The sequence below is a fragment of the Pseudomonas floridensis genome (genome assembly GCF_002087235.1).
Classification (GTDB): domain Bacteria; phylum Pseudomonadota; class Gammaproteobacteria; order Pseudomonadales; family Pseudomonadaceae; genus Aquipseudomonas; species Aquipseudomonas floridensis.
On record NZ_MUIO01000019.1, the window covers coordinates 57,672 to 152,984 of the forward strand.

Sequence of the window (95,313 nt, forward strand, 5' to 3'; positions counted from 1 at the left end):
ACCTGGCTCTGCTGCTGGGCGGCCACGGCGATCTGCGTATTGCTTTCGCGCATCTGGCCCACGGCTGCGGCGATGGCCTCCAGGGCCTCACCGGCTTCCCGGGCTTGCTTCACGCACTCATCGGCCTTGAACGAGCTGTCCTGCATGAAGTCCACGGCATCGCGGGTGCCGCTTTGCAGGGTGGACACCATGGTGGTGATTTCGTCGGTGGAGGACTGCACCCGTTTGGCGAGGTTACGCACCTCATCGGCGACCACCGCGAAGCCACGTCCCATTTCACCGGCGCGTGCGGCCTCGATGGCGGCGTTGAGTGCCAGCAGGTTGGTCTGTTCGGCGATGCTGTGGATCACGCTGACCACGCCATTGATTTTCTGGCTGTCCGCAGCCATGCGCTGGATCATCCCCGCCGTCTGCTGCACGCCACTGGACAGGCTGGCAATCGACAGCTGAACACGCTCGACCACCGCCTTGCCGCTGCCTGCCAACGCATCGGCGGTCTGCGACTGGTCGCGGGTGGTAGTCGCATGCTGCGCGATGTGGTGGACGGTGGCCGTCATCTCGTTGATCGCCGTGGCGACCTGATCGGTTTCGCTCTGCTGGCCGAGCATGCCGTGACGAACGTCGGTCATGCCCGCTGCCAGGTGGGCGGCACCCTGATCCAGTCTGACAGCGGTCTGCGCAACGGTGGCGACCACGCGCTGATACCCGGCCTGCAAGGCATTGAATGCCTTGGCCATCTGCCCGACTTCGTCATCACTGCCATTGGGGACGCGGGCCGACAGGTCACCGGTCTTTTCCACATGCAGCATCACATCCTTGAGTGTATTGAGCTGGCTGAGCAGAAAGCGGATCAGCAGCTGCGACGCGCCGAGCATCACGATCATCAAGACGAAGACGGCGATCGCGTAATGAGCAAAATGCCGTTCAAGCACCTCGGTGAAGGTAGGTGCATTCGTCAGCGCGGCGTTATCGGCGGGCAGTGGCTGACCGACCGGCCAGTGCGTGATCAGTTGCTCGACGTCATGGGCCGCGTTCTGCAGTGACTGCTGCTCCAGTTGCACGGCGTACAGCACCAGCAGCAAGGTGGTGACGAAGGCAACCGCATTGACGGCCCAGAATTTGTACTTGAGTGACAGGTTGCCAAGCCATGAGCCCATGAGCGGTCTTCTTTGATGGTAGGTAGTGATAGCAGCAAGATGCCATTACCCTAATCCAGCCTTCAGTGCCGCCGTTGACGCGGATCAAGAAAAGCGCGGATTTTCGTCGGTTGCTTTCGCAAGCACCGGCAGACCAAAGAAATCCCGGGCACATGCCGTGCTGTGGCGGGCCAGATCGTCCTCGGTCTCACCCCGGTGCAGCGCGACCTCGCGCAGCACTTCGGGCAAGTAGGCGGGCTCGTTGCGGCCGTTTTTCGGTTTGGGGCGCAGGCTGCGCGGCAATAGATAAGGCGCGTCGCTTTCCAGCATCAGACGACCGCGAGGGATATTGCCTACCAGCGGATGCAGGTGAGTGCCGCGACGTTCATCGCAGATCCAGCCGGTGATGCCGATGTGCAGGTCCAGATCCAGATAACTGAACAGCGCGGCCCGCTCGCCGGTAAAGCAGTGTACGACGGCTGCAGGCAGGCGGTCGCGGTAGTCGCGCAGGATGTCCAGCAGGCGCTGGTTGGCGTCGCGCTCGTGCAGAAACACCGGCAATTGCAGTTCCACGGCCATCGCCAGGTGTGCTTCCAGAACCTTTTCCTGTTGCGGGCGAGGGGAGAAGTCGCGGTTGAAATCCAGCCCGCATTCGCCGACGGCACGCACGCGATTTTCCTTGAGCAGCGCATGCAACTGTTTCTCGGTGTCGCCGGTCCAATCGCTCGCCGAGTGGGGGTGAATGCCGGCCGTGCAGAACAGTCTTAGAGCGCTGTCATCCAGCTCCTGACACAGTTGCAGGGCCTGTTCGCTGCCTTCGACGCTGGTGCCCGTGACCACGAGTTGGTCGACGCCTGCGGCATAGGCACGGTCGAGTACCGCCTGTCGCTGTGAAGCGAAGCTGGCGTTAGTCAGATTGACGCCAATGTCGATGAGTTGCATGGTGCTACCTCCAGCGCAAGGCTGCCGAGCATATCAGAGCTTCGGCAAAAACAAGAAAACGCTGCCTATTCAATTGGTTGAGCTCAAGGACTCGATGCTTTTCTGCAATGTTGATGCTGCTGCGTGACTTCCAGAGTTTCTTTTTCCTGTTACGGCGATGCCACTGGGGAATGAATGATCCGATCCGCGCTTGTGTCCATTGTCTGTCTGTTACCACTGTTATCGACTGAAGTGTTGGCCCGTCCGCCAGCGTCTGCCGGCCCGGTTGCCGCGCAGCATGATGCGCCGGTACGCGATCTGGCCGCCATTCGCAGCAGCAAGGTGCTGCGTGTGCTGGTCAATCAGAGTCGCAACAGCTCCGGCGACGTAAAGGGCCAGGAGATCGGCATCGAGTACCACCGTTTGCAGGCTTTCGAGCGTTACCTCAACAACCACGCGCGCGATGGCCAGAAGGTCACTTTCAAAATCATTCCCAAGGCGAAAAACCAATTGCTTACTGCGCTGCAGCGTGGCGACGGTGACCTGATCGCGCCGGGTGAGCTGCTGGATGTCAGCGAGGCCAAGGGCGTTCAGGCGAGTACCCCGATCATCCACGACGTGCCGCTGGTGCTGGTCGGGTTACGCGGTGACCGAAGCTTCAGGCGTGTCGAGCAGTTGTCCGGTCGAACCCTGAGCCTGCCGACCGGCAGCGCCGCCGATGAGGCATTGCACCAGGTCAACCGGCAATTGGAGTTGCGCAAGCTGCCGCCGGTGAAGATCGAGTGGGTGGATCCGAGCCTGGCGGTCGAAGACGTGCTGGAAATGGTCCAGGCCGGAATCTACCCAATGACCCTGGTCGAGCAGCCGATTGCCGAACGCTGGGCCGGTGTGATGCCCAGGCTGCGTCTGGATCGCGGACTGTCGTTGAAAACCCACGGCGATGTCAGTTGGTTCGTGCGTGACAACGCGACGGTGCTGCGCGCCAGCATCGACGACTTCCTGAAGGGCTACAAGCCGTCCACGAACCAGGATGTGGCGTTCGAAAAGGCCTACAAGAACATGTATCGGGTCAACAATCCGCTGGTGCGCGGCAACATTCAGCGGCTGGAACAGTTACGCCCGTTGCTGCAGCGTCATGCCGATGCGCAGGGCATGGACTGGCTGGATCTGGCGGCCCTGGCGTTCAAGGAGTCCAGACTTGACCCGGCGGCCAAGGGCAGTGGCGGAGCAACCGGCTTGCTGCAGATCACGCCCTCGGCGGCGAAGAGCGTTGGTGTCTCGAACATTCAGAATGCCGATGACAACGTTCGTGCGGCTTCGCGTTACATGGCCGCTATCAAGCGCAAGTATTTTTCCAGTCCCCGGGTCAACGAACGTGAGCGCATGGCGTTCACGATGGCCGCGTACAACATGGGACCGGAGCGCGTACAGGGCATGCGTGATGAGGCACGCAAACGCGGTCTCAACCCCAATCAGTGGTTCTTTCAGACCGAACGTATTGCGATGGAGCAGGGCGGCGCGAATGTCGTGACGTTCGTCAATAGCGTGAACAAGTACTATCTGGCGTTCGACCGTCAGCGCGATTCGCTGGAAAAAGAGGGTGCCGGAAAATCAACGGTCAAACGATGATCTAAAAATTCGATAGGTATGACGAATATATTGGGGTACTCATATGAATCAGCTTGATTATGATGGCGTCAATCCTACTTAATCAGTTACGGAACACCCCTATGAACGCCATGATCAAATCGGTTCTCACCAGCCGCGCCGGCTACGGCCTGACCATTCTGCGAGTCATTGTCGGCATCGCATTCATCGCCCACGGCAGCCAGAAACTGTTTGGCGCCTTTGGCGGCTATGGTCTGGAAGGCACTGCGCAGTACATGGAAAGCCTCGGTCTGACGCCGGGTTATCTGATGGCGCTGCTTTCCGGTGGGGCCGAGTTCTTCGGCGGTCTGGGCTTGCTGTTAGGGCTGTTGGCCCGTCCGGCTGCGGCACTGGTGACCGTTTTGCTGCTGGTGGCGATCTTCACCGTGCACATCGGTAACGGCTTCTTCATGGCCAACAACGGTTATGAATATGCCCTGGCATTGCTGGGCGGTGCGCTGGCGGTATTGATCGAAGGCGCAGGCAGGCTGTCACTGGATCGGGTGATCGCTCGATAATCGCGGCGCATTCATGCCAAGGCCCACTCGACAGTGGGCCTTTCGCATTTCAACGGGATTGCAGGGCAAGGTAATTGACAACAAATGGCGCGTTTCTCTAGGATGCGTGCTCAAGCGCCGATTTAACAACTACTTGCGGGGCGCCTGACAAGGCTCAAGTCTTGTCGAAATACCGCTAAAACGTTGGTTCGGTGTTGCCTCTCACCGCTGCCCAGCGGAGCTTCTGAGGCAGAGAAAAAACATGAACAACCTGCGCCCCCTTCTTCGTCTGTCGCCGATCAGCACTGTGCTGACGCGCAAAAATCCCAAAATTCTCCTCGCCGGTTCCCACCAGCCCACGCTGCTGCGGTATCTGGATGGCTGGCCACGTCGTCGTGGTGGTTCCTGTGCCTTCCTGATCCAGTTCGTCGACGCTCGCCAGTCGCTCGGCCATTTTGCCAACGATCAGTTCGATCTGGCCGTCATTCAGTCGCCAAACGCCGACGCTGTCGAGCAGATGATTGGTGACCTCACGCGTATCGCTCGTCAGGGACTGATCAACTTCGGTTGATCCGCGCCCGTGCTGTTTCGCTTATAAGGCATTATGCTGGCCCCCACCGTTTCGCTTGATAGGCAAAATCGCCGCCTTATCAAAGGATTAGGTGGTGTCTGCATGCGATTGGTTTATTGTGCTCTGGCGTGCCTGACGCTGTCGGGCATTGCGGTGTATGCCCAGGCTCGAAACGCGACGGAAAGTGAACGCTATCTGTGCCGTTGGGGCTCAACCATCGCGGGCGGCGCGCAGGCGTCCAAGCTGTCGGGCGTTACCCGCTACGGGGCGCGGCAGAAACTTCAGGCGCGTAAATTCGCCAAACAGTGGATGCGCCCGATGGCGCTGGGCATTACCGAACAGACCTACGACAGCGATTCGCGTCTCAAGCCTGACAGCGTGAAGCAGATCTACTACGACGGCTGCATTCGCCACGAGGTGGCGCGCCGCTAAGCGTTCAGCGAGCGTCTGTCGAGCTGATTTTTGTGTGTCCGGAGGACCGCCTTGAGTACAAAGATCATCACCAGACAGGGGCACGATGCCCTGAAGAAAGAGCTCGACTATCTGTGGCGCGAACACCGCCCCGACATCACGCAGAAGGTCGCCTGGGCAGCCTCGCTGGGCGACCGCAGTGAAAACGCGGACTATCAGTACAACAAAAAGCTGTTGCGCGAGATCGACCGTCGCGTGCGTTACCTGCGCAAACGACTGGAAGACATGCGCGTGGTGCAATACTCGCCCGAGCAGGAAGGCCGCGTGTTCTTCGGTGCCTGGGTGGAGATCGAAAATGAAGACGGCGCTCTGAAAAAATTCCGCATCGTGGGCTATGACGAGATCTACGGCCGCAACGACTACATTTCCATCGACTCGCCGATGGCCCGAGCGCTGTTGAAGAAAGAAGAGGGTGACGAAGTCATCGTCAATACGCCCGAGGGCGAGAAGCTGTGGTTCGTGAACAGCATCGTTTACGAAAAGTGAGCAAGACACAGAGCGCTCAGGCACTCTGCGTCTGTTAACGACTCAGCTTTCGCGCAGCACAGTCAACGGGCTGGCGTTCAGGGCGCGTCGGGTGCCAAACACACCGGCGCCGCCTACCAGCAATGCGCCGATCAGGGGCAGCAGCAACAGCCACGGGTGCGGGCTCCATTCCAGCGAAAACGCGTAGCGGTACAGCACGAAGCTCACCAGTTCACAGCCCAGTGCCGCCAATAGCCCACTCGCCGCACCCAGCAGTCCGAACTCGATCCTGCGTGACTGGATCAGCAGCGCGCGCTCCGCACCCAAGGCACGTAGCAGTGCGCCCTGACGGATGCGTTCATCCAGCGTCGCCTGCAATCCTGAAAACAGCACGGCGACACCCGCGGCCAGCACGAACAGCAAGACGAACTGCACGGCCAGTGTCACCTGGTCCAGAATACTGCGCACCTGCGCAAGCAAGGCTTCCACGCCCAGAATGCTGATGGACGGAAACGCTCGCGACAGTTCGACGATCTGCCTGTCCTGTCCGGCTGGCAGATAGAAGCTGGTCAGGTAGGTGGTTGGCAGGTCGGCAAGCGTGCCCGGCTGGAAGATCATGAAGAAGTTGGGCTGGAAGGTATCCCAGTTCACGTCCCGCAGGCTGGTAACGATTGCATCGCGGTTCAGACCGCCGACGATGAAGCTCAGGCGATCCCCCAGCTTGATCTGCAGACTGTCAGCCAGTTTGCTTTCGATCGAAACGCCCGGCGCGGCATCGGTCTGGCCGCTTGCGGGCAAGTCCTTCCACCAGTGCCCGGCAGTCAGTGTGTTGCCTTCGGGCAGATTGGCCGCCCAGGTCAGGCTCAGGTCACGTCGTGTGGCGTTTTCGCCGCGTGAGTCCTTGGTGACGAAGTTGCCGACCGGTTCGCCATTGATGCTGGTCAGGCGTCCCGGCACCACCGGATACAGCGGTGCTGCGTGGGTGGACAGCTTGCTCAGGGTCTGGGCGAAATTTTCCTTCTCCGAGGGCAGTACGTTGAGCACGAAATAGTTGGGCGCGTCCTTGGGTAGCTGATTTTGCCAGGTGTCGAGCAACTCGCCGCGCAGCAGCGCGATCAGGCCCATCGACAGCAGGATCAGGCCGAATGCCAGCGATTGACCGGCTGCGGCCAGCGGATAACGCAACAACTGACCCAGGCCCAGCCGCCAGGTCAGCGAAGCGCCCGACAGCAGGCGACGCAGGCTATTGAGCCCCAGCAGCAACAGGCTGCCCAGTACCAGCGCAGCAACGATGCCGCCGCCAAGCAGGGCAAAGGTCAGCACCAGATCCAGACTCAAGCGCCACATGATCAGACCCAGCGCGAGTAAGGCCGCGCCATACACCAGCCATGAACTGGCGGGGATCGGCAGCATGTCGCGACGCAGGACACGTAGCGGTGGGACGCGGCCCAGTGCCGCCAGCGGTGGCAGGGCGAAACCGGCCAGTGCGACCAGCCCCGTGCCCATGCCCGCAAGGGCGGGCAGCAAACCGCCCGCTGGAACCGTAGTTGGTAGCAGGTTCTGCAGCAGGGCGAACAGGCCCAGTTGCGCCAGCCAGCCCAGCACGGCACCGCTCAGGCTTGCCAGCAGGCCGATGATCGCCAGTTGCAGGCTGAACAGCGCCATCGTCTCGCCTCGCGACAGGCCCAGACAGCGCAGCAGGGCGCTGGCGTCGAAGCGCCGTGCAGCAAAACGCGACGCTGATAATGCAACTGCAACGCCAGCCAGCAGCACCGCGACCAGACTGGCCATGTTCAGATAACGCTCGGCCTTGCCCAGTGCGCCGCCGATTTGCTGACTGCCGTCGCGCGCGTCCTTGATTTCCTGATGCGGTTCGAGGCCCGGTTCGATGGCCTTGCGATAGTTGGCCAGCGCCTGCGGCGGGCCGCTCCACATTTCGCGATAGGTGACCCGGCTGCCGGGCTGCACCACACCGGTGGCGGCCAGATCCTGCAGGTTGATCATTACGCGCGGGGTGAGGCTGTAGAAGTTTCCGGCGCGGTCTGGCTCGTAGGTGAGTACCCGGGTCAGCTTCAAGGTCTTGGAGCCGACGTCGATGTCATCGCCGACCTTGAGGTTCACCGCAGGAAACAGCCGAGCCTCGGCCCAGGCTTCGCCGGGTTTTGGCCCGCGACTGGTCTCTTCGGTCTGATAGAGATCCGCCGCGCTTTTCAGCTCGCCCCGCAGCGGGTAGACGTCGTCGACAGCCTTGATGCTCGACAGCTGAATACCGGCGTCCGTGGCGATCACACTGGAGAACACCACGATCTGCGCGTGTTTGAGCTGCAGCCTTTCGCCTTCCTGAACCTGCTCCGGGCGGGCAGGGCTGGAGCCTTCCAGAATCAGGTCGGCACCCAGAAACTCGGTGGCACGCAGCGTCATCGCGCCATTGAGGCGGGCCCCGAAATATCCGATGGCGGTGCTGGCGGCGACGGCGACCAGCAGGGCAAAGAACAGTACCCGCAACTCACCGGCGCGGGCATCGCGCAACAGTTGGCGGGCGGCAAGGCTGAGCAGGCGAATAAAAGGCAGGCGTGCCATCAAGGCTCCAGCGGGGCGACCAGGCGGCCCCCTTCAAGACGGATCAAGCGCCGGCAACGATGGGCCAGGCGCTCGTCGTGAGTGACCAGCACCAGCGTCGTATTGCGCTCCTTGTTCAGTTCGAACAGCAGGTCGCTGATCCGCTCGCCGGTATGGCTGTCGAGATTGCCGGTGGGTTCGTCGGCAAACAGCACGTCCGGGTGCGCGGCGAAGGCGCGGGCGATGGCGACACGCTGCTGCTCGCCGCCGGACAACTGACGCGGGGTGTGAGTCAGGCGCTGCCCGAGGCCGACACGCTGCAGCAGGTCGCGGGCCTGCTCGCGTGCGTCGCGACGGCCCTCCAGCTCCATCGGCAGCATGACGTTTTCCAGTGCATTGAGGCTGTCGAGCAACTGGAACGACTGAAAAACGAATCCGACGTGCTCGGCACGCACCCGGGCGCGCTGGTCTTCGTCCAGTTCGCTCAGGTTGCGACCGGCGAGGATGACGGAGCCTGCGCTGGGCAGGTCCAGTCCGGCGAGCAGACCCAGCAGAGTGGATTTGCCCGAACCCGACGCGCCGACGATGGCCAGCGTGTCACCCTTGTTTAGTTCCAGGGAGAGTTCGTGCAGGATAGTCAGGTCACCTTCGGTGCTGGGGACCACTTTACTGAGGCTTTGGGCACTGAGAATACTTTCACTCATGGAGAATCCGATGCGTGCGTGGTTTTTAAGTGCTGGCCTGGGGTTGCTGCTGCTGTCACAGGGCGCAGTGGCGGGCACGGGGTTGATCGTTGGGGGTAGTATCAGCGCGGCTTTCGGACTGGATACCCGCGTCGGTTGGGTCAGCCTGCTTGAACAGCGGCTCAAGGAGCAGGGTTTCGACGACAAGGTGGTCAATGCATCGATCAGTGGCGACACCAGTGCCGGAGGCCGCGCGCGGCTGCCTGCGCTGCTTGCAGAGCATAAGCCTGAGCTGGTCATTCTCGAACTGGGTGGCAATGATGGCCTTCGTGGCCAGTTGCCTGCGCAATTGCAACAAAACCTTTCGTCGATGATCGACAGCGCCCGCGACGCCGGTGCGAAGGTCCTGTTGCTGGGGATGCGCATTCCGCCCAACTACGGCGCGCGATACACCAAGGCCTTCGAGGAGGTCTACAGCACGCTGGCCGAAGAGAAAAAGATCCCGCTGGTGCCGTTCTTTCTCGAGGGGGTCGGTGGGGTACCCCGGTTGATGCAGGCCGATGGACTGCATCCTGCCGCGGATGCTCAGGGAAAACTGCTGGAAAATGTCTGGCCGACCCTGAAACCGCTGCTTTGAGGCTTTTCCAGGCGAGAGCTTTCGGCTAATGTGGCGCCCCCGATCTGGAGCCCCCCATGCCGCGTCCCGCCTGGTCCCTTTATGCCTACCAAATGCTCGAGCCCGATGAGCAACTGGATCTGTTCGCGTGCCAGGAAGTACGGGTGCATCTGATCGCTCGTCAACTGGAACTGGGCGGCTCCATCGACCGTACCTTGTGCGGCACCTTGTTGCCGGCTCAGCCGCATCTGGCGGCGGTCGAGCTCGATGCGCTGCGCGATGAGCGCCTCTGTCCGCTGTGCAAGGCGATTCTCGATGCCCAGCGGCGCGGGATGAACCCCATCTGGCCCGAGTTGTAATCATTGCCGGCACGGTGGAGCAGATCTCCCCGCTTCGCCGGACGCAGGTGTACACTTCAGTTCTTTCCCATATCCCCGTTACCCGAAGGATCTTCCCGGATGTTGTCGCGCATTCCAGCCGTTACCCGCTGTCTGTCACTTGCTGCTCTCTGCGCGGCGAGCTCTGTCCATGCCCTGGAGTTTCCTTTGCCGCCGCCCGGCGAAGACATCGTCGGTCAGGTGCAGGTCATCAAGGCGAAGTACGAAGACACGTTCGCTGACATTGGCACGCAATACGATCTGGGCTATCTGGAAATGATCGCGGCCAACCCTGGTGTCGATCCGTGGCTGCCGGGGGCGGGCAAGGATATCGTGTTGCCGACCCGTTTCATCCTGCCGCCGGGTCCGCGTGAAGGGATCGTGATCAATCTGGCCGAGTACCGCATGTATTACTACCCGAAAGGCCAGAACGTGGTGCACACCTACCCGTTGGGCGTAGGCCGTGAAGGCTGGGGGTCGCCGATCGGCGTGACCAAGGTGACGGCCAAGACGCCGAACCCGACCTGGACGCCGCCTGCCTCGATCAAGGCCGAACACGCCGCCGACGGTGACCCGTTGCCTAACGTCGTACCGGCCGGTCCGGACAATCCGCTGGGGCCGTTCAAGTTCGGTCTGGGTATGTCCGGCTACCTCATTCATGGTTCGAACAAGAAGTTCGGCATCGGCATGCGCACCAGTCACGGTTGCTTCCGTATGTACAACGACAACGTGCTTGAGTTGGCTGAGATGGCTCCGGTCGGGACTACGGTGCGGATCATCAGTGAGCCTTACAAGTTTGGTCTGAGCGGTGGCAAGGTGTATCTGGAGGCGCATACACCTGTGGATGATCTGGGCAATCCGTCGGTGGTGGACAAGCACACGGCGGTCATCAATGCGTTGCTCAAGCGTGATGATCTGGCCAATAACCTGCGGATGAACTGGGATCTGGTGCGTGATGTGGTTGCGGCTGAGGATGGTATGCCGGTTGAGATCGCTGTACCGGGTGCTGCGTCGGCTGCGGCTGAAGCGCCGGTGATCTTTCAGTAATTGGCGAGGGGTTGGTTTTTTTGATCGTGCCCGTCGCTTCACATGGGTATGTCGCCCGTGACGCTCTGCGTCACCGTTGGGTATGGAGCTGCGGGATGTCAGTATTTTGCTTCGGCGTCTGTGGCCAGTCTTCGTGTCATGGCGGGCTCTGAATATCCAGGAGCGCGCCCAATAAAAAAGCCGACCCGTTGTCGGGTCGGCTTTTCAACAATCCCGAGGGGATTATTACTTGCGGCTAGCCTTGTCCAACATGCGCAGGGCGCGCTCGTTGGCTTCGTCAGCAGTTTGCTGTGCTTTTTGAGCAGCAGCCAGAGCTTCGTCAGCCTTGCGGTAGGCTTCGTCGGCACGTGCTTGCGAACGGGCTGCTGCGTCTTCGGTAGCTGTCAGACGAGCTTCGGTTTCTTTGGATACGCTGCTGCAACCGGTGGCCAGAACTGCTGCCAGAGCCAGAGCAGAGAATTTCAGAACGTTGTTCATCGTGTTCCCCTTCAAGGACTTTTTTCAAATTAGTCATCTCTCGAAAGTGAGAAAATGACCGGCGTACATAGTACCCATTGTTTGTAGTAAGTAAACGCACGAAGCGCAAGAAGGGCATAAATTTCTTGGCTTTGAAAGTGTTCCGCGTTACTTCTCATGCAAACTGTCTAAAAACTATCCATCTTGCTGCGGCTTGATATCGGCCATCGTTTGCCCGGTATTGCGCTTTCAGACCGTGATGGACTAAGCGGGTCTGAACCGTCGCACGTCAATCGGATTGCCGGTCGCCGGGAGTTGTGGCGTTGTCCGCGCTTGTTTTTATGCTTTTTTATATGCACCACACTTGAGCATCTGCGCCAATGACGCCTACTATTTACAGGTGCTCTTTGCAGAGATCAGCCAGGCTCTTCTCGGTGTCAAAAACAGGCACAGGGTGGCGTAGATGTTCCTTCGCCGGAAAAAGATCGGTAAGGTAGGGGTCAAATTCCAAGACCCGCGAGGAGTAGCGATGAGCGAGGCGTTGTCCATCCACCATGATCAGACCGGCCACCAGTTCGAAATTAATATCGACGGTCATCGTGCCTACCTGACCTATATGGATCTGGGGAAACAGACCCTGGATTTCTACCGGACTTTCGTCCCTGATGCTTTGCGCGGCAGAGGTATTGCGGCGGCCCTGACTGAAAAGGCCCTCGATTACGCCGACAGCATGGGCTACACCGTGATTCCGTCCTGCTCCTATGTCGAGCGTTACATGGAGCGTCATCAACGGCAGGCTGCCAAGATCTGATTCGCGTCAGGTCATAATGCCTGTAACAGAAAAACGCCGAGCATGTGCTCGGCGTTTTCGTGAGTGCAGGACAGTTACTTGCGTGTGCGGGCAGGCAGAATGTCCTTGAGCTTGGCGTGCATGCCGCGCAAGGTCTTCTCGGTGCTTTCCCAGTCGATGCAGGCGTCGGTGATGGATACGCCGTACTGCAATTCCGACAGGTCCTTCGGAATCGCCTGACAACCCCAGTTCAGGTGGCTTTCGACCATCAGACCAATGATCGACTCGTTGCCTTCCAGAATCTGGTTGGCGACGTTTTCCATGACCAGCGGTTGCAGGGCAGGGTCCTTGTTGGAGTTGGCGTGGCTGCAATCGACCATGATATTGGGACGAATGCCGGCCTTGTTAAGCGCCTGTTCACAGAGCGCGACGCTCACCGAGTCATAGTTGGGCTTGCCGTTGCCGCCACGCAGCACGACGTGACCATAGGCATTGCCTTTGGTGGTGACGATGGACACGCCGCCTTCCTGGTTGATACCCAGAAAACGATGCGGGCTGGAAACTGACTGCAAGGCATTGATGGCCACGGTCAGGCCGCCATCGGTGCCGTTCTTGAAGCCAACGGCCGAGGACAGGCCGGATGCCATTTCGCGGTGCGTCTGGGATTCGGTGGTCCGGGCGCCGATGGCCGACCAACTGATCAGGTCCTGCAGGTATTGCGGGGAGATCGGGTCCAGCGCTTCGGTCGCGGTCGGCAGGCCCATTTCGGCCAGGTCCAGCAGCAACTGACGACCGATGTGCAGGCCGTCCTGAATCTTGAACGAGTCGTCCAGATACGGATCGTTGATCAGGCCTTTCCAGCCGACGGTCGTGCGAGGCTTCTCGAAATAGACGCGCATCACCAGATACAGCGTGTCCGAAACCTCGGCCGCCAGTGCCTTGAGGCGTTCGGCGTATTCCTTCGCCGCTTTCAGGTCGTGGATCGAGCACGGGCCGATCACGATGAACAGGCGGTGATCATTGCCGTCGAGAATGTTGCGGATCACTTCGCGGCCCTGGCTGACGGTGTGCAAGGCAGCGTCGGTCAGAGGGATGTCGCGCTTGAGCTGATCCGGCGTGATCAAAGTCTCGTTGGATGCAACGTTGAGGTCGTCAATCGGTAAATCAGCCATCGTGTTACTCATCAGGTCGCGGGTACTGGCCGCCTGCGATCCCCTGTGCGGCGGTGCCCAGCAGGTTTGAGCGCAGTGGGGAGCGGAACCTTAGCGCGTTAACCCGCTGTTCGACAATGGGCAAAGCAGGGCATCGGGCCGGTTTACCGTCCGCCAGTCCGGGCGTCTTCGCCCGTTTTGGCCTTGGCTCACCGTGTGTCCTGCCGGGGCTGACGCATCTGTCATTTGCAACCGCGGGCCTCGCGACGGATAGTGTGCGTCCAGAGGTGAGGGTATTTTGTTGAGAGAACTGCAACTGAGCGACTTCGACATTGATCATCAATTGCTCGGGCTGGGCGGCACTTCACTGCTGATTTTCACCAGCGTCGGCTGCTCCGCCTGTCGCTGGGCCCGGCAGCAATTGCCCGGCATGGAGCTGCCCGTCGATCGGTTGTGCTGGATCGACGCTCAGGACAATGGCGGCGCGGTGCAGCGTTATGAGGTATTTCATCTGCCCGCGCTGTTCGTGGTCCGGGACGGCGTGTTCTACGGTGGGCTTCGAGCGCCCCTGACCTTCGAAGGGCTGGCGTCGGCGCTGGACCGTGCGCTGTGCGGGACACCTGACGAATTGCCCTGAAACAGACAGTCAGCAAGAGAGACGTTATGAGCAGTGAAACGAAGCGGCCGCGAATCGGCATCGTGGGCACCGGTGCCATTGGCGGCTTTTATGGCCTCATGCTGGCGCGGGCCGGATTCGATGTGCATTTCCTGCTGCGCAGTGAGTTCGACGCCGTGGTCAGCAACGGCCTGCAGGTCCACAGCGCCGTTCATGGCGATCTGCATCTTGATCCGGTGCAGGCGTACTCTTCAGCCGCTGATGTACCGCCTTGTGACTGGTTGCTGGTCGGCACCAAAAGCACCGGCAACGCCGCGCTGGGGCCGATCATCACTCGGATGGCGGCTGAGGGCGCGAAAGTCCTGTTGCTGCAGAACGGGTTGGCGGTTGAAGAGCAGCTGCGAGCCGTATTGCCGGAAAATCTGCACCTGCTGGGCGGGTTGTGTTTCGTCTGTGTGCACCGCACTGCTCCGGGCATGGTCACGCATCAAGCGTTCGGAGCTGTTAGCGTGGGCTATCACAGTGGTCCGGCAGCGGATCAGGCTGAACGTCTGTCAATTGTCGAGGCTGGCGCGCAGATGTTCAGGCAGGCCGGGGTCGAGGCGCATGTGATGGCCGATCTGCAGCAGGCGCGCTGGCAGAAGCTGGTGTGGAACGTGCCGTACAACGGGCTCTCGGCATTGCTGCGTACCAGCACCTCGCAACTCATGAGTGACCCCGCCAGCCGCGAACTGGTGATGGCATTGATGGATGAGGTCGTGCAGGGCGCTCGGGCCTGCGGTCATGTCCTGCCTGACGGGTTCGCACAGCACTTGTTTGCCGTCACTGAAAGCATGCCGGACTACAAACCCAGCATGCATCACGATCTGGTTGAAAAACGTCCGCTAGAGCTGGACGCCATTTATGCTCGTCCACTGGCCGCTGCGCTCGAGGCGGGCTGCGACATGCCGCGAATGCGCACGCTGTATCAGGCGCTGGCCTTTGTCGATCGGAACCCTTGATGAGTACAAACCCTGAAGGTGAGCGTCCCTATGGCCGATGCTGAAGACCACAAGCTGGTGCTGGCGATTTCTTCGCGAGCGCTGTTCGATCTGAGCGACAGCCATGCGGTGTACATGGCTGAGGGGGTCGAGGCCTACCGCCAGTATCAGATCGAGCACGAAGACGAAATTCTCGAGCCGGGCGATGCCTATCTGTTGGTGGAGAAGCTGCTCAGCCTCAACGCCAGCCTGAGCAAGGCGCGGGTCGAAGTGGTGCTGGTGTCGCGCAACAGTGCCGACACCGGACTGCGGGTGTTCAATTCGATTCAGCACTACGGGCTGGACATCAGCCGCGCCGCTTTCGTTGGCGGCCGCAGTCCTTATCCTTATCTGGCGGCGTTTGGCTGCCATCTGTTTCTGTCGACCCATGCTGAGGACGTGCGCAGTGCGCTGGACGCCGGATTTGCTGCAGCGACCATCCTGTCCGGAGGGGCGCGACGGGCGGCCAGCGCGGAGTTGCGCATCGCGTTCGATGGCGATGCGGTGCTGTTTTCCGATGAGTCGGAGCGCGTCTATCAGTCAGGTGGCCTGGCCGCGTTTCAGGCCAGCGAGCGCGAGTCGGCCCGTGAGCCTTTGCGGGGCGGGCCGTTCAAGCCGTTTCTCGCGGCGCTCAACCTGTTGCAGCGTGAGTTTCCCGAGGCCAGTTGTCCGATCCGCACCGCGCTGGTGACCGCCCGTTCGGCGCCTGCCCATGAACGCGTGATCCGTACCCTGCGTGAATGGGATATCCGGCTGGATGAGTCACTGTTTCTCGGCGGGCTGCAGAAGGCGGCATTTCTTGAAGCGTTCGCCGCCGATGTGTTCTTCGACGATCAACCGGGACACTGCGAAAGGGCCCGCGAGGTAGTGGCGACCGGCCACGTGCCCCACGGAATCACCAATGAGATCAAGCTTTGAGCGGACCGACCGTCAATTGTCCGCCGTCGCAGCCTTTGGCGCGCTGCTAAGCTGAATCAATCTCCGCCATTGTGGCTGTTAGGGAGGTTGTATGGTTCGTTCGATGCTGTATGCCACAGACCTCGGTCTGTACGCGCCCTATGTGACACAGCATGCGCTGGCATTGGCCCGGACGTTCGATGCCGAACTTTACGTTATCCATGTCGTAGAGCCCATGGGGCTGTTCGCCGAGTCGGTGTTGCAGAGTTATCTGGGTGAGGATGCGTTGAAGGAACTTCACAACAGGGGTGTGAGTGCGTTCATGGATGGAATAGAGCAACGGATGCTCGACGGGTTTCGTGAAGAACTGGGTGAAGGTCATAAAGACCTGTCTTTCATCCGCACAGTGCGGGTCGTTCAGGGAGAACCCTCCAGCGTTATTCTTGAGCAGGCGCGAAAACTGGATGTGGATTTGCTTGTGGTGGGCAGTCACAGCCACAGGGCGAAAGAGGGCGCGTCGATCGGTCGTACGGCCGCCAGGGTTCTACAGCTTTCCGAAGTACCGGTTTACATGGTGCCCATGATGCAGAACAGAGGGCGAGGGTAGAGCGAAGGTTCAGAGGTTTAATTGGCGGTTTAAGTGAAATCGAGCGTGCCATCGCCTTACAAAGGTGATAAAAAGTTCTAGAATTATTCGCCTGACCATTAATCCAGTTATATACCGTCGCTGATGCCCCTAGGGTTTATCTGCTTTGAGGGATACATATGAAGCTCCAACAACTGCGCTACATTTGGGAAGTGGCGCACCACGACCTCAACGTTTCCGCGACGGCACAGAGCCTTTACACGTCACAGCCCGGTATCAGCAAGCAGATCCGTCTGCTTGAAGACGAACTGGGGGTCGAGGTGTTTGCGCGCAGCGGCAAGCACTTGACGCGTGTCACACCGGCAGGCGAGCGCATCATCACCACGGCGGGTGAGATTTTGCGCAAGGTCGAAAGCATCAAACAGATCGCCCAGGAATTCTCCAACGAGAAAAAGGGTACGCTGTCGATTGCAACGACGCACACTCAGGCGCGCTATGCCTTACCGCCTGTCATCAGCAATTTCATCAGGCAATACCCGGATGTGGCGTTGCACATGCATCAGGGATCGCCCACGCAGATCGCCGAAATGGCGGCTGACGGTACCGTTGATTTCGCCATCGCCACTGAAGCGCTCGAACAGTTCAGTGATCTGGTGATGATGCCGTGCTATCGCTGGAACCGATGCGTCGTGGTGCCTCAGGGTCATCCCCTGACCAAGGCGCCGAAACTGACGCTGGAGCTGCTCGCCGAATACCCGATCGTGACGTACGTCTTCGGTTTTACCGGGCGCTCCAAGCTGGACGAAGCCTTCAGTCATCGTGGCCTGGTGCCCAAGGTGGTGTTCACAGCGGCGGACGCCGACGTGATCAAGACTTACGTGCGGCTCAATCTGGGTGTGGGGATCGTCGCCAGGATGGCAGTGGACGAGGAGCTGGACAGCGATCTGGTGATTCTGGATGCCAGCGACCTGTTCGAGTCCAGTGTGACCAAAATCGCCTTCCGTCGCGGCACGTTCCTGCGCGGCTTCATGTGCGACTTCATCGAAAAATTCGCCCCGCACCTGACCCGCGAAGTCATGGCCAAGGCGATTACTTGCCACAACAAGCAGGACATGGAAGAGTTGTTCGCCAACGTCGAGCTTCCGGTTCACTGACCGGCCCTGCACCAGACAGCGTTCATTGCGGGCCTGATTCGCCGCCCGCAATGACGCCGCAAAACGTCAATCCCCGATCGGTCAGACCTTGGCGATCAGATTGCCTGCATGCAGGCCGCACTCTTTCTGAGTGGCCTCTTCCCACCACCAACGACCTTCGCGCTCGTGCTGGTTGGGCAGTACAGGACGTGTGCAGGGTTCGCAGCCGATACTGATGAAACCGCGCTCGTGCAGGCTGTTGTAAGGCAGTTCCAGCATCCGGATATAACCCCAGATTTCTTCACTGCTCATCTGCGCCAGCGGGTTGAACTTGTACAGCGTGCGCTCGGGTGTCGAAAACGCCGTATCGATCTCCAGCGCTGCCACCGTGCTGCGCGTGCCCGGGCTCTGGTCGCGGCGCTGGCCAGTGGCCCAGGCCTTGACGCCCGACAGCTTGCGTCGCAGCGGTTCGATCTTGCGCACCCCACAGCATTCGCCGTGACCGTCGCGATAGAAGCTGAACAGTCCTTTTTCCTTGACGAAGGGTTCGAGCTTGCTCTGGTCTGGCGACATGATCTCAATGTCGATCTTGTAGTGCTCGCGCACTTGTTCGATGAAACGGTAGGTCTCCGGGTGCAGACGCCCGGTGTCGAGGCTGAACACCTTGACGTTTTTGTTCAGCTTCCAGGCCATGTCCACCAGCACCACGTCTTCGGCGCCGCTGAAGGAAATCCACAGCTCGTCACCGAAATGTTCGAAGGCCAGTTTCAGAATGTCCTGCGCAGACTTGTTCGCATAAGTCGTCGCCAGCTCGGCGACGTCGAAGGGTTGGCTCATCAGGCGGCTTCCTGGGTAAAGGGTGGCGCTTAAGCGCTCGTGATGGCGGCAATGGTAACAAAATCCATCGTGCCGTGGCCGCTGCGCACCAACCCGTGGTGCGTTGCGCGGGGTAGGTCGAGCGGCTAGAGTGCGGCTTCCCTTTGTCGTGAAGTGCCCTTTGAGGAGTGTTTTGTGGAAATTGCCTGTCTCGATCTGGAAGGTGTGCTGGTACCGGAAATCTGGATTACCTTTGCCGAGAAAACCGGTATCCAGTCCTTGCGCGCCACGACACGGGACATTCCCGACTACGACGTGCTGATGAAGCAGCGTCTGCGCATTCTCGACGAACATGGCCTGAAGCTGTCAGACATTCAGGAAGTGATCGGCACCCTCAAACCGCTGGACGGCGCGGTAGAGTTCGTCGACTGGCTGCGCGAGCGCTTTCAGGTGGTGATTCTGTCGGACACCTTTTATGAGTTCTCCCAGCCGCTGATGCGTCAGTTGGGCTTTCCGACCTTGCTGTGTCATCGTTTGATCACCGATGAGACCGATCGGGTCATCGGCTATCAGTTACGTCAGAAAGACCCCAAACGCCAGTCGGTATTGGCCTTCAAGAGTCTGTATTACCGCATCATCGCGGCGGGCGATTCCTACAACGACACGACCATGCTGGGCGAGGCCGATGTCGGCATTCTGTTCCACGCCCCTGAAAATGTGATCCGCGAGTTTCCGCAGTTCCCGGCGGTGCATACCTTCGAGGACTTGAAGACGGCGTTCATCAATGCTTCGAACAGGGACCTGACGCTTTAGAAACGCTTCGCGCATGGCTGGCGGAAGTTGCCGTTTGCTGAACGTGCCCACTGCATGTGGGCGTGCACATTCAGTGCTTCAGAGCGCGTTCAGGGTGTCGAGCAGTACGCGGACTTTGGTAAACGTTTCCTGGTATTCCGCCTCGCACTCCGAGTCTGCGACTATCCCGCCGCCGCCCCAGCATGAAATCACGCCGTTCTTGATCAGCAAGCTGCGGATGGCGATGGAGCTGTCCATTTCTCCGCGTACGTCCAGGTAGATCAGCGAGCCGCAATACAGGCTGCGTCGGGTCGGCTCCAGTTCGTCGATGATCTGCATGGCCCGAATCTTCGGCGCGCCGGTGATCGAACCACCGGGGAAGCTGCCGGCGATCAGGTCCAGAGCGTCATGGTCCGCCGCCAGCTCACCGGTCACGCTGCTGACCAGATGGTGCACGTTGGGGTAACTCTCCAGGCTGAACAGCTCAGGCACTCTCACCGATCCCGTTCGGCAGCTGCGGCCCAGGTCGTTGCGCAGCAAGTCGACGATCATCAGATTTTCCGCACGGTCCTTTTCACTGGCCAGCAACTGCTCGGCAAAGGCAGCGTCTTGCGCCGGGTCGGCGCCACGCGGGCGGGTGCCTTTGATCGGGCGGGTTTCGACCTGCCGATCACTGACTTTGACGAAGCGCTCAGGGGACAGACTCAGAATCGCATCGTCGCCCGGCAGGGTCAGATAACCTGCAAAGGGTGTCGGACAGGCTGCGCGCAAGGCGCGATAGGCTTGCCAGGCGTCTCCCGAGCAGGGGGCCTGGAAGCGCTGCGTGAGATTGACCTGATAACAGTCGCCCGCCTGAATGTATGCCTGAATGCGCTCGAAGGCCGTTCGATAATCGGCGGCGTCAATGCCCGGCTGGAACGGCCGCTGCAGGGCGAACGGAGCAGAAGTCGGGCTGGCGACGCCGGTATCACTGAACACCTCGATCAGCCGGTGCCGCTCGGTATCGGTCATGACCGGATGAAACATCAACTGGCTGGTCTGCGCCTGATGGTCGCTGATCAGTGCCCAGCCATACAGGCCCAGCCGGGCGTCGGGCAGGTGCAGGTCATCGCGGGAGTGGCTCGGCAATGGCTCCAGACGACGGCCGAAGTCGTAGCTCAGGTAGCCGATCAGTCCTCCGGCGAACGGCAGCAGGCAGCCGGGTGGCAGGTCGGCGCGACCCATCGACGCCAGCCCTTCGCGCAGTCGGCCCAGGTAGGCGCTGGCGCTTTCTCTATCCTCTGCCGCCAGGGTCTGCTGCGGCCAGGCGCTCAGCAGGTCGAAGCGACCACGTTGCGCCGTGGGTCTGCCGCTGTCGAGCAGGACTGCGCCCGGTGCCTGGCGAATCCGTGAAAAATACACGGCCGGGTCGGCGCTGTACGGCAGGGAGTGTAATGAGCAGATGGGCATGTCGTAACGTCAGTGGGGAGGCGCGGCCGGGGATTGTAATCCGCCGGCCGGATGCCTCCTAGGGGTATGTCGGGATTGGGCAGCCGATCAGCGCAATCAGGCGCTGGGTACGTGGCCGAACAGCGCCTGCACGAAGTCGACCCGTTCCTGAGGCGTTTCCTGCCGACCCTCCAGAGCCAGTTGCTCAATGCGCGCTTCCACCGCCTGGGTGCGGTGAGTCAGGCCGCTGTCGTTGGCAATCTGGATATTCAGGCCGGGACGGGCGTTGAGCTCAAGGATAAGGGGGCCTTTGTCCTGATCGAGCACCATGTCGACGCCGATGTAGCCCAGCCCGCACAACTCGTAACATTCAGCTGACAGCTTCATGAAACCGTCCCAGTTAGGCAGTTGCACGCCATCGACCGAGTTGGTGGTGTCCGGGTGTTTGCTGATGATGCTGTTCAGCCAGGTGCCCTGCAAAGTAATACCCGTGGCCAGATCGACACCGACGCCAATGGCGCCCTGGTGCAGATTGGCCTTGCCGCCCGATTGACGTGTGGGCAGACGCAACATGGCCATCACCGGGTAGCCCATCAGCACGATAATGCGGATGTCCGGCACGCCTTCGTAACTGATGCTCTTGAATATCGGGTCCGGCGTGACCCGATATTCGATCAGCGCCCGATCGCGGTGCCCGCCCAGCGAATACAGCCCGGTCAGGATGCTGGACACCTGGTGCTCGATTTCCGACTTGCTGATGATGCGTCCCGACACCGTGCGATAGCGGTCTTCGAAGCGGTCGGCGATTACCAGAATGCCGTCGCCGCCCGCACCCTGAGCCGGTTTGATCACGAAGTCGTTGCGTCCGCCGATGATCTCGTCGAGCTGATCGATTTCCTTTTCTGTGGAAATCACGCCATACATCTCGGGCACATGAATACCCGCCTGGATGGCGCGTTCCTTGGTGATGATCTTGTCATCGACGATCGGGTACAGGCTGCGCTTGTTGTACTTGAGCACGTAATCAGCGTTACGCCGGTTGATGCCCATGATGCCGCGCGCTTCCAGCGCCTTCCAGGTTTTCCACCAGCCGATCACTTGGCCTGTTCCTCTTTGAGGAATGCCTTGAAGCGCATCAGCTCGGTCAGGCGATAGCCACGGTACCTGCCCATCGCCAGCATGAAGCCGACCAGCACCAGCAGCACGGCCGGGAAGGTGAACACGAAGTAGGTCAGCTCCGGCACGCTCATAATCAGATGCGCCAGCGAAGCCGCGAACAGTGTACCGATGGCGACTTTCATTGCATGGCTGGCCCCGCGTTCTTCCCAGGTGATGGACAGGCGTTCGATGGTCATGGTCAGAATCACCATGGGGAACAGGGCGACCGACAATCCGCGCTCCAGCCCCAGTTTGTGGCTGAACAGGCTGATGGCGGCGATCAGAACCACCACGAAGGTCAATACCACCGACAGCCTTGGCAGCATCTGCAGTTTCAGGTGTTCCAGGTACGAGCGTAGCGAAAGCCCCAGTGCGGTGATCACCGTGAACAGCGCGATGCCAAAGCCCAGCTGGGTTTCGCGAAAGGCCAGCGCAATCAGCACCGGGGTGAACGTGCCCAGCGTCTGCAAGCCGATCAGGTTGCGCAGAATGAGGATAACGAGCACACCAATCGGGATCATCACCATGATCATGAACGTCTGCTGAGTCTGCAGCGGCAAGCCGTACAGCGAATAGGCGAGGAAGTCCGAGTCGGTGCTGGCGTCGGTCAGCTTGGCCAGGCGCATGGCGTTCATTTCGCTGTTGTTCAGGCTGAACGTGACCTGCACTTTCTTGCCGCCCTCGACTGTGACCAGGTTTTCGTCACCGGTCCACCACAGCAGGCGGTCGTCCGGCAGGCCTGCTTCGCCGGTTTCCGGGTTGAAGTACAGCCATTCCTTGCCGTTGAAGCTGCGCAGCCACAGTTCCGGTGTCTGCGGCTGATCGGCTTGCAGGCGAATGGTGTGGGCTTTCTCCATCGGCACATGGGCTACCGACAGCAGCAATTCGATGACCTGGGCTTTCTTGCCGGCCGAGATGTCGCCGGCCAGCAACAGTTTGACGTTATCGTCGTTCAGGTTGTTGACGCGTTTGATAGCCTCGGTGATGAACGTTTCGACATCGGCCGAATGCTGACGGATCGGCGCGAGCAAGGCTTCGGCGGCGATCTTTTCCGGGCCTTCGACCGGCAGGCTGTCACGGAAGATCGGGCCCTTGAGCTTGGGCTTTTCACCGCTGTAGCGCTTGGTCAGGACCAGTCGGTAGTACAGCGTCTGGTTGCCGGTGGCGCGTCGGGTCGACCAGGTCACCCTGCGATTGCCGTCGCCGCGGTTGACGCTCACGCCGTAGTTATTGGAAATGAAGCTTTCATTGAGACTGATGTAGTCGTGGGCCAGCGGCGGCACGAACATCTGTATCTTGACCGAGTCCTTGGGGTTGGCAACGAACTCGACCTTGGCGTCGATATTCCACAGGTCATCGGTTTCGTCTTCGGTCACCGGGATGCCGAGCGCCAGTATCTGATACGCCGTGATCGCAATGCCCAGGGTCACCAGGGCAGTGATCAGGATTTTCAGATGGAGCGTGAGAGAGCGCATGTATTTACTCTGCGTTTTGAGCGACGGAAGCGCAGCCAGGCTTCCCTGCCGCATATTTAAGACTTGGATCGACCAGCGCATCGAAGTGTTTCAGGGCTTCGGAGCCGATCAAAAGCGGGTATTGGAAAGCACTTCGGTCGGTCAAGTTCACTTCTATGGTGCGTAAAACTTCACCCATGCAGACCGACAGACTGATGACCGGGCGGGCGGTGTATTGTTTCTCGTCATCCGGGTCGCGGTCGTCGGCGCGCCGCTTGATCTTGCTGACCCGTGCCAGCGGCCGTTCGATGGGGTGAGCGTGACTGTCATCGATGGCCAGATAGAAGCGTACCCAGCTTTCGCCGTTGCGCTTGAAGTGCTTGATGTCGCGGGCGCTGAGCGATGCTGTCTTGGCCCCGGTGTCGAGCTTGGCGGCGACTTCAAGGTCAATGTCGGCGAGCTGTGCGTATTCGTTCAGGCCATAGACTGTCTTGGTGGCGGCGACGCAGAACGTCGGCAAAAACAGCAGGCAGAGCAGCGTAGTGAAGGTCTGTGGTCTCATAAATCCTGGCGCGATGAGCGAAAACTGAAGGTCAGGGCGCAAACGGGATGGGCCTGATGATGGGCAGTCGGGGGTCGCAGGCCGAGGTCCGGGACCGGGACGGCGCAGTGCAGACGTGGCGCGCATTCTAGCATGATGCCTTTGAGGCGCCAGTTTTACGCCGCTGCCGCGCTACGAAATCTGGCGTCGGTAAGAAGCTCGCCATTAGATGATTGTCGACAATCCGGGTTTTGCCTTTGACGTTAAGGGCTCATGGAGCTAGATTTGTCGTCATCGAAGAGTCAGGTGTCAACAATGTTGAGCGTACTCGAAAGTGCCACTGCGTTTGGCGACGATTCGGAAACCCTGTCCGAGAACGTCTTCCGGCGCATTCAGGCGGCCATCGTCAAGGGTGAGATCGCGCCCGGCAGCAAGATTTCCGAACCGGAACTGGCGCGTACTTATGGCATCAGTCGCGGTCCGCTGCGCGAGGCCATTCATCGCCTTGAAGGTCAGCGGCTGGTGGTACGCGTCCCGCATGTGGGCGCGCGCGTCGTGTCGCTCAGTCATGCCGAGCTGATCGAGCTGTATGAAATCCGCGAATCCCTCGAAGGCATGGCCTGCCGACTGGCTGCCGAGCGCATGACCACCGGGGACATCGACGAGCTGCGCCGGGTGCTCGACACCCATGAGCGCGACGCGGCATTCCAGGCCGGTGTCGGTTACTACCAGCAGGAAGGTGACTTCGACTTCCATTACCGGATCATTCAGGGCAGCGGCAACCGCACCCTCAGCCAAATGCTTTGCGGCGAGCTCTATCAGTTGGTGCGCATGTACCGCATTCAGTTTTCCACCACGCCCAATCGGCCTCGCCAGGCGTTCGCCGAGCACCACCGCATTCTCGATGCCATCGCCGAGCGCGATGGCGAACTGGCCGAATTATTGATGCGCCGCCACATCGGTGCGTCCAGACGCAACATCGAGCGCCATTATCAGGCGGCTAAAGACCGAGGTGAACAATGAGTCGCGACACCCCAACTCCCGGACAGCGTTTTCGTGACGCCGTCGCCGCCGAACAACCGTTGCAGGTCGTCGGTGCCATCAACGCCAATCATGCATTGCTCGCCAAACGTGCCGGTTTCAAGGCGATCTACCTGTCCGGTGGCGGTGTGGCTGCCGGCTCGCTGGGCATTCCGGATCTGGGCATCACCGGGCTGGAGGACGTATTGATCGACGTGCGACGCATCACCGATGTCTGCGACCTGCCTTTGCTGGTCGATGTCGACACTGGTTTCGGTTCGTCTGCATTCAACGTGGCGCGCACCGTGCGTTCGATGATCAAAGCGGGGGCCGCAGCGATTCACATCGAAGATCAGGTCGGCGCCAAGCGCTGCGGGCATCGTCCGAACAAGGAAATCGTGTCACAGCAGGAAATGGTCGACCGCATCAAGGCCGCCGTCGATGCGCGCACCGATGAGAGTTTCGTGATCATGGCGCGCACCGATGCGCTGGCGGTCGAGGGCCTCGAGTCCGCGTTGGAACGTGCCGCGGCCTGCATCGAAGCCGGTGCGGACATGATCTTTCCGGAAGCCATCACCGAGTTGGCCATGTACAAACAATTCGCCAACCGCGCCGGTGTGCCGATCCTGGCCAATATTACTGAATTCGGCGCGACGCCGCTGTTCACGGTCGACGAGTTGCGAGAGGCCGACGTATCACTGGTGCTCTATCCTTTATCGGCGTTCCGCGCCATGAACAAGGCTGCGGAAAATGTCTACGGCGTGATCCGTCGCGACGGTACGCAGCAGAACGTGATCGAGACCATGCAGACCCGCATGGAACTGTATGACGCCATCGATTACCACACCTTCGAGCAAAAACTCGATGCACTGTTCGCGCAGAAGAAGGGCTGATGAGCGACAGTCGTTCCATCGCCGTTCGCGCCTTTGCGGAGCGGGGCATGATCGTTTTCACGAATCGCCAATTCCCGACAATTTCAAAAACTGGAGAATGCAATGGCTGAAGCAAAAGTATTGAGCGGCGCCGGGCTGCGGGGTCAGGTTGCCGGGCAGACGGCCCTGTCCACAGTGGGCATGGCCGGTGCCGGTCTGACCTATCGCGGCTATGACGTACGCGAACTGGCTGCCGATGCACGCTTTGAAGAAGTCGCCTACTTGCTGCTCTATGGCGAACTGCCCACCCAGATCCAGTTGACCACCTACCTGCAGCGGCTCAAGGCGCTGCGCGAGTTGCCGCAGGCCCTGAAAGAGGTGCTGGAACGCATTCCCGCCGACACCCATCCGATGGACGTCATGCGCACCGGTGCGTCGATGCTCGGCACCCTCGAGCCGGAACGCAGTTTCGAGCAGCAGCGCGACGCCACCGACCGGCTGCTGGCCGCCTTCCCGGCGATCATGTGCTATTGGTATCGCTTCAGCCATGAAGGCAAGCGCATTGACTGTGTCACCGACGAGGACTCTATCGGCGGGCATTTCCTGCACCTGCTGCTGGACAAAACGCCCAGCGAGCTGCACCGCAAGGTCATGGACGTCTCGCTGATTCTGTACGCCGAGCACGAGTTCAACGCCTCGACCTTTACCGCCCGTGTCTGTGCCTCGACGCTGTCCGACCTGTATTCGTGCATCACTGCCGCCATCGGCACCTTGCGCGGCCCGCTGCATGGCGGCGCCAACGAAGCGGCCATGGAAATGATCCAGCGCTTTGGCTCGGCCGATGAAGCGACTCAGGGCACGCTGGGCATGCTGGAGCGCAAGGAAAAGATCATGGGCTTCGGCCATGCGATCTACAAAGAGTCCGACCCGCGCAACGAGGTCATCAAGGGCTGGTCGAAAAAGCTCGCCGATGAAGTGGGCGACACCGTGCTGTTTCCGGTGTCCGAGGCCATCGACAAGGTCATGTGGGAGCAGAAGAAGCTGTTTCCCAATGCTGACTTCTACCATGCCTCGGCCTATCACTTCATGGGCATCCCCACCAAGTTGTTCACGCCGATCTTCGTCTGTTCGCGCCTGACCGGGTGGGCGGCCCACGTGTTCGAGCAGCGCAGCAACAACCGCATCATTCGTCCAAGCGCCGAGTACACCGGCGTCGAGCAACGCAGTTTCGTGCCCATCGAGCAGCGCTGAGCCAGACGGGCAGGGGAGCCGCCCACGAGCTTCCCGCCCGCTTTTCGAACTTTCCGTGACCGAGTCCCGAAATGAACAGTGAATTCCGCAAACCGCTCCCCGGCACCCGACTCGACTATTTCGATGCGCAGGCCGCGATCGAAGCCCTCAAGCCCGGCGCCTACGCCACCTTGCCTTACACGTCGCGCGTGCTGGCCGAGAATCTGGTGCGCCGCTGTGATCCGGCAACCCTGAACGCTTCGCTGAGCCAGTTAATCGAGCGTCGCCGCGACCTGGATTTTCCCTGGTTCCCGGCGCGGGTGGTGTGCCATGACATTCTTGGCCAGACCGCGCTGGTGGATCTGGCCGGGTTGCGCGATGCGATTGCTTCCCAGGGCGGCAACCCCGCGCTGGTCAACCCGGTGGTGCCGGTGCAATTGATCGTCGATCATTCGCTTGCCGTTGAGTGCGGTGGCAATGACCCGCAGGCGTTCGAGAAGAACCGTGCCATCGAAGATCGGCGCAACGAGGACCGTTTTCACTTCATCGACTGGACCAGGCAGGCGTTCAAGAACGTCGAGGTGATCCCGCCCGGCAACGGCATTATGCACCAGATCAATCTGGAGAAAATGTCGCCTGTGGTGCAGGTGCTTGACGGCGTGGCGTTCCCCGACACATTGGTCGGCACCGACAGCCACACGCCGCATGTGGATGCGCTGGGTGTGGTCGCCATCGGTGTTGGTGGTCTGGAAGCGGAAAACGTGATGCTGGGCCGTGCGTCGTGGATGCGCCTGCCAGACATCATCGGTGTCGAGCTGACCGGCCGCCGACAGCCCGGCATTACCGCCACCGACGTGGTGCTGGCCCTGACCGAATACCTGCGTCAACAGAAGGTGGTGGGCGCGTACCTGGAGTTCTATGGCGAAGGCGCGACGAGCCTGACCCTGGGCGACCGGGCGACGATTTCCAACATGGCGCCGGAATACGGTGCGACGGCAGCTATGTTTTCCATCGACCCGCAGACCATCGATTACTTGCGCCTGACCGGTCGCGAGGAAGAACAGGTCAAGCTCGTCGAGTTGTACGCCCGGCACACCGGGTTGTGGTCTGACACACTGCAGCAGGTTGAATACGAGCGTGTCTTGAGCTTCGACCTGTCCAGCGTGGTGCGCAATATGGCCGGGCCTTCCAATCCCCATGCGCGTGTCGCGACCAGCGATCTGGCCGCCAGAGGCATTGCCGGGCAGTGGGACGATGTGCCGGGCCAGATGCCTGATGGCGCGGTGATCATCGCCGCGATCACCAGTTGCACCAACACCAGCAATCCGCGCAACGTGATTGCCGCTGGCCTTTTGGCGCGCAACGCCAACCGCTTGGGGCTGATGCGCAAGCCGTGGGTCAAATCATCCCTGGCGCCCGGTTCGAAAACCGTGGCGCTGTACCTGGATGCGGCGGGGTTGACCAGTGAACTGGAGCAACTGGGCTTCGGCGTTGTTGCGTTCGCCTGCACCACGTGCAATGGCATGTCTGGCGCGCTCGATCCGGTCATCCAGCAGGAAATCATTGATCGCGACCTGTATGCCACCGCCGTGCTGTCCGGCAATCGCAACTTCGACGGGCGCATTCACCCTTACGCCAGGCAGGCGTTTCTGGCCTCGCCGCCGCTGGTCGTGGCCTACGCCATTGCCGGTACCATCCGGTTCGATATCGAAAAAGACGTGCTGGGCGTCGTCGATGGCAAGCCGATCCGCCTCAAGGACATCTGGCCCGACGATGAAGAGATCGACGCCGTGGTGCAGGCTTCCGTCAGGCCCGAGCAGTTCCGGCAGGTGTACATCCCGATGTTCGCCATCGAGGAATATTCCGGCCCGAAGGTCGAACCGCTGTATGACTGGCGCCCCATGAGCACTTACATCCGCCGTCCGCCGTATTGGGAAGGCGCGTTGGCCGGAGAGCGCACGCTCAGGGGTATGCGCCCGCTGGCGGTGCTGCCGGACAACATCACCACCGATCACCTGTCGCCGTCGAACGCGATCATGCTCGACAGCGCGGCAGGTGAGTACCTGGCGAAAATGGGCGTGCCGGAGGAGGACTTCAACTCCTACGCGACCCATCGCGGCGATCACCTGACCGCCCAGCGTGCCACCTTCGCCAACCCGCAACTGGTCAACGAGATGGCGGTGGTGGACGGCAAGGTCAAGAAGGGATCGATGACCCGTATCGAGCCTGAGGGGCAGGTAACCCGCATGTGGGAAGCCATCGAAACCTACATGGCGCGCAAGCAGCCGCTGATCATCATCGCCGGTGCCGATTACGGCCAGGGCTCGTCTCGCGACTGGGCGGCCAAGGGCGTGCGACTGGCGGGCGTCGAGGCCATCGCGGCCGAAGGATTCGAGCGTATCCACCGGACCAACCTGGTGGGCATGGGCGTCCTGCCACTGGAGTTCAAGCCGGGCACCAATCGCCTGACGCTGGGGATCGACGGCAGCGAAACCTACGACGTGATCGGCCAGCGTACGCCGCGTGCCACGCTGACGCTGGTGATCCAGCGCAAAAATGGTGAGCGCCTTGAGGTGCCGGTGACTTGCCGTCTGGACACTGCTGAAGAGGTCTCGATTTATGAGGCAGGTGGCGTGCTGCAACGCTTCGCCCAAGACTTCCTGGAGGCGACTGCGTCATAGGATGCACGCCACGTTTCGCGAGCGAGCGTCCCTACGCCGCACGACAGGTGTTCGCAGGCAGAGGCAATCAATACAGGAACGGACATGGCTCATTTACCGCAACTCAGAATCCCCGCCACTTACATGCGGGGCGGCACCAGCAAGGGTGTGTTTTTCAGCCTGAATGATCTGCCCGAAGCTGCGCAGACGCCGGGACCGGCCAGAGACGCGCTGCTGCTGCGCGTGATCGGCAGTCCCGATCCCTATGAAAAACAGATCGACGGCATGGGCGGGGCGACGTCCAGCACGAGCAAGGCGGTGATTCTGTCCCGCTCCAGCAAGGCCGATCACGACGTGGATTACCTGTTCGGTCAGGTGTCCATCGACAAGCCGTTCGTGGACTGGAGCGGCAACTGCGGCAACCTGTCGGCAGCAGTCGGGGCGTTCGCGATCCTCAGCGGTCTGGTCGATGCCAGCCGCCTCCCGCGTGACGGCACAGCCTTGGTGCGAATCTGGCAGGCCAACATCGGCAAGACCATCATCGCCCATGTGCCTGTCAGCAACGGCGAGGTGCAGGAAACAGGTGACTTCGAACTGGACGGCGTGACCTTTCCCGCCGCCGAGGTGCAACTGGAATTTCTTGACCCGGCGGCAGATGAAGAGGGCGCGGGCGGTTCGATGTTCCCTACGGGCAACCTGGTCGATGACCTGGAGGTGCCGGGCATCGGCACACTGAAGGCGACGATGATCAACGCGGGCATCCCGACCATCTTCATCAATGCCGCCGACATCGGTTACACCGGCACCGAATTGCAGGGCGATATCAATGGCAGTCCGGACGCCTTGGCGAGGCTGGAAACCATACGGGCTTATGGCGCGGTGCGCATGGGGCTGATCGGTCAGGTCACCGACGCCGCCCGGCGGCAGCACACGCCAAAGGTCGCGTTTGTCGCTGCTCCGGCGGACTATGTGTCGTCCAGTGGCAAACCGGTTGCCCGAGAGGACATCGATCTGCTGGTGCGTGCCGTTTCCATGGGCAAACTGCACCACGCCATGATGGGCACGGCCGCAGTGGCAATCGGCACTGCGGCGGCGATCCCCGGCACGCTGGTCAGCCTCGCCGCAGGCGGCGTCGAGCGCAGCGTGGTGCGCTTCGGTCACCCGTCGGGCACCCTGCGAGTGGGGGCCGAAGCGGCAAATGTCGAGGGTGAGTGGACGGTCGGCAAGGTCATCATGAGCCGCAGCGCCCGGGTGCTGATGGAAGGCTGGGTGCGCGTACCGGATGGGGCTTTCTGATCTGGAGAGGGTTCACCGTCGATCGCCCGGGCGATACGGCCGTCAACGTGGCGTCAAAGCGTGATCGATGATGGGCGTCACCGGCCGTGAATGACACGGCCGTTGCGCAAGCCGGACATCAAAGGTTTTTTTCCGGTGCATCGGGGATCAGCGTCCAGTCTTCAGTGCTGCCGCCCTCAGTCGGGAAGTGCCAGCCGGCTACGGGCGGCTGGGTGCCCAGAAAGTTCGAGCGGTAGAGCCTGACGGATCCGTCCTGCGGCACTGCATGGATCGCTCCGGGCCAGGTGAATTCCGCAATGGTTTTCGGGTCCCCGAGGTCTCCGTCGTGCAGGTCCTTGCCTACCCATTGCCAATATTGATTTTGCTCGCCGTCCTGCGGAAAGGTTCGCCCGCCCTCCGGTGCTGTGCCTTCGACCCTGGACCGGTAGTAGATATGCAACCTCCCGTGGTCGTAGGTGCCCACATGTATGGCTCCTTCCCAGCTTGGGGCATCACGCTCCCGAGGGTCGAGAAACGTGCCCGCTGGTCCGCGTGCCTCGATGTAGGTCCAGTGTTCATCGCTTGCGTTCAGGGCAGGCATCGGAAACCCGGCTGGATCGCCTTCCAGCCTGGACGCGTAATAGGCCTGGCGCCCCAGCTCATCGGTGCTGACATGAATCGCCCCTGGCCAGGTCGGCTCGTCAGGATCCTTGGGGTCGCCGAAGGTTCCGAGATGCCTGCGCTCGCCGAGGCAATGCCAGATGTCGGAATCGGCGATCAGTTGCTCCACCGATTCATATCGCTGCGAGGGTGCACCTTCGCCCTCCAGTGAAAAGTAATACTGTTGTTTGCCATCAACGTCGAACACATGGATCTGTCCGGCCCATGACAGATCGTCCCAGCCCTTTGGGTGTTCATAAGTGCCCTCCACGGCCGATCCCAGGTATTTCCAGCCAGCCTCATCCTTTGGCTGCGAGGGTACTTTCCAGTCACTTTGCGGCACGACCCCTTCGACTTGCGACGAAAAGAAGTAAGGCTGACCGCTGATTTCAATCCGGTATATCGCACCGCGCCACGTTGCGTTAGGGCTCCACTGTGCGCTTTTGGGGTTCGCGTAACTGCCGGCTTCGTATCTGGAAAGGTATTCCCAGTACTCATTGCTGACGTCATTAGAGCCAGGTAATACCCAGTTCAAGCCCACCAGGCCTTGGCGACATGCGGCATAAAAACGGTGCTTGCCGTCTGGCATGAAACCGAACAGATGAACGGCGCCAGGCCAGGTGAAGTCGCCGGTTTCCGCGCCACGTTTTGGATCGGTGTAGGTGCCTGCCGCCCTGCTGCTGGCGATGTAACCCCAGCCCTCCACGGAGGCTGCGGTGGTCGGCAGCGGGAACCAGCAGGTCATGCCATTCATCTCAAAGTCGGTGCGAAAGAACGCTTTTGATCCGTCAGTCAGTTCAACCAGATTGATCGCATTGAGGTAAGTCACTTCGCAGCCTTGTTTGGGGTCACCGTAAGTACCCGCATGGACGCCTCGGTATATCCAGTCTTCATTGGCAAATCCTTGTGCGGGGCTGGCGGGCGAGAACTCATCAGCCCGTTCGGGAATTACGGGGAAGGGCGTGTGGTCGGCCGGATATCCAGTGAAACGGGATGTGAAGAATCTTCTGGTTCCCGTCCCATCAAGCGTTGCGTACACCGTTTCAGGCGCATCGCTGTACTCTTCCGGCGTCTTGGGGTCCACATAGGTGCCCGTATGTGTCGTTTTCGAGGACCTGTCGGGCAGCGTGATGTCATCGGTTTTCGCCGTGGCGGGATCATGGGCTACGTTGATGACCAGTGACAGATTGATATTGGCAATGGAAATTCTCATGTGTGCACTCCTTTTTCGGTCCGGCACTTGGGGCGCTCAAGCGTCGAATGAGAGGCATCCTGCCTCCTGTTCCAGGCGTCATCTTTACCCCGATGATCGGTAGCGTCTTGCGGGTGATAACGCCGCAGCGTTCAAATAGTACCGAGGTGTCATCGACAGGATTCTCTTCAGCATTCATTGCACGGGTTCGAAATAGCCATATGAACTTTTGCCATCCACACCGCCGCCTAGAATTTCAACGTGAATAACGCTGTCTTCGAAGTTTTTGTCGAACGTGTCTATGACCTTTGGAGACACGATGTCTTGCTTGATGGTCACTGCGGCTTTGCCTTGGTTGAAGGTGCCGTTCGGATTGCCGACAAGGCTGAAATAAGAGCCTTTTTTGGCTCTGACGATGGTCGCGGATCGGATCTCGTCGTTGTCGCAGCCATAAGGGTTATTGCCAGCGCCCATTTTGAACTGGTCATGCTTGGCGAACGGTACCGTACAGACGATATTCTCGGTCGCCTTACTACCCTCGTGAAACACGATCTCTGCCTCTGAAAAGTCGGTGGCAACGGGCGTCTTGCCCACCTTCACGCGGGATATCTTGCCGCCAAGGCCGTTGTTGTAAAACGTGTTGACCGCGACGTTTTCATTGCTGTAGTTGCTGTTGAAGTTCGCCAGTTTGAGGACCTCGCCGAGCGGGATCGTTCGCTTGACGTCGATGTAAGTGAAGTCATCCGATTTGTTGGCATCAGGCGAATCGAACAGCGATATCCGCGTGCCTGCCCCGACGCCGGTCAACTCCATGGATTGCATCTCATCGTTTTCGCAGCCGAACGCGCCGTGCTTGAAGTCGTATTCACGACCTGCGGGGAACGTACAGACGGTATCCCCATCACGGTCGGCGTTCTGCCTCTCATAGAAGTAGAAACCTCCCTGACTGAGCGTGGCTGCGTAGCGATAGGCGTCACCGCCCGCACTAAAGTCTATCGCGATGTAATTCGGTTTTTTCTGGCTGGCGGGATAGCACTCATTCTCGACTCGCCGTTGCAGATAAGTCAGGTTGTTATCGACATCGGCGGCATGGGCGAGCGTGGAACCCCAGCCATGAATCTGGTTCATCACGAATAACGGAGGCCACGCAAGCGGGGCGTTGATGAGTGGCGAGTCGAGTGGCACGTTGTTTCTCGATGCACAACTCCAGTCATGATCCAGGACCGTGAGGCCCAGGTCGTAGGTGTTTTCAACTTCGATATCGGTGCTTTTCAGGATATTGACTCGTTGGTCGCCGACGGTGAAGTTTCCATGAGAGTAGCGGTCAGAGATGATGATCAGTCTTTTGTTTTTATTGATCATTTCCTGCAGTACAGGCCAGTCGCTACCGTTGAATGCCTCGGGGTCAAACACCATCGCCGCGAGTTCGGGTTTTACCAGATTGAGCGACTTCTGCATTTGCTCGGCAGAAGCGTAGGATTCCAGATGCAGGGTCACGACCGCAGTCCGGTTGGCTTGCAGGTAGGGAAGAAAGACGTCGTTCAAGGCTTCATCGAAGTTGTGAGGCGCCTCGGATGCCTGGACGCATGCACCGTCAGGGGTCTTTTTATGACACATATAGAGTTTGACGGTGGTTGCCGTCTCGTCTTCAGGATAAAGATCGAGCATGAACCCGCGCGTACCGCGTGCCAGTAACTGATTCATGTCATTCAGGTACGCGTTGTGGTCTGTGACCCAGGTGTACTCATTGAACGGTCTGGAGAAGTCATTGATGCCCGGGGCGGTTTCCGGTGGCGTAGGGCGATAATCCCACCAGGCATTGCTGGTGGCCGTGACCGGGTAATACCGGTTCAATTCGCTGGGAACGCCTGAAACTTTCGAAGTGAAATACAGGTTTCCAGCTGGCTGGCGGTACAAATGGATTGCGCCGGGCCAGGTCGGTTCATCCCAGTCTTTGGGTTCCCTCATGGTCCCGGCGTGTTTCCCTTTGTACGTCCAGTAGCCGTTGCTGACCCCGGAGGCAGGGTAGTGCCAGTCAGCTCCAGACAGGGTGCCGTCCTGGCGAGCCTCATAGTAGTGGCCGCCGTCTTCTGAGTCTTCCCGGTGAATCGCTCCCGCCCATGTCATGCCTTCCCAGGCTTTCGGATGTTCGAAGGTGCCGGAATATTTGCCCACGTACAACCAATGCTCATTGTCTTCAGCCGTAGCCGGGAGAGGCTGCACATCGTTCATCCCGGCATTGACGCGTGACATGTAATAAACGCTGACACCGCTTCGCTGCGCAACGTGATAAGCGCCGGGCCATGTGGGTTCTTTTTCTCCTTTTGGATCGTTCCTGGTGCCCGCGTGTTTCCCTGCGTATTGCCAGTGTGCGTTATCGCTCAGCGTGGTCGGGTAATACCAGTTATTGGCAGAAGGAATGCCCAATACGAGAGAACGAAACAGCACGCGCACGCCGTTGATTACGTCATAGTGCAAGGCGCCGGGCCAGGTCAATTCATCCCATTGCTTGGCATCCCCGGCCTGGCCGGAATGACGGTCATTGCCCAGGTAGGTCCACTGATCGTTACTGGCCTCGCCGGTCGGGTAATAAGCGTTCGTTTTCGAGGGTACTCCCTCTATCCGTGACTCGAAGTACAGGTGTTTGCCTGCATAACTGTAATCATGAATGGCGCCTTGCCAGGTAGGCTCATCCCACTTGGCCGGGTCGAAATAAGTGCCTTCATGATTGCGGGTGCCCTCATAGATCCAGTCTTCGTTACTGACAGATGAAACCGGATAATCCCATCCCTCTCGCGAAGGGATGCCATCGTTTCGGGAGGAAAAATAATCACGCGAAACTCCGGTTTGCCGCGCATGAATGGCACCCGGCCAGGTCGGTTCATCCCACTCTTTGGGGTCCAGGTAGCTGCCGGAATGTTTGCCCGCCGCCAGGAATGTCCAGTGCTCGTTATCGTCCGGGCCGTCGGGATAAGCCCAGTCGTTTTGTGAGGGGATGCCATTTTTCTTGGCCGCGTAATAAAGCAACGTGCCATTGGCGCTATTGGCGCTATTGGCGCTATTGGCGTGAATCGCGCCGCGCCAGGTTACATCTGTCCAGTCCTTTGGGTCTTTGAAGGTACCGGCATGAGCGCTTGCTGCAACGAGGTACCAGTGTGCGTTGGATACCGCCTCTGTGGGGTAGTGCCAGAACCTTTCTGATGGTGTTCCGGCGCTCAGAGGTGAGAAGAATAAAACCTTGTCTGCGTAATCGTATCGATGAATACGCCCCGGCCAGGTGAATTCATCCCAGTCTTTCGGGGCCTCGTAGGTGCCGGCATGCCTGGATGAGCCAAGATAAACGAAGTATTCGCTGTCTTCGCCAGACTGCGGATAAGGGATCAGCAGATCATGAGGGCGCTCCGCGATCAGCGAACGGTAAAAGTCCTTTGTCCCATTGACTCCCGCAGTGGCGTGAATGGCGCCAACAACGTTCGGATCATTGGAATCTTTGGGCGAATCGTAAGTGCCTGCAAATTGCTCGACGGTGTAATAGGTCCAGTGTTCGTTGTTGGTGGGGGAGGTCGGGTAATACCAGTTGTTTTGCGAAGGAATCCCGTCGCGTCTGGATTTGAAGTACCAGTGCTTGCCTGCGTACCGGTAGTCATGGATTGCGCCGGGCCAGGTCAGATCGTCCCAAGGTTTGGGATCCGCCAGGTTGCCTGTATGACGAGAGGTATTAAGCAGTGTCCATTGAGCGTTGCTCGCACCGTTGCGGGGGAATTCCCAGCCGGTTTCAGGCGGCGTGATGCCCAGAAAATTCGAGCGAAAAAATCTGACATGACCTTCGCCGGGCACCGCATGGATCGCATCTGGCCAGGTGAATTCGCCGGGGGGCTTTGGATCTAAAAGAGTGCCATCGTGAACGTCCTTGCCGATGTATTGCCAGTAGTCGTTTTTGTCTCCCGGACTCGGCCAGGGTCGTCCGCCCGTTGGCGCAAGGCCATCGGTCAGTGACTGGTAATACATCCGGCCCCGACCATGGTTATAAGTCGTGAAATGTATGGCGCCGGTCCAGCTTGGATCATCGCGCTCCCGTGGGTCGAGGTACGTCCCCGCTGCGCCGCGGGGCGCTATGTACGTCCAGTGCTCATTGCTGGTGCGATCGGTCGGGGGTGGAAAGTTGATATTCACGCCCTCAAGCGATGACCGGTAATAGGACTGGCGTCCAGTGGTATCGGCCGTGACATGAATGGCGCCAGGCCACGTTATCTCGTCGCCATCGTTGGGATTCTGGTACGTACCACTGTGCTTGCGTTCGCCTGTTTTCTGCCAGTTATCCGTGTCTGCGATCAGTTCGCCCACGGACGCGTATTGCTGAGATGGCGCGCCTTTCGATACCAGCGAACGGAAATACAATTGTTGGCTATTGACCTCGAATACATGGATCTGGCCCTGCCATGTAAGATCATTCCAGCCCTTTGGATGTTCGTAAGTACCGTCAACGATGGGCTCTATGTAAGTCCAGTTTTCATCGCTTTCGGCTCGTGTCGGCGGCCTCCATTCATCGTGCGTTTTGACGCCTTCGAACCTCGACGCGAAGAAGGAGGGCTGACCGCCGATATCGAAGCGGTAGATGGCGCCGATCCAGGTGGCGTTGGGAGACCACTGATCGGTTTTTGGATTGGCGTAACTTCCGGCTTCATACCGGGAGAGGTACTGCCAGTGGTCATTGCTCGCGTCGCCAGAGGCAGGTGCTGACCAGTTTTCGCTGACAATGCCTTCATGGCGAGCGGCATAAAATCTAGGTTTGGCGTCAGTCATGGTCGTAAAAAGATGAACGGCGCCAGGCCAGGTGTAGTCGCCAACAGCTCTGTCGATTTTCGGATCCGTGTAAGTACCTGAGTTTCTGCTGGTACCCACGTAAGTCCAGGACTCAGTGGAGGTTTCAGTGGTGGGTATTGTGTCCTTGCAGGTCGCACCATCCAGATCTACACCGGTTTTGAAAAAAGCCTGGTGCCCTCCGGCCAGCGTAGCCCCACTGATTGCGCCGCAGTAAGTGGCTTCGCACGCTTTCTTTGGATCGGCGTAGGTGCCTGCGTGCGTACCTCTGTAAACCCATGACTCGTTAGCTATGGCCGGAAGCGTGTATTGATCGTTCAGGTCGTAATAATAATCAGGGAGGGCCGGAAAGCCCTTTGGTTGCTGGCTTGGGTATCCTGTGAATCGAGCGCTGTAAAGCTGTCGCCTACCGACTGTCGAATCCCATTCGGCATACACGGTACCTACGGCATCGCTGGGTTCCTCCCAAGTCTTCGGGTCTTCGTAAGTTCCAGCGTGGGCCGACGTCGTCGAAGAGGGTAGCGGTGTGGGCACGCACGGGATTTGAAGTTCTTGAGCCTGCACCGAGGTGCCCAGTAGCAAGGATACGACCCAGGCTTTAATCGTGAGTCGTTTCATGCACCGCGCTACATGGCGAGTCTGCCCATCTGATGTCTTCATGAGCAATGGCCTGAGGCATCCTGCCTTCCGGTTGACGGGCGTCGCAGTCGGGACGGCGACGGTCAACCTCACCCTAGGCGTATGCCGGGCCCATGAACATTGTCAGAAATGATAGGTGTGGGTGGCAGGCCCGATCACTTGAAGCGTCGTTCGACGCCTTTTTCCACCAGCACCTTGGCCGAGATCTCTTCCACCGAAAAATGCGTGGAGTTGATGTTCGGGATGTTTTCCCGACGAAACAGGTTTTCCACCTCGCGCACTTCGAATTCGCATTGAGCAAAGCTCGAGTAGCGGCTGTTGGGTTTGCGCTCGTGACGAATGGCGGTCAAACGGTCGGGATCGATGGTCAGGCCGAACAGCTTTTCGCGATGCTGCTTGAGCGCTGCCGGCAGTTGCAGGCGTTCCATGTCGTCCTCGGTCAACGGATAGTTGGCCGCACGAATACCGAACTGCATGGCCATGTACAGGCAGGTCGGGGTTTTTCCGCAGCGCGAGACGCCGACCAGAATGATGTCGGCTTTGTCGTAATAATGCGTGCGCGCGCCGTCGTCGTTGTCCAGTGCGAAATTGACCGCTTCGATGCGCTCCATGTAGTTGGAGTTATGACCGATGGAATGCGATTTGCCCACCGAATACGAAGAGTGTGAACTAAGCTCCTGTTCCAGCGGTGCCAGGAAGGTCGAGAAGATATCGATCATGAAGCCGTTGGACGTCGCCAGGATCTCGCGAATGTCCTGATTGACGATGGTATCGAAGATGATCGGCCTGACATCGTCCTTGTCGGCGGCATTGTTGATTTGTTGTACCATCGCCCGCGCTTTCTCGACACTGTCGATATAGGGCCTGGTGAACTTGTTGAACGTAATGTTTTCAAACTGCGCTAGCAAGCTCTGCCCCAGGGTTTCGGCCGTGATGCCGGTGCCGTCGGAGATGAAGAAAGCGGATCGTTTCATGTGCGCCTCTGGCCTTAAGCAGTTGACGATTCTTGGATATCATAGGCGCGCTTGCCGGCCCTGGAGGTCTGCATTCTCGCCTATTTTGAAGGTTCAGGCTTGCGCCCGACCAGAAACGCTTGCGATCCCAGTGCATGGGGGCTGCGGCGAATGAGCTTTTCCCATACAACAAACACAGTTAGTGGAGAGATCACCTTGGTAGAGTACGTAGTTTCCCTCGATAAGCTCGGCGTCCATGATGTGGAGCACGTGGGAGGCAAGAACGCATCCCTCGGCGAAATGATCAGCAACCTCGCAGGCGCTGGTGTTTCCGTGCCCGGCGGTTTCGCGACTACGGCCCAGGCCTACCGTGATTTCCTCGAGCTCAGCGGTCTGAACGATCAGATCCACGCAGCTCTGGATGCTCTTGATGTCGACGACGTCAACGCTCTGGCCCGTACCGGCGCGCAGATTCGTCAGTGGATCATGGAAGCCGAATTCCCCGAGCAGCTCAACGCCGAGATTCGCACCGCGTTCGCCACCCTGTCGGCGGGCAACCCGAATCTTGCGGTTGCCGTGCGTTCCTCCGCCACCGCCGAAGACTTGCCTGACGCCTCCTTTGCAGGCCAGCAGGAGACGTTCCTGAACATCCGTGGCGTCGAGAACGTGATTCGCGCCGCCAAGGAAGTGTTCGCCTCGCTGTTCAATGACCGCGCTATTTCCTACCGCGTACACCAGGGCTTCGACCACAAGCTGGTGGCACTTTCCGCTGGCGTGCAGCGCATGGTGCGTTCCGAAACCGGTACGGCGGGTGTGATGTTCACCCTGGATACCGAATCCGGTTTCCGTGACGTGGTGTTCATCACCGGTGCCTATGGTCTGGGTGAAACGGTGGTGCAGGGTGCGGTCAACCCTGATGAATTCTACGTGCACAAAGACACCCTGGCCGCTGGCCGCCCCGCGATTTTGCGTCGCAACCTGGGCAGCAAGGCCATCAAGATGATCTACGGCGACGAGGCCAAGGCCGGTCGCTCGGTCAAGGTGATCGATGTCGAGCCCGCCGACCGTGCGCGTTTCTGCCTGACCGACGCCGAAGTGTCCGAGCTGGCCAAACAGGCGATGATCATCGAAAAGCACTACAAGTGCCCGATGGACATCGAATGGGCCAAGGACGGGGACGACGGCAAGCTTTACATCGTTCAGGCGCGTCCTGAAACCGTGAAGAGCCGCGCATCGGCCAATGTCATGGAACGCTACCTGCTCAAGGAAACCGGCAAGGTGCTGGTCGAAGGCCGTGCCATTGGGCAGCGCATCGGCGCGGGCAAGGTGCGGATCATCAAGGACGTTTCCGAGATGGACAAGGTCCAGGCGGGTGATGTGCTGGTCTCCGACATGACCGACCCGGACTGGGAACCGGTGATGAAGCGCGCAAGTGCCATCGTCACCAACCGTGGCGGCCGTACCTGCCACGCGGCAATCATCGCTCGCGAGCTGGGCATTCCCGCCGTGGTCGGTTGCGGCAACGCCACCCAGTTGCTGCAGGACGGGCAGGGCGTGACAGTGTCCTGCGCCGAAGGCGACACCGGTTACATCTTCGAAGGCGAACTGGGCTTCGACATCAAGACCAACTCGGTCGATGCCATGCCTGAGCTGCCGTTCAAGATCATGATGAACGTCGGCAACCCCGACCGTGCATTCGATTTCGCCCAGTTGCCCAACGCCGGTGTGGGGCTTGCGCGTCTGGAATTCATCATCAACCGCATGATCGGCGTACACCCCAAGGCACTGCTCAATTACTCGCTGCTGCCACCGGAAATCAAGGACAGCGTCGACAAGCGTATTGCAGGCTACGACGACCCGGTCGGTTTCTACGTCGAGAAGCTGGTCGAGGGCATCAGCACCCTGGCCGCCGCATTTACGCCGAAGAAGGTCATCGTGCGTTTGTCGGACTTCAAGTCCAACGAGTACGCCAACCTGATCGGCGGCAAGCTCTACGAACCGGAAGAAGAGAACCCGATGCTGGGCTTCCGCGGTGCGTCGCGCTATATCAGCGAGAACTTCCGCGACTGCTTCGAGCTGGAATGCCGCGCCCTCAAGCGTGTGCGTGAAGACATGGGCCTGACCAACGTCGAAATCATGGTGCCGTTCGTGCGCACTCTGGGTGAAGCGAACCAGGTCATCGACCTGCTGGCGGCCAATGGTCTGAAGCGCGGCGAGAACGGTCTGCGCATCATCATGATGTGTGAACTGCCGTCCAACGCGATCCTGGCCGAAGAGTTCCTCGAGTATTTCGACGGGTTCTCCATCGGCTCCAACGACCTGACTCAGCTGACACTGGGGCTGGATCGTGATTCCGGCGTCATCGCGCACCTGTTCGACGAGCGCAATCCGGCGGTCAAGAAGCTGCTGTCCAATGCCATTCAGGCGTGCAACAAGGCTGGCAAGTACATCGGCATCTGCGGTCAGGGCCCGTCCGATCACCCGGATCTGGCGCGCTGGCTGATGGATCAGGGTATCGAGAGTGTGTCGCTCAACCCCGATTCGGTTCTGGAAACCTGGTTCTTCCTTGCCGAAGCGCAGTCTCCAGTGTGATGTGACGCGGTAATCACCTGAGCCGTCCTCTGGTTCGGGTTTTTCAACGAAAGGCGGTTTTCTCGGAAACCGCCTTTTTTATGCGACGCCTTCAGGGCTCCCGTAAGCGCAGTTTCATTCAGTCTGTCAGAGGCGAGCCGATGCCTTTGAATTTCCGAAAAGAGCAATATGCAAAGCAGCAGCCATTTATTTCCCGTTGCCTTGATCAGTGCCGAGCGTCGTGGTGATCTGGTCGAGGACGTTTACCGCCTCAAGCCTGCCAACAGCCCTGATCCGAGCGTCGAGCTGGCCGTGACCCGGCTGGGGCTGGTCGATCAGCCGTCGGGGCGCGGCGTGCCGGTCATCCTGTTGCATGGCAGTTTTTCCAATCGCCGGTTCTGGTACTCACCCAAAGGCATCGGCCTGGGACCCTTGCTGGCGCGCGCCGGTTATGACGTGTGGATCCCCGAGATGCGCGGGCACGGATTGTCGGCGCGTAATCAGAATTATCGCGCCAATTGCGTGGCCGACTATGCGCGCTACGACTTGCCCGTCATCGCGGCATTCGTACAGGAGCAGAGCGGGCAATTGCCGCACTGGATCGGGCATTCACTGGGCGGCACCACACTGGCCGCGGCACTGGGCGGGGAATACCTGGGCGTCGAGAGCGCGGCATCGGTTGCCCTGTTTGGCAGTCAGGTCAGCCGGACCTACTGGCCGCTGAAAATCCCGCCACTGCAGTGGTCCGGTCGCTTGTTACTGAAACGTTTCGAGCACGTGTCCGGGCCACGCTTCAAGCGCGGTCCGGAAGACGAGCCGATGGGTGTGCTGCTGGAAAGCATGCGCTGGCATGGCCTGTTCGGCCGTTTCGGTGATCGTCACGGCGACTGGTGGGCCGGTTTGAAGGACGTTCAGGTGCCGGTTCTGGCGGTGGCTGCCGTCGGCGATCATCAGGATCCGGTCTGGGCCTGCCGCATGCTGTTCGATCAGATCGGTTCGCCGCACAAGCAGTTCCTCTGTCTGGGGCGTGAACACGGGTTCAATGAAGACTTCGGGCACGTGCAGATGCTGGTCAGCAAAGGCGCCCAGCAGCAGGTCTGGCCGCGAGTGATCGATTGGCTGCGCGAACGGTCTGTTCCTGAACAGGCGGCAGAGTTTAAGGTGGCGGTGGGCAATTAACGCTTAAAGTCACTATGCTGCCCGTGAAATCGGAGTCCGGCCGGTCTGGCCTGACTGCGTATTATTCGTGAGCCCATGCCTCGACGACAGGAGTTGACCTCATGCACTACCTCACCCCCGATCTGTGCGACGCCTATCCGGACCTGGTGCAGGCTGTAGAGCCCATGTTCAGCAACTTTGGCGGACGCGATTCCTTTGGTGGACAGATCGTCACCCTCAAGTGTTTCGAAGACAACTCGCTGGTCAGAGATCAAGTGGCACTCGACGGCAAGGGCAAGGTGCTGGTGGTCGATGGCGGCGGCTCGCTGCGTTGCGCGTTGCTGGGGGATTTGCTGGCGGAGAAAGCGGCGAAGAACGGCTGGGAAGGTCTGTTGATCTACGGTTGCATACGCGACGTGGACATGATCGCCCAGACCGATCTGGGCGTGCAGGCACTGGCCAGCCATCCCCGGAAAACCGAGAAGCGTGGCATCGGCGATCTGAATGTGCCGGTCACCTTCGGCGGCGTGACGTTCAGACCGGGGGACTATCTCTACGCCGACAACAACGGCGTCATCATTTCTCCTTCTCCCCTGACCATGCCGGAATAAGCGAAGTCTCAATGTTCGATGAAGCAAACGCGCAGTGGGGGCTGGTTCACGCCCTCGTATTGGACGGCAAGGGTGGAGCGCGTTTCATTGCTCGAACCGAACTTCAGGACCTCCAGCTGCAGCCGCAGGAAAGCCTGTGGCTGCACTGGGATCGCAGTCACCCGCAGACTCACACATGGCTGCGCACCGGCAGTGGGTTGAGCGAGTTCGCCTGCGACCTGCTGCTCGAAGAGAATACCCGGCCGCGCCTGCTGCCGTTACCCGATCAGGAACTGCTGCTGTTTTTGCGCGGGGTCAACCTCAATCCCGGTGCAGAGCCGGAAGACATGGTATCGGTGCGGATTTTTGCCGCGGCTCAGCGAGTGATTTCGCTGCGGCTGCGCCCGCTGCGGGCGACCGAAGAGTTGATCGAACTGCTTGGTCAGTCCAAAGGCCCGAAAACGGCCTCGGAGCTGATTCTCTATCTGGCCCAATACCTGACTGACAAGGTTCAGGACCTGGTCGGCGAATTGACCGAATCGGTCGACGGGGAAGAAGAAAATACCGATGCCGACGAACGGTACACCCCCGATCATGGCAAATTGCTGCATATTCGTCGCCGAGCCGCAGGGCTGAGACGCTTTCTCGGCCCGCAGCGTGATATCTATGGGCAGCTCTCGCGTATCAAACTGTCATGGTTCGATGACGAGGATGCCGATTACTGGAACGAGTTGAACAACAGCCTCACGCGTTACCTCGAGGAACTGGAGCTGACCCGCGAGCGCGTCGGGCTATTGCTCGAGTCTGAGGACCGGCGTCTGCGCGAACACATTAATCGCACCATGTACCGGTTCGGGATCATCACCGGGATTTTCCTGCCCATGAGCTTTCTGACCGGGTTGCTGGGTATCAATGTCGGCGGCATTCCGGGTGCTGAAAACCCGTACGGTTTTCTTGCCGCCTGCGGGCTGATCGTAGCGGTGGCGGCGGGGCAATGGTGGTTGTTCAGACGATTGCGTTGGGTATAAGGCTTATTACTTATATGTTTTTTCATGAAGCCTGTGTGACTTGCCCGGGATGCGTCACGTCTTTGACTGACATTGCGTGAGGTGCCTGATGCACGATCCGTTCGAAGAATCTTTACGTGACATGCTTAAATCGTCATCCTCCAGCCGGGATGACGACGCATGTCTGGGGCGAGTCCTGAAAACCGCCAACCGCCAGGTCGGTGCCGGTGTGTTGTTCGGGCTGCTGGGCCGTTGGTCCGAGGCGATGATGATCGCGCTCAACAACGGTTCCGCCCATGTCGCTCCCGTTTCCCGTCGCACCAGACCTGGTGCCCGTTCTACCGATAAGGCTGATTGAGCATGGAATTGAACCTCTGGACGCAGAGTCTTCTTGCTGCAATGACTGCATTGTGGACCAAAGTCGCAAACTTCATCCCTAACCTGTTTGGTGCCCTCGTCGTTGTGGTGCTGGGTTTTGCGGTAGCCAAACTACTCGATGCACTGCTGTCCAAATTGCTCGCCAAGCTGGGCCTCGATCGCCTGGTGGGCGGCACCGGCCTGACCAAGATCATGGGGCGCGCCGGCGTCAAGGTGCCGATCTCGACGCTGATCGGCAGGATCGTCTACTGGTTCGTGCTGTTGATCTTTCTGGTGTCTGCCGCCGAGTCTCTGGGCCTGCAACGCGTATCGGCAACCCTCGACATGCTGGCCCTGTACCTGCCGAAAGTGTTCGGCGCGGCGCTGGTGCTGCTGGTGGGTGTGCTGCTGGCGCAACTGGTCAACGGACTGGTGCGCGGCGCTGCCGAAGGTGTCGGCATCGATTACTCCGCAGGCCTTGGGCGAATCGCTCAGGGACTGGTCATCATCATCAGCATTTCGGTCGCGATCAGCCAGTTGGAGGTCAAGACCGACCTGCTGAACCACGTTATCGTGATCGCATTGCTTACCGTTGGTCTGGCCGTTGCCCTGGCGTTAGGGCTGGGCAGTCGCGAAATCGCGGGTCAGATCATCGCTGGAATTTATGTGCGTGAGCTCTATCAGGTAGGCCAGCAGGTGCAGATAGGCGACACCGAGGGCCAGATAGAAGAAATCGGTACGGTCAAGACGACCCTGCTGACAGATGAGGGCGAGCTGGTGTCTTTTTCGAACCGCATCCTCCTCGATCAGAGAGTAAGCAGCCGTTAAGCGGCTAACCTGCTAATCTATGCCGCCAAGTTGCCGGAACAGGCCGTGGCGGACATTGACCTGACTGTCGGCAAGATTCGTTTTGAATAAACCTCAACCGCTTTCAACGCGCTACGATCCACGCGAGCTCACAGATGAGGAGCTGGTTGCGCGCGCCCATGGTGAGCTGTTCAATGTGACCCGGGCGTACGAAGAATTGATGCGTCGCTACCAACGAACACTTTTTAACGTCTGTGCACGTTATTTGGGGAACGATCGCGACGCTGACGATGTCTGTCAGGAGGTGATGCTTAAGGTGTTGTATGGCTTGAAGAATTTCGAAGGAAAATCGAAATTCAAGACCTGGCTCTACAGCATCACTTACAACGAGTGCATCACTCAATACAGGAAGGAACGGCGTAAGCGTCGCTTGATGGACGCTTTGAGTCTGGATCCGCTCGAGGAAGCGTCGGAAGAAAAGACGCCAAAACCTGAGGAGCGGGGCGGTCTCGATCGCTGGCTTGTGCATGTGAACCCGATCGATCGGGAGATTCTGGTGCTGCGATTTGTCGCAGAGCTTGAATTTCAGGAGATTGCAGACATTATGCACATGGGCTTGAGCGCAACGAAAATGCGCTACAAGCGGGCGCTTGATAAACTACGCGAGAAATTTGCTGGTATCGCCGAAACTTAACGGCGAGCAAATATCTCTAACGAACTGGCAAGGTCTGGTAGACTTGCCGACGAGTTGTCCCCAGTTATGTGGGACTGCTTTACAATCACCAGATGGGGATTTAACGGATGAAACTGAAAAACACCTTGGGCTTGGCCATTGGTACTATTGTTGCCGCAACTTCTTTCGGCGCTCTGGCACAAGGCCAAGGCGCGGTCGAAATCGAAGGCTTCGCCAAGAAAGAATATTACGATAGCGATCGTAACTTCAAAAACGACGGCAACCTGTTCGGCGGCTCCGTTGGCTACTTCCTGACCGACGACGTTGAATTGCGTCTGGGCTACGACGAAGTTCACAACGTTCGTAGCGACAGCGGCAAGAACATCAAGGGCGCCAACACTGCCCTGGACGCTCTGTACCACTTCAACAACCCGGGCGACATGCTGCGTCCTTACCTGTCTGCCGGTTTCTCTGACCAGAGCATTGGCCAGGACGCCCGCAACGGCCGTGACGGCTCCACCTTCGCCAACATCGGCGGCGGCGCGAAGCTGTACTTCACTGAAAACTTCTACGCCCGTGCAGGCGTTGAAGCTCAGTACAACATCGACCAAGGCAACACCGAGTGGGCGCCTAGCGTCGGTATCGGCGTTAACTTCGGTGGCGGCAGCAAGAAAGTTGAAGCAGCACCTGCTCCAGTAGCTGAAGTGTGCTCCGACAGCGACAACGATGGCGTTTGCGACAACGTTGACAAGTGCCCAGACACCCCTGCAAACGTAACTGTTGACGCTGATGGCTGCCCAGCCGTTGCTGAAGTTGTCCGCGTTGAGCTGGACGTGAAGTTCGATTTCGACAAATCCGTAGTCAAGCCTAGCAGCTACGGCGACATCAAGAACCTCGCTGACTTCATGCAGCAGTACCCACAGACCACCACCACTGTTGAAGGTCACACTGACTCCGTCGGTCCTGACGCTTACAACCAGAAGCTGTCCGAGCGTCGTGCAAACGCCGTTAAGCAGGTCCTGGTCAACCAGTACGGCGTTGGCGCTAGCCGCGTAAACTCGGTTGGTTACGGCGAATCCCGTCCAGTTGCTGACAACGCAACTGAGTCTGGCCGCGCAGTTAACCGTCGCGTAGAAGCAGAAGTAGAAGCTCAAGCTAAGTAATTAGCCGCTTGTACTGAAAAGCCCGGCTCAGGCCGGGCTTTTCTTTGCCTGCGATTTGATGGGCGTAGCGATAAGACGGACTGGATATCAGCTCGCTTGACTGCGCACACCGTCCAGCAGGTCATGAGGCAGGGCAACCTGGCCATACGCAGCCACTTCGCCAATGACCAGCACAGCGGGGCTTTTCAGTCCGAACGCCTGCGCGTCACGTTGCAGGGTCGCAAGGCTGCTGCGGCATTCGCGCTGCCACGGTAACGAAGCGTTTTCGATCATCGCCACCGGCATGTTTTCGCTCATTCCACCGGCCAACAGGCTTTCGCGGATTTCCGGCAGTTTTGCGACGCCCATGTACACCACCAGTGTCGTGCCGCTCTGTGCCAGAGCCTGCCAGTTAAGGCTGCTGTCGTCCTGTGTGTGTGCGGTGACCAGCGTCACGCCACGGCTGACGCCGCGCAGTGTCAGCGAGATACCGCACTGGGTCGCGCCAGCAAGACCTGCGGTGATGCCGTTGACCAGTTCCACGTTCACGCCATGGCCTTGCAGCCACTCGGCTTCCTCACCGCCACGACCGAAGATGCAGGGGTCGCCGCCCTTGAGTCGCACCACGCATTTGCCTTGTCGCACATAACGCAGCATCAGGCGATGAATGAAGGCTTGTGGCGTCGAGCGACAGCCGCCGCGCTTGCCCACCGCAATCACCCGTGCGGCCGGGCAATGTTCGAGCACGGCGGTATTGACCAGATCGTCGATCAACACCACATCCGCTTCGCGCAAGGCACGTACCGCCTTGAGCGTCAACAGTTCGGGATCACCCGGGCCTGCGCCGACCAGCCAGACTTTTGCGCTCATGCTGTGTTCCTCATTCAGTGACCATCACGGTGTTGATCAGTCTTTTGATTTCCGGGACGCAGGATCCGCACTGGGTTCCGCAGCCCAACTGTTGCTTGAGTTGATTCAGGTCCAGACCGCATTCGATGCCTTTCATGACTGCGCTTTGGCTCACGTTCATGCAGTTGCACAGGGTCTTGTCACGCGTAGCGGCGCCTTTGCCTGGTTCGCTGCTCAGCGGCGCGAGCAGCCAGCGGCGCAGTGGTGCATCGACGCGTTCTTCCAGCCAGAGGGTCTGCAGCCAATGCTGCGCAAGGGTTTCACCGGCCAGGCGAATGGCCGTGATGCGCCCGTCATCGATGCGCACTTTTTTGCCGATGGCGCGCTTGGGATCGTCGTAGGCCATGACCGGGCCGTCGTCCAGATTCAGCAGTGTGTCGATGTGCTGCAACAGGCTGGCGTCTGGCGCTGTAGCGTTGGCTGCGCGGATCACCAGGGCCGGGCGCTCGCGACCGACCAGTCCGAGACTCAGGTAGGCGAATGACTCGCACGCTGTGCGCAAGCGCTCCAGTTGTTGCTGCACATTGCCTTCCACGAGAGCAAAGAACTGCCAGGGCAATGCCGCTTTTTCGATCCTGACACCGGAATGCTTGAGTTCCGGTTGTTTGGATATCGGGTCGAAAGCCGGTTGCGTCAGTGCATTCACGCCACCTTTGAGGAAACGGTCGCCCCAATGCATGGGCAGAAAGGCCTGGCCGGTGCGCACGCTGTTATCGCTGGCAACCGGCAGGCACAGTTCGCCACGGCGACTGATCAGTCTGATCAGATCGCCGGGCTGCAATTCGTGCGTTTGCATGTCTTGCGGACTCAGGCTCAGCACCGCCTCGCTGACGTGGCCAAACAGCCGTGCGGCAGTGCCGGTGCGGCTCATGCCGTGCCATTGATCACGCAGGCGGCCGGTATTGAGCGTCAGCGGAAACTCGGCATCACGCAGTTCCCGGGCGGCAATGTAAGGCTCGCTGAGAAACTGGGCCCGACCCGATGCCGTCGGGAAGACGCCATCGGTATACAGGCGCGGCGTACCAATGCGGGCGTCCTGCGTGAACGGCCATTGCTGCGGGCCGAGGCGGTCGATAAGGGCGCGGTCGATGCCGGACATGTCCAGATCGCGCCCGATGGTCAGGCCCTTGAACTCGTCGAACAGTGCCGCAGGGTTCTCGAAATCGAACAGCGCGGGGGTATCAGGCGTTAGCCGGTGTTGCAGGCGCTGGGCGAAATCGACGGTAATCGCCCAGTCGGCTCGTGCCTCGCCGGGTGCCTGAACGGCCTTGCGAACATTGGAGATACGCCGTTCCGAGTTGGTAACGGTGCCTTCCTTTTCACCCCAACTGGCGGCAGGCAGCAACAGGTCGGCAAACTTCGCGGTTTCCGTGGTCTTGAATGCTTCCTGCAGAACCACGAACGGGCAAGTTTCCAGCGCGGCCCTGATCCGGTTCTGATCGGGCAGCGACTGCGCAGGGTTGGTACAGGCAATCCACAGCGCCTTGATCGTGCCGTTCTGCAGTTGTTCGAACAATTCGATGGCTGACAGACCGGGCTTTTCAGGCAACTGATCGACGCCCCAGTATTCGGCGACCTCGGCGCGATGCTGCGCGTTGGCCGCATCGCGATGACCCGGTAGCAGGTTGGACAAACTGCCGGTTTCACGCCCGCCCATTGCGTTCGGCTGGCCGGTGAGGGAGAAGGGGCCCGCGCCGACCCGGCCGATCTGGCCGGTGGCGAGGTGAATGTTGATCAGCGCGCTGTTCTTGGCGCTGCCGGCGGTGGACTGATTCAGCCCCATGCACCACAACGAGAGAAAGCGGGGCGTTTCGCCGATCCAGCGGGCGCAGGTCAGCAACTGTTCCAAGGCAATCCCACACAGCTGCGCCACGTGTTCCGGCGGGTAATCGCGCACCAGCATTTCCAGGTCTTGATAGCCTTGGGTGTGAGCGGCGATGAAGGCTGTATCCACCCATCCTTCGGTCATCAGCACATGCAAGATGCCGTGGAACAGGGCAACGTCGGTGCCGGGCTGAATCGCCAGGTGCAGGTCTGCCAGTTCACAGGTGTCGGTGCGCCGTGGGTCGATGACGATGATTTTCATCTGCGGTCGGCGACTTCTGGCTTCCTCCAGGCGACGGAACAGGATCGGGTGAGCGTAGGCCATGTTGCTGCCGACGATCATCACGCAATCGCTCAATTCAATGTCTTCATAACTGCAGGGTGGTGCGTCGGCGCCCAGGCTGCGTTTGTAGCCCGCCACGGCCGAGGACATGCACAGCCGTGAATTGCTGTCGATGTTATTGGTGCCGATCAGGGCGCGGGCCAGTTTGTTGAACGCGTAATAGTCCTCAGTCAGTAACTGCCCGGAAATGTAGAACGCCACGCTGTCTGGACCATGCTCGCGGATGCTGTCGGCAAATACATTGGCGGCGTGTTCCAGTGCGGTGTCCCAGTCGGTGACGCTGCGCGCCATTCCTTTGCCCAGACGCAATTCCGGGTACAGCGCGCGGGCGTCCAGGTCGCCGGTCAGGTGCAGGCTCGAGCCCTTGCTGCACAGCTTGCCGAAATTGGCCGGGTGCTGCGGGTCGCCGCTCACGCCCAGGATGCTCTGCCCGTCGTGCTCAATCAGTACGCCGCAGCCCACTCCGCAATAGCAGCAGGTGGATGCCGTGGTCTGGACGGGTGTAAGGCTCAGGCGGGTCATGCGCAAGCGGCCTCAGTGGTGGCAGGTTCGCCGAACATCAGGTGATTGCGAATGGCATCGATGCCCTGACCGTCACGAATCTGCTTCAAATACCAGCTGCCGTCGGCGGTGTCGCCGTACAGGCAGGCGCCGACCAGCACGTCATTCTTGATGACCAGTTTTTTGTACACGCCGCTGATGGGGTCTGAGAACGTGATGCTTTCCGTGTCTTCACCGCCCAGAAAGTCGCCAGCGGAAAACAGATCGATGCCGGTCACCTTCAGCTTGGTGGAGGTCACCGAGCCCGGGTAGCGTGCGAATCCCAACTGAGCGAGGTGATTGGCGCAGACTCTGGCCTGTTCGAACAGCGGAGCGACCAGCCCGTAGGCGATACCACGGTGACTGACGCATTCGCCGATCGCGTAGATACGCGGGTCGTAGGTTTGCAGTGTGTCATTGACCAGAATGCCCCGGCTGCAGGGCAGGCCGGCCTGTTCGGCCAGTTCGGTATTGGGGCGAATACCGGCCGCCATCACCACCAGATCGGCCGCGATGACGTCGCCGTTCTTGAAGCGCACAGCCTGCACACGGCCTTGCTCGTCGCCCAGTAACGCTTCGGTCTGTTCGTTGAGGCGAAAGCTCAGACCGCGCTTTTCGAGTGCCGCCTGAAGCATCAGGCCGCTGGTTCTGTCCAGCTGACGCTCCAGCAGGGTCTGACCGTTATGAACCACCGTGACCTGCATGCCGCGCATGCTCAGACCGTTTGCCGCTTCCAGCCCCAGCAGGCCGCCGCCGATCACCACTGCGCGCTTATGCGTCGCCGCCGTGTCGATCATCTGCCGAGTGTGGCCAATGTCGCGATAACCGATCACGCCATCCAGGGTGTTGCCGGGGATCGGCAGAATGAACGGGCTCGAGCCGGTGGCGATCAGCAGACGATCGTAGTGGGCTTCAGTGCCGTCATCGGCGATCACCAGGCGCTTGATACGGTCGATTTTGACCACTCGGCGGTTGAGCAGCAGGGTAATTCGGTTGCTTTCGTACCAGGCCAGGTCGTTGAGCACGATGTCGTCGAACGTCTGCTCGCCTGCAAGTACCGGCGACAGCAGGATGCGATTGTAGTTGGGGTGCGGCTCGGCGCCGAACACCGTGATGTCGTACAGGTCTTCGCTCAATTTGAGCAACTCTTCGAGTGTGCGCACGCCGGCCATGCCGTTGCCAATCATCACCAGTTTGAGTTTTTTCATCTTGCCTCCGAGTCACCGTCAGGGTGCGCTCGACAAATTGCGCGCAAACAAAAAAAGGCGTCCCGTCAGTTGCCTGACGAGGACGCCTTTGTCCGGTCCCGTTCTCTCGGGATGCGCAGCCTTCATCGTTGAGGGCGGCGCGTTATGAATCATTGGCAGAGACCATGCAGCGGTTGTGCCAACTCAGCGCAGGCCGGGAATGCTGGGGGGGGGTGCAAAGGATGTGGGGTGTGTCTGCACTGCCTTGAGGCGTGTTGCACAGAAGCGGGGCGAACTATTGCAGTTGGGAGGTACGTACGGGGTGACGCGCTGTGCCGACTCAGTGCCGGCTCATGATCCAGATCAGTACGATCAGGTTGATCAGCAGTGAGGTCAGCGCCAGCGTGCGCCAGACTCTGAGGGGTTCGCGTTCCAGCAGAGGACGTGGGCGAACCGTGACCGGGCGCTGTTCTGCCTGTTCCATTTCCAGCAGCCATTGCTCGGACGTTTCATAGCGCTGGGCGGGGTTGGCCTGCACGGCCTTGTCCAGACTCAGGCTCAGCCAGAGCGGCAGATCGGGGCGGTAGCGGCTGGCGGGAATCGGCGTGCCGAAGCGGCGATGCTGAAAGGCTTCGATTTCGCCATAAGGGTACTGACCGGTCAGCAGGTAGTAGAGCGTGACGCCAACAGCGTAAAGATCCTGCTGTGGACCAGGCTCGGCACCGTTGAACGCTTCCGGAGCGATGTAGCTCGGTGTGCCAGGCAAGTCCTCGGGATTGGTCGCTGACAGACCGGGGCAGAAAGCCAGGCCGAAGTCCAGCAGGCGCAACTCGCCATCGTCGCCAAGCAGCAGGTTTTCGGGCTTGATGTCGCGATGAATGATGTTGCGGCGATGCAGCAAGCCGGTCGCCCGCAGCAGGCGGGTTGCCAGATCCTGCCATTGAGCCAGCGGCAGCGGTCCGCTCAGGGTGAAAAGGTTGGCCAGAGTGCGGCCTGAGTATTCACGCATTGCGTAATACAGATGCTGGCGCTCGGGCAGTGGATGGATTTCCGGAAAAAAGCGCCCGGCCACGCGGCGCAGAAACCATTCTTCAAGCAACAGGCCTTGAGCTGCACCGGGTTCGTCATGCCGGGCGGTCGGCAGGGTCTTGAGCAGCCACGGCAGGCCATGGGCATCGTGGGCGCGGTACAGGATCGACTGACGCGACTGCGCGACGACGTTGCCCAGAGTCCAGCCTTCGAATGCCTGACCCGACTTGAGCGCTGGCGGCAGAGGCCATTGTTGCAACTGCGCCAGGGCGTCGCCCAGATCGTCCGCGCCAAGGCTGTCGACCTGAATCAACAGGGCGCTGGCATTGTCCTGACTGCCGGCCAGATGGGCGGCGCTGACCAGCGTTTTGACGGCCGCCTCGAGGTCATCCTGTTCGGTGAGGATCGAGCGGATGCTGGCATCCCCGAGCGTCGCCCAGATGCCATCGCTGACCAGCAGCAAACGCTCGCCTTCGCATAACTCGCCTTCCAGGTAATCCATCACTACGTACTGGTCCAGACCCAGCGCGCGCTTGAGCACGTGCTGCATGTCGGCCTGTTCCCAGACATGATCTTCGCTGATGCGTGTCAGCTTTGCGGCCTGCCAGCGGTAGGCGCGACAATCACCCACGTGGGCAAGGGTGAAACGCCTGCCGCGCAGCACCAGTGCACTGAGAGTGGTGAGTAAACCGTTGGCCAGCAGCCAGCGGTTCTGAGCCAGCAGCAGGCGATCCAGTGACTGGGCCACGCCCCAGGTTTCCGGCGTGGCGTAATAGTCCAGCGCCAGCGCCTGCAAGGTCGACTGGGCAGCCAGCGCACCGTCGGCGCACTGGCTGACCCCGTCGGCCAGGGCGAACAGATAGCCCTTGCTGGCCGCCAGTGCCGCGACCGGCGTGACCAGGCGCATGGCGTCCTGATTCTCCGGCCGCGGACCGCTGGCGCTGAACTCGGCAAAGCGCAACTGCAGCGTCATGCTCCGCTCAAACCCGCGCAGCGGTCACGGCTGCCGAACCCCAAGTGGTTCTCCAGCGGCGTTTGACGTTCATCAGGCCAAACCAGGCCAGGACCGCCAGACTGGCGAACAGCCACAGGCCGAGTTGATAGTCGCCGGTGTTCTGCTTGATGCTGCCCAGGCCTGCAGCCAGGAGGAAGCCCCCGATGCCGCCCGCCATGCCGATGAGCCCGGTCATGACGCCGATTTCCTTGCGGAAACGCTGCGGCACCAATTGGAACACTGCGCCGTTGCCTGCGCCCAGGCCAAGCATCGCGGCGACGAACAGCGCCAGTGCAGCCCACGAGCTGGGCAGGTTGAAGCCGACGGCGGCGATGCCAATGGCGGCCACGGCGTACATGGCAGTCAAGGTCCGAATGCCACCGAAGCGGTCAGCCAGCGCGCCACCCAACGGACGCATCAGACTGCCGCCGAACACACAGGCTGCCGTGTAATAACCAGCGGTGATCGGGCTCAGGCCATATTGGTCGTTGAAGTAGCCGGGCAGGGCGCTCGCCAGACCGATGAAGCCACCGAACGTCACACTGTAGAAGAACATGAACCACCAGCTGTCCCGGTCGCCCAGCGCCTTGAGGTAGTCGGCAGTGGACTTGGGTTTGCTGCGTTCCGGTGCGTTACGCGCCATCAGGGTGAACGCGATCAGTGTCAGCACCAGCGGAATAAGCGCCAGACCGAAGACATTGCCCCAGCCGAAGCTGGCGGCCAGTACCGGTGCGATCAACGCCGCCAGCACGGTGCCCGAGTTGCCTGCACCGGCAATGCCCATCGCCTTGCCCTGATGCTGCGGCGGATACCATTGTGAAGCCAGTGGCAGGGCGACGGCGAAGGAGGCGCCGGCCATGCCGAGGAACACGCCCAGCAGCAGAACTTGGCCATACGTGTGGATACCCAGCTGCCAGGCAGCGAGCAAGGCACCGATAACGATGACCTGACCGATGATGCCGGCCGTCTTGGGTGACAATTGGTCGGCGAGCAGGCCCATGAAGAACCGTAGGATCGCACCTGCCAGGATCGGCGTTGCGACCATCAGGCCGCGTTGTTGGGTGGTCAGGTGCAGGTCGGTGGCGATCTGCACCGCCATCGGGCCCAGCAGATACCAGACCATGAAGCTCAGGTCGAAGTAGAGAAAGGCAGCGAACAGGGTCGGTCTGTGACCGGCCTTCCAGAAGCTTGTATCCATGTGCACACCTCATCATCTGCTAGCGGGTCAGTCGGGCTGGGGGCCTCGACACGGAAAATTTCCAGACGCTGTGGTGGAGTGTTCCGGATGCCGGCGACTCCACCGGCCCCATCACCGGGGCCAAACGCAAAAAACGTCGCCTCTCTGTCCGCGTGAGCGAAAAGAGATGAGCGACGTCTTTGTCGTTGAGTGGTGGTAACCGCCGTTGGCTACCTGAGGAGTGTTGAAGCAAGAGGCGGGCCAGATGACAGGATAGGCAGTGGTGGTCGTGAAAACCCGTGCGGCAGGCGGTAGTCCTTGCTCTCTGTCCGGTTCATGCCGGTATCTGTCGCTGACGGGCGATGAACTTGAAGCGGGCATTGATGTGTGCTGACGCCGCAAATAGGTGCGCAGTGGTTCCTGTGACAGACCGTTTGTCTTCGGCGCCTGCGCGCCAATAGCCTTTTGCAGTAACGCAGTGGAAATATACGCGCCAGTAACAAAGGCCACTATTCAAGTCGTTATAGTGAAGCACAATGACACTGTTTTGATGCCTTGGTATGACAGGCTTAATACTGAACGAAAGTGAATATTAATAATGGTTCATGTTTATTGTGTGTGTCCGGGTGTCGCGCAACGGTAAGTAATATTTAATTTACATTCGCGGTGTTCTCTGACAGGCTCTTCAGTGTCGTGTCTGCCACGGCCCATCCACGGCAATGGCATGACTCATTCAATCATGACGCTTATGTATCAAGTGGCTGATTGGAATCAAACAGTCATCCTTATTATAAGGGTGGCGTCAGTTGCTTGATTGATTCGGTCATTGCCGAGTCAGGCGCTTCTGTTTAACGCACTTCAGCGATGTAAGAAGTTTGCATGCTGCCTTGTCTTCATCTCCGCGCTGCTTTCAATGAGCGTTCATAAAGGACATCAACATGAGTAACGTCAATTACAAGCCTACTGTGTGGACCCGCGCCGACGCGCTCAAGGTCAATGAAAACGATCCCACCACGACCCAGCCGCTGGTGAGCCCGGACTTTCCGGTGATGAGCGACACGGTCTTCATCTGGGACACCATGCCCCTGCGACAACTGGACGGTACGGTGGTCTCGGTGAATGGCTGGTCGGTGATCCTGACCCTGACGGCCGACCGGCACCCGAACGATCCCCAATACCTGGGGGCCAACGGGCGCTACGATATCAAACGTGACTGGGAAGATCGCCACGGCCGGGCGCGCATGTGCTACTGGTACTCGCGCACCGGCAAGGACTGGATCTTCGGTGGCCGGGTCATGGCCGAGGGCGTATCGCCCACTACGCGCGAGTGGGCGGGCACGCCGATCCTGCTCAACGACAAGGGCGAAATCGACCTGTATTACACCTGCGTCACGCCGGGCGCGGCGATTGCCAAAGTTCGCGGCCGCGTTGTAACGTCAGACAGCGGTGTGATATTGACTGATTTCAATCACGTCAAAACATTATTTGAAGCCGACGGCACTTATTATCAGACCGAAGCCCAGAACGCCACGTGGAACTTTCGTGATCCCAGTCCATTTATTGATCCCACTGATGGCAAGTTGTATATGGTGTTTGAAGGTAATGTGGCTGGAGAGCGCGGCACGCATGAAATAGGTCCGACTGAAAAAGGCCCTTTGCCACCGGGTCACGAAGAAGTGGGTGGTGCCAGGTTTCAAGTGGGTTGTATCGGACTTGCCGTGGCCAAGGATCTTACCGGTGAAGAGTGGGAAATCCTGCCGCCACTTGTGACGGCAGTCGGCGTGAACGATCAGACCGAGCGTCCGCATTATGTGTTTCAGGATAATAAGTATTACTTGTTCACCATCAGTCACAAGTTCACGTACGCCGATGGCATAACCGGTCCGGATGGGGTCTACGGGTTTGTCGGTGAACACCTGTTTGGTCCGTACCGGCCGATGAATGCCTCCGGCCTGGTGCTGGGCAACCCGCCTTCGCAGCCATTCCAGACCTATTCGCACTGCGTCATGCCTAACGGTCTGGTCACCTCATTCATCGACAGCGTGCCCACCTCCGGGCAGGATTACCGTATCGGTGGCACTGAAGCGCCGACAGTGAGAATTCTTTTGCAGGGTGATCGTTCGTTCGTGCAGGAGTCTTACGATTACGGTTACATCCCGCCGATGAAGAATGTCGTACTGACTCAGTGACAGGCGCCATGACGGTCTGAATCCGACCTGATGACGCTGACTTCATGGAACGCCCTGTAGACAGGCGTTCCATGAGGCATGCAGTTCACCCTTTATGTTTCAGCCCAGCAGTTCGCTCATGGCGATGATCTGCTCGGCCACCTGAATCAGCTTTTGCTGGCGGCTCATCGCCTGACGACGCATCAGCGTGTAAGCCTCTTCCTCGTTGCAATCCTTCATCTTCATCAACAGCCCCTTGGCCAGCTCGATGCGTTTGCGCTCGGCCAGTTGCTGGTCGCGGGCGTGCAATTGCGCACGCAGTGCCTGATCGCTTTCGAAGCGCGCCATGGCCACATCGAGAATGGGCTGCAGGCGCTGCGCATGGATACCTTCGACGATATAGGCGCTGACCCCGGATTTGATTGCCTGGCGCATGACGCCAGGGTCGTGCTCGTCGGTGAACATCACGATGGGGCGGGGCTGGTCGCGGCTGACCAGCACCACTTGTTCCATCACGTCGCGGCCGGGTGATTCGGTGTCGATGAGGATCACGTCCGGGCGCACGGCGTCCACGCGTGCCGGCAAGTCGATGACGAAGCCGGATTCGTCGATGACCTCGAAGCCCGCCTCGATGAGCGCGGATTTCAGACGACCGACTTTTTTTGCCGTGTCGTTGATGAGCAGGATACGCAGCATGGTCACCTCCTCCTTCAACGACTGGCGGCGACGGGCGCGACATCGGCCCAGGCATTGAGTTTGAAGCTGCGTGCATAGGCGCCGGGATCGCTACCGTCCCAGATCCTGCCATCGATCAACTGACTGCTGCGCAGGGTGGCGCTTGGTACCTCAATGTCCAGTCCTGCGGCTGCCTGGCGATACAGGTCCAGTCGATGGACGCGCTGGGCGACGGCCAGGTAATCCGGGTCTTCGCGCAACAGGCCCCAGCGTCGGAACTGGGTCATGAACCACATGCCGTCGGACAGCCACGGGTAATTGACCTGACCTTGATCATGAAAGCTTACGGCGTGGCGGTCTCCCCAGTGATTGCCCAGGCCGTCGCTGTAATGTCCCAGCAGTCGTGGCTCGATGCACGCCAGAGGCGTGTCCAGGTAATCGGCGCCGCTGAGCAATTGTGCCGTGCTGCGCCGGTTGTGCTCGCTCTCTTCGATAAAGCGGCTGGCTTCCAGTACCGCCCTGACCAGCGCCCGTGCCGTGTTGGGGTTTTGCTCGACGAACTCGCGGGTGCAGCCCAGCACCTTGCCCGGATGATCGGGCCAGATAGCCTGGCTGGTGGCCATCGTGAAACCAAGCTGCTGATTCACCGCGCTGGCGCCCCAGGGTTCGCCGACGCAGAAGCCGTCGATTCGACCGGCCTGCAGGTGCTGAACCATCTGCGGCGGCGGCACGACCACGCTGTTCACGTCCTCCAGAGGATGAATGCCCTGGCTGGCGAGCCAGTAGTAGAGCCACATCGCGTGGTTGCCGGTGGGAAAGGTCTGGGCAAAGGTCAGTTTCGGGCCGCTTTGGTGCACCCGTTTATCCAGTGCTTCAGGAGTGATCACGCCGCTTTCCTGCAGGCCGCGCGACAGGTTGATGCACTGACCGTTCTGGTTCAGGCCCATCAGAATCGCCATGTCGGTGGCCGGGCCGCCACTGATGCCCAGTTCGACGGCGTAGATCATGCCGTAAAGGCTGTGCGCCGCCTGCAGCTGGCCACTGACCAGTCTGTCCCGCAGACCGGCCCAGGACGTCTGGCGCTTGAGGTTCAGGGTCAGGCCGTAAGGCTGGGCAAACCCCTGAGTCGCGGCGACCACCAGCGAGGCGCAGTCGGTCAGGGCCATGAAGCCCACGTCCAGGCTGTTCATCTCGGGGGCATCGCTGCCGTTTACCCAATCCAGCGCATTGCTCGTTCGTTCGTTCATACCGACAGCTTCATCAAGGACATCCAGAAAAAAGGCGTCGCGCCGCCCATTGCCTGAAGCAAGGGCCGCAGCGACGCCGTTGTCCGGGCACCTCTCCGCCATTGGAGAGGGTGCCGATAACGGATTCAAGCAAGGCATATGCCAGCGCTCGGCGGCGCAGGGCAACAAGTTTTTCGCACGCCTCGCGTGCGACGCCCTCACGCGGCTATAATCGCGCCCCTGCCTTCAGCTTCTTACGAGCCTAGCCCGCCCATGTATAACCTGGCCCGCCAGTTACTGTTCAAACTCTCCCCGGAAACCTCCCATGACCTGTCGCTGGACCTGATCGGTGCCGGCGGACGGCTGGGCCTCAATGGTTTGCTGACCAAGGCGCCCGTCAAGCTGCCGGTCAGCGTCATGGGCCTCGAGTTTCCCAATCCGGTGGGTCTGGCGGCCGGTCTGGACAAGAATGGTGCGGCCATCGACGGCTTCGCGCAACTGGGCTTTGGCTTCGTCGAGATCGGCACGGTCACCCCGCGTCCTCAGCCAGGCAACCCCAAGCCAAGGATTTTCCGTCTGCCCCACGCCGAAGCCATCATCAACCGCATGGGCTTCAACAACCTTGGCGTCGACAATCTGGTCAGTCGTGTCCAGGCGGCGAAGTACAGCGGCATTCTGGGCATCAATATCGGCAAGAATTTCGACACGCCGGTCGAGCGGGCCGTGGATGACTACCTGATCTGCCTGGACAAAGTCTACGACCACGCCAGCTACGTGACCGTCAACGTCAGCTCGCCGAACACACCGGGCCTGCGCAGCCTGCAGTTCGGTGATTCGCTCAAGCAGTTGCTTGAAGCATTGAGCCTGCGTCAGCAGGAACTCACGCAGCGTCACGGCAAGCGTGTGCCGCTGGCCATCAAGATCGCGCCGGACATGACCGATGAGGAAACCGTGCTGGTGGCCGCCGCGCTGATCGAGTCGGGCATGGACGCGGTGATTGCCACCAACACTACCCTCAGCCGCGAAGGCGTCGAAGGGCTGCCGCATGCCGACGAGGCGGGCGGACTGTCGGGCGCGCCGGTTCGTGAGAAAAGCACGCACACGGTCAGGGTACTGGCGGGCGAACTGGCCGGCCGCATGCCGATCATCGCCGCCGGTGGCATCACCGAAGGGCGTCACGCGGCCGAGAAGATGGCGGCGGGGGCGAGTCTGGTGCAGATCTATTCCGGTTTCATCTACAAGGGGCCGGCGCTGATTCGCGAGTCGGTGGATGCGATTGCGGCAATGCCGCGCGTGCCGCGCTGAATTCGCAGGCAAAAAAAGGGGCTCTTGAAGAGCCCCTGGGCTTTTGGCCCGCCGCCCGGATGGGGCGTGCATGGTGTGGGTGTAGAAGGTCAGTCAATAAAGCTTTGATGGACTGGTCGGGGCCTGTATCTCCAGAAGCGCCTTATCCGACCGCGTGAAGTTCGTTGAGTCTGTGGATTCCCGCAGTGCCGGTCATACCGTCCCAGTTGTCGCCGCGTCCTTCGCGCCAGCCATTGATCCATGCCTGGCGTACTGACGGTAGAGTAAAAGGGCAAAGCTCACGGGATTTACCATGAACGCCGTATTGATATCCGCGTAAAAATGCTCTTTCCAACGGATCACGCTTAAGTCTTCTCATAGGGTATTGCCCTCGTCTGTTGACTGTTATATCCCTGAGACCTCATGGTGAGGTCGGGCAGAAAATTTCTGCCGTTGGTGCCCGCTGCCGGCGTCGCGGGCCTTGGTGTCATAACCGTTGCAGTAATGACCTGAGGTGATTTCTAACCAAAGCGTCGGACCCTGTGAATGACCGTTTTGTCATAAGCACGTCACATTTAGGTCTGTCGAGCGATAAGCGATAGCGTGTTTCAGCACTGATTTTTGACGCAGGCCTTTTGACGCGGGCGTTTCAGACTGAACTGCGACCGCTTCTCAGGTGCAGGTGATGGCTGACTGCTTTAAGGGCCTATTCGACGAAGGGTCGAGATGTGACTTTTTGTTGCCCACTTCGTCGGGTTGAATATTCGTTTTAGATGTAATCAAAGCTGCCGTAATGACATTGCCTCACATCGAGTCAGGTTCATGCGGCGGAAAGGCACATTTGACGTGCCACGCAGGCGTACTCCAAGAAAGGCGCCTGTTTAAAATCTGGTCGGGTAATGCGTTGCCCACCGCTGACGGCTCAGGCCCTGGAATACACATGTCGGATCGCTACGAACTTTTCCTCACTTGCCCCAAAGGCCTTGAAGGGTTGCTTGCTGAGGAGGCCACTGCACTCGGTCTTCAGGAGACCCGCGAACACACTTCGGCCATTCGTGGCTCGGCCGACATGGAGACGGCTTATCGGTTGTGCCTCTGGTCCCGGCTGGCCAACCGGGTGCTTCTGGTGCTCAAACGCTTTCCGATGAAAAACGCCGAGGACCTGTACCACGGCGTTCTCGATGTTGAATGGCACGACCATCTTGAACCGGACGGCACCATCGCGGTTGAATTCAGCGGCCATGGCTCGGGGATCGACAACACTCACTTCGGTGCGCTGAAGGTCAAGGATGCGATTGTCGACAAACTGCGCACCCCCGACGGCGAGCGTCCTTCGGTCGACAAGATCAACCCGGACTTGCGCGTGCACCTGCGTCTGGACCGCGGCGAAGCCATTCTGTCGCTGGACCTTTCCGGCCACAGCCTGCACCAGCGCGGCTATCGTCTGCAGCAGGGCGCGGCACCTCTGAAGGAAAACCTTGCCGCGGCCATCCTGGTGCGTGCCGGCTGGCCGCGTATTGCTGCCGAAGGTGGCGCGCTGGCGGACCCGATGTGCGGCGTGGGGACCTTTCTGGTCGAAGCGGGTCTGATCGCCGCTGATATCGCACCGAACATCAAGCGCGAGCGTTGGGGGTTTTCCGCCTGGCTCGGTCACGTGCCGGCCTTGTGGCGCAAGCTGCATGACGAAGCGCTGGCGCGTGCCGAGGCGGGCCTTGCCAGGCCGCCGCTGTGGATTCGTGGCTACGAAGCCGACCCGCGTCTGATTCAGCCTGCCCGTAACAACATCGAGCGTGCCGGTCTGAGTGACTGGATCAAGGTGTATCAAGGCGAAGTCGCAACATTCGAGCCGCGTCCGGACCAGAACCAGAAAGGCCTGGTCATCTGTAACCCGCCGTACGGTGAGCGTCTGGGCGATGAAGCCAGCCTGCTGTATCTCTACCAGAACCTCGGCGAGCGGCTGCGTCAGTCGTGCCTGAACTGGGAGGCTGCGGTGTTCACTGGCGCGCCCGACCTGGGCAAGCGCATGGGCATTCGCAGCCACAAACAGTATTCGTTCTGGAACGGCGCGTTGCCGTGCAAGCTGCTGCTGATAAAGGTATTGCCGGATCAATTCGTCACGGGCGAGCGCCGCACACCGGAGCAACGTCAGATCGAGCGCGAAACGCCGGTCGAAGCCGATGTCGAAGTGGAAAAGAAATTCAACAAGAACGGCAATCCGATCAAGCCCGCCCCTGTGGTGGTCGAGCAGGCGCGCCTCAGTGAAGGCGGGCAGATGTTCGCCAACCGGCTGCAGAAGAATCTAAAATTGCTGGGCAAGTGGGTGCGCCGTGAAGGTATCGACTGCTACCGCGTCTACGACGCCGACATGCCTGAGTATTCGATGGCCATCGACCTGTACCACGACTGGGTCCATGTGCAGGAATACGCAGCGCCCAAGTCCATCGACCCGGAAAAAGCTTCGGCCCGTTTGTTCGACGCGCTGGCGGCCATTCCTCAGGCACTGAACATCGACAAGAGCCGTGTGGTGATCAAGCGCCGCGAGCGGCAGAGCGGCACCCGTCAGTACGAGCGTCAGAGCACTCAGGGTCAGTTCCTGGAAGTGAACGAAGGTGGCATCAAGCTGCTGGTCAATCTGACCGATTACCTGGACACCGGCCTGTTCCTCGACCACCGGCCGATGCGCATGCGCATTCAGCGTGAAGCGGCGGGCAAGCGCTTCCTCAACCTGTTCGCCTACACCGCGACCGCCAGCGTGCACGCTGCCAAGGGCGGCGCGCGCAGCACGACCAGCGTCGATCTGTCGCGCACCTACCTGGATTGGGCACGTCGTAACCTGTCGCTCAACGGCTTCTCGGACAAGAACCGTCTGGAGCAGAGCGACGTGATGGCCTGGCTGCAGGCGTGCCGCGACGAGTACGACCTGATCTTTATCGATCCGCCGACCTTTTCCAACTCCAAGCGCATGGAAGGGGTGTTCGACGTGCAGCGTGATCAGGTTGAGCTGATCGACCTGGCCATGGCGCGTCTGGCTCCGGGCGGTGTGCTGTACTTCTCCAACAACTTCCGCAAGTTCGTGCTCGATGAAAACCTTGGTCAGCGTTACGCCGTCGAGGAAATCACGTCGCAGACCATCGATCAGGATTTCGCTCGCAACGGCAAGATCCATCGCGCCTGGAAAATCACCGCCAAGGCTTGAATCCGGCGCGTGATGCGAATGAACGAATCTGTGCCTCAAGGTACAGATTCGTTCAATATCGACTAGGCAAATTACTGGCGAATAGCTATAACAGAATGCACAGCCAGCGTGCCGCGATACCATGTTGGCGTCATGAGTTGTGTTTTCTATGACGGCTAAACGGTTCAGGCTCAGAGTGCTGGGCTTCATCAGTGAGCAGGTTTCAGCGTGGCTGGTTGCGGTTCTGACCTTTCTGGTCGGTGCCGCATTGACGGCCATGTTGGCACTGGCTGACCACGATGCCTATCAGCATCAATTGCGCCAGCGCTTCGACATTCTGGCCAGCGAACGTTTCAGCCGTATTCAGGAGCGCCTGGACCGTCAGGTCAGCAGGCTGGATACCGTCCGTCGTTTCTTTCTCTATTCCGATGGCATCACCCGGACCGAATACGACGGTTTCGTCGGTCCGTTGCTGATCGGCACCCAAGCCTATGGCTGGAACCCCAGGGTCACTCACGCCGAGCGGGCTGCGTTCGAAGCGGCGGTGCGCGAGGAGGGGCTGGCCAACTTTGCGATTCGCGAACTGGACGAGAATGGCACGCTCCAGATCGCACAGGCGCGCGCTGAGTACTTTCCGGTGCTTTACCTTGATTCGATCAGTACACGGCCGGTGCCGCTGGGCTTCGATATCTATTCCGAAACCATCCGGCGCCAGACCCTGGATCGAGCGCGGCTGCTCAACCGAATCACAGCGACACCGCGCATTCAGTTGCTGGGGCTGGACCCGGCCAATACCCGAGGTGTCTTGTTGATCGCGCCAGTGTTCTCCAGCACCAACGCGCCGGACCAGTCGCCGGAATTGCGAGGCGTGCTGACTGCGATCATCGGCCTTTCGCAACTGATGAGCGTCGGTGCGGCGGAGCGCGACACCCTGGCGGTCACCCTCACGGACCTCAATGCGCAACCCGAGCCCGAGCAGGTTTATCGGTCTCCCGCCGCGGCGGCTTCCGACGAGTTGTACCAGAGCACGCTGTTCAGCCTCGGTGATCGGGATTACCTGTTCGAAGTACGCCCCACCGAGGTTTTTCAGGCGAATAATCAATCGACTTCCAGCAATGTTCTGTGGTTTGGCGGACTGCTCAGCCTGCTACTCAGCGCATTGCTGTACAGCCTGATCAGTCAGCGTCAGCGAGCCTTGTTGCGGGTGGCGCAGCGCACCCGTGAGCTGCGGGTGCGTGAGCAGCAACTGAGCGTTGCCAATGGTCAGTTGCGCAACATCCTTAACGCCGCGACCGAGGTGGCAATCATCGCCACCGACCCGGATGGCTTGATCAATACCTTCAACGTGGGCGCGCAACGCATGCTCGGATATTCGGACGAAGAGGTGCTGGGCCGCTTCAGGCTCAGCGATTTTCAGCCGTCCGGGGCGGGTTCGGCAGCGGCTGATGGCATCAGCGAAGCCCGGATCCTGCAGGACATGCTGGTCGCCGCCAGCCATGACGGCAGCCATGCTGCGCGTGAATTGACCTTTCAGCGACGCGACCGCAGCACGTTGATTGTCAACCTGCTGATCACCGCCATGCATGACGATCAGGGGCAGTGGAACGGTTGCCTCGCAGTGTGCACAGACATGACCGAGTATCGGCGAGTGCATGACGCGCTGGAGGCGAAGGGGCAGTTATTGAAAAAACTGGGCTCGCAGGTGCCTGGCGGCATTTACCAGTACCAACTGGACACCGATGGCCGATCACGCTTTCGCTACGTCAGTGTCGGCATGTGCGAATTGTTTGAGCTTGATGAAGCGCAGTTGCTTATTGATGCGGAGGTCCTGCTGCAGCGCATCCATCCCATGGACCTGGCCCGAATCAGGAACTCGATCATTCCCAGTGCTCAACAGCTGACGCCGTGGGCCGAAGAATACCGTGTGGAATTGCCGCGCAAGGGCTTGCGCTGGCTGCGCGCCGCCTCTACCCCCGAGCAACTGGCGGACGGCGCGGTGCTGTGGCACGGCTTCGTATCGGACATCTCCGACCTCAAGCGGGTCGAGCAGGAACTGCGTGCGCTGTCAGTCACCGACGTGCTGACCGGTGCCTACAACCGTCGGTATTTTCAGGACCGCTTGCAGTCCGAGCTCAAGCGCATCGATCGGCATGGAGGCCACCTGTCCATCATCATGCTCGACATCGACCACTTCAAACGCGTCAACGACCGGTTCGGACATGGCGTTGGCGATCAAGTGCTGAAGGCGATCTCGCAATGCATCACCCATCGGCTGCGTTCAGATGATGTGTTCTGCCGTCTCGGCGGCGAGGAGTTCATGGTGCTGTGCCCCGGCACTCAAGGTCATCAGGCCTACCAGTTGGCGCTGAGCCTGCGTGAGGAACTGAACCGTCAGGAGATCGAAGGCGTGGGCCGGGTCACTGCCAGTTTCGGCATTGCCAGCTGGCGGGAAGGCGAGGGTGTCGATGCGATGTTGCTGCGCGCCGATTCCGGGGTCTACGCGGCCAAGCAGGCCGGTCGGGATCGGGTGGAGCCGGAGCAGGCCTGATCGGTTCAGATCCTGTCCGGCGTCCACTCAAAGGGTCAGGGCTGCTGGATGGACACTGTGGTGTTACTCAGCTTGGGCTGGCGATAAAGATCGACCAGCACTTCATCAAGTACCGACGAGGCACCGAACGGACGCGGATCATTGAGGATCGCGACGACCGCCCAGGTGTTGCCATTGCTGTCACGGCTGAAACCGGCGATGGCGCGCACGGTATTCAGGGTGCCGGTCTTGATGTGCGCTTCACCCAGCAGCGGTGTGCGCTTGAGGCGTTTGCGCATGGTGCCGTCCAGCCCGGCCAACGGCATTGAGCTCATGAACTCGGCGGCGTACGGGCTGCGCCAGGCGGCTTGCAGGATGACAGCCATTTCACGCGCACTCACGCGCTCTGCACGGGACAGGCCCGAACCGTTTTCCATCACCAGATGCGGCGCGGTAATGCCTTTTTTTGCCAGCCAGCCGCGAATCACCCGTTGCGCGGCCTTGGCGTCGTCGCCGTCGGCGTCGTTGCGGAACTCTTCGCCAAGGCTCAGGAACAACTGCTGCGCCATGGTGTTGTTGCTGTACTTGTTGATGTCACGAATGACTTCGACCAGATCCGGAGAGAATGCCTTGGCCAGCAGCTTGGCGCTGGAAGGCACGACATCGACCCGGTTCTTGCCTTGAATGGTGCCGCCCAGTTCTTGCCAGATAGCGCGCACCGCGCCAGCAGCGTAGGTCGGATGATCGAGCAGCGACAGGTAGGTCTGCGAGTTGCAGCCATTGCCCAACTGGCCGGTAACCGTGACATTGACGCTGCCGTCAGGCTGAGTCACCGGGTTGTAGCGAACGTCTCCCGTGCACTGTCTGGAAGCGACGGCCTTGACCTGGTTGTCGATGCGGATCGTGGCGATGGGCGGCTCGACCGAGACCAGAATGCGGCCATCGTCATTGCGGGTGACGAAGCGCAACGCCTTGAGGTTGACCATCAACGAGTCGGGCTTGACCAGGAACGGCTTGTTATCGTCGTTGCCGTCGTCATTGAAGGCTGGCAACTGCGGCTGCACGAAGTGACTGCGGTCCAGCACCAGATCACCCGTCACCTGCTGCACGCCGTTGGCGCGCAGATCACGCATCAGCAGCCAGAGCTTTTCCATGTTCAGTTTGGGATCGCCACCGCCCTTGAGATACAGGTTGCCACGCAGCACGCCGTTACTCAGGGTGCCGTCGGTAAAGAATTCGGTCTTCCACTGGTGGGTCGGGCCCAGAATTTCCAGCGCGGCGTAGGTGGTGATCAACTTCATGGTCGAGGCCGGATTGACCGACACATCGGCATTGAACACGGTTGGAGTGCCCGGACCGTTGAGGGGCAACATGACCAGCGAGAGCGCGTCATCGCCCAGCTTGCTGGCCCTGAGTGCCTGTTGAACCTTGGGAGAGAGTGTTGAATTGATGACGGCCGCGTTGACAGGGAGCGCCAGTGGCAGGAGCAATGAAGCAATCAGAAGAGGGCGTAACGACTTGATCATGAATAATCCCTACTGCAAAAGGGGAAACAAAAGAGGGCATGGATGAATTCCCTCGGTAATTCCAGATAACTGACAATGACTATAGTGAACAGGTGAAGAATAGAGAGTGAACAGGCTGCGTTTTCGTCATGCCGAAGGCTAACGCCCGCAACCGGCGGCATTATGCCCCAAGCAAGGGCTGCCTGTGATGGGGCAGTCGTCATGAAACCGCTATTTTTTTATTGGCGCGACCCGTATGTCAGTCAATGCGTCGAACAATGCCCTGAACCTTCAATTGTCGGGCTTTTACGTGACCGAACTGGTAAAGTGCCGCCCGATATTTACTGATGAGGATTGTCCCATGGCCACTAACCGTTCCCGCCGTCTGCGCAAAAAACTCTGCGTCGATGAATTTCAGGAGCTGGGTTTTGAGCTGAACCTGGACTTCAAGCAAGAGCTGGATGACCAGGCAATCGATGCTTTCCTCGACGCTTTTTTGAAAGAAGCAATGGAAGCCAACGGTCTTGGCTATGTTGGCGGCGATGACTTCGGTCTGGTTTGCCTGAGCAAGCGTGGCTCGGTCAGCGAAGAGCAACGCGCTGCCGTTGAAGCCTGGCTCAAAGGCCGCAGCGAATTGACAGAAGTGACTGTCAGCCCGCTGCTCGACGTCTGGTACCCGGAAAAAGAAATCAACCCGGTCGCCTGATGTATCAGGAAGCAGGTCCTGGCCTGCTTCCTTGTTTCTCCCCTCGTTATGCCCTCGTATTTTCTGATTCACTTCGCTATTCGTTCACGACATCGCGTGTGCTGCGCCTTTTCAGCCGTTGGCCTTTTTGGCCGCCCCGGTTTTTTCCTGCTGTGCGCTCAATGCGCGTTCGAGTTCGAGCAGGGCGCTGTCGACCACCGCGTGGCAGGCGTGAACCTGGTTGTCGTCGTTCTCCGGTTCGCAGGCCTGTTCAAGCTCATGACAGGCTTCGACGACGCGTGAAGCGCTGATGATGCGGGCCGCCCCCTTGATGCGGTGCGCCATGTCGCGAATGTCTTCGCGCCGCCCTTCGAGCATGTGTCGGGCCAGTATCTGGCGATCTTCCCGGTTACTGCGCAGCAACTCGGTCAACAGGCGCTTTACCATTTCTGGACGATCACCGGTCAGGCTGCTGACGCTGCCGGGACTGAATGCAGGCGTCGAGCGTTCCAGCGGCGACAGCAGAATCAGTTTTTCGTTGAGCAGCGCCAGGCTGATGGGTTTGAACAGGCAGTCATCCATGCCTGCCTCCCGGCAACGCTGCATCTCTTCCGGCTGGGCATTGGCGGTAAACCCCCAGATCGTGCAGGGCTGACACTGTGCGGCGCGCTCATGCTCGCGGATCGCGCGGCTCATGTCATAGCCGTTCATGACGGGCATGTTGCAGTCGGCGACTACAAGGTCGAAATCACTCGTCAGCCAGCGCTCCAGCGCGAGCGCACCGTTTTCAGCGACTTCGCAGTGATGCCCCAGAAACCCGAGTTGCTCGCACAGCAGCAGCCTGTTGGCCGGATGATCATCGGCAATCAGGATATGCAGCACATGATGAGGTGCCGGTTCGGCTGCCTGCCTGACGGGCTCGATGGCCAGTGGGTCGAGCGAGGTGAGCACCAGTTGCATGTTGATCTGGGTGCCTTGTCCCGGCTCGCTTTCGAGTGTCAGGGTGCCGCCCATCATCTCGCACAGGCTGCGGCAGATGACCAGACCCAACCCCGCGCCGGTGCGGGCCATCTGACCGTTGCTGTCGACCTGCGCGAAGGGTTCGAACAGCCTTTGCTGATCCGGCGCGCTGATACCGATGCCGCTGTCCTGCACGGTCAGGTTCACTTGCAAGCGTTGTGAATCGGCCAGGTCTCCGGCCTGCAGGCTGATCCTGACCTGACCCTGTGGCGTGAACTTGATGGCGTTGCTGACCAGATTGGAAAGAATCTGCTTGAAGCGCAGCGGATCGACCAGCACATCGGTATTGATGCGGCTGTCCAGTTCAAGCGCCAGTACCAGATTCTTCTGGCGAGCCAGCCCGTCGAACACGCGCACTACCGATTCCACCAGTTGACGCAGATTGGCACGCTCGGGATTGAGGGTCAGGCGTCCGGATTCGATTCGTGCGATGTCGAGGATATCGCCGATCAGGTCGAGCAGTTCCTTGGCCGAACCATACGCCACCTCAATGGCCGATCGGTCGAGCTCGCCCTGATCGGCGCGTTTGAGCGCCAGTTCGAGCATGCCGATCACAGCATTCATAGGGGTCCTGATTTCATGGCTCATGGTGGCCAGAAAGGTACTTTTGGCGCGATTGGCTGCGTCGGCCTGCTCTTTGGCGGTCTGCAGGTCTTCGATGAGTTGTCGGCGTTCACTGATGTCGATCCAGCCGCCAATGATGCCTTGCACTTCGCCAAGCGAGTCACGGAAGGGCAGGATCCAGTGGTAGATGGTCAGTTGTCGGCCGCCGATGTTCAGGGTGCGATCCTGGATAAGAGCGGTGTTGGTCGCCATCACGCGCTGATAATCCGCCGCGTATTCACGCGCTTCGAATTCGTTGCCCAGCACGCCTTCGGTGGTGCTCTTGTCCATGATGTCGTCGCGTTTCGCCGAAAACGAAGTCAGGTAGCTATCGTTGCACAGGCGCAGCAGTCCCTCGCGGTCGCGGACGTAGATCGGGTGGGGGGTGCCGTCGACCAGTGCCCTCATGAACTCGAACTGGTCACCCAGTGCCCGCTCGGCGGCCAGGCGTTGCTTGATCTGGCGGCGCATGTAGGCGTTCCAGATCAGCAGGCCGATCAGCAGCAGACCGGCACCGGTCAGAATCTGGTAGATCAGCCGCTGGTAGTCGTGCCAGTTGGCACTGGCCGGTGCGTAGGATCGCCATCGGTTGTTGATCACCGCCAGTTCCTGAGGCGCGATGCTGGCCAGTGCCTTGTCTAGAATCGAGCTCAGCTCCGTGGCATTGCGCGAGGTGGCCATGGAAATCAGTGCCGGGTCTTTGCCGGTGGTGGCGGTGATCTGCAGGCGCTCACCGAAGATGCCGGAGGACAGAAAGTAATTCGCGCTGAGCAGCGATGTTGCCGCCGCCTCGGTTCTGCCGATGGCCAGCATGTCCAAGGCCTGGAACGGGTTGTCGACTTCGACGCTCACGATGTCGGGGTGCTCGCGGTGCAGCCAGCTCAACAGCGCGCTGCCCTGAGTCACCGCGATGCGCTTCTTGCCGAGGTTTTCCAGGTGAGAGGGTGAACCGGCTTCCTTGCGTGTCACCAGCACGAACGAGTTGTCGATGTAGGGGCGACTGAAGCTCAGGCGGTCCTCCCGCTCGTCGCTGGCATCCAGGGCACCGATCATGTCCGCCTGGCCCTGGCTGACCTGGTTGATCATGTCGCTCAGGCTGGCAGCGCGCCTGACCTCGAAGTTGATGCCGGTGCGCAGGCGCACCAGCTCGAGCAGCTCGGCCGTAATGCCGCGAAAGGTGCCGTTGGCGTCAAAGAAGGTCAGCGGGGCATAGGACTCGTTGACCAGCACGCGCACGGTCGGGTGCTGGGCGATCCAGCGCTCCTCGCGCTGGGTCAGTTGCAGCTTCTGGTCGGTGAGCAGCAGGTCGCTGCCGGCGCTCCAGCGCTTGGAAATGTCGATACGCTCATCGACCGGAATCGCTTTGAGGGTCTGGTTGATGATGTCCAGCAATTGCCGGTTGCTCTGACTGACGGCAAAGCTGAAACCGTTGGCTTCATGCTTGCCGAAGTTGGCCATTTGCACATTGTTCAGGTAGCCCCTGTTGATGATGTACTGCGTGGAAATGGTGTCGCCGAGAAATACGTCGGCCTGATTGAACGCCACGGCGTTGATCGCGTTTTGAAAGGACGGGTAGGTGTCGATGATCGCGTCGGGATAGGTCGCCTTGACGTCCTTGAGCGGCAGGTAGTGATAGACCATGCTCAGGCGCATGCCCTTGAGGCCTTCGGTCAGTGGCCGGGTTTCGCCGATACGCGTGACCAGTACCGGTTGGTCCACCGAATAAGGGTGTGTCAGCGTGATGTAACGCTCCTTGGCTTCGTACCCGTTGGCGGTTCCCAGCAGGTCGATCCCACCGGCAACCAGCGCTTCGATCGCGGCGTCACGGGTTTCGAAACGCTGGATCCTGACGGGCAGGTCCAGCGTTCGGGAAATGATGCCGGCGTAGTCGGCGGTGATGCCTTCGTAGTCGTTGCCGGAAATAGTGACATCGAAGGGTGGGTAGTCGGGTGCGGAAGTGCCGAGGATCAACTCGCGCTTACTGCGTACCCACTGCCATTGTTCGCGGTCCAGCTTCACATCCATGTGAGCCGGGCTCGAGCGGCCCAGGAGCGTATAGTGGTCGGCGGCCTCCAGGCGGGCCGTCAGACCCCAGCCCAGGCACAGGCTTGTGGCCAGTATCAGAAATTGCTTGAAGCGCTTGGACATCCGGTCTCTCACACTAGCGCGTTGCGTTTTGCCATCTCGATAAGTTCTACCAAGGTCTTGGTTTGCAGTTTTTGCATCAGCCGGGTTTTGTAAGTGCTGACCGTCTTGTTGCTGAGGAACATACCCTTGGCTATTTCCTTGTTGGAACGGCCTTGGGCAAACAGTTGCAATACCATCAGTTCGCGATCATTGACCAACTTGAACAACTCGATCTCGCTCGGCTGCCCATCTTCGCGAACGGCAGGTGTCAGTGCCTGGCTGGGGAAGTAATTGTAGCCGGATAATACCGCTTTCACCGAACTGAGCAATTCACTGAGGTCTTCCTGTTTGCACACGTAACCGGCTGCGCCGGATTGCATGCAGCGAATGGCGAACAGTTTCGGGGTCTGCGAAGTGAGGACCAGGATCTTGGACGGCAGGCCCATGGTGTTGAAGCGGGCCAGTACCTCCAGCCCGTCTAGCTTGGGAATGCTGATGTCCAGGATGATCAGGTCGGGCATGCACTCGCGGACCATCTGCATGGCATCCACGCCATTATCGGTTTCACCGACGACCTCGTAGTTTTCGTTCTCCAGCAGCATTCTCACGGCCAGTCGAACAACGGGGTGGTCGTCGATGATAAAAACTGAGTTCATATTTCAATCCATACAAGCAGCGAAGAAAGCGCGCACCTTAGCTCAGATGTTCGGGCAGGCCCATGAAGAGACGTGGTCGGCAGGTATATATAGGAAAGTTCCTACAGTAATTAGAGTATCGGAGTACGTAAGGGCCTACTTTTAATGCTCGATGTTTAAAAAGGTTGCGCGATTTATTCTGAAGGTTAGTTGGGGTTTTGAAGCGTATTTATTACGTTTGGGAATTGACTGTCACGTTTATGGCTCTGTTCCTACAACATAGGGTGTGTAATGTGTAAAGCCAGCCTTACGATTCCATGGCTGGCGACGCTTGGAGTGGCGGATCAGCGTGGAGCAGGTGCGTCGCTCAGCAGGCGAACAAGGTCAGGGCCGTTCAACGGTTTGCTCAGGCAGCCCAGCAACGGCAGCCCTCGCTGACCGGCAAGCTGCTGGAGCTCCATCAGGTGTGTGGCGGGAAGCCCGCTGAGAACGATGGCCTGACGGACCCGCCCGCTCTGCCAGGCTTTGTCGATCAGGTCCAGGCCTTCCAGATCAGGCAGCCTCTGATCGCACAAAATGAGGTCGTAGGGCGCAGGACTGCGTTCCAGGGCCGCCAGTGCCTCGACTGCGGTCAGGACGGGGGTCAGAAGAAAGTACCCCAGGTTATTGAGCAGTATCTGGGTGGCGATCAACTGAAAGGGATGATCCTCCACCAACAGGATTCGCAGGTTGTGCTTGGGCATGAGGTTTCCGGCTGAGGCGAGGCTGGCAGGGGTCGAGCCGGGTCGACAGGTATCGTGCGGCCCCGGAAGGGACGGCAGGCAGCTGGATGGCTTACCGGTTCGGCCATGAAGTGCCGGGATTATTGGGGCGTGTTGAAAACGCTGCGATAAGACGCTTCCTACAAAGATGTAGGACGGTTCTGAAGTTGTGGTGCGGCGAGCGTTGACCGAGCACACGAGCCGGGGCCTCGACGGGCCCGGCTCGCGCGGTGCGGTTCATATCTGGCCGGAACGTCCGGTCATCTCTCTGGCCATCTCCGTGGCGTAGCTGTCGGTCATCCCGGCGATAAAGTCGATCATGCGCAGAAACGAGGCATGCAGCGGTGCCGTGGGGGCCGGCGCACTGTTGCCCAGCAGGTCGAGAATGCGTCGGTGTTTGAACGACGGTGTTCGTCCGCCGAACTGTTCCACCGCCGCACCGCAGAACGCATTGAGCAGAATTTCCAGGGTGGTGTAGGCGCCAATCTCGTGCAGTGTCTTGCGCTTGTCCTGGAAGATTTTCTTGCGGGCCATGTCCTTGGCGCTCAGCACGCAGTGTTTCGCCGGGCCATGCATATGCTCCACCAGGTCGCCCGTCAGCGTGCCGGCCAGCAAGGCATCCTGCTGTTCGACGAAAGCGCGGGCAGCGGCATTGGTCAGGTGTTCGATGGCCTTGCCCCGCAGGATCGCCAGCTTGCGTCGCCGCGAGTCGTCAGGCCCCAGCTGACGGTAGGTTTCCGGCAGATCATCGCCCACCAGTCCCAGCAACAGCGACTCCACCTCGGCGTAGTCCAGCAAGTCCATCTCAAGCCCGTCTTCGAGGTCGATCAGGGCGTAGCAGATGTCATCGGCGGCTTCCATCAGGTAAACCAGCGGATGCCGCGCCCAGCGCTGTTCCTCGAGCTGGGGCAGGCCCAGTTTGGCGGCGATCTGCTCCAGAATCGGCAGCTCGCTCTGGTAACAGCCGAATTTGTGCTTTTTGTAACCCAGCGAGTCGGCATGTCGCGCGGTCCACGGGTACTTCAGGTAGGTGCCCAGGGTGGCGTAGGTCAGGCGGGTGCCGCCGTCGAACTGGTGATACTCGAGCTGGGTCAGGACCCGGAAGCCTTGGGCATTACCTTCGAAGTTGAGGAAGTCGTTGCGCTCGGTTTCGCTCATCGCGTCGAGCCAGCCGCGCCCGGCCGCCTGGCTGAACCAGTTGCGGATGGCGTCTTCACCGGAATGACCGAATGGCGGATTGCCGATGTCGTGTGCCAGGCAGGCGGATTGAATCACCATGCCCAGATCGCTCGGGTCGCACCAGTCCGGCAGGGCGTCGCGCAAGGTCTCGCCAACGCGCATGCCCAGCGAACGGCCCACACAGCTGACTTCCAGCGAGTGGGTCAGGCGGGTATGGATGTGATCGTTGCTGGAAACCGGATGGACCTGAGTCTTGCGTCCGAGGCGGCGAAAGGCGCCGGAGAAGATGATGCGGTCATGGTCCTTGTGGAACGGGCTGCGGCCCAGTTCTTCGGGGCTGTGCAGGGTCTTGCCGAGTCGTTCGCGATTAAGCAGGGTTTGCCAATCCAAGGCGGTCACTCCGTCAGTCGTATTGGCCTAGCTTCCCGGTTCAGGGCGCTCGCCGCAAGGTCTTCACAGCCCGGCGGCATCGATATCGATCAGGAGCAGGCGATTGCCATTGTCAAAGAACTGACCGGCTGTCAGGCAATACTGGTTAGTGGTGGCGTCGCGGTAGGTGTTCGACAGGGTCAGCCGTCGTTCGTGCCAGCCCTCGGCGAGCAGGTGATAGAAATAGGGGCGCCACGACCAGTTGTGGCCCAGGTAACGGGCATCGGCGTGCCAGCCGCCGTCTTTCCATTCCAGATTGGGGGTCAACTGAGTGCCATGGCGGTCGCACTGGTAGAAACGCAGCAGGCGAGGGTAGTCGTGCAAATGCGGCAGTTCGCTGATCGGCGCCTCTGTGCGCGCCCAGCGCTGCAGGCTGTCCATCAGCGTGGCCAGGCTCTGGCGCAGGTTCATCAGGCGCGCCCGTTCAGCGACCTTGCGCAGCACATACCCGTCACGCAGTTCGGCGAACCTGGTCACGAAGGCGTCGGCGGCAAAGAACTCCAGCTCGCCTCGGGCAAACAGGTAACCCTGAACGTAACGGGCACCGCATTCCAGCGCGAAGTGCAACTCGGCTTCGGTCTCTACGCCCTCGGCGATGATCCAGCATCCGGTTTTTTCCGCCATCAAGGCCAGAGCCTTGACCACGTCGCTGCTCGGACCGCCCTTGGCCGCAGCCTGGAACAGACGCATGTCGAGTTTGAGGATGTCCGGCTGCAACGCCAGCACCCTGTCCAGTTGCGAATAACCTGCTCCAAAGTCATCGATGGCGATGCGCGCACCCGCCTGGCGATAGCGATCGACAACCTCGCTGAGGCGTTGAATGTCGCCACCCAGCTCGGTGATTTCAAACACCACCCGTTGCGCAGGAACGCCGTGCTGCGCCAGTTGGGCCAGGCTGGGCAGCGCCTGGCCAGGGCGCAGTCGGCTGATCCAGCGCGGCGAAATGTTGAGACTCAGAAACCAGTCTTGCGGTGCCTCGTGCAGGCGGCTGAGTGCGTGATCGCGGATCAGTCGGTCGAGGCGGCGCAATTCGGCAGCGGGTGTGTGCGGGTCGTTGAACAGCGGGCCTACAGACTGCAACCGGCCTTGGCTGTCGCGTAACCGGCCGAGGGCCTCCATACCCGCAATGCGGCCTGTGGCGGTATCGATGAAGGGCTGAAAGCAGGCAAGAGGTTGCCCTGAGGTCACGTGATCCTCCTTAGTGAAGGATGAAAAAAGTAGAGTACAGACGCACTTTGCCCGCAGTGGATGTCCACTGCGGGCAAAGTGCTATCGTGCAGGCATTAGCAAGAATGCAGCCAACCAGTTGAATCAGGGTCTGCGAGTGCGGCTCTGAAGCGCGACCCTGATCAGCGGCGTCAGCGTGATGCCCAGCTTGAGAAGCTTGCCGAGCATGCTGGTACGTCCGGTCTTGGCCCGCTTGCCGCTGAGAAAGCCCAGCAGCGCGACCGACCCGACTCCCCACAACGGCGCATGACGAATGCCGAGTGCGCTTTTCCAGTCATGCCGCAGGCCCCTGAAGCGTTGCAGAGGTTGCAACAGCGTGGTGGACTCGTGACGTATTTCCTGGCGATGCATTTCCATGCGCAGACGAATCAGCGCCTTGCGCAGTTCGCGGCGGGTATTGCCCTGATGTGACTTGGGTTCGCTCATGGCAGCAGTCGCTCACGGTCATTGGCCAGTTCTTCAAGCGTCGCGTGGAAAGGCGAGGACTCATCGAAAACCGCCGCTTTCAAGCGCAGACCACAGAACACCGCAGCCAGGAAGTAAAAGACACACAGGCCGACGATGCCGGCCAGTCGGTAACTGTCCCACAGCACGATCAGCAGCAGCGCCGAAAGACCGGTAAGCAGCAGCAGGCCAAAGACCAGCGCCAGGCCCGCGAACAGCAGAAGCGTGACCGTGCGCGCTTTCTGTTCCTGCAATTCGATGCCGAACAGCTCGACATGGCTGTGCAGCAAACCCAGAAAAGCGGCACCCAGGCGCCGCGGTGAAGAGCCTTGGTCCGCGTGGGGCGGACCTGATTCCGTTCCCAAAGTCATGGTATCAACGCCTTGTGGCCAGCAGGCCGATCAGAAAGCCGGCACCGGCGGCGAGGCCGACCGACTGCCAGGGATTGTTCTGTACGTATTCTTCAGTCGCAATGATCGCAGCCTCGCCGCGTTCGCGCAGAGACTCCTCGGTCTGCTTGAGCGTCTCTTTGGCGCGCAACAGGCTTTCCTGAATCTGGGCACGCAATTCATCTGCCTGATCGCCCGCGAGGGTCGCGGTGTGCGCCAGCAGTTTCTCGGTGTCGGCGACCAGGACCTGGAAGTCTGCCATCAAGATTTCCTGAGCATTCTGTGCGGTTTGGCGAGGCATGGTTTTCTCCGTTTGGTGGCGTATGGATGTTTCGAGTACAGGGAATTGGCGAAGGTTCATTCCGATTGCGATGACCTGATGTCAGCGTATCGCCGCCGCTTTCGCTTCGCATTGGTGCGTGTGCCAGAGCGCTCGCGCCATTGAGGCGCGCGAGGTTTTGCGCTGTGCCGGTCACCTTACTCCATAACCGGCACCTGCGACCGCAACGCCCGGCGATTGAGCGTGCGGTTTCATAATCGCTTCGCTTGGCTATGCTCAGTCGCATGGAATGACTAATCTGCCGACCCCGCACCTGCGAACCGTTCGGGATCGGCGCTTCTGGAGTGCCGCGCAGGGCAGGACAACAATTGATCGGTCATTCGGCCCGGAGTGGTTCCGGGAGGTGATTCTGGCAGTACCGACGCAGCGTCGGTCAGTGATGGAGATGGGCATGGAGCGGCTGTATTCGCTGCAAGGATTGAGGGGCCTGGCCGTTCTGGGTGTGGTGCTGTTTCACATGATGCCGATCGAGGCGAGGTTCTCGGGTGGCGACACGCTGCTGCCGCCGTCGCTGGATTTCTTCCAGTTGGGCGTCGATCTGTTTTTTGTCATCAGCGGCTTCGTGATGGTGATCGTCAGTCGTGGCCGCTTCCAGAGCACGGTCGAGGCCCAGCGTTTTCTGTTCAACCGGCTGTCACGGATCTATCCAACCTACTGGCTGTATTTTTTCATCACGCTGGCGGTGTATCTGGTGCAGCCCGGCCTGGTCAACAGTGGCCACGGGTCATCGAACCTGTTGATGTCATTCCTGCTGCTGCCCAACGACAAGGTGCTGTTGGTGATGGTCGCGTGGTCGCTGTTGTTCGAACTGTGGTTCTACCTGGTGTTCTCCGGATTCCTGCTGTTTCGCGAGCGCAGCCTGCCGGTATTGCTGGTCGTATGGGCAGCGGTCATCGTCATGTTCAATGCGCTGCAAGACTGGCAGGCATATTCCTCGGCGTTGAAAATCATTCTGCATCCCTATTCGCTGGAATTTATCGTCGGCGCGGCGCTGGCCCTGTTCTTCTACGGCAAGCACAGCGCACGGGTGCCGACGCCGGTTGTCTGGGGGTTATTGGCCGCCGCGCTGCTGGTGGGGATTCCGTTGATTGCAGTCAATCGGCTCTACGACAGCCAGGGGCTGCTGCGCATGGTGATGGTGGGCACCACGTTCGGCCTGCTGGTGCTGACCCTCGCCTTGCTGGAGCGGCGCAGGCGGATTTCCATACCGGCGCCACTGGTTGCTGTCGGGGATATGTCCTACACGATCTACCTGTCGCACTTGCTGGTGCTGGGCGTGATCGGGCGTGTCTGGAGCCTGGTCGGGAATTGGCCCGAGAGTTATCTGGATAACTTGCTGTTTGCCGTTCTGATGCTGTCGGCCACGGTGTGCTACGGCTGGGTCGGCTATCGCTGTTTCGAGAAGCCGGTGCTGGACCGCGCCAATGCGTTTGGTAAACGGCGCTTTAGAACTGACGCTGCCAAGGCCAGTGCATAGAAAGTTTTGCCTGGCGCCGGGCGGCGTGCTTCGGTAGAGATACGTCTTTGTCACGACGGCTGATCGAGGACGCCTTGCCCATGAGTCCACACCTGTTCACACCTTACGGCGGCATCACCGTGATGCTGCCTGCCGCGCTGGTAATCGGTGCATGGTTGTGGATGGCGCGCTCGAGACGCTCGGCCTTATTGTGGGCCGCAACGATCTTCGTGGCCTATTCGGCGGTGGTGATCAGCAAAGTTCTGTTCAAGGGCTGGGGTGTGGCCATCGAAAGCCTGGGCATTTATGTGCTCAGTGGACATGCGATGAACACCTGTCTGATTCTGACCGTCGGGCTGAGCCTGCTGGCGCGTCAGCGAAGTCGGCCTCTGCGCTGGCCCGGTGCGCTGCTGGGGCTGTCGCTGGGCTGGCTCTACAGCGTGTTCTGCGTTGCGCCGCTGATTCATCCGCTGGCCGAGGCAGTGGCCGGTGCGTTGCTCGGTTCCTTAGCCGCTTGCGTGTTTTTGCTGTATCTGGAAAACCAGACCGCCAGACGAATTCCATCCTCAGCCGTACTCGCAGGTCTGCTGTTCATCGCGATCAGCAGTACCACCACCCAGTACAACGCCGAGCGGCTGTTGGACCGTATATCGGTGAAAATGTCCGGTTCCGAGCGGGCCTTCAAACAACCGGACTGGCGGGTGCCGGTGCAAGCGCTTTGACTACACGGCACCTTGCACCGGTCGGCTGCCTCGACGCAGCCGCGGGTCGGGCCTAGAATGGATTTCAGTTCGTTGTGCGCTCACCGCGAGGATGTTTCGATGCTTCCTGAATGCCAACTCTTCGGCACCCTGGGCTGTCATCTGTGCGATATCGCCGAAGCGGTATTGCTGCCTTTCGTGGACGAGTGCGGGCTACTGGTTGAGCGGCGTGACATCTGCGAGGATGAGTGGTCGTTCGAACGTTACGAACTGCGGGTGCCGGTGCTGCGGCGCGTGGACACCGGTGAAGAGCTGGACTGGCCTTTTGATGCGCCTCAGGTGGCGTCCTTTCTGAGCAAGTGAGCGTTTTTCTTTTCCCTCCAAGGCAAGGCACGCAGTGAATATCGATACCCGAATCAAGTTCCGCCACCTGGTGTGCTTTCTTGAAGTTGCACGTCAGGGCAGTCTGGCGCGGGCCTGCAACGTGCTTTCGATCAGCCAGCCCGCCTTGTCCAAAAGCCTGAAAGAGCTGGAAACGCTGCTGGCCACGACGCTGTTCGTGCGCAGCAAGAGCGGTGCGGCGCTCACCGACGCGGGCGTGGCGTTCATGCGGTTTGCCGGGCCCAGTGTGCAGGCTCTGCGCGAAGGGGTGAACAGCCTGCGCTCCGGGGAGCATGAGACGGTGACGGCGCGGCTGGGCGTGCTGTCCACGGCCGAGAGTCTGTTGGTGCCGGAAGTGGTCAATCGGTTGCATCAGGGGCATCCGGCACTGGTGGTCAGTGTGATGACCGGGCCGAGTGCCTACCTGCTGTCGCAGTTGCGGGTCGGGGAACTGGATCTGGTGGTCGGGCGCATGACTGACAGTCCGCAGATTCAGGGACTGACCTTCGAGCATCTGTACAACGAGTCGATGACCCTGGTGGTACGCAGCGGTCATCCGTTGCTGGCGGCCCCTCTGAAGCGCGAAAGTCTGGAGCATTTTCCGATGGTGCTGCCGCTGGCGGGCACCACCATCCGCAAATTCGCTGACAGCCTGTTCGTGCAGTGCGGCATTCAGCCGCCGCCCCAGCGTCTGGAAACCCTGTCGCTGACGCTCAGTCGGCGTTACTTGCAGTGCAGTGATGCGATCTGGATCGCGCCGCTGGATGCAGTGCTGCAGGAGTTGCAGAGCGGCTCGCTGGTTGAACTGGACATGGGTATTCGCGAGCCGGGCGGTTCCGTAGGGCTGTGCAGCAACCCGGCGGTGCCTCTGACGCGGGCAGCGCAGTGGTGTGTGGATGAGTTGCGGGTGGTTGGTGAGGCCTACCGCAATGGGCGCTATACATAACCGTTTGGTTATGGATAAGAGGCATTTTTTCAGTTTTCCAACGGCTGTGAACCCGCGACACTTCGCCACAGCCTGTCGCGCGAGTGCCTCACGCCCGCGCGCTTACAAGAAAGCCAATAACAAGGAGAACGCCATGTCTGTCGCGGACAACAGCCGCTTCGTCATTCGTGATCGCAACTGGCACCCCAAAGCCCTGACGCCTGATTACAAGACCTCGATCCTGCGCTCGCCGCGTCAGGCGCTGGTCAGCATTCCCCAATCGATTTCCGAAGCCTCGGGGCCAGACTTCTCGCACCTGACGTTCGGTCGGCACGATAACGACCTGCTGCTCAACTTCAATAACGGCGGCTTGCCGATCGGCGAGCGCATTCTGGTGGCCGGTCGCGTCTGCGATCAATACGGCAAGCCGATCCCCCATACACTGGTAGAGATCTGGCAGGCCAATTCAGGCGGTCGCTATCGTCACAAGCGCGACGCCTATCTGGCACCCATCGATCCAAACTTTGGTGGGGTGGGACGTGCATTGACCGACAGCGACGGCAATTACAGTTTCCGCACCGTCAAGCCAGGCCCCTACCCGTGGCGCAACGGGCCCAACGACTGGCGTCCGGCGCACATTCACGTGTCGATCAGCGGCCCGTCGATTGCCACGCGTCTGATCACCCAGCTGTATTTCGAGGGTGATCCGCTGATTCCGATCTGCCCGATCGTCAAGTCCATCGCCAACCCGGAGGCGGTCCAGAGCCTGATCGCCAGACTCGACCTGGCGATGGGCAATCCAATGGATTGCCTGGCGTACCGCTTTGACATCGTTCTGCGCGGCCAGCGCAAGACTCACTTCGAAAACGGCTGAGGAGGCCCGCCATGCCCGTTCAACTGCTGCAGGAAACCCCTTCGCAAACCGCTGGCCCTTATGTGCACATCGGCCTGGCACCGCAAGTGGCCGGCAATCCGACCCGCGAGCTGGAAATCTGGAACGAGATGGCCCGGCCCGGCGCACCCGGTGAACACATCGTGTTGCTGGGCAACGTCTTCGACGGCAATGGTCACCTGATTCGTGATGCCTATCTGGAGTTCTGGCAGGCCGATCACGAAGGCGCCTATCACAGCGAATATGACCCGGTCAGGCCGTTCAACGGCTTCGGCCGCACTGCGACGGCCGACGACGGCCAGTGGATCCTCAAGACCATAAAGCCCGGCTCGATGCGCAATGCCGCTGGCGTGCCCATGGCCTCGCACATCAACGTTTCGCTGTTCGCACGCGGCATCAACATTCATTTGCAGACAAGGCTGTATTTCGATGACGAGGCGCAGGCCAATATCGTCGATCCGGTGCTCAATCTGATCGAGCAGCCGCAACGCCGCGAAACCCTGATTGCGCGTCGGTGCACGGTGGACGGGCAACCGGCCTATCGTTTTGACATTCGCGTACAGGGTGAAGGCGAGACGGTGTTCTTCGATTTCTGAGTCGATGTGGTGCTCCAGCCGCTGTGCTAAACGTTGGCGAGCGAAGGTCAGGCAAGGCAAAAACAGGCAAGGAAGCGGAGTCGACGTGGTGCAAATGAGCATTGCGCGCCTGTTTTTAACGCAGCATCACCGAGCGCAGCCACTGTTCATACAGAGCCTGGCGATAGGGCACCTGTGCGCAGGCGACCTCATAACAATAAAAGGAAATGCTCATGACACTTTCAGCTCGCGGACCGGCAACGGGTACGCTCGACGTTCAGGCTTTCATCAATGCCCAACCGTTGTCGCGTTATCAATGGCGGGTGGTGGTGCTGTGCTTTCTGATCGTCTTTCTCGATGGGCTGGACACGGCGGCGATGGGCTTCATTGCACCGGCACTCAGCCAGGATTGGGGGATCGATCGTGCCAGTCTGGGGCCGGTGATGAGCGCCGCGCTGATCGGCATGGTGTTTGGCGCGCTGGGTTCCGGTCCGCTGGCCGATCGCTTCGGCCGTAAAGTGGTGCTGGTGGTCGCAGTGTTTCTGTTCGGGCTGTTCAGCCTGGCGTCGGCCTACAGCACCAATATCGATCAGTTGCTGGTGCTGCGCCTGCTGACCGGTCTGGGGCTGGGCGCGGCGATGCCCAACGCAACCACGCTGTTGTCCGAATACACGCCCGAGCGGCTCAAATCGCTGTTGGTCACCAGCATGTTCTGCGGTTTCAACCTTGGGATGGCCTGCGGCGGTTTCGTGTCCGCGAAGATGATTCCCAGCCTGGGCTGGCACAGCCTGCTGATGCTCGGCGGTATTCTGCCGTTGATCCTTGCGGCGGTGCTGATGGTCTGGCTGCCGGAGTCGGCGCGCTTTCTGGTAGTGCGCAACCTGGGCGTCGAGCGGATTCGCAAGGTGCTGGCGCCGATCGCGCCCAAAGAAGTCGCGGGCGTTACGGTCTTCAGCGTGCCGGAACAGAAAACCGTCCGCAGTCGCAATGTGCTGAAGGTGATTTTTTCCGGCACTTACAGTGCGGGCACTTTGCTGTTGTGGCTGACCTATTTCATGGGGCTGGTGATCGTTTATCTGTTGACCAGCTGGCTGCCGACGCTGATGCGTGACAGCGGCGCGAGCCTGGAGCAATCGGCGTTCATCGGTGCATTGTTCCAGTTTGGCGGCGTGCTCAGTGCGGTGGGCGTAGGTTGGGCGATGGACCGTTACAACCCGCACAAGGTCATCGGCGTGGCTTATGCGTTGGCGGGCGTGTTCGCCTGGCTGGTCGGGCAGAGCCTGGGCAATGTTGCGGTTCTGGCGACGCTGGTGCTGGTGGCGGGCATGTGCATCAACGGCGCGCAATCGGCAATGCCGTCTCTGGCGGCGCGTTTCTACCCGACTCAGGGACGTGCTACAGGTGTGTCATGGATGTTGGGCATCGGCCGGTTCGGTGCAATCCTTGGCGCATGGGCCGGCGCGACGCTGCTGGGCCTTGGATGGACGTTCGAGCAAGTGCTGACCGCGCTCGTCGTGCCCGCTGCGCTGGCGGCTCTGGCGATTCTGATCAAGGGTTGGGTCAGTCATTCGGACGCCACTTGAAACATCTGACTTTGGAGCGCTGCTGTGAGCAGACCGGGTAATCAACTTTTCGACGGCTACTTCACACAGGCCGACATGCGACGGATTTTTTCCGATGAAGGCCGCGTGCAGGGCATGCTCGATTTCGAGGCTGCGCTGGCGCGTGCTCAAGCCCGCACGGGGCTGATCCCGCAGGCTGTGGTGGCCGACATCACGCAAAGCTGCCGCGCCGAACTGTTCGATTTCGATGCGCTGGCATTGGCCATCGGCAACGCAGGCAACTCGGCAATTCCGCTGGTCAGGGCGCTGGGCAGGCAGATCGCCGAGCGCAACGCCGAGGCCGAGCGGTATGTGCACATGGGCGCAACCAGCCAGGACGTGATGGACAGCGGATTGATCCTGCAAATCGGCCAGGCCGTGTCCTTGCTGGAGCGCGACCTGGCGCAACTGGGCGCGGCGTTGGCGCAGCAGGCACAGATTCATGCCGCGATGCCGCTGGCGGGACGCACCTGGTTGCAGCAGGCCACGCCGGTCACGCTGGGCATGAAAATCGCCGGCTGGCTGGGCGCTGTGACCCGCCATCGCCAACGCCTGGCAGAACTCAAGCCGCGCCTGCTGTGTCTGCAATTCGGCGGTGCCTCCGGCAGCCTGGCGGCACTGGGCGATCAGGCGTTTGCGGTGGCCGAAGCGTTGGCCGATGAGTTGCAGTTGGCGCTTCCCGAACAGCCGTGGCATACGCAGCGCGACCGGCTGGTGGAGTTCGCCGCGCTGCTCGGCCTGATCGCTGGCAGCCTGGGCAAGCTGGGGCGCGATGTCAGCCTGTTGATGCAGACCGAAGTGGGCGAAGTGTTCGAGCCGACTGCGCCGGGCAAGGGCGGCTCATCGACCATGCCGCACAAGCGCAACCCGGTCGGTGCGGCGGTCATGATCGCGGCGGCGACACGCGCTCCGGGCCTGGTCTCGACGATGTTCGCCGCGATGCCGCAGGAGCACGAACGCAGCCTGGGACTGTGGCACGCCGAGTGGGAAACCCTGCCCGAACTCTGCTGCCTGGTGTCGGGATCGCTGCAACAGGCGCTGCAGGTGGTGCCCGGTCTGCAGGTCGATGCCGAGCGGATGCGCGTCAATCTGGAGTCCACACAGGGGCTGGTGCTGGCCGAGGCCGTGAGCATTGCGCTGGCTCAGCGTATCGGCCGTGACGCAGCCCATCACCTGATCGAACAAAGCTGTCGCCGGGCCGTGGAGCAGGGCGCGCATCTGCGGCAGGTGCTGGGCGAGACCTCTGAGGTGACGGCGCACCTTTCCTCCGAAGAACTGGATCGGCTGCTCGATCCGGCTCATTACCTTGGCCAGGCCCGACGTTGGGTCGAACGCGCCGTGGCTGAACACACAAGGATCACGCAATGACCGAAGACGAACGTTATCAGGCTGGCATGCAGGTGCGCCGTGCGGTGCTGGGCGACAAGCATGTCGATAACAGCCTCGAAAAACTGACGCCGTTCAACGAGGAGTTTCAGGAAATGATCACCCGGCATGCCTGGGGGGACATCTGGACACGTCCTGGCCTGCCGCGTCATACGCGCAGTCTGATCACCATTGCCATGTTGATCGGCATGAACCGCGAAGGTGAGCTGCGTCTGCACCTCAAGGCTGCCAGGCACAATGGCGTGACCCGCGAGGAGATCAAAGAAGTGCTGATGCAGAGTGCGATCTACTGCGGCATTCCGGCCGCCAACGCAACTTTCCACCTCGCGGAACAGGTATGGGACGAAATGGGCGTGGAGTCGCTTGATCAGGACTGATGCGTCACCGAATACGCCGCCGCAATGAACGACCGCGGCGGCGTTTTCAACGGGACGCGGTCAGAGCAGCGAGAGCGGGTAACTGATGATGACCCGGTTTTCGTCGAACTGATTGGTGTTGTAGTCACGGCGCATGGTCGAGTTGCGCCATCTCAGTGACAGGTTCTTGAACGTGCCGCTCTGGAACACGTAGGCCAGCTCGGTTTCCCGCGCCCATTCTTGGCCGTCGGTGATCGCGCCGGTGTGAACGTTTTCGCCGCTGATGTAGCGGTTCATCAGCGTCAGGCCGGGCACGCCGAGAGCGGCGAAGTCGTAGTCGTGGCGCAACTGCCAGGATTTTTCCCGGGCGTTGTCGAAGCTGGAGTTGTAGCTGTCGTTGGCCAGCGTGCCGCCACTGGTGCCGTTGACCCGCATCCAGGCGCTGTCGCCGCTGACCTTCTGCAGGCCCACGTAAAACGTGTTGCCGCCGTGACGCGCGGAGAGCAGCGCCGACCAGGTCTTGTTGTCCAGATCGCCTGCCAGCGACTGGCCGTCGTCCTTGCCCTGGAAGTAACCGAGGTTGGCGCCCAGCGTCCAGTTGCCCAATGGCTGGCTGTGCAGCAGGTTGACGTACTGCTGGTGGTAAATGTCTTCGAGTTCTGCGTACCAGACGCCCACCTGAGTGCGTTTTTCGTTGAACAGGTATTCGCCGCCGCCGAAGTTGAAGCGGTCCGAGGTGAAGGCGGCGCGGCCGTTCATGGACATGTCTTCCATGCTGGCGTCATTGTGCGAACTGTTGCCCCGGAACTGGCCGCCATACAGCGTCAGCCCGTCGATTTCCCTGGACGTGACTTGCCCGCCCTGGAAAGTCTGCGGCAGGGAGCGCCCGTCATCTGAGCGCAGGATCGGCAGCACCGGCATCCATTCGCCGACCTTGAGTTCAGTTTTCGAGAGGCGCGCCTTGCCCGCCACGGCAAGCCGCCCGAAGTCATCGGCCGGACGTCCGTCGCTGTGTATCGGCAGCAATTGTGTGCCGCCGGTGCCTTTGCCGCCGTCCAGTTTGAGCGAGTAAAGCCCCAGCACATCGACGCCGAAACCCACGGTGCCCTGAGTGAAACCGGAGCGGGCGTCGAGAATGAAGTTCTGGGTCCATTCCTCGGCGTAGTTCTGGGCGTTGGCGGGGTCGACGAAGTTGCGGTTGATGTAGAAGTTGCGTAGGTTCAGATTCACCTTGGCATCCTCGACGAACCCGGCGGCCTGGGTGACAGTGGGCGTCAGGCTGGCGGCGAGAGCCGCGCAAAGACCGCAAACGGCTTTGCAGGGAAGAGTTGAGCGCATGAAAACAGACCTTTTTTGTAATTATTCAGTCGATGAAGCTGGCTGTGATAGTGAAAGGCCCCGCACCTGCCTGCAATTGTGAAAATGAGGTTTTGGGCGATTATCGAACGTTAATGAACCGGTTCGAACATTTTGCAAGGGACGCTGCACACGCTAGCTGCGATGCTTTGCCCAAGGCGCTGTTGTGTACCGTTCTGCACCGCTGCGATGCGTGTTCACCCTGACAATAATTGAGTAAGGAAGCCCGATGAGCACTGCCAGTACGCCCCTGTCCGGCGTCAATCAACCCCTCAAAGGTATCGGTTTCATTCTGCTGGCAACCTTCCTGTTTGCCAGTCACGACACACTCTCCAAGTACCTCTCCGGTTTCTATCCGATCATCCTGGTGGTGTGGGCACGCTATCTGGTGCACACGCTGCTGATGGCCTGCATCTTCATGCCGTCCTCCGGTCTGCGCGTGCTGCGCACCAAGCGTCCCGGCCTTCAGGCGTTGCGTGCGCTCGCTTTGCTGGGCACCAGTCTGTTGTTCACCAGCAGCCTGATGTTCATCCCGCAGGCCGAGGCCACTGCGGTCAACTTTCTTGCGCCGCTGCTGGTGACCGCGCTGTCGGTGCCGCTGCTCCATGAACGTGTCACGCGCGGGCAGTGGATTGCAGTGATCGTCGGTTTCATGGGGGTGATGATCATCATTCATCCGGGCGGCGAGCTGTTCACACCGGCGATCCTGCTGCCGCTGTCTTCTGCGTTGTGCTTTGCGCTCTATCAGTTGCTGACCCGTCTGGTCAGCCCCTTCGACACCCCGACCACCAGCAACTTTTTCGCCGGGCTGTTCAATACCCTGGTGATGAGTGCTTTGGTGCCGTTCTTCTGGGAAGTGCCTGCGCTGCGGCATCTGCCGTTCCTGCTGGCACTCGGCGCCTGCGGCATGGCCGCGCACCTGTTATTGACCCAGGCGTTCCGCTTCGCCGCACCGGCAATGCTGGCGCCGTTCAGCTACTGCCAGATCGTGTTTGCCGGTCTGCTGGGTTTCATCGTTTTCGATCACATGCCTTCGCCCACGGCTCAGGCTGGCATCGCCATCATCTGCCTCAGTGGTCTGGCGGCGGCGTGGCAGCAGCGACGCAAGGGTGGCTAGCCGTTTCATGCCCTGACCGCCAAAACGAAAAGGCCCGTTCACTCACATGAACGGGCCTTTCCCATCGTATCGAGCGGTCATTCGTTCAGATCAGGCACCTTGCGCGGGGCCATGAAATACATCCAGATCAGTGCGATGAAGTACATCGCCGGGATCATCGTGAACAGCACGTTGTAGTTATTGTTGGTGGCGGTCAGCACTGCACCGACGATCTGGGTCATGAACATGCCGCCGATGGCCGCGCACATCCCGCCGAAACCGAACACCGTGCTCATCATGTGCTTGGGCGTGTAATCCATCACCAGGCTCCAGATGTTGGCGGTCCAGGCCTGATGCGCGCCGACCGCCAGCGAGATGGCCAGTACCGCGACCCACAGACCGCTGGCGTTGGCGGCGAAGACCACGCTGCAGATGGTGATGGCGAAAATCAGCATCGACACCAGTCGTGCAGTGGTGGCCCGCACGCCACGGCCAATCAGCCACGAGGACAGAATGCCGCCGCCTATGCTGCCAAAGTCTGCGGTCAGCCAGATCAGGATCAGCGGAATGCCCATCTGGGTCACGCTGATGCCCAGGTTGTATTGCTGATTGAGGAACGGTGGCAGCCAGTAGAGGTAGAACCAGAACACCGGCGCGGTAATCGCGTAGGCCAGGGCGAAGGCCCAGGTGCCGCGCATTTTCAGAATGCCGGAGAAGGGCACTTTGACCGGGTCGGGTTCGACTTCCTGATTGATGTAGTCCAGTTCGCTCTTGCTGACGGTCGGGTGTTCTTCAGGGTTGTAATACTTGAGGCGCCACAGGATGACCCAGATCAGACCCAGTGAGCCCATGGCGATGAACGCCGCCTGCCAGCCCCATACGGTCAGAATCACGGGCAGCAGGGCCGGAGTCAGCATCGCGCCAACGTTGGTCCCGGCATTGAAGATGCCGGTTGCAACGGCACGTTCGCCAGCAGGGAACCAGAGGCGCGTGGTTTTCACACAGGCCGGGTAGTTGGCCGCTTCGGTCAGGCCCAGAATGAACCGGCAGACCATGAAACCGACCGCCGAGGTGGCAAGCCCGTGAGCACCGGTCGCCAGGCTCCACAGCAGAACAGCGAGGAAGAACGCGCGTTTGACGCCGACCCGGTCGATGAACCGGCCTTGCAGTACGAAGCCGACGGCGTAGCCGACCTGAAACCAGAAGTTGATGTTGGCGTAATCCATCGCCGTCCAGCTCATTTCCTTGGCCAGGATCGGCTGCATGACCCCGAGTGCGGCGCGGTCGATGTAGTTCAGGGTGGTGGCGAAGAACACCAGAGCAAGCATGCCCCAGCGAGTCTTGCCCACGGCGAGTGCGCCGCGAATTTTTTCGCCCATGCCCGCACGGGCGGCCTGGACGACTGGGTTGGTCTGGGTATTGAGCATGATGTTCTAACCATCCGTTCCAAGACTGCGCTGCTGGCGACAGTCGGACTGAGAAGTCCACTCGATTCAGGCGTTATGCTTGTACAGTGAGACCGTGGGTTCATCTGTTCGAAACCGGTGATTCAAGGTGTTCGAGACGATCCGGCGGGCCGACAATTTACAGGCTGTCGCTTGCGAGTGCGCAGGATTGTTTCAAGCGACGCACGTAAGCACCGGCTCAATGGCCAATGAAGGGCATCGATGCTGCAATCGGGCGTGGCGGAAGGTCGAACGGGCGAGCGGGGCGAAAAGGCTGCACATGAGCAATGTTCCTGTTGTTTGAATTGTTATGGTTTGCTACGGGTAACGGGAGTTCGAAACGACTGATTGCGTTGCAATTGGAAGCTGATGTTGAGCATTGCGCCACGCAGCGTCAATCAAGTAACACGGCTTCTGTTCGATAATCGAACGTAAAACTAACCAGTTCGTACACTTTGTGTTGCTGTAGTATTTTGACAGGCAAATACTTTACTCGCACCTCTGAATAAGGCCGAGAAAGGCCGGGAATGCGGTGCTGTCCAGTCACGATCCGCCAGGGTCGTGTTCATTCAGGAGCTGAAAAGCATGCAGCGTTCAATTGCGACCGTATCCTTGAGCGGTACTCTGCCCGAAAAGCTCGAAGCCATCGCCGCGGCCGGCTTTGACGGCGTCGAGATTTTCGAAAACGACCTTTTGTATTACGACGGCAGCCCGCGCAATGTCAGGCAGATATGCGCCGATCTGGGAATCGCCATCACCTTGTTCCAGCCGTTCCGCGACTTCGAAGGCTGCCGCCGTGATCGGTTGCAGCGCAATGTGGACCGCGCCGAGCGCAAATTCGATCTGATGCAGGAACTGGGCACGGATCTGGTTTTGGTCTGCAGCAACGCGTCCGCCGATTCGGTGGGCGACGAGAACATCCTTCTCGACGACTTGAGCCTGTTGGCCGAACATGCCGGTGCCCGTGGTCTGCGGGTCGGTTACGAAGCACTCGCATGGGGGCGTCACGTGAACACCTGGCAGCAGGTCTGGAACCTGGTGCGTCAGGTCGATCATCCGGCGCTGGGCGTCCTGCTCGATAGCTTCCACACCCTGTCGTTGAAGGGCGACCCGAGCGCGATTGCGCAGATCCCGGGCGACAAGATCTTCTTCGTGCAGATGGCCGACGCACCGATTCTGGCCATGGATGTGCTGGAGTGGAGCCGACATTTCCGCTGCTTCCCCGGTCAGGGCGAGTTCGATCTGGCGGGCTTTCTCGCGCCGATTCTGCGCAGTGGTTACACCGGTCCGCTGTCGCTGGAAGTCTTCAACGATGGCTTTCGCGCTGCGCCGACACGTGCTAACGCCGCTGACGGTCTGCGTTCGTTGCTGTATCTGGAAGAAAAGACACGTCAGTTGCTGGCCAGTGAAGCCGAGGCGAAAGTCCCGGACATCCTGTTCAACCCGCCACCGGCCAGCACCTACAACGGTGTCGAGTTTCTGGAGTTCGCCGTCGATGAAAGTCACGGCGCGCGTCTGTCCGGCTGGCTGCAACGACTGGGTTTCGCCAGGCTGGGTCAGCACCGCTCCAAGGCTGTCAGCCTGTTGGGGCAGGGCGATATCAAGATTGTCCTCAACGCCGAGCCCTATTCCTTTGCCCACAGTTTCTTCGAGGCTCATGGTCCGTCGTTGTGTGCGACCGCATTGCGAGTCGACGACGGTCATCAGGCGCTGGAGCGCGCACGGGCTTTCAAGGGCCAGCCCTATCGCGGACTGGTTGGCCCAAACGAGCGCGAAATTCCTTCGGTGCGCGCTCCGGACGGCAGTCTGATCTATCTGGTCGACACCGCTGCGCCTGGCGACTCGATCTACGACAGCGACTTCGTGATTGATCCGCAGGCGGCTGGCAAAGGCGGTCTGCAACGTATCGATCACATGGCGATGGCCCTGCCAGCCGACAGCCTCGACAGCTGGGTGCTGTTCTACAAAAGCATTCTGGATTTCGAGGCCGACGATGAAGTGGTGTTGCCGGACCCGTACGGCCTGGTCAAAAGCCGTGCGCTGCGCAGTCGTTGCAGCACAGTGCGCCTGCCGCTGAATATCTCGGAAAACCGCAACACTGCCATTTCCCATGCGCTGTCCAGCTATCGCGGATCCGGCGTGCACCACATCGCGTTTTCCTGCGAGGACATCTTTGCCGAAGTCAGCCGCGCCAAGGAAGCCGGCGTTCCGTTGCTGGACATCCCGCTCAACTACTACGACGACCTGGCGGCGCGCTTCGATTTCGATGATGAATTCCTCAGCGAGCTGGCGTATTACAACGTGTTGTATGACCGCGACGCACAGGGTGGCGAGCTGTTTCACGTTTATACCGATGCGTTCGACGGGCGTTTTTTCTTCGAGATTCTGCAACGCAAGAACGGCTACGTCGGCTATGGCGCCGCCAACGTTCCGGTGCGTCTGGCCGCGATGGCCAAGGCGCGCAGCGTGGCGGTACGGCAGGCGCGGCTCTGACCTTGTGACCTGAGCCGGTGAGGTGCTGCGGGACACTGAAACGTCGCGCAGCTTCCCTGCCTCGGCACGCGACGGCATACTCGGCGTATCACCCGTGGTCATGAGCCAATAATGAAAACAACTGACGACTCCGTTGCCCTTGAGCCTGTTGCATTGCGGCCGCTGGGGCGCAAGAACAATCCGGAAAAGACCCGCGAAGACATTCTTCAGGCCGCCGTGGCCGAATTCGTTGCCCATGGGCTGTCGGGTGCACGGGTAGACGCCATCGCCGAGCGCACCAAGACCTCGAAACGGATGATCTATTACTACTTCGGCAGCAAGGAACAGCTTTACGTCGAAGTGCTTGAAAAGCTTTACGGTGCGATTCGCAACACTGAAAGCGAGCTGAACCTCAGCGAACTGGAACCGGTCGAGGCGATTCATCGCGTGGTGGAATTCACCTTCGATCACCACGACAGCAACGTCGATTTCGTGCGCATCGTGTGCATCGAAAACATTCACTACGGTGAAAACGTCAAGCAGTCGGACACGATTCAGGCCAAAAGCCAGAACATCATCAAGGCACTGGAAGACATTCTGCGTCGCGGAGAGACGAGCGGGGCGTTTCGTCAGGGCGTGCACCCGATCGATCTGCACCTGATGATCAGCTCGTTCTGTTTCTATCGCATTTCCAACCGGCACACGTTCAGCGAGATCTTTCAGATCGAACTCTGGAGTGATGAAGTCAAACAGCGTCACAAGGCGATGATCTGTGACGCTGTCCTGCGCTACTTGAAGGGCTGATGGACGGCTGAGCGTCAAAGGCTGTGAAAGTGCTGCATCATCCGCTCGGCATCTGCCGGCTGACCGCTAAACAGCTCGAAGGCTTTTACGGCCTGAAACACCGCCATGGTGGTGCCGTCCAGCGTGCGGCATCCCAGCGCGCGGGCATGCTTCAACAGTTCGGTTTCCAGCGGAAAATAAATGATTTCCGCGACCCACTGCGTAGCGCGCAACAGCTCCAGCGGCAACGGGGTGCCGGGTAGTTTGAGCATGCCGACCGGCGTGGTATTGACCACCCCATCGGCCTCGGCCATAGCTGCGGGCAGGTCCAGGCCCACGTGCGCTCGGCCGGCACCAAAATGCCGGTTGAGGTTGTCGACCAGCATCTGGGCGCGTTGCGTTTCAACCTCGAAGACACTCAGGCGCTCGACGCCTGCGCTCAACAATGCGTAGGCCACCGCTGCGCCTGCACCGCCTGCACCCATCTGCACCACATGCTGACGGGGTGCCTGATCCAGACCGCGCTTGAAGCCTTCGGCGAACCCCAGGCAGTCGGTATTATGGCCGGTGCTTTTGCCGTTCTTGAACACCACAGTATTGACTGCGCCGATGCCCCGGGCTTCTTCGGACAGATCGTCCAGCAGCGGGATGACCGCCTGCTTGCAGGGAAACGTGATGTTCAGCCCGGTGAAGCCGCAATCGCGGGCCCCTTCGAGCAGACGGGGCAGGGCGTCGATGTCGAGCTTGAGCGCATCGATGTCGATCAGGCGATACAGGTAACGGATGCCCTGCGCATCGCCTTCGTGCTCGTGCAAGGCCGGGGTTCGCGAGGCCTGGATGCCCGAGCCGATCAGGCCGGCGAGGATGGAGGTGTGTTCAGCGTGACTCATGACAATAGGTCTCTTGTTTTTGTCTTGCCACCCGCATGTGGGCAGTTGTCGAAAAAATGTACCAGATGGTTAATAGTGACGCAGTGCCCGATCGTTTGTCATGCGCTGATTCTGTGCGGTGATCGCCCCGATCAGTGATAATGCCCGGCCAGCCGCCCCAGCCTGTCCACGAGATGATGAGCCCACGCATGTCCGAGTCCGTTTTCCGCGCCGCGCACCAACAAGCCAGCACGCTGTACCTGCCAGCAGGCCCTTGGACGACGGTGCTGGATTGCCTGTGCGCGAAGTTTCCGGCCATCGGTCGCGAAGAATGGCTGGACCGCATTGCTCGCGCTCGTGTGCTGGATGCCGACGGGAACGCCATTGCGGTTGATCTGGCGTACCGCGAGGGGCTGAAGATCCATTATTTTCGCGAAGTGCCAAACGAGACGCCGATTCCGGTCGTCGAGACCATTCTCTACGCCGACGAACATCTGGTGGTTGCCGACAAACCGCACTTTCTGCCGGTTACGCCCGCGGGCGAATACGTCGAGCAGACGCTGCTGCGCCGGTTGATACGCCGCCTCGACAACCCGGACCTGGTGCCGCTGCATCGCATCGATCGCCACACGGCCGGGCTGGTGTTGTTCTCCGCCAACCGGCAGACCCGGTCGGCGTACCAGGCGCTGTTTCCAACGCGGCGTATCGATAAATTCTACGAGGCCATTGCACCGGCGTTGTCGTCGCTGACGTTCCCGCGGGTGCATGAGAGCCGTCTGGTCGATGGCGAGCCGTTTTTCCGCATGCAAGAAGGGCCCGGCCCGGCCAATACCCAGACCCGCATCGAGGTGCTCGAACGCAATGGTCCGCTCTGGCGCTACGGGCTGTACCCGGTCACCGGCAAGAAACATCAGTTGCGCGTGCACATGGCGGCGCTCGGTGCCGCAATTTGCAACGACCCGTTCTACCCGCAGGTGATCCGGGATGCCGTCGATGACTACCAGCAGCCGCTCAAGCTGCTCGCCAGGGCGTTGCGTTTCGACGATCCTCTCAGCGGCGCAGCGCGTGAATTTCAGAGCCGCTTGACGCTCGACTGGTAAGTACAACCGCATGGCCAAACGCCAGGCAGAAAAAAACCCGCACCAGGCGTAATGCTGTTCACT

General features: G+C 60.1%; 79 protein-coding genes and 2 pseudogenes (1 of these 81 cut by a window edge). 46 read left to right on the forward strand and 35 right to left on the reverse strand.

The features are described from left to right. The 3 genes and pseudogenes from BZK31_RS30555 to BZK31_RS06570 form a co-directional block, all read right to left on the reverse strand. Nucleotides 1-389 carry the 5' portion of a methyl-accepting chemotaxis protein gene (locus tag BZK31_RS30555; protein ID WP_415639587.1) on the reverse strand. It extends 148 nt beyond the left edge of the window, so only the first 389 of its 537 coding nucleotides appear in the window; its start codon is at nucleotides 387-389; its stop codon lies off the left edge, out of view. Between the two features lie 333 nt (nucleotides 390-722). After that, a pseudogene (locus BZK31_RS30560) lies at nucleotides 723-1,157 on the reverse strand (HAMP domain-containing protein); the annotation flags it as partial. A gap of 84 nt (nucleotides 1,158-1,241) precedes the next feature. Then, nucleotides 1,242-2,078, reverse strand: coding sequence for a TatD family hydrolase (locus BZK31_RS06570; RefSeq protein WP_083181980.1), 837 nt, complete (start codon nucleotides 2,076-2,078; stop codon nucleotides 1,242-1,244). Nucleotides 2,079-2,252: 174 nt separating this feature from the next. Here BZK31_RS06570 and BZK31_RS06575 point away from each other — a divergent pair, with 174 nt between their 5' ends. From BZK31_RS06575 to greB, 5 genes are all read left to right on the forward strand, one after another. Then, a complete protein-coding gene (locus BZK31_RS06575) occupies nucleotides 2,253-3,686 on the forward strand; it encodes an MltF family protein (protein ID WP_083181981.1) in 1,434 nt (477 codons plus the stop codon). Nucleotides 3,687-3,787: 101 nt separating this feature from the next. Next, nucleotides 3,788-4,222 (forward strand): DoxX family protein, encoded by a 435-nt coding sequence (locus BZK31_RS06580; protein WP_083181982.1) that lies wholly within the window; start codon nucleotides 3,788-3,790, stop codon nucleotides 4,220-4,222. 241 nt (nucleotides 4,223-4,463) lie between these two features. Next, entirely contained in the window at nucleotides 4,464-4,772 is a 309-nt protein-coding gene (locus BZK31_RS06585; RefSeq protein WP_083181983.1) for a hypothetical protein, read from the forward strand. 102 nt (nucleotides 4,773-4,874) lie between these two features. Beyond that, nucleotides 4,875-5,204: a hypothetical protein gene (locus tag BZK31_RS06590; protein WP_083181984.1), complete on the forward strand. Its 330-nt coding sequence runs from the start codon at nucleotides 4,875-4,877 to the stop codon at nucleotides 5,202-5,204. A gap of 51 nt (nucleotides 5,205-5,255) precedes the next feature. Then, on the forward strand, nucleotides 5,256-5,729 hold the full coding sequence (gene greB, locus BZK31_RS06595; protein WP_083181985.1) for a transcription elongation factor GreB: 474 nt from the start codon (nucleotides 5,256-5,258) through the stop codon (nucleotides 5,727-5,729). Nucleotides 5,730-5,771: 42 nt separating this feature from the next. On the opposite strand, the gene BZK31_RS06600 is transcribed toward greB, so the two are convergent. Both BZK31_RS06600 and BZK31_RS06605 read right to left on the reverse strand, forming a co-directional pair. Beyond that, the gene (locus tag BZK31_RS06600; protein ID WP_083181986.1) at nucleotides 5,772-8,288 is read right to left on the reverse strand and encodes an ABC transporter permease; all 2,517 of its coding nucleotides are present in this window, start codon (nucleotides 8,286-8,288) and stop codon (nucleotides 5,772-5,774) included. Next, nucleotides 8,288-8,971 (reverse strand): ABC transporter ATP-binding protein, encoded by a 684-nt coding sequence (locus tag BZK31_RS06605; protein ID WP_083181987.1) that lies wholly within the window; start codon nucleotides 8,969-8,971, stop codon nucleotides 8,288-8,290. The genes BZK31_RS06600 and BZK31_RS06605 overlap by 1 nt, the downstream gene beginning before the upstream one ends. A gap of 10 nt (nucleotides 8,972-8,981) precedes the next feature. Between BZK31_RS06605 and BZK31_RS06610 the strand changes: the two genes are divergently transcribed. The 3 genes from BZK31_RS06610 to BZK31_RS06620 all read left to right on the forward strand — a co-directional run bounded on the left by BZK31_RS06610 (nucleotide 8,982) and on the right by BZK31_RS06620 (nucleotide 10,990). Next, nucleotides 8,982-9,587, forward strand: coding sequence for an arylesterase (locus BZK31_RS06610; protein WP_083181988.1), 606 nt, complete (start codon nucleotides 8,982-8,984; stop codon nucleotides 9,585-9,587). Between the two features lie 56 nt (nucleotides 9,588-9,643). Further along, nucleotides 9,644-9,925 carry a hypothetical protein gene (locus tag BZK31_RS06615; protein ID WP_083181989.1) on the forward strand — a complete coding sequence of 94 codons (282 nt, stop codon included), beginning with the start codon at nucleotides 9,644-9,646 and terminating at the stop codon, nucleotides 9,923-9,925. A 99-nt stretch (nucleotides 9,926-10,024) separates the two neighbouring features. After that, nucleotides 10,025-10,990, forward strand: a complete 966-nt coding sequence (locus tag BZK31_RS06620) for a L,D-transpeptidase family protein (protein WP_083181990.1) — start codon at nucleotides 10,025-10,027, stop codon at nucleotides 10,988-10,990. A gap of 225 nt (nucleotides 10,991-11,215) precedes the next feature. Here BZK31_RS06620 and oprI read toward each other — a convergent pair whose 3' ends face one another. Further along, entirely contained in the window at nucleotides 11,216-11,467 is a 252-nt protein-coding gene (oprI, locus tag BZK31_RS06625; protein ID WP_002553018.1) for an outer membrane lipoprotei OprI, read from the reverse strand. A 508-nt stretch (nucleotides 11,468-11,975) separates the two neighbouring features. Between oprI and BZK31_RS06630 the strand changes: the two genes are divergently transcribed. Continuing rightward, complete coding sequence (locus BZK31_RS06630; RefSeq protein ID WP_004887702.1) at nucleotides 11,976-12,257, forward strand: GNAT family N-acetyltransferase; 282 nt, start codon at nucleotides 11,976-11,978, stop codon at nucleotides 12,255-12,257. A gap of 74 nt (nucleotides 12,258-12,331) precedes the next feature. Here BZK31_RS06630 and BZK31_RS06635 read toward each other — a convergent pair whose 3' ends face one another. Continuing rightward, nucleotides 12,332-13,408 (reverse strand): 3-deoxy-7-phosphoheptulonate synthase, encoded by a 1,077-nt coding sequence (locus tag BZK31_RS06635; RefSeq protein ID WP_083181991.1) that lies wholly within the window; start codon nucleotides 13,406-13,408, stop codon nucleotides 12,332-12,334. A 280-nt stretch (nucleotides 13,409-13,688) separates the two neighbouring features. Between BZK31_RS06635 and BZK31_RS06640 the strand changes: the two genes are divergently transcribed. From BZK31_RS06640 to cysB, 5 genes are all read left to right on the forward strand, one after another. Beyond that, nucleotides 13,689-14,024 carry a YbbN family protein gene (locus BZK31_RS06640; RefSeq protein WP_083182054.1) on the forward strand — a complete coding sequence of 112 codons (336 nt, stop codon included), beginning with the start codon at nucleotides 13,689-13,691 and terminating at the stop codon, nucleotides 14,022-14,024. A 26-nt stretch (nucleotides 14,025-14,050) separates the two neighbouring features. Beyond that, the gene (locus BZK31_RS06645) at nucleotides 14,051-15,004 is read left to right on the forward strand and encodes a putative 2-dehydropantoate 2-reductase (RefSeq protein ID WP_083181992.1); all 954 of its coding nucleotides are present in this window, start codon (nucleotides 14,051-14,053) and stop codon (nucleotides 15,002-15,004) included. A gap of 30 nt (nucleotides 15,005-15,034) precedes the next feature. Further along, entirely contained in the window at nucleotides 15,035-15,940 is a 906-nt protein-coding gene (locus BZK31_RS06650; RefSeq protein WP_083181993.1) for a 5'-nucleotidase, read from the forward strand. Nucleotides 15,941-16,031: 91 nt separating this feature from the next. After that, a complete protein-coding gene (locus tag BZK31_RS06655) occupies nucleotides 16,032-16,526 on the forward strand; it encodes a universal stress protein (protein ID WP_083181994.1) in 495 nt (164 codons plus the stop codon). A 158-nt stretch (nucleotides 16,527-16,684) separates the two neighbouring features. Continuing rightward, nucleotides 16,685-17,659, forward strand: coding sequence for an HTH-type transcriptional regulator CysB (cysB, locus tag BZK31_RS06660; protein WP_083181995.1), 975 nt, complete (start codon nucleotides 16,685-16,687; stop codon nucleotides 17,657-17,659). Between the two features lie 81 nt (nucleotides 17,660-17,740). Here the strand turns inward: cysB and BZK31_RS06665 are convergent, their stop codons facing one another. Then, on the reverse strand, nucleotides 17,741-18,475 hold the full coding sequence (locus BZK31_RS06665; RefSeq protein ID WP_083181996.1) for a phosphoadenylyl-sulfate reductase: 735 nt from the start codon (nucleotides 18,473-18,475) through the stop codon (nucleotides 17,741-17,743). A gap of 174 nt (nucleotides 18,476-18,649) precedes the next feature. On the opposite strand from BZK31_RS06665, the gene thrH reads away from it, so the two are divergent. Next, complete coding sequence (gene thrH, locus BZK31_RS06670; protein ID WP_083181997.1) at nucleotides 18,650-19,267, forward strand: bifunctional phosphoserine phosphatase/homoserine phosphotransferase ThrH; 618 nt, start codon at nucleotides 18,650-18,652, stop codon at nucleotides 19,265-19,267. A 78-nt stretch (nucleotides 19,268-19,345) separates the two neighbouring features. On the opposite strand, the gene pabB is transcribed toward thrH, so the two are convergent. The 4 genes from pabB to rloA form a co-directional block, all read right to left on the reverse strand. Continuing rightward, a complete protein-coding gene (pabB, locus tag BZK31_RS06675) occupies nucleotides 19,346-20,695 on the reverse strand; it encodes an aminodeoxychorismate synthase component I (RefSeq protein WP_083181998.1) in 1,350 nt (449 codons plus the stop codon). A gap of 96 nt (nucleotides 20,696-20,791) precedes the next feature. Continuing rightward, the gene (locus BZK31_RS06680) at nucleotides 20,792-21,769 is read right to left on the reverse strand and encodes an alpha-L-glutamate ligase-like protein (RefSeq protein WP_167377874.1); all 978 of its coding nucleotides are present in this window, start codon (nucleotides 21,767-21,769) and stop codon (nucleotides 20,792-20,794) included. After that, a complete protein-coding gene (gene rloB / locus BZK31_RS06685; RefSeq protein WP_083182000.1) occupies nucleotides 21,769-23,307 on the reverse strand; it encodes an osmotic stress tolerance membrane protein RloB in 1,539 nt (512 codons plus the stop codon). Before rloB ends, BZK31_RS06680 begins: the two co-directional genes overlap by 1 nt. A 4-nt stretch (nucleotides 23,308-23,311) precedes the next feature. Then, complete coding sequence (gene rloA, locus BZK31_RS06690; RefSeq protein ID WP_083182001.1) at nucleotides 23,312-23,848, reverse strand: retropepsin-like aspartic peptidase RloA; 537 nt, start codon at nucleotides 23,846-23,848, stop codon at nucleotides 23,312-23,314. Between the two features lie 294 nt (nucleotides 23,849-24,142). On the opposite strand from rloA, the gene BZK31_RS06695 reads away from it, so the two are divergent. The 5 genes from BZK31_RS06695 to prpF all read left to right on the forward strand — a co-directional run bounded on the left by BZK31_RS06695 (nucleotide 24,143) and on the right by prpF (nucleotide 30,905). Further along, nucleotides 24,143-24,850 carry a GntR family transcriptional regulator gene (locus tag BZK31_RS06695; protein ID WP_083182002.1) on the forward strand — a complete coding sequence of 236 codons (708 nt, stop codon included), beginning with the start codon at nucleotides 24,143-24,145 and terminating at the stop codon, nucleotides 24,848-24,850. Beyond that, a complete protein-coding gene (gene prpB, locus BZK31_RS06700; protein WP_083182003.1) occupies nucleotides 24,847-25,740 on the forward strand; it encodes a methylisocitrate lyase in 894 nt (297 codons plus the stop codon). Before BZK31_RS06695 ends, prpB begins: the two co-directional genes overlap by 4 nt. A 102-nt stretch (nucleotides 25,741-25,842) precedes the next feature. Beyond that, on the forward strand, nucleotides 25,843-26,970 hold the full coding sequence (prpC, locus tag BZK31_RS06705) for a bifunctional 2-methylcitrate synthase/citrate synthase (protein ID WP_083182004.1): 1,128 nt from the start codon (nucleotides 25,843-25,845) through the stop codon (nucleotides 26,968-26,970). Nucleotides 26,971-27,041: 71 nt separating this feature from the next. Next, nucleotides 27,042-29,630 (forward strand): Fe/S-dependent 2-methylisocitrate dehydratase AcnD, encoded by a 2,589-nt coding sequence (gene acnD, locus BZK31_RS06710; protein ID WP_083182005.1) that lies wholly within the window; start codon nucleotides 27,042-27,044, stop codon nucleotides 29,628-29,630. A gap of 84 nt (nucleotides 29,631-29,714) precedes the next feature. Beyond that, on the forward strand, nucleotides 29,715-30,905 hold the full coding sequence (gene prpF, locus BZK31_RS06715; protein ID WP_083182006.1) for a 2-methylaconitate cis-trans isomerase PrpF: 1,191 nt from the start codon (nucleotides 29,715-29,717) through the stop codon (nucleotides 30,903-30,905). A 118-nt stretch (nucleotides 30,906-31,023) separates the two neighbouring features. Here the strand turns inward: prpF and BZK31_RS06720 are convergent, their stop codons facing one another. The 3 genes from BZK31_RS06720 to ppsR form a co-directional block, all read right to left on the reverse strand. Next, a complete protein-coding gene (locus BZK31_RS06720) occupies nucleotides 31,024-32,757 on the reverse strand; it encodes a hypothetical protein (protein ID WP_083182007.1) in 1,734 nt (577 codons plus the stop codon). Nucleotides 32,758-32,931: 174 nt separating this feature from the next. After that, entirely contained in the window at nucleotides 32,932-38,175 is a 5,244-nt protein-coding gene (locus tag BZK31_RS30030) for a phosphoinositide-specific phospholipase C-related protein (RefSeq protein ID WP_244182642.1), read from the reverse strand. 176 nt (nucleotides 38,176-38,351) lie between these two features. After that, nucleotides 38,352-39,170, reverse strand: a complete 819-nt coding sequence (ppsR, locus tag BZK31_RS06730) for a posphoenolpyruvate synthetase regulatory kinase/phosphorylase PpsR (protein WP_073169337.1) — start codon at nucleotides 39,168-39,170, stop codon at nucleotides 38,352-38,354. Between the two features lie 195 nt (nucleotides 39,171-39,365). Here ppsR and ppsA point away from each other — a divergent pair, with 195 nt between their 5' ends. The 8 genes from ppsA to BZK31_RS06770 all read left to right on the forward strand — a co-directional run bounded on the left by ppsA (nucleotide 39,366) and on the right by BZK31_RS06770 (nucleotide 47,475). Further along, nucleotides 39,366-41,741, forward strand: coding sequence for a phosphoenolpyruvate synthase (ppsA, locus tag BZK31_RS06735; protein WP_083182008.1), 2,376 nt, complete (start codon nucleotides 39,366-39,368; stop codon nucleotides 41,739-41,741). Nucleotides 41,742-41,909: 168 nt separating this feature from the next. Further along, nucleotides 41,910-42,899: an alpha/beta fold hydrolase gene (locus BZK31_RS06740; RefSeq protein WP_083182009.1), complete on the forward strand. Its 990-nt coding sequence runs from the start codon at nucleotides 41,910-41,912 to the stop codon at nucleotides 42,897-42,899. A gap of 101 nt (nucleotides 42,900-43,000) precedes the next feature. Beyond that, on the forward strand, nucleotides 43,001-43,489 hold the full coding sequence (gene rraA, locus BZK31_RS06745; protein WP_083182010.1) for a ribonuclease E activity regulator RraA: 489 nt from the start codon (nucleotides 43,001-43,003) through the stop codon (nucleotides 43,487-43,489). 11 nt (nucleotides 43,490-43,500) lie between these two features. Beyond that, a complete protein-coding gene (locus BZK31_RS06750; RefSeq protein WP_083182011.1) occupies nucleotides 43,501-44,496 on the forward strand; it encodes a zinc transporter ZntB in 996 nt (331 codons plus the stop codon). An 88-nt stretch (nucleotides 44,497-44,584) separates the two neighbouring features. Next, complete coding sequence (locus BZK31_RS06755) at nucleotides 44,585-44,833, forward strand: CrfX protein (protein ID WP_083182012.1); 249 nt, start codon at nucleotides 44,585-44,587, stop codon at nucleotides 44,831-44,833. Nucleotides 44,834-44,835: 2 nt separating this feature from the next. Further along, on the forward strand, nucleotides 44,836-45,660 hold the full coding sequence (locus BZK31_RS06760) for a mechanosensitive ion channel family protein (RefSeq protein ID WP_004885692.1): 825 nt from the start codon (nucleotides 44,836-44,838) through the stop codon (nucleotides 45,658-45,660). A gap of 82 nt (nucleotides 45,661-45,742) precedes the next feature. Then, nucleotides 45,743-46,333 (forward strand): RNA polymerase sigma factor SigX, encoded by a 591-nt coding sequence (sigX, locus tag BZK31_RS06765; protein ID WP_083182013.1) that lies wholly within the window; start codon nucleotides 45,743-45,745, stop codon nucleotides 46,331-46,333. 107 nt (nucleotides 46,334-46,440) lie between these two features. Continuing rightward, nucleotides 46,441-47,475: an OmpA family protein gene (locus BZK31_RS06770; protein WP_083182014.1), complete on the forward strand. Its 1,035-nt coding sequence runs from the start codon at nucleotides 46,441-46,443 to the stop codon at nucleotides 47,473-47,475. Between the two features lie 87 nt (nucleotides 47,476-47,562). On the opposite strand, the gene cobA is transcribed toward BZK31_RS06770, so the two are convergent. From cobA to BZK31_RS06795, 5 genes and pseudogenes are all read right to left on the reverse strand, one after another. After that, a complete protein-coding gene (gene cobA, locus BZK31_RS06775) occupies nucleotides 47,563-48,324 on the reverse strand; it encodes a uroporphyrinogen-III C-methyltransferase (protein WP_083182015.1) in 762 nt (253 codons plus the stop codon). A gap of 10 nt (nucleotides 48,325-48,334) precedes the next feature. After that, nucleotides 48,335-51,052: a nitrate reductase gene (locus tag BZK31_RS06780; RefSeq protein ID WP_083182016.1), complete on the reverse strand. Its 2,718-nt coding sequence runs from the start codon at nucleotides 51,050-51,052 to the stop codon at nucleotides 48,335-48,337. Nucleotides 51,053-51,072: 20 nt separating this feature from the next. Next, nucleotides 51,073-52,278 (reverse strand): annotated as a pseudogene (locus BZK31_RS06785) (NAD(P)/FAD-dependent oxidoreductase); the annotation flags it as partial. A gap of 319 nt (nucleotides 52,279-52,597) precedes the next feature. Continuing rightward, complete coding sequence (locus tag BZK31_RS06790; protein ID WP_083182018.1) at nucleotides 52,598-54,259, reverse strand: bifunctional protein-serine/threonine kinase/phosphatase; 1,662 nt, start codon at nucleotides 54,257-54,259, stop codon at nucleotides 52,598-52,600. A gap of 7 nt (nucleotides 54,260-54,266) precedes the next feature. Continuing rightward, nucleotides 54,267-55,478 carry a nitrate/nitrite transporter gene (locus BZK31_RS06795; RefSeq protein WP_083182019.1) on the reverse strand — a complete coding sequence of 404 codons (1,212 nt, stop codon included), beginning with the start codon at nucleotides 55,476-55,478 and terminating at the stop codon, nucleotides 54,267-54,269. Nucleotides 55,479-56,395: 917 nt separating this feature from the next. On the opposite strand from BZK31_RS06795, the gene BZK31_RS06800 reads away from it, so the two are divergent. Beyond that, nucleotides 56,396-57,646, forward strand: coding sequence for a glycoside hydrolase family 68 protein (locus BZK31_RS06800; RefSeq protein ID WP_083182020.1), 1,251 nt, complete (start codon nucleotides 56,396-56,398; stop codon nucleotides 57,644-57,646). A 99-nt stretch (nucleotides 57,647-57,745) separates the two neighbouring features. Here the strand turns inward: BZK31_RS06800 and BZK31_RS06805 are convergent, their stop codons facing one another. Then, entirely contained in the window at nucleotides 57,746-58,321 is a 576-nt protein-coding gene (locus tag BZK31_RS06805; protein ID WP_083182021.1) for an ANTAR domain-containing response regulator, read from the reverse strand. A 14-nt stretch (nucleotides 58,322-58,335) separates the two neighbouring features. Next, nucleotides 58,336-59,547, reverse strand: coding sequence for a CmpA/NrtA family ABC transporter substrate-binding protein (locus BZK31_RS06810; protein WP_083182056.1), 1,212 nt, complete (start codon nucleotides 59,545-59,547; stop codon nucleotides 58,336-58,338). A gap of 252 nt (nucleotides 59,548-59,799) precedes the next feature. Between BZK31_RS06810 and BZK31_RS06815 the strand changes: the two genes are divergently transcribed. Next, nucleotides 59,800-60,831: a quinone-dependent dihydroorotate dehydrogenase gene (locus BZK31_RS06815; RefSeq protein WP_083182022.1), complete on the forward strand. Its 1,032-nt coding sequence runs from the start codon at nucleotides 59,800-59,802 to the stop codon at nucleotides 60,829-60,831. A gap of 142 nt (nucleotides 60,832-60,973) precedes the next feature. Here the strand turns inward: BZK31_RS06815 and rmf are convergent, their stop codons facing one another. Next, nucleotides 60,974-61,189 carry a ribosome modulation factor gene (gene rmf / locus BZK31_RS06820; RefSeq protein WP_002553055.1) on the reverse strand — a complete coding sequence of 72 codons (216 nt, stop codon included), beginning with the start codon at nucleotides 61,187-61,189 and terminating at the stop codon, nucleotides 60,974-60,976. Between the two features lie 561 nt (nucleotides 61,190-61,750). Between rmf and rlmKL the strand changes: the two genes are divergently transcribed. Both rlmKL and BZK31_RS06830 read left to right on the forward strand, forming a co-directional pair. After that, nucleotides 61,751-64,006 carry a bifunctional 23S rRNA (guanine(2069)-N(7))-methyltransferase RlmK/23S rRNA (guanine(2445)-N(2))-methyltransferase RlmL gene (gene rlmKL, locus BZK31_RS06825; RefSeq protein ID WP_083182023.1) on the forward strand — a complete coding sequence of 752 codons (2,256 nt, stop codon included), beginning with the start codon at nucleotides 61,751-61,753 and terminating at the stop codon, nucleotides 64,004-64,006. A 148-nt stretch (nucleotides 64,007-64,154) separates the two neighbouring features. Beyond that, nucleotides 64,155-66,533 (forward strand): sensor domain-containing diguanylate cyclase, encoded by a 2,379-nt coding sequence (locus tag BZK31_RS06830; protein WP_083182024.1) that lies wholly within the window; start codon nucleotides 64,155-64,157, stop codon nucleotides 66,531-66,533. 35 nt (nucleotides 66,534-66,568) lie between these two features. On the opposite strand, the gene dacB is transcribed toward BZK31_RS06830, so the two are convergent. Next, complete coding sequence (gene dacB, locus BZK31_RS06835; protein ID WP_083182025.1) at nucleotides 66,569-68,038, reverse strand: D-alanyl-D-alanine carboxypeptidase/D-alanyl-D-alanine endopeptidase; 1,470 nt, start codon at nucleotides 68,036-68,038, stop codon at nucleotides 66,569-66,571. Between the two features lie 340 nt (nucleotides 68,039-68,378). Between dacB and BZK31_RS06840 the strand changes: the two genes are divergently transcribed. Continuing rightward, a complete protein-coding gene (locus BZK31_RS06840; protein ID WP_083182057.1) occupies nucleotides 68,379-68,723 on the forward strand; it encodes a YggL family protein in 345 nt (114 codons plus the stop codon). Between the two features lie 111 nt (nucleotides 68,724-68,834). On the opposite strand, the gene BZK31_RS06845 is transcribed toward BZK31_RS06840, so the two are convergent. From BZK31_RS06845 to BZK31_RS06880, 8 genes are all read right to left on the reverse strand, one after another. After that, a complete protein-coding gene (locus tag BZK31_RS06845; RefSeq protein WP_083182026.1) occupies nucleotides 68,835-72,473 on the reverse strand; it encodes a transporter substrate-binding domain-containing protein in 3,639 nt (1,212 codons plus the stop codon). A gap of 8 nt (nucleotides 72,474-72,481) precedes the next feature. Beyond that, the gene (locus BZK31_RS06850; protein WP_083182027.1) at nucleotides 72,482-73,108 is read right to left on the reverse strand and encodes a response regulator transcription factor; all 627 of its coding nucleotides are present in this window, start codon (nucleotides 73,106-73,108) and stop codon (nucleotides 72,482-72,484) included. A 323-nt stretch (nucleotides 73,109-73,431) separates the two neighbouring features. Beyond that, nucleotides 73,432-73,830: a response regulator gene (locus BZK31_RS06855; RefSeq protein ID WP_083182028.1), complete on the reverse strand. Its 399-nt coding sequence runs from the start codon at nucleotides 73,828-73,830 to the stop codon at nucleotides 73,432-73,434. A gap of 255 nt (nucleotides 73,831-74,085) precedes the next feature. Beyond that, a complete protein-coding gene (locus tag BZK31_RS06860) occupies nucleotides 74,086-75,417 on the reverse strand; it encodes a deoxyguanosinetriphosphate triphosphohydrolase (RefSeq protein WP_083182029.1) in 1,332 nt (443 codons plus the stop codon). A 63-nt stretch (nucleotides 75,418-75,480) separates the two neighbouring features. Beyond that, entirely contained in the window at nucleotides 75,481-76,644 is a 1,164-nt protein-coding gene (locus BZK31_RS06865; protein WP_083182030.1) for an EAL domain-containing protein, read from the reverse strand. Between the two features lie 123 nt (nucleotides 76,645-76,767). Continuing rightward, nucleotides 76,768-77,109 carry a hypothetical protein gene (locus BZK31_RS06870; RefSeq protein ID WP_083182031.1) on the reverse strand — a complete coding sequence of 114 codons (342 nt, stop codon included), beginning with the start codon at nucleotides 77,107-77,109 and terminating at the stop codon, nucleotides 76,768-76,770. Beyond that, a complete protein-coding gene (locus BZK31_RS06875) occupies nucleotides 77,106-77,498 on the reverse strand; it encodes a phage holin family protein (RefSeq protein ID WP_083182032.1) in 393 nt (130 codons plus the stop codon). The genes BZK31_RS06870 and BZK31_RS06875 overlap by 4 nt, the downstream gene beginning before the upstream one ends. Nucleotides 77,499-77,502: 4 nt before the next feature. Further along, complete coding sequence (locus tag BZK31_RS06880) at nucleotides 77,503-77,817, reverse strand: ElaB/YgaM/YqjD family protein (RefSeq protein WP_083182033.1); 315 nt, start codon at nucleotides 77,815-77,817, stop codon at nucleotides 77,503-77,505. Nucleotides 77,818-78,247: 430 nt separating this feature from the next. Here BZK31_RS06880 and BZK31_RS06885 point away from each other — a divergent pair, with 430 nt between their 5' ends. The 9 genes from BZK31_RS06885 to pcaC all read left to right on the forward strand — a co-directional run bounded on the left by BZK31_RS06885 (nucleotide 78,248) and on the right by pcaC (nucleotide 86,150). Next, nucleotides 78,248-79,333 carry an acyltransferase family protein gene (locus tag BZK31_RS06885; RefSeq protein WP_083182034.1) on the forward strand — a complete coding sequence of 362 codons (1,086 nt, stop codon included), beginning with the start codon at nucleotides 78,248-78,250 and terminating at the stop codon, nucleotides 79,331-79,333. Between the two features lie 80 nt (nucleotides 79,334-79,413). After that, nucleotides 79,414-80,034, forward strand: coding sequence for a hypothetical protein (locus tag BZK31_RS06890; RefSeq protein ID WP_083182035.1), 621 nt, complete (start codon nucleotides 79,414-79,416; stop codon nucleotides 80,032-80,034). Between the two features lie 99 nt (nucleotides 80,035-80,133). Next, on the forward strand, nucleotides 80,134-80,376 hold the full coding sequence (locus BZK31_RS06895) for a glutaredoxin family protein (protein ID WP_083182036.1): 243 nt from the start codon (nucleotides 80,134-80,136) through the stop codon (nucleotides 80,374-80,376). 34 nt (nucleotides 80,377-80,410) lie between these two features. Continuing rightward, nucleotides 80,411-81,340 carry a pca operon transcription factor PcaQ gene (gene pcaQ, locus BZK31_RS06900; protein WP_083182037.1) on the forward strand — a complete coding sequence of 310 codons (930 nt, stop codon included), beginning with the start codon at nucleotides 80,411-80,413 and terminating at the stop codon, nucleotides 81,338-81,340. Nucleotides 81,341-81,473: 133 nt separating this feature from the next. Then, nucleotides 81,474-82,193: a protocatechuate 3,4-dioxygenase subunit beta gene (gene pcaH / locus BZK31_RS06905; protein WP_083182038.1), complete on the forward strand. Its 720-nt coding sequence runs from the start codon at nucleotides 81,474-81,476 to the stop codon at nucleotides 82,191-82,193. An 11-nt stretch (nucleotides 82,194-82,204) separates the two neighbouring features. Further along, the gene (gene pcaG / locus BZK31_RS06910; RefSeq protein ID WP_083182039.1) at nucleotides 82,205-82,807 is read left to right on the forward strand and encodes a protocatechuate 3,4-dioxygenase subunit alpha; all 603 of its coding nucleotides are present in this window, start codon (nucleotides 82,205-82,207) and stop codon (nucleotides 82,805-82,807) included. Between the two features lie 212 nt (nucleotides 82,808-83,019). Beyond that, the gene (gene pcaK, locus BZK31_RS06915) at nucleotides 83,020-84,369 is read left to right on the forward strand and encodes a 4-hydroxybenzoate transporter PcaK (protein ID WP_083182040.1); all 1,350 of its coding nucleotides are present in this window, start codon (nucleotides 83,020-83,022) and stop codon (nucleotides 84,367-84,369) included. Between the two features lie 24 nt (nucleotides 84,370-84,393). Then, complete coding sequence (locus BZK31_RS06920) at nucleotides 84,394-85,755, forward strand: 3-carboxy-cis,cis-muconate cycloisomerase (protein WP_083182041.1); 1,362 nt, start codon at nucleotides 84,394-84,396, stop codon at nucleotides 85,753-85,755. Further along, nucleotides 85,752-86,150, forward strand: a complete 399-nt coding sequence (pcaC, locus tag BZK31_RS06925) for a 4-carboxymuconolactone decarboxylase (RefSeq protein ID WP_083182042.1) — start codon at nucleotides 85,752-85,754, stop codon at nucleotides 86,148-86,150. Before BZK31_RS06920 ends, pcaC begins: the two co-directional genes overlap by 4 nt. Before the next feature lie 60 nt (nucleotides 86,151-86,210). Here pcaC and BZK31_RS06930 read toward each other — a convergent pair whose 3' ends face one another. Next, nucleotides 86,211-87,467 (reverse strand): OprD family porin, encoded by a 1,257-nt coding sequence (locus BZK31_RS06930; RefSeq protein WP_083182043.1) that lies wholly within the window; start codon nucleotides 87,465-87,467, stop codon nucleotides 86,211-86,213. 247 nt (nucleotides 87,468-87,714) lie between these two features. Here BZK31_RS06930 and BZK31_RS06935 point away from each other — a divergent pair, with 247 nt between their 5' ends. Next, nucleotides 87,715-88,602 carry a DMT family transporter gene (locus BZK31_RS06935; protein ID WP_083182044.1) on the forward strand — a complete coding sequence of 296 codons (888 nt, stop codon included), beginning with the start codon at nucleotides 87,715-87,717 and terminating at the stop codon, nucleotides 88,600-88,602. Nucleotides 88,603-88,679: 77 nt separating this feature from the next. On the opposite strand, the gene BZK31_RS06940 is transcribed toward BZK31_RS06935, so the two are convergent. Then, nucleotides 88,680-90,008: an MFS transporter gene (locus BZK31_RS06940; protein ID WP_083182045.1), complete on the reverse strand. Its 1,329-nt coding sequence runs from the start codon at nucleotides 90,006-90,008 to the stop codon at nucleotides 88,680-88,682. Between the two features lie 603 nt (nucleotides 90,009-90,611). On the opposite strand from BZK31_RS06940, the gene quiC reads away from it, so the two are divergent. Together quiC and BZK31_RS06950 are read left to right on the forward strand one after the other, a co-directional pair. Then, nucleotides 90,612-92,519: a 3-dehydroshikimate dehydratase QuiC gene (quiC, locus tag BZK31_RS06945; protein ID WP_083182046.1), complete on the forward strand. Its 1,908-nt coding sequence runs from the start codon at nucleotides 90,612-90,614 to the stop codon at nucleotides 92,517-92,519. A 111-nt stretch (nucleotides 92,520-92,630) separates the two neighbouring features. After that, on the forward strand, nucleotides 92,631-93,302 hold the full coding sequence (locus BZK31_RS06950) for a TetR/AcrR family transcriptional regulator (RefSeq protein WP_083182047.1): 672 nt from the start codon (nucleotides 92,631-92,633) through the stop codon (nucleotides 93,300-93,302). Nucleotides 93,303-93,316: 14 nt separating this feature from the next. Here BZK31_RS06950 and BZK31_RS06955 read toward each other — a convergent pair whose 3' ends face one another. Next, entirely contained in the window at nucleotides 93,317-94,171 is an 855-nt protein-coding gene (locus BZK31_RS06955; protein WP_083182048.1) for a shikimate dehydrogenase, read from the reverse strand. Between the two features lie 188 nt (nucleotides 94,172-94,359). On the opposite strand from BZK31_RS06955, the gene BZK31_RS06960 reads away from it, so the two are divergent. Beyond that, a complete protein-coding gene (locus BZK31_RS06960; RefSeq protein WP_083182049.1) occupies nucleotides 94,360-95,250 on the forward strand; it encodes a pseudouridine synthase in 891 nt (296 codons plus the stop codon). Nucleotides 95,251-95,313 lie beyond the last annotated feature (63 nt).

Coding starts and splice junctions, on each gene's coding strand:
- BZK31_RS06740 (WP_083182009.1), top strand. CDS start 41,910: ATGCAAAGCAGCAGCCATTTATTTCCCGTTGCCTTGATCAGTGCCGAG.
- BZK31_RS06885 (WP_083182034.1), top strand. CDS start 78,248: ATGGAGCGGCTGTATTCGCTGCAAGGATTGAGGGGCCTGGCCGTTCTG.
- cobA (WP_083182015.1), bottom strand. CDS start 48,324: ATGAGCGCAAAAGTCTGGCTGGTCGGCGCAGGCCCGGGTGATCCCGAA.
- BZK31_RS06650 (WP_083181993.1), top strand. CDS start 15,035: ATGGCCGATGCTGAAGACCACAAGCTGGTGCTGGCGATTTCTTCGCGA.
- BZK31_RS06570 (WP_083181980.1), bottom strand. CDS start 2,078: ATGCAACTCATCGACATTGGCGTCAATCTGACTAACGCCAGCTTCGCT.
- BZK31_RS06615 (WP_083181989.1), top strand. CDS start 9,644: ATGCCGCGTCCCGCCTGGTCCCTTTATGCCTACCAAATGCTCGAGCCC.
- BZK31_RS06815 (WP_083182022.1), top strand. CDS start 59,800: ATGTATAACCTGGCCCGCCAGTTACTGTTCAAACTCTCCCCGGAAACC.
- BZK31_RS06720 (WP_083182007.1), bottom strand. CDS start 32,757: ATGAGAATTTCCATTGCCAATATCAATCTGTCACTGGTCATCAACGTA.
- BZK31_RS06665 (WP_083181996.1), bottom strand. CDS start 18,475: ATGAGCCAACCCTTCGACGTCGCCGAGCTGGCGACGACTTATGCGAAC.
- rmf (WP_002553055.1), bottom strand. CDS start 61,189: ATGAGAAGACTTAAGCGTGATCCGTTGGAAAGAGCATTTTTACGCGGA.
- BZK31_RS06585 (WP_083181983.1), top strand. CDS start 4,464: ATGAACAACCTGCGCCCCCTTCTTCGTCTGTCGCCGATCAGCACTGTG.
- BZK31_RS06780 (WP_083182016.1), bottom strand. CDS start 51,052: ATGACCCGCCTGAGCCTTACACCCGTCCAGACCACGGCATCCACCTGC.
- BZK31_RS06590 (WP_083181984.1), top strand. CDS start 4,875: ATGCGATTGGTTTATTGTGCTCTGGCGTGCCTGACGCTGTCGGGCATT.
- pcaG (WP_083182039.1), top strand. CDS start 82,205: ATGCCCGTTCAACTGCTGCAGGAAACCCCTTCGCAAACCGCTGGCCCT.
- pabB (WP_083181998.1), bottom strand. CDS start 20,695: ATGCCCATCTGCTCATTACACTCCCTGCCGTACAGCGCCGACCCGGCC.
- rlmKL (WP_083182023.1), top strand. CDS start 61,751: ATGTCGGATCGCTACGAACTTTTCCTCACTTGCCCCAAAGGCCTTGAA.
- pcaK (WP_083182040.1), top strand. CDS start 83,020: ATGACACTTTCAGCTCGCGGACCGGCAACGGGTACGCTCGACGTTCAG.
- dacB (WP_083182025.1), bottom strand. CDS start 68,038: ATGATCAAGTCGTTACGCCCTCTTCTGATTGCTTCATTGCTCCTGCCA.
- BZK31_RS06755 (WP_083182012.1), top strand. CDS start 44,585: ATGCACGATCCGTTCGAAGAATCTTTACGTGACATGCTTAAATCGTCA.
- BZK31_RS06845 (WP_083182026.1), bottom strand. CDS start 72,473: ATGTCCAAGCGCTTCAAGCAATTTCTGATACTGGCCACAAGCCTGTGC.
- BZK31_RS06600 (WP_083181986.1), bottom strand. CDS start 8,288: ATGGCACGCCTGCCTTTTATTCGCCTGCTCAGCCTTGCCGCCCGCCAA.
- BZK31_RS06750 (WP_083182011.1), top strand. CDS start 43,501: ATGTTCGATGAAGCAAACGCGCAGTGGGGGCTGGTTCACGCCCTCGTA.
- BZK31_RS06935 (WP_083182044.1), top strand. CDS start 87,715: ATGAGCACTGCCAGTACGCCCCTGTCCGGCGTCAATCAACCCCTCAAA.
- BZK31_RS06770 (WP_083182014.1), top strand. CDS start 46,441: ATGAAACTGAAAAACACCTTGGGCTTGGCCATTGGTACTATTGTTGCC.
- BZK31_RS06605 (WP_083181987.1), bottom strand. CDS start 8,971: ATGAGTGAAAGTATTCTCAGTGCCCAAAGCCTCAGTAAAGTGGTCCCC.
- BZK31_RS06760 (WP_004885692.1), top strand. CDS start 44,836: ATGGAATTGAACCTCTGGACGCAGAGTCTTCTTGCTGCAATGACTGCA.
- ppsR (WP_073169337.1), bottom strand. CDS start 39,170: ATGAAACGATCCGCTTTCTTCATCTCCGACGGCACCGGCATCACGGCC.
- BZK31_RS06580 (WP_083181982.1), top strand. CDS start 3,788: ATGAACGCCATGATCAAATCGGTTCTCACCAGCCGCGCCGGCTACGGC.
- prpC (WP_083182004.1), top strand. CDS start 25,843: ATGGCTGAAGCAAAAGTATTGAGCGGCGCCGGGCTGCGGGGTCAGGTT.
- BZK31_RS06610 (WP_083181988.1), top strand. CDS start 8,982: ATGCGTGCGTGGTTTTTAAGTGCTGGCCTGGGGTTGCTGCTGCTGTCA.
- cysB (WP_083181995.1), top strand. CDS start 16,685: ATGAAGCTCCAACAACTGCGCTACATTTGGGAAGTGGCGCACCACGAC.
- acnD (WP_083182005.1), top strand. CDS start 27,042: ATGAACAGTGAATTCCGCAAACCGCTCCCCGGCACCCGACTCGACTAT.
- BZK31_RS06895 (WP_083182036.1), top strand. CDS start 80,134: ATGCTTCCTGAATGCCAACTCTTCGGCACCCTGGGCTGTCATCTGTGC.
- BZK31_RS06960 (WP_083182049.1), top strand. CDS start 94,360: ATGTCCGAGTCCGTTTTCCGCGCCGCGCACCAACAAGCCAGCACGCTG.
- BZK31_RS06810 (WP_083182056.1), bottom strand. CDS start 59,547: ATGAACGAACGAACGAGCAATGCGCTGGATTGGGTAAACGGCAGCGAT.
- BZK31_RS06840 (WP_083182057.1), top strand. CDS start 68,379: ATGGCCACTAACCGTTCCCGCCGTCTGCGCAAAAAACTCTGCGTCGAT.
- BZK31_RS06800 (WP_083182020.1), top strand. CDS start 56,396: ATGAGTAACGTCAATTACAAGCCTACTGTGTGGACCCGCGCCGACGCG.
- BZK31_RS06955 (WP_083182048.1), bottom strand. CDS start 94,171: ATGAGTCACGCTGAACACACCTCCATCCTCGCCGGCCTGATCGGCTCG.
- BZK31_RS06645 (WP_083181992.1), top strand. CDS start 14,051: ATGAGCAGTGAAACGAAGCGGCCGCGAATCGGCATCGTGGGCACCGGT.
- BZK31_RS06855 (WP_083182028.1), bottom strand. CDS start 73,830: ATGCCCAAGCACAACCTGCGAATCCTGTTGGTGGAGGATCATCCCTTT.
- BZK31_RS06830 (WP_083182024.1), top strand. CDS start 64,155: ATGACGGCTAAACGGTTCAGGCTCAGAGTGCTGGGCTTCATCAGTGAG.
- rloA (WP_083182001.1), bottom strand. CDS start 23,848: ATGAGACCACAGACCTTCACTACGCTGCTCTGCCTGCTGTTTTTGCCG.
- BZK31_RS06790 (WP_083182018.1), bottom strand. CDS start 54,259: ATGACGCTGCAGTTGCGCTTTGCCGAGTTCAGCGCCAGCGGTCCGCGG.
- BZK31_RS06940 (WP_083182045.1), bottom strand. CDS start 90,008: ATGCTCAATACCCAGACCAACCCAGTCGTCCAGGCCGCCCGTGCGGGC.
- BZK31_RS06850 (WP_083182027.1), bottom strand. CDS start 73,108: ATGAACTCAGTTTTTATCATCGACGACCACCCCGTTGTTCGACTGGCC.
- oprI (WP_002553018.1), bottom strand. CDS start 11,467: ATGAACAACGTTCTGAAATTCTCTGCTCTGGCTCTGGCAGCAGTTCTG.
- BZK31_RS06870 (WP_083182031.1), bottom strand. CDS start 77,109: ATGAGCGAACCCAAGTCACATCAGGGCAATACCCGCCGCGAACTGCGC.
- BZK31_RS06575 (WP_083181981.1), top strand. CDS start 2,253: ATGATCCGATCCGCGCTTGTGTCCATTGTCTGTCTGTTACCACTGTTA.
- BZK31_RS06695 (WP_083182002.1), top strand. CDS start 24,143: ATGTTGAGCGTACTCGAAAGTGCCACTGCGTTTGGCGACGATTCGGAA.
- rraA (WP_083182010.1), top strand. CDS start 43,001: ATGCACTACCTCACCCCCGATCTGTGCGACGCCTATCCGGACCTGGTG.
- BZK31_RS06890 (WP_083182035.1), top strand. CDS start 79,414: ATGAGTCCACACCTGTTCACACCTTACGGCGGCATCACCGTGATGCTG.
- pcaC (WP_083182042.1), top strand. CDS start 85,752: ATGACCGAAGACGAACGTTATCAGGCTGGCATGCAGGTGCGCCGTGCG.
- BZK31_RS06805 (WP_083182021.1), bottom strand. CDS start 58,321: ATGCTGCGTATCCTGCTCATCAACGACACGGCAAAAAAAGTCGGTCGT.
- BZK31_RS06620 (WP_083181990.1), top strand. CDS start 10,025: ATGTTGTCGCGCATTCCAGCCGTTACCCGCTGTCTGTCACTTGCTGCT.
- BZK31_RS06630 (WP_004887702.1), top strand. CDS start 11,976: ATGAGCGAGGCGTTGTCCATCCACCATGATCAGACCGGCCACCAGTTC.
- pcaH (WP_083182038.1), top strand. CDS start 81,474: ATGTCTGTCGCGGACAACAGCCGCTTCGTCATTCGTGATCGCAACTGG.
- BZK31_RS06930 (WP_083182043.1), bottom strand. CDS start 87,467: ATGCGCTCAACTCTTCCCTGCAAAGCCGTTTGCGGTCTTTGCGCGGCT.
- prpF (WP_083182006.1), top strand. CDS start 29,715: ATGGCTCATTTACCGCAACTCAGAATCCCCGCCACTTACATGCGGGGC.
- BZK31_RS06880 (WP_083182033.1), bottom strand. CDS start 77,817: ATGCCTCGCCAAACCGCACAGAATGCTCAGGAAATCTTGATGGCAGAC.
- BZK31_RS06635 (WP_083181991.1), bottom strand. CDS start 13,408: ATGGCTGATTTACCGATTGACGACCTCAACGTTGCATCCAACGAGACT.
- BZK31_RS06795 (WP_083182019.1), bottom strand. CDS start 55,478: ATGGATACAAGCTTCTGGAAGGCCGGTCACAGACCGACCCTGTTCGCT.
- BZK31_RS06950 (WP_083182047.1), top strand. CDS start 92,631: ATGAAAACAACTGACGACTCCGTTGCCCTTGAGCCTGTTGCATTGCGG.
- quiC (WP_083182046.1), top strand. CDS start 90,612: ATGCAGCGTTCAATTGCGACCGTATCCTTGAGCGGTACTCTGCCCGAA.
- BZK31_RS30030 (WP_244182642.1), bottom strand. CDS start 38,175: ATGAAACGACTCACGATTAAAGCCTGGGTCGTATCCTTGCTACTGGGC.
- rloB (WP_083182000.1), bottom strand. CDS start 23,307: ATGCGCTCTCTCACGCTCCATCTGAAAATCCTGATCACTGCCCTGGTG.
- BZK31_RS06655 (WP_083181994.1), top strand. CDS start 16,032: ATGGTTCGTTCGATGCTGTATGCCACAGACCTCGGTCTGTACGCGCCC.
- BZK31_RS06875 (WP_083182032.1), bottom strand. CDS start 77,498: ATGACTTTGGGAACGGAATCAGGTCCGCCCCACGCGGACCAAGGCTCT.
- prpB (WP_083182003.1), top strand. CDS start 24,847: ATGAGTCGCGACACCCCAACTCCCGGACAGCGTTTTCGTGACGCCGTC.